The sequence below is a fragment of the Parafrankia elaeagni genome (assembly GCF_000374165.1).
Lineage (GTDB): Bacteria > Actinomycetota > Actinomycetes > Frankiales > Frankiaceae > Parafrankia > Parafrankia elaeagni.
The window spans coordinates 1-114467 of sequence record NZ_KB893720.1 but is presented as its reverse complement, the minus strand read 5'-3'; the positions used below and the strand labels follow the sequence as shown (position 1 = coordinate 114467).

Sequence of the window (114467 nt, the reverse complement as noted above, 5' to 3'; positions counted from 1 at the left end):
GTTCGGCCTGGTGGACTACGACGCCTGGTGCCACGCCGCCGGTCTGGCGCTCCAGCGGCGGCTCGCGACCTGGGACGGCGCCGCCTTCGACGAGGCCGCGGGCCTCGCCGGCACCGCCGGCTACGCCGTCAGCATCCACGCACTCCACTGATCGCGCCCGGCCGGCCGCAGCGGAACACCGCGGACCGCAGCTGGCCGTCGCCGATCTGCCGTGGGCAGACATCCTCTGCTCTCGGCAGGAGAACGGCACGCCGCACGTGATCCGTCCTAGGTTCGCATGCCATGAGCACACCGTTGACCGAGCCCGTCGTCGGCTGGGCGGCCGGCGTCCCCTTCACCGCGCTGCCGCCGTCGGTGAACGGCCAGGACCAGGACCAGGACCCGAACCAGGGCCGCGGGCCGGCGCCGCTGATCGTCGCCTGGCACCTGATGGACGCCCCGCGCTCGGACGCGGCGTTCGCCGCCGCGCTTCCGCTGGCCGGGGTCCACGCCTGGCGGGTCTACCTCGGGATGCCGCTGGTGGGGCGGCGTCCGGTGGAGGGGGCGTACGAGGCCGCGCAGGCGGATCCGATGCTGCGGTACGTCGGCCCCGTGGTCCGGCAGGCGACCGAGGAGTTCCCCGCCGCGCTCGAGGTGCTCCGGGAACGGTTCCCCTGCGGCGACGGGCCGATCGGGATCGTCGGCGGCTCGCTCGGCGGGACCGTCGCGCTGAACGTGCTGGCCCGCGTGCGGGTGAACATCGCGGCCGTCGCGCTGGTGAACCCGGCCATCCGGGCCCGCACGGCGGTCGAGGTCTTCAGTGCGGCGCACGGCACCTCCTACCCGTGGGGCGAGCAGGCGCGGTCGGGCGCCGACGAGCTGGACTTCGTGGCGCACGCCGCCCTGATCCGCGCCCGGGATCCCGCGCCGGCGCTGCTGGTGGTCAGCGGTGAACACGACTATCCGCTCAGCCGGGTCGACGCGACCGAGCTCGTGGCCGCCCTGGGCGGCGCAGGCCCCGCAAGTGGCGGGAACGGCAGGAACGGCGCAGGCTCCGCGAACGGCAGGAACCGCGGGCCGGAGCGGATCCGCCTGGAGACCATCCCCGGCCTGGACCACCCGCTCGCCGAGCAGCCCGGTGTGGAACCAGCGCCGCAGACACCTCTCGCCCGGGTCGTCGACGAGACGGTCACCGCCTGGTTCCGCACCCACCTGCGCTGAGATCGCCGGGCGGCGACGCGCGGACACTCCGGCGGCGAGGGCCCTGGCGAGGCCGGGCCGCGCCATACCCGAACCTGGAGCGACACGGCTGGTCCGGCCGATGACGCGGGGGATGGTGGTGCGGGTGCGGTATCTGCTGCTGATGGTCGCGATCGGGTCGGAGGTGGTGGCGACCAGTCTGCTGAAGAGCACCGCGGGCTTCTCCCGCCTGTGGCCGACCGTCGCCTGCCTCGCCACCTACGGAGTGGCGTTCCTGGCGCTCTCCCTGGCCATCGAACGCGGGCTGCAGGTCGGCATCGGGTACGCGATCTGGTCGGGGCTGGGGACCACGCTGATCGTCCTGATCGGCGCCCTGTTCCTGCACGAGCCGCTCACCGCGGCGAAGCTCCTCGGCGTGGCCCTGATCATCGCAGGGGTCATCCTGGTCAACCTCGCCGGCGCCCACTGAAGATATCCGGGTATCCGGGCACCGGCCCACATCAGTCGCTCCGCCGAGGCACAGCCGTCACAGGAAGCACGATTGTTCCGGTTTCCGGTGCCGCCTTTGTGGCTGAGCAAGGTCGCCGACACCGACGGAACCGGAGTCGGTATCGCCTACGGACGGAACCAGCACCCGCCGCAGGTGTCAGTGGTCTGGCTCTGCCGGGGCGGCACCGCTCCGAAAGGACCGTGTGGATTCGGAAAACCCAGTCGGCGCCTTGTTTTCACCAGGCCTGCGTCAGGAATACCCGGCGGCATCGCGGCGACGGCCCCGCGGGCGAGGGTGCGGGCAGCACCCGCCGGCGGACGGCCGCCCCGCCAGGTCCGGCACCGCCATCCGCCCTCCGTCCACCTGTGGGACTGTGCGCCTCAGCCTGGCCGTGTGTGGGTGGTGGGTGCGGCTGAGACTCACGTTCCCTTCGTGGCTGGCGAGCCCGAAGCCGCGAGCGCCCCAGCTTCGTCGCTGGGCCCCTCGCCTGCGACAGCGGTCTCGCCCGCAACGGCGGTCTCCCGCTGGCGACGTTCCTTGGCCGAAACCGATGGCGCGCGCTTGGCAGCCCGCTTCGGAACCGGCGGAGAAGCCGAGACGGCGTCGTTCCGCTCCACCTCTGTCCAGGCGGTGTCAACCTTCGCCGCCCGGGAGATGGGAGTGGCCTCGCCGTACCCGGCATACTCACCGAGAACGGAGGCCATCTCGTCACAGCACTCGTCACACAGATCCAGCCGCACGAGTCGCCCATCGTAGGCGAGCGCAGCCGTCCTCGTCGCCGCCACCTGATCCTTGTCGTGACGCCCAGCATTGTCGCACCAAACATTAACGAGTGATATAACCTCGCGCACCAAGGCCGCCACCTTCTCCCGCACCATACATTCCCCGTCGTTTCTTGAGATCAAGACTACTGGGATAGTCGGGGCAGCGCAAACGAGGCCTCGACCGTTCGATTGCGCGGTCGCGTCGGTCCGGCCACTCGGAAATGGCGTCGGACGGTACTTCCGGATGGCCGGGCGAGCACCGCGGCCACGCCCACGAATGGTGATGCAGCTTGGCGGAATGGGCGCCCGAGCCACACCCGGCGTCGAGTACCCGCCACCCGGAGATCTCCGGCAGGAGCACGAGGATCGCGGGCCGTTCGGTAGCAGTCGCTCCACACGTTCGACTCGTTTCGAGCCGCGTACTCGGCGGCAGCCTCCTCGTAGGGATTCGGAGGTTGCGAGCCTCGGGGAAGCGGGTGCGGTCGTCGCCGATCCCGGCGAGGACCCGGGCGCCGAGCAGGTCCCCGAGGCCGGTCTGGCCGCCGGACGGTCCCTGTTCGCACCCANCTCGCCAAAGCAGCCGCCGGCAAAGCCGCCCTCGACACCGCCCGCCACTGCCAACAGGTCCTCGCCGGCATCGGCTTCACCGCCGAACACGACTTCCACCACCACCTCCGCCGCGCCCTCACCCTCGACGGACTCCTCGGCAGCACCCGCGACCTCACCCGCCAGGCCGGCACCCACATCCGCACCCACCGCCACGCCCCCCGCCTCATCAACCTCTGAGGTCGCGACGCAGAGCCCACCTCGGCCTCTGCTCGGCGCCAGCCGGCCTGTCTCCAGCGGCACCGCCGGTGCGTCGGTGGCCGGAGAGTTGCCGGTGGCCGGGGGAGTTGCCGGTGGTCTCGACCCGCCGGGCCCGGTAGCGGGACCGGCCCGGTCCCGGGCAGGGACCGGGCCGGTGCGCCGGCGAGCCGTCGGATCAGCTCTTCTGCGCCTTGGCGGTGAGTCGCGCGACAATGGACGCGAAGTCGTCGGTCTGGAACGACTGCTCCTCGGCGTTCGTGGCGTAGTCGAGGGTGGCGAGCACAGCACGTTCCAGATGAATGTTGAGCAGTCGCTTGGTGCTTTCCACGGCCTGCCGCGGAAGTTCGGCGATGCGCTTGGCGCAGGCTATCGCCTCGGAAAGCGGGTCGGCGGCGACATGGTTGGCCAGGCCCATCTCCACGGCGCGCTCCGCGGAGATCCGCGCACTGGTGAGCGCGTACTCCTTGGCCCAGTGCAGGCTGGTGTGCAGCGGCCAGGTGAGCGGGCCGCCGTCCGCCGCCACCAGACCGACCTGGATGTGCGGGTCGGAGAGGAACGCCTTCTCGCCGATGTACACGATGTCGCTGAGGGCGACCAGACTGCACCCGAGCCCGACAGCGGGGCCGTTCACCGCCGCGACCACCGGCACCCGGCAACGCACCATGTTGAGGACGATCTCCCGGCCGTGCGCGATCGACTGCGCCCGCAGCTCCGGGTCGTTGAGCAGCACGTTCAGGTACTCGAAGTCGCCGCCCGCGGAGAACGCCCTGCCGTTGCCGGTCAGCACCACGGCGCGCACCTCGCGGTCGTCGTTGAGCCGCGGCCAGAGCTTCGCCAGCCCGTTGTGCAGATCATGGTTGACGGCGTTCAGGTCGTCGGGTCGGTTCAGCGCGATGATCCGCAGCGGACCTTCGGCGCGGACCTCGATCTCCTCCGGCATGTCGTACACGTCATACGTCCAATCCGATGATCCGGGTAGCGATGTCGTCGGCGGGCCGGCCCCGGTGCATGGCCCCCGGCGATCCGGGACCGCATCTTCTCGTCCTCAACCTCCGTAAACTACATTCTCGCGGATGGTGAATCAAGTTCTGGTGATGGACAATACTTCCGGACAGTCAATTCGATACTTGACCCAGTGGTTCGTGTGTGCATCCGGGTCGTGCCCTCGGTCGATTCCCTGCGTGAACTGTCCGGACGAAAGCTGTGCCCGCACAATGCGTATTCCTGTCACCCCGTGCCAGGCAGGTCGGTTTCGGGTGCCTGTGCGGGGCTGGGGCGGCCCGACGGGATCCGAGAGGCATCTGCGAGGCGGGCGGCCCGTCGCGGTGCGCGACCGGACCGAGCGGCAGGCCCTGGAGCGAGAACGAGAACGCGAGCGGTCGGGCGGGGAGCAAGGGTGGACCGCCGCGGGCCCCGGAGTCGCTCCCGCGCGCCACGGGCCTCGACGGCGGGCCCCGTGGAGAAGCCCGTCCGGGCGTCGGCCAAGCACACCTCGTCGGTGCGTCAACAGAGCGTTACGCCGGGAGAAGCGTCCAGGGCGAGCCTGTAATGCGGTCACGCGGTAGCATGCACGGAGATCCGGTGAGTCAGAATGGGCGCGCGGAGCGAGGTGACGGTGTGGAGTCCGGCGGATCGCCTGGAACTTCTACGGCCTTCCGTCGTTTTTCGTCCAGACTATTGCGTGAGCGGGCCCTGTTTGCGTACAGCACCGTCGCGGGGCTCGCCTCCTTCGGAGTGGGCTCCCTCGTGAACTCACTCTCCGGAGGAATTCTCCCGAGCACTCTCAGCGTTTCGCTCGCGGTGCTGGCCGCGGCGGTGTGCATGATGGTGGCCGCCGCGTTCGCGGAGACGGCCCTGCACCGTCTCGGCTGCCGGCGGGGGCTGTGAGCCGGCGTTCATCGCCGCCGCGGCCCCGTCTTGCCGATCCGCCTCCTGAGGAGGCGGATCGCCTGGGCCAGCACGTAGACGCCGATCATGCAGGCGACCGCCTTCCACCACTGTTGCGGGTCGACGGCGAGCCGGGCGATGCCGTACACGGCGGCGACGACCGAGGCTAACGGGACGCTGAGCAGGAGGACCACCCGCAGCGTGCGACCCCAGTCGGCGATGATGTCACTGATCAGACCGATGATCTGTTCGAAATGTCCGGGCGGGCGTTCCGGTCTGGGCTCCGGGCCGCCGGCTTCGCCCAGCTCATCGGTGGACATGACGCACCCGGCCCGCCAGGATTGACGGGAAGCAAAAAGCGGGCGCTGGGAGGACGGTGAGGGTCTCCGGCGAGCGGACCCGCCTACCGTCCATCAAACCTCTATCCCGTCATGCGGACGATGCGAACGAAGCCGACGAAGCCGGACGGCCCCCGGCGCTCACCGATCCCCCCCTGACATCTCGCCGATCATCTGATCGAGTGCCCCGATGAACTCCGTGCCGCCGACCGCGATGTCCTGCAGTTCGATGAACGTCTCCTTGTAGGGCGCCGTGAACTCCGGGTCATCACGCTGGAAAACATCCCCGCGCGCGTTCTCCAGGTAGAGGACGTCGTCGTCGTCCGCGTCCTGGAACTCGAGAACGGTGAACGGGCCGCGCATGCACTGGTGGGCGCCGATCCGAAACGGCAGGTACCTGATGTCGGCGGCACCGGACTCGGCGAGCGAGCGCAGGTGCGCGAGCTGCCGCCGCATCACGCCCGCGCCGCCGACCCAGCGCCGCAGGGCGGCCTCGTCGAGCACGAACGTCATCTCGGGTCTGGGGTCCCGCTCGAACAGCTCCTGGCGCTCCTCGCGGACCTCCCAGCGCTGGTCCACCCCGGAGGGCTCCGTCTGGTAGGCCTGCAGAAGGATCGCGCGCGCGTACTCCTCGATCTGGAGCAGCCCGGGAACCAGGAGCGGCTCCGCCTGCCGGATCGCCGCGGCCGAGGACTCGTAGTCGAGGTAGAGAAGGAACTCGCGGCTCAGGACCGAGCGGTAGCTGCTCCAGCCCGGCCTGCGGCTGGACCGCGCCATCTCGACCAGTTGCTCGGTCCGCTCCTTGTCGGCGACCCCGTAGAGCGTGAGCAGCGCCCGCAGATCCACCGGGGTGATGCCGACAGCGCCGCTCTCGATACGGATCACCTTCGACGGCGACCAGTCCAGTGACTGGGCCGCGTCGCGCTGGGTGAGACCGGCGGACTGTCGGGCGCGGCGGAGCTCCGTGCGCAGGCGTCTGCGCTGGATCGCTGGTTCCACTGCGCCCGCCATATGACCGCTCCTCCATCCGATCAGTTCCATGGTCGTACGCCACTGTGCCACATGGCAAGATGCGGGGCACCGCAATGCGCGCCACGAGAAGCCTGCCATCGCGATGCGATCGGTCGAAACGGGCCGCTACGGACGGCATCGGGCAGCGCGCGCCTGCCAGGTTGTCGGGCCACGGACAGCGAGCCCGCCGTCTGCCCTTCGCGGTCGGCCCGGTGCGTTGCGGACGATGCGGGATGCTTGTGGCCGTCGGCCCTGAGGCGGGCTCGGCCCTGAGTCGGGCTCACGGTGCCGAATGGCCGGTGGCCTGTATGGACCCGCAGCGGGGCCGTACAGGCGGGCCGCTCGGGAGGTCACTCGAGGTCGAACTCGCCGCCCCGGACTCCCTCCAGGAACGCCACCCACTCCTGGGCGGTAAAGCGCAGGACGGCGCCGTCGCGGTTCTTCGAGTCCCGGACCAGGACGAGGCCCGAGCCGTGTGCCACCTCCACACAACCGTTCTCACCGCTTGCCGAGCTCTTGTACCAGGCCGGCTCCGGCGCGTCGTCCAGTGTCATCTCGACCTCCTGTCGCAGGCATGTCTCGACGTCTCCCAGGCCCGGCGCGCGATAACACGCAGGTACGGGGAACACGGGGAGGAATTCGCCGACGGGCAGGTCAAGAGTACCCATCGCCCCGTTTGCGGGCCACGGAAAGGAAGGAAATTAATCTCCTCGTTGAGTCATTAAATGATGTGTGTCGCCATGTTCTCTGGCTTTCGGGTGTCGCCGGAATGCATTCCAGCGAACGGTTCCCTGGCCGTCTGCGCGGTGCGCCGGGCCATGTCGCAGGTCGTACGGTGCGGTGCGGTGCGGCTGATCGTGGCAGGCGCCCGAACGGCAGGCCGTGCCTGGCCGGCCGGCGTATCGGCAACTGGGAGGGCGGGAAGGCAGGCGGGGCGGCGGACCGGGCGGATGGCGTCGGAACGGCGCAGGCGGCGTCGGAACGGCGCAGGAGGCGCCGAGAGGCCGGTGGGCGGGCCAGGCTTCCGCCCGGACACCGCCGTTGGTCGCGATGCCAGGGTCCGTGCGGTGCCACGATCGGAGCATGACCGGTGCGGACCGGGCGCCCGCCGCGCGTGTGCGCACCGGAGCGGACTTCTTCCTCTCCCATGCCACGAGCGACGGCGCGTGGGCCGAGTGGATCGCCTGGACTCTGGAGACGGACGGATACCGGGTCCTGATCCAGGCGTGGGACAGCGTCGCCGGTACCCATCAACCGCAACTGGTGCAGGAATTCATGCGCCGGGCCGACCGGGTGATCGCGCTGCTTTCGCCGGACTATCTCGCCTCCCCCACGAGCAGCTGGGAATGGTCGGCCGCGGCGTACGAGGATCCAGCGGGCATGGTTCGCCGGCTCGTCCCCGTCCGCATCGCGACCTGTTCCGCGACGGGCCTGCTGAGGACGATCACGGCCGTCGACCTGGTCGGCCTGGGCGAGCAGGAAGCCAGGGATCGCCTGCTGGCGGCGCTGGCCGCCCTGCGCGTGGGGCGCGCCAAACCGGCGGAGGCGCCGAGTTTCCCGTCGGCCGTTCGGTACCCGGCCCCACCCCCGGGAAGTCCGGAGGAGCTCGCGAACCTCGACATCGGCGGACCGGAGCAGCCCGGGACGCGGATGCCGGCAGGCACCGTCGACCGGGCTCGCCGGGAGCACGGTGTCCACGGGAAACACCGGGAGGGCCGGGAGGGTTGGGAGGGTCGGGCGGGCCGGGATGGTCGGGCGGGCCGGGTCCGCCTGGAGGAGGCGGGCGTGCTTGTGCACGGGAACCTGCTCAGCCGGGCCTCCCGCTCGGTCTGGGTGGCTGCGCTGGCCTTCGCGCCGGGCGGCGAGATTCTCGCGACCGGCGCCGACGACGGCTCCACACGCCTGTGGGACGTCGCTGATCTGTCCCGGACCAGGGACATCCTGCGACTGAACGACCATCGGGGATGGGTGCGGGCGGTGGCGTGCGCGCCTCGCGGCAGCCTGCTGATGACGGCGGGCGAGGACGGCGTCGTGGTCGCCCGCGACATCCGACACCCCACGGTCCCAGGCGAGGCCGAGGTGATTGACGAACACGGGGAGCCCGTGTGGGCGATGGCGTTCGATCCCCGCACGGACCTGCTCGCCACGGCTGACGACCGCGGCCGGGTGTGCCTGCGTCCCGTCGCGTGGCACCAGCGGGACGTCCGACCGGCGCCGGGCTCGGCCGCGTCGGCCACGTCGGCCAGGCCTGCCGCGGCTGCCCGGTCCGTTGGCGCCGGTGAGCCCACGCAGCTGCTGATCGGGGACCGGCCGGCAGGCGCACTGGCCTTCTCCCCCCGTCACCCCGTGCTCGCCTGCGGATCAGCGGACGGGACGGTGAGTCTCTGGCCCTCCGAGGGGTCGGCCACCCGCCCGGCGCATCTTCTGACCGACCACGACGACGGTGTGTGGGCTGTGGCCTACTCTCCAGACGGATCGAGGCTGGCCACCGGCAGTGACGACGGGACAGTACGGCTGTGGGATGTGGAGAACCCGGCCGGACCAGTCTGCGTGGCCCGGGCGGACCACGGGGGCCGGCGAGTTCGGACTGTCGCGTTCTCCCCGGACGGGACGCTGCTCGTCGTCGGCGGCGACGGTGACGTGGTGCGGGTCTGGGACCTTCGCCGTGGGGACGTGCCTTCTCTCGCCGTCGCACACCACGGCGTCGGAGGGCGCGTCCTTGCGGCGGCGTTCGCGCCCCGGCCACCGGCTGGCCAGCTGCCGGCCGGCGGAGAGATGAGCCAGCCACACCTGCTCGCCCTCGGCTGTGCCGACGGCCGCGTTCGGCTCTGCCGGATCGCCCTGGAGGACCCCGGCCGGGAGGACGCGGTGAGCCGGTGCGGGTCCCGGTGTTGAGGGTCCCGGTGCGGATCGGTCGAGACCGGTCAGCTGAGACCGGCGAAGCCACGGCCCTGCTGGACGCGGGCCTCGACCTCCACCAGGAACGACGGCAGGTCGTCGGGTGGGTCGCCCATCTTGCCGTCGGCGTAGCGCCGGTACACGCCGGCGAGGATTCCGGCGGCCCGCCAGGCGGTGAACGCGAGCCAGTAGTCGAGCTGCCCGACCGGCTGGCCGGAGCGCTCGGCGTAGCGGGTGGCCAGCTCGTCGGTGGAGGCGAACCCGTCGAGCGCGGAGGGCAGCTGCTCCCCGCCGGTCCGGGCATCCGTCGCCGACCAGGTGCGCAGCAGGTAGGCGACGTCCGCGAGCGGGTCGCCGAGCGTGCACAGCTCCCAGTCCAGGATCGCGTGCAGCTCCCCGTCCGGACCGAGCAGCGCGTTGCCGAGCCGGTAGTCGCCGTGCACGATGCGGGGCGCGGAGTCGGCGGGGCGGTTCGCGACCAGCCAGTCGTGCAGCCTCGTGATGCCGCCGAGGTCACCCAGCCCGCAGGCGTCCCACTGCGCCGACCAGCGGCGGAGCTGGCGGTCGAGGTAGCCCTCGCGGCGGGCCAGGGTGCCCAGGCCGACCGCGTCGATGTCGATCGCGTGCAGGGCGGCGAGCGCGTCGACCAGGGCGTACCCCGCCCGCCGGCGGGCCGCCGGTGACGGGAGGAGCTGGTCGGCGTTGGCCGCGTCGCGCACCACGAGGCCGTCGACATGGCTCATCACGTAGAAGTGGGCGCCGGTCACCTCGGGGTCGTCGCACACTCCGAGCACGCGGGGAAGGGGGACGTCCGTGTCCGCGAGCGCGGCCATGATCCGGGCCTCGCGGGTGACGTCATGGGCGGTGGCCAGCAGTGCGCCGACCGGCGGCCGGCGCAGCACGAACCGGGTGCCGTCGGCGTCGGTCGCGATGTACGTCAGGCAGGAGTGGCCACCGGTGACACGGCCGTAACTCAGCGGTGGGACGGCGCCCGTGACGTGTTCGCCGAACCAGCGGTCCACCTCCTGGACCGCGATGCCGAGCGGAGCCGGTGCCGTTTCGTGGACGTCCATCTGCGACCTGCCTCCCGCGAGCCACCCTGTGCCGGTCACGGCACTGAACCGATGTGGTGCCTGCCACCGGCGGGGCGGCCCCGGGAGACCCGGAACCGCCCCGCCGGTGGCGTGTCGGTGACTCAGGTGTTGCGGCCGCCGTTGACGCCGATCACCTGGCCGGTGATGTACCCGGCCTCCTCGGAGATGAGGAAGGACGCGGCGTTGGCGATGTCCTCGGGCCGGCCGGGGCGCCGCACGGGGGTGAGGTCGGCGTGGTGGTCGACGGTGCCGCCGAGCAGGCCACGCTCCTCGGACGCCCGCAGCATCGGGGTGTCGACGAAGCCCGGCGGGATCGTGTTGACCGTGATCCCCTTGGGCCCGAGCTCCAGTGCGAGCGACTTGGTGAAGCCGACCAGACCCGCCTTGGTCGACACGTAGTGGACCATGTACTGCTGCCCGGACTGGGCGCTGGACGACGAGATGTTGACGATCCGGCCCCAGCCAGCTTCGATCATGTCCGGCACGGCGGCCTGGGTGCAGTAGAACGGCCCGCTGAGGTTCACCGCGACGATCCGGTCCCAGACCGCGTCGGTGATCTTCATGAACTCCTTGAAACCGGTGATCCCGGCGTTGTTCACGAGCACGAGGATGGGGCCGTAGGTGCTCCGCACCTGGTCGAGTCCGGCCTCCACCGCGGCGCGGTCGGACACGTCGACCTTGAACGCGGTGGCCTCGTGCCCCTTCTGCCGGGCCTCCGCGGCGACGCTCTCCGCCGCCTCCTCGTTGAGGTCGAGGACGGCGGTGGCGAACCCGTCCTCGGCGAGACGGAGACTGATCGCGCGCCCGATGCCCGATCCACCTCCGGTGACGACTGCCGTGCGCCGTTCGGTCACTGTCCCGAACCTCCCTGTGGTAGCTGCGTCGCTGGTGATCGGTCGGCGATGTGAGAGCGCGCGAACCGTCAGACGGTTCACACGCTCTCACATCAGGCGAACAGAGTTACGCGACTGCCTCCTCGCCCGCCAGCGATGCGCGGTGCATCAACCTGGTGGACGTCGGGCCGTAGGGGAGAGCCCGGTGCAACATGCCGGTGTTGTCCCAGATCACGAGGTCGCCCTGGTGCCAGCGGTGCCGGAGGACGAACTGCGGCTGGGTCGCCCAGGCCAGGAGCCGGTCGAGCAGCGCCCGGCCCTCGTCGGCGGGCAGGCCGACGACCTCGCCTGCCGTCGACCCCACGAGCAGCGACTTGCGGCCGTTGCCACGGGTCCACACGACCGGCTGCTCGCGGGTCGGGTTGCGATCCCAGGCCGCCCGCTCCTCCGGCGTGGGATCGGGGTTGGCCACCAGCTGGGAGGCGGTGAAGCTGTGCAGGGCACGCACGCCTTCCAGCTGCGCCTTCTCCTCGGCGGGCAGTGCCTCGTAGGCGGCGTAGGTGTTGGCGAACTCGGTGTCGCCCTCGCCGTCGTCCGACACCTGGCGCGCGGTGAGCAGGGTGGCCTTGTCCGGCACCGGGCCGGTGGTCCCGTCGATGTGCCAGTAGAACGTGGCCTCGCGGTACGCCGCCAGCTTGCTCTGCGACGCGTCACGGGTGATCCGCTGGATCTCCTTGTACTTGTGGCTGCCCATCGGGAGCGGCAGGGCGTTGCCGAGCAGCTTGGCGAAGGCCACCAGGCTCTCGTCGTCGATGCCGGCCTCCCGGAAGACGACGACACCGGTCTCCTCCAGCGCCGCGAGGGTGTCGTCAGCGACGCCCTTGTCGACGAGCTGGCTGCCGGTCAGCCCGCTGAACTCCGTGCCGGTGTTCGGAGTGATCTTCTTTGTGGTGGCGCCCATGGCAGTTCGCCTTCTTCAGAGGGCCGGTTCGACGGCGGTGTCGAAGAACGCGGCGCCCGAGTCCGGGATCCGCGGCTGCTTGAAGATGTTCACCGGGTACGACACCATGATCATCGAGTAAAGCAGGTGCAACAGCCGGGTGTCCTGTTCGGACAGGTCGTTCACGTCCTGGGTATCGAGGTAGGCCATCGCGTCCTCGGCGAGCGGCGCGATCGCGTCGTAGAACTCCTGCAGCTCGTCGATGGTCTTCGACAGCCGCTTCTCGTAGCGCTCGACCCGGGTCGCCAGTGCCCAGTCGGCGACCCAGACCTCGAGGGAGCTGAACTGCTCCGGCAGGGATGTCTCCACGGTGGTGGTCATGAACTCGGCTTCCTCTACTTCTCGCTGCCGGACTGGTGCGCCGCGACGGCGTCCTGGACGACCTTGTGGAACTGGCGGATCATCAGTTCCATGTCGGACAGGTGGAAGGTCTGCAGTGCGCGGTTGTTGAGCTGAGACCAGGTGGCCTCCACCGTGTTCGTGTCCTGCATCGCGAACTCGATGGTGCTGTCGACGACAAGCTCCTGCGCGAGACGCTCGGAGGCGGTCTTCGGCTCCGGGAAGTAGATGTCGACCTCGTAGGCGTGGGTGCCCACCGTCTCCGGGATGTACTGGTACGTGATGTAGTACCCGCGGCCCCACAGCTGGATCGACAGATTCGGGAACAGCCAGTACTGGTCGTTGCTCCAGGACTGGACCTGGCCCGGGTTGCGGTCCGGCGTCAGGTGGCCGACGTCCTCACGGATGTCGTCCGGGCCGAACAGGCCGGCGCGGAACAGCCGGTAGACCCAGTTCATGTCCCGCTTCGCGGGGCCGACCGAGCGCGTCTTCTTCTTCAGCAGGGGCGGGCCGGGCACCGAGGTGAGCATGTGCGGGGTGAACAGGTCGTAGTGGTACGAGTCCATCGGCGGGACGAGCTTCTCCGCCTCGGCGACGTTGGTGTTGAGGAACCGGCCGTGGACGTAGGCCGGGTGGTACCACTCCAGCAGCGCGTCGATACCGATCTTCCAGTTGCCCTTGACCTTCGTCCGGAAGGACCAGTGGTTGGTGAACTTCTCGAACGGCCAGCTCTCCAGCTCGGTGGCCAGCTTCTCGCCGAGGAACTGGCGCAGCGGCGGGGCGTCCTGGGAGAAGTTCACGAAGATGAAGCCGGCGAAGACCTCGCAGCGCAGCTGCGGCATGGCGAGCTCGTCGTCGGGGAGCGACTCGAAGAACTCGTCGCGCTTGGTCACGTAGGTGCACTTGCCGTCGAGCCCGTAACGCCAGCCGTGGTACTTGCAGGCGAACTGCCGGGAGGTGCCGGCGGTCTCGTGGGTGGGGTGCTCCTGCCAGACGACCTTGTTGCCGCGGTGCGCGCAGATGTTGTGCAGCGCGTACACCTCGCCGTCGGTGTGCCGGGTGATCACGATGGATCCGAGGCCCACGAACTCGCGGGTGAAGAAGGTGCCGTTGCGGGGCAGCTGCTCCATGCGGCCGACCTTCAGCCAGGTCCGCTTGAAGATTGCCTCCCGCTCAGCCTGGAAGAACTCCTCGGAGATCGAGTCCTCGTAGCTGACCGGACCGGTACCGAGGTTCGGATAGTCCGGCGTGTACTTGCCTCTGCCGGTCGCAAGTCGTTCCTGGATGGCCATCGGCCCCAACCCCTTTCACAGAATGTGGTTCGTTCACACCGCCGGCGGGATCTACCCGGTCCGGGCGGTCCGGACGCCTGTCAGATCACCCCGTCGGCACGCAGCCGCGCGATCTCCTCCGGTGCCCGCCTGAGCAGTTCGCCGAGCACGTCGTCGGTGTGCGCGCCGAGCTCGGGCCCGAGCCAGCGGATCTCTCCCGGGGTGTCGGAGAGCGCGGGGATCACGCCCGGGACGGCCAGCGGACCGATCCGGGAGTCCTCGACGGTGATCGTCTCCCGGTGCCGGTACTGCGGATCGTCGAAGATGTCGGCGATGGAGTAGAGCTGCCCCGCCGGAACCTGGGCTGCCCGGCAGCGGGCGAGCACCTCCTCGCAGGGCAGCGAGCCGACCCACTCGCCGACCAGCGCGTTGACGAGGTCGCGGGCCGCGAGCCGGTTCGCCTTCGGACCGAGCTGGTCGGCGTCCGCCAGCTCCGGGCGCTCCATGGCGCGGGTCAGCCGGGCGAACATGTCGTCGTTGGAGCAGGCGATCGCGACCCAGCGGTCGTCCTTCGCGCGGTAGTGGCTGTGCGGGAGCACGTTGACGGTGTCGGCGCCCATCCGCTCCCGGACGAAGCCGAACTGCTGGTAGGCGGGCGCGATCTCGTCCAGCGCACGGAAGATCGTCTCGTACAGCGCGAGGTCGACCACCTGGCCGCGGCCGGTGCTCTCTCTGGCCCGCAGCGCCATCAGTACACCGATGACCCCGTAGAGGCCGGTCATGTAGTCCGCCAGCGAGGTGGAGCCGGGGGTGACCGGGGTGCCGCCGGGCTCGCCGGCCAGGTAGGCCAGGCCGGAGAAGGCGTGCGCGATCCGCGCGAAGCCGGGAAGGTCGCGGTTCGGGCCCGACTGCCCGTACGCCGAGACCCGCAGCAGGATCGCGCGCGGGTTCAGCTCCTGGATCGCCTCGGGACCCAGCCCCCAGCGCTCCAGGACACCCGGGCGGAAGTTCTCGATGACGACGTCGGCCGTCGTGATGAGCTCGCGCAGGAGCTCCAGGCCGCGTGGATCGGCGAGGTTCAGCGTCACCGACCGCTTGTTACGACTCTCGCTGAGCCAGACCAGGGTGTCCCCACAGTCCGTCTCGGTGCCGAAGCGGCGCAGGTTGTCGCCGGTGTCGGGGCGCTCGACCTTGATGATGTCGGCCCCGAACTCGCCCAGGACCGTGGCGCAGAACGGCCCGGCCAGGTAGGTGCCCAGGTCAAGAACTCTGACGCCCTGGAGTGCGTGCATGCTGTCAGCTCCCGGTTGGTCCGTGGTTCGACAGTGAGCCGATTCTCAGGCCGACCAGGGCGCCGACACCGGGCCCCCGACGCCGCCGCTGGGGCACGGCGCCGGCGGGGTGCCGCCGGCATCTAACTCGAACCGGTGGTCGGCGTGCTGGTCTTGGGGCACGCTGAACCGTGTCTGCTCGATCATGAGCCTGTCCCTTCGGCGGGGCGGATGAGAACCACGATCTTCCTCACCGGAAACGACGCTACCACATATAGCAGGTCGTCCTATAGTCGGACGCGCATGTTATTCTCCGCCGGTGACGATCGAGCGACCCTTCCGCTTCGCTGTCCAGGCGACGAAGGCGAGGTCGGCGGCCGAGTGGCGCGACCTCTCCCGTCGCGTCGAGGACCTGGGGTTCTCCACCCTCTTCCTCGCCGACCACTACCTGGGGCGTGGCCCCGCGCAGCAGGAGGCCCGCTGGCCACCGCAGTACCTGGCGCCCATCGCGGCCATGGCCACCGCGGCTGCTCACACCACGACGCTGCGCGTCGGCTGCCGTGTCTTCTGCGTCGACTACCACGAGCCCGCCGTCCTGGCGAAGGAGGCGGCGACGATCGACCTGCTCTCCGACGGGCGGCTGGAGTTCGGCATCGGCGCCGGCTGGAGCGCCCCCGAGTACCGGGCGATGGGGGTGTCCTTCGAGCCGGCCGGGCTGCGGATCCGCAAGCTCACCGAGGCGATCGCGCTGTTCAAGGCCCACTGGTCGGGGGAGCCCATCGACCAGAAGGGCGAGTTCGTCAACGTCACCGGCTATTCGGGGCTGCCGCTGCCGGTGCAGAAGCCGCATCCGCCGATCATGATCGGCGGGGGCAAGCGGCGGGTGCTGTCCCTCGCCGGGCGCGAGGCCGACATCGCGAGCATCTCGACTCTCCACTTCGCCCCCGTGAACGAGGACGGCCTCACTCCCGTCGAGGAGGCGGAGCGCCGGACCGGGTACGTCCGGGAGGCCGCGGGTGACCGCTTCGCCCACCTCGACATCGAGAGCTCGCCGTTCTTCACCAAGGTCACCAAGGACGCCGAGGAGATCGAAGCGGCGGTCGGCGGCGTCGCGGCCACCATGCAGGTCGAGGCCGCGGGCCTGATGCGGCATCCGAACGTGCTGGTCGGGTCCGTGGAGGAGATCGTCGAGCGGCTCCAGGAACGGCGCGCGCAGTTCGGGGTGAACTACATCAGCCTCCAGCAGTCGGAGATCGACAGTTTCGCCCCCGTCGTCGAACGCCTGGCGGGGCGGTGAGTACCGGCAGGCGGCCCGGCTCCCGGGCCGCCTGCCGGCAACCCGGCCGGCCGGAGCTCAGCGGGCGACGTATCCGCCGTCGACCGGGATGGCCGTCCCCGTGATGAACGAGGCCTCGTCGCTGGCGAGGAACAGCGCCGCCGCCGCCAGCTCCTGCGGCCGGCCCCAGCGGCGCATCGGCTGGGGCAGGTTCTTGCCGGACGGCGGCTCGGAGTCATCATCCGCGTTCGCCAGGCCCGTCCAGGTCATGCCCGGGCAGATCGCATTGATCCGTATACCGCTCTCGGCATAGTCCAGAGCGGCCGACTTGGTGAGCTGAATGACTCCGCCCTTCGCGGCAGAATACCCGGCCTTACCCTTCCAGCCGACCAGCCCCGCGGCCGACGCGGTGTTGATGACCGAACCCCCGCCGTGCCGCAGCATCGCCGCTATACCGTACTTCATACCGAGGAAGACACCCTTGAGGTTGACGGCGACCACCAGGTCGAAGGTCTCTTCCTCGATGTCCGCCAGGGGGTTGGGCGGCCCGCCGAAGCCGGCGTTGTTGAAGAGCACGTCGAGTCGCCCGAACTCGCGCTCGGCGGTTTCGATCATATTCTTCGCGTCCACGGCGAGCGACACGTCGGCATGCACCGCGACCGCGCCGTCACCAATCGCGGCCGCGGTCTCCTTCTCGCGGCCGCTGATGTCGGCGCACACGACCTGGGCGCCCTCCCGACCGAACAGAAGGGCGGTGGCTCGGCCTATGCCGGAGCCGGCGCCGGTGACCACCGCGACCTTCCCGTCCAGGCGTCGCGCGGGAAAAGAATCCGGAATCTGCTCGACCATGCAGGTCATACTACACATCGGCCGTCCGGCGTAAAAGCGTCCGGCGGCAGGGCCGGTTCACGGTCAGCGTAGCCCGGATGATGAAGAACGAGAACCGTGCGAAAAGGCCGCTGGGGCCGCGCACGGATATTCTCCTGCGCTTTTCCGGTGCTGCCGCGGCACAGTCTGTGCGGGTCCGGTCGGTCAACTGACCGGCCGGACCCGACTCGCGGCGTCCGCCGCAGGCTCAGGCGCCGGCCAGCGACGCCTTGTACAGGATGTTCGCGGCCAGCCGCATGTGCGCCGCGTCGACCAGTCGGCCGTCCCGCCCGATCGCCCCCACGCCCTCGGCCTCGGAGGCCCGGTAGATCGCCACCGCCTCGTGAGCCTCGGCGACCTCCTGCTCCGTCGGCGCGAACACCTCGTTGGCGATCGGCACCTGGCCCGGATGGATAGCCCACTTGCCGTCGAACCCGAGCAGGCTCGCGTGGGTGGCCGAGCGGCGGTAGCCGTCGACGTCCTGGTAGGCCGGGTACGGCGCGTCGATCGCGTCGATGCCCGCGCCGCGAGCCGCGGCCAGCACCTGCACGCGTGCGAAGTGCCAGAAGTCGCCCGGGTACTCGCTGACCGGATCGAAGTTGCCGTCCACCCGGGCCTTCAGCGATGCGGAGAGGTCGCCGGCGCCGAAGATGATCGCCTCGAGGCGGTTGCTCGCCCGAGCGATCTCGGCGGCGTTCGACAGGCCCTCCGCCTCCTCGATGAGGACCTCCAGCGCGATCCGCCGGGTCAGCCCGAGCTTGTGCTCCAGCTGCGTGAGCAGCACGTCCACCCACCAGACGTCACGGGCCGACCGTGCCTTGGGCACGATCAGCACGTCGACGGCCTCGCGGGCACCCGTCACGATCTCGATGATGTCGTCGTGGCACCAGGGCGTGTCCAGCCCGTTGACGCGGACGGCGCGGACCGTCCGCCCCCAGTCGTGACCGGTCAGAGCGCGGACGGCGATGCCGCGCGCGGCCTCCTTGGCAGCGGGCGCGCAGGCGTCCTCCAGGTCGAGGAAAACCAGGTCGGCGCCTGACGCGGCGGCTTTCTCGCACATGCGCTCGCTACTGGCCGGAGTTGCCAGCTCGGACCGGCGCGCGCGCGGCCCGGCGGATTTCGTTCCAGCCGCGGAACGAATGGGCGGCGAATTGTCGGGTGCGGCCTCCGTCAGGCCGGGAACGTCCACACTCTGCGCTGACACAACTGCCTCCCTGAGTCCTGCGCCGGCCGGGCAGGTGGCCGGAGCCCGATACTTCCTCGGTCTGGGACCGAGTCTTCCGAGAACGCGCCATGAAGCCGCGTCAATGTCTTTCCCGTCGCCCGCCTGATCTCGCCGGGAACCAGGCCGGCCGATCCCGGGAGAGCGGTTCCCCTGGGTGTGTTCAGCCGTGCGGCGCCGCGCCGCGCCTCGAATGTTGACGAAGGTTCCCGAGGACGACCACAGAAGCGGCGGGCCCGGCGGGCCGAGGAATACGATCCCGCCCCGGCTCTGCCAGGCGCTGGCCTTCCCTCCGGGAGATGACCGAACGGTGCACGCCCGGCGGGAAATCCGCCGCGGGCGCGCCCCGTCCCGGGCGGGATTTGGCCGGGGCGGCCAGCCCTGGGGGCGATTTCTCCGTGCGATCTTGGGTCCGGTGCCGGGCCGGGCGGCCGGCGGAGGTCAGGATGACGACGCCCGCCCACGAGCGCACGGCCGAATATGCTCCCAGTGGATCACTTTCCCTCGGCGCGGTAGTGGGCTGTGGATTCGGTTGTTCGATTTAGAGGCCAACGTTAGTGTTGTCGCATGACAACCGCAACTGTCGGCGACGCCGGGGCACGGGCCGCCGCCGCCGCGACGGCGGTGGTCTGGGGCGGCTCCGGCACGTGAGCCCGCCTGTCGGCGGCGGGGCAGTCCGGCCTGGTCACGAGCGGCGCGAACAGCGCTGGCGGCGCGGCTGGCCCGCCGCCAGCCGGTGGTCGTAGCGGGCCCGGTGGCGGGCGGCAGCCGCGCGCGGGATCGTCTCCCTGTCTGAGTGTGTTGCACATATTTGACTGATCACTACCGCGGGCCGTGTCCGGAGGGACTCATGCAGCAGCAAGAACATCTGTTCATCGGGGGCGAATGGGTCGCGCCGAGCGGCACGGCCACGATCGAGGTCGTCTCTCCGCACAGCGAACAGGTCATCGCCCGCATCGCCGCGGCCGGCAGGGAGGACGTCGACCGGGCCGTGGCGGCGGCGCGCCAGGCCTTCGATGAGGGGCCCTGGCCGCGCCTCGACCCGGCCGAGCGCGCCGAGGTCATCCGTCGCCTGGCCGCGCTGATCAAGCCGCGCCGCAAGGAGCTCGCCGAACTGATCACCGCCGAGATGGGCGCGCCGATCTCGTTCGCGAAGCTGTCGCACGTCACGCTGCCGATGCTGATGATGGGCGCCTTCGCCGACATCGCCGTCAACCTCCCCTGGGAGGAGCCGCGGAAGGGCTTCTACGGTCAGGACATCCTCCTGCGCAAGGAGCCCATCGGGGTCGTCGCCGCCATCGTCCCGTGGAACATGCCGCTGTTCCTGACCGTCGGGAAGCTGGTACCGGCACTGCTCGCCGGCTGTTCGGTGATCCTCAAGCCGTCGCCGGAGACGCCGCTCGACGCCTACGCGCTGGCGGATCTCCTCGGTGAGGCCGGGCTGCCGCCGGGCGTCGTCAGCGTGCTGCCCGGCGATCGGGATCTCGGCGAGTACCTCGTCGCGCACCCGGGCGTCGACAAGGTCTCGTTCACCGGGTCCACCGCGGCCGGGCGGCTGGTCGCGGCCTCCTGCGGATCGAACCTCAAGCGGGTCAGCCTGGAGCTCGGCGGCAAGTCCGCCGCCGTGGTGCTCGACGACGCCGACCCGGCCGCGGTCGCCGCCGGTGTGGAGATCGCCGGTCTGATGAACAGCGGGCAGGCCTGTGTGGCGCAGACCCGCATCCTCGTTCCCCGCTCGCGCTACGACGAGTACCTGGACGCGCTGGTGGCGATGGTCGAGTCGCTTCCGGTCGGCGACCCGACCGACCCGGCGACGAAGGTCGGCCCGCTGGTCGCCCGCCGGCAGCAGGAGCGGGTGCGGAGCTACATCGAGGTGGGCCAGAAGGAGGGTGCGCGGCTGGTCACCGGCGGCAGCGATCTGCCGGCCGGAGTGGACAGCGGCTGGTACGTGCGCCCGACGGTCTTCGCGGACGTCGACAGCGGCATGCGCATCGCCCAGGAGGAGATCTTCGGGCCGGTGCTGACGGTACTGCCGTACAGCGACGACGCCGAGGCCATCCGGGTCGCCGATGACACCGAGTACGGCCTGTCCGGGTCGGTGTGGACGTCGGACGTGGAGCGGGGCCTCGCCGTCGCCCGCCGGGTCCGCAGCGGGACCTTCGGTGTCAACCAGGCGTACAGCATGGACCCGAACGCGCCGTTCGGTGGGGTGAAGGCCAGTGGCATCGGGCGTGAGCTGGGCCGCGAGGGCATCGAGAGCTACCTCGACGTGAAGTCGATCTCGGTGGCGCCGGCGTCCTGACCGGCGGCCGGCGCACGGCTGGGACCCGCCTGCCTCGGGGCTGCTGTAAGGGCCCCCGGGCAGGCGCTGGTCCCAGGGTGGTGACGCGCCGCATGTCGAGGCGCGGGGTGCGGACGTGCCGCGTGACCGGTCGTGACGACGTCACGGCACGGTTCGTCACAGCACGGTTCGTCACAGCACGGTTCGTGGCACGGTTGCCGCGCCAGCCCGGGTGGGCGGCGCTGCCGCACTGCGGACTGCGTACTGCGGGGTACTGCGACTACGGCCACCGCGGATGCGGAGTACCACGACCCACTGATCGTGGGCCCGTCGCCGTCAGGGGGTGGGTGCGGACGAGGTGTCGACGGCAACCCAACGGCGGGCGTGCGAGGAGGCGGCGCCGAGGTCCTGGAGTCGGCGCAGACCGGCGGTGACCTCGGCGGGGGGCAGACCCAGGTCCAGCGCGAGGACTCGTGCGCGCACCGGCCGGTCGGCCCGGGCGAGGGCCTCGCGGACGGCGAGGACGGTGCGGTCGGCGCGGGTCAGCTTGTCCCGGTACCTGCGTTGAGGCTGGCGCGGGACGTCCCCGGTTAACCTGCTCTTCGCCTGGAGGGGGCCCGTGGGAGAGGTCACAGAATGCATTGCATCACCTTTCTCGATTTCGCTTAACTCCAACAATGCCTAGTTTCGCGGCGGTCGTCATGGTGAGGTTCGCCGCGTCACGCTAAGTGTTTGCGACAATACAGCTTGCCCATTGGTGCGTTCGGGTAACGCCACGATCTCTTCGCTGCCACAGAGCCTGTGTGACCGGAGCAACGCCGCCCTGGCCACCCGTAGGTGCTGGGTGGCCCGGGCGCCGCGGGGCCTTCGCCCCGGCCGGCGCCGGCCGGCCGCCGTGATCGGCGGAATGCTCCGGACGGGCCGCATGCCGCTGCCGGTGCCTGTCGAACGGCCTGGGTTTTCCCTGTCTATTGGCTCTCATTCTACGAAGAATTTCCTGAAGGCCGGAACATGTCGCGGGCGTCCTGATAGCGACAGCGGCGTCGGTAAGAGGCGCTCGGGGCGGGGCCCGTCGTGCCCCCTTCGGCATGGGCCCACACCGGCCCGGTGGCCGTGCCGGTGTGGGCCCATGCCGGACCCGGGCCGGCCGCGCGCCGCGGGACGCCGGTGGGCCGGTGGGCCGGTGGCGGCCGGCGTGGACGGCTGGGCATGGACACCTCCTTCCGGCCGGCGATGGTCGATGGTCGTCCTTCTGGAGTTGTTCAGTGGTGGAACGACGCGCGGCTCCCGTCGTCCGGCCACCTCCCGGCCCGCTGATCGGTCAGTCGGCAGACGACCCGTCGCAGATCGTCCAGGAGCAGATGTGCGAGATCGCGGCTGAATTCCGCCCGTACAACGATCCGCAGCACGGCGAGATCCGTCAGAGCGGGCGGGAAGTGATAGGCCGGAACCAGCCAGCCGCGGGTGCGCAGCGCCTCCGAGACGTCGAAGACGCTGAAGTCCGTCCCGTCCCTCATCGTGAACGCGAACGCCGGGATCCCGGAGCCGTCCGAGATCAGTTCGAAGGGTCCGAGTTTCGAGATCTCGTCGGCCAGCCATCGCGCATTGTCACGGCACGTGCGGGCGGCGAGCTGGTAGCCCGCGCGACCGAGCCGCAGCAGCGAGTAGTACTGGGCGACGACCTGTGCTCCGGGCCGGGAGAAGTTGAGGGCGAAGGTCGGCATCGTGCCGCCGAGATAGTCGACGTCGAACACCAGATCGGCCGGGAGGTGCTCGGTGTCCCGCCACACCACCCAGCCGACGCTCGGGTACACCAGCCCGTACTTGTGCCCGGAGGCGTTGATGGAGACCACGCGGTCGAGCCGGAAGTCCCAGCGCAGGGCTGGGTCGCAGAACGGGGCGATGAAGCCTCCGGAAGCGGCGTCGACGTGCACGGGGACGTCGGGCCCGCCCGTCGCGGCCAGCTGGTCGAGCGCGGAGGCGATCTGCTCGACCGGTTCGTAGGTCCCGTCGAAGGTCGATCCCAGAACGGCGACGACGCCGATCGTGTTCTCGTCGCAGTGAGCGACCGCCTCCCCCGGGGTCAGGTGGGTCCGCCCGGGGGCGAGCGGGACCAGCCGCGGCTCGACGTCCCAGTAGCGGGCGAACTTCTCCCAGCAGACCTGGACGTTCGCCCCCATGACGATGTTCGGCGCCGGCTCGGCGCGCGGTGGCCGGGCGGCACGGTCCCGCCACCGGCGCAGGAGGGCGAGACCGGCCAGCATGCAGGCCTCGGACGAGCCGGTCGTGGAGCATCCGATCGTGTTCGCGGCGTCCGGGGCGTTCCACAGGTCCGCGAGCATGTTGACGCACCGGGACTCCAGCTGGGCGGTCTGCGGGTACTCGTCCTTGTCGATCATGTTCTTCGCGGCGCACTCGGCCATCAGCCTGTCCGCGTGCTCGTCCATCCAGGTGGTCACGAATGTCGCCAGGTTCAGCCGGGCGTTCCCGTCCAGCATCAGCTCGTCGTGCACGATCTGGTAGGCGGCCTCCGACGACATCGACGAACGCGGTATCCGGTACCGGGGCACCGAGGTGTCCTCGTCCAGGGCCGACAGGTGTGGGCGCACCGCGACGTTCTGGTCGCCACGTTCGCCGCGAACCCGGCCATGCAGGGCCATGGGTGGTTCCTCCTCCCGGCTGCCTCCGGTGTCGCCCTGAGTCTGCGACTCAGCAAGCGATCACGCCAGGTGACGTACCGGGTGTGGAGGGTGTCGCCGGGTGGCACGCTGCCGCCCGCGGCAGCTCAGCGAGGCCCGTCGGCGGCCTCCGAGCAGGAGGCGGGTCGGGAGCCTCGGTCAGAGAGCGTCGGTCAGCGGCCGTCCCGGCTGCCCGGCCGCGAGTCCCGAGGCGCTGGCGGGCGAAGCCTCGGCGGACGAGCCCGTTGCCAGGCGCTCGACGAGGAGCAGCGCGAGGTCGTCGTGCAGGTTGCCGCCGACGTGCCCGGCAAGGGCGCTGGTCAGTTGGTCGAGCGCGACGTCCGGGGACACCCCTCGCAGCAGGTCCACGTGCCGTTCGAGCTGGAAGAAGGCCCGGTCACCGTCACGGGCCTCGATCAGCCCGTCGGTGAACAGCAGCAGGCGGTCGCCGACGTCCCAGCCCGCGGTGGTCGTGGCGAAGCGGTCGCCGAGGCCCAGCGGTGGAGAGAACGGGCAGGTCAGCGCGGCTGTGTTCGTGGGCCCGACGAGCAGTGGAGGGTGATGGCCGGCGGAGCAGAGGCTGAGCCGGCCGTCCGGGTGGATGTCGAGCAGCAGGGCGGTCACGAAGTCCTCGGGGTCCGCCTCGCGGCTGACCGAACGCGCGCACGCCGCCGCGACCTGCTCCTGGTCGAGCCAGGTGCAGGCTGCCTCACGGAAGGCGCCGAGCACCACGGTCGCCAGCCGCACGGCGGGCAGCCCCTTGCCACGGACGTCACCGATGATGACGCGGATCGAGTGCTGGGTCGCGACGACCTCGTAGAGATCGCCGCCGACCGAGGCCTCCCGGGCGGCGGAGAGGTAGCGCGCGGCGAACCCGGCGCCGTGCAGCCGGCCGGGGATCTCCGGGAGCAGAGCCCGCTGGGCGACCTCGGCGACGGCGCGGACCTGCCGCAGCTCCGAGTTCCGCCTCGTCCGGTGGACCGCGATGTACACCGCCACCGTCGCCTGTGCCGCGACAAGCACGCACGCGGCGATGTGCTGGCCGTTGCCGAACCGGTGGTCCCACAGGCCTGAGGTGACCGCCACGACCTCGCTGAACAGCCCCACAGCCAGGGTCACCCCCACCGGGCAGGCGACTGCCGCCACCAAGGCCCCGAGGCCGAAGTAGCCGGCCGTGGACAGCGTGGTGGACGCACCCACCACGATCGCGGCGGCGAGGACCAGCAGGCCGGCGGCCAGGGGCTCCCAGAAGCCTCGAACCCGGTCAACCACGGTGGTGAGCATGTGCCATTGTCCCGAGAGAAACGCTTTTGTCAGCGGGGGACTGTCACATCGGCCGCACGGCGGACGTCTCCAGACGTCCTGGGTAACGGGTGTACCACTTTTCGACGTCCTCCAGTTCCGCGGCGAGGGAGATCAGTGTCCCTTCGTAGCCGGCCGGGCCCATCAGCTGCGCGCCCACCGGCAGTCCCGCCGGCGTGAGCCCCGCGGGGACGTTCACCGACGGCCAGCCGAGCACGTTCCACGGCCAGGTGTACGGGCAGGCGGCGACGATCGCCTGGTCGGTCTCCCAGTTCGTCGGCCGGTTCAGCTCCCCGACCCGCGGCGGCGGCACGGCCGTCGACGGCGCGAGCAGGACGTCCACCGTCCGGAACAGGCGTCCGATGCCGGCCCGCGCCACCGCCTCCGCCGCCCGGCTCGGGCGGAGCAGCGGCCGCAGCGCCCGGCCGGTACGGGCGTTCGCCAACGTCCGCGCGTCGAGGAGACCGGGATCGGGCACCCGGCGGGACCAGTCCCGGATGCCGTCCATCGACCGGGGGAGGAACAGCAGCCCGAGCAGGCCGTAGAACGGGTCGGCGGGCACCACCTCGTGGCCCAGCCCGGCCAGTACCTCGGCGAGGCGCTCCACCGCGGCGCGGACGGCCGGATCGAGGGCGGCGGGCATCCCGCTGTAGGGGATCCGCAGCGACAGGCCGATCCGCAGCCGTGGCGGTGGCCGCTCCGCCGCCCGGGCGAACGGCTCCACCGGCGGCGACGGGCGGTCCCGGTCCACCGGGAGACTGCCGCTCAGCAGATCCAGCAACAGCGCGCCGTCGGCGACGGTGCGGGTGAGCGGCCCGAACGTCGTGAGCCCGTTGAACTGCTCGGGAACCGGCGCACTCGAGATCCGCCCGCGCTGGGGCTTGATGCCGACAAGATGGGTCCAGGCGGCGGGAATGCGGACCGAGCCGGCGCCGTCAGAGCCGATCGCGGCGGGCACCAGCCCGGCGGCGACCGCCGCCGCCGCGCCGCCGGACGAGCCGCCCGGAGAGTAGTCGAGGTTCCACGGATTGCGGGTGGCGCCGAACGCCGGACCCTCGGTGAAGGGCCACTGCCCGAACTCGGGAGTGTTCGTCTTCCCCACGATGACGGCGCCCGCGGCCCGCAGCCGGCGGACCATCTCGCAGTCCTCGGCGGCGGGCGGGAAGTCGCCGGCGGCACCGAACGCGGTCGGCAGGCCGGCGATGTCCGTGTCATCCTTGATCGCCACCGGGACTCCCAGCAGCGGCAGCCGCTCCCCGGCGGCCAGCCGGCGGTCGGCCTCGTCGGCCTCGGCGAGAGCCTGCTCGGTACGCAGGACCCGGAAGGCGTTGAGCGTCGTGGCGGTCGCCTGCGCGCGGTCGAGGCTGGCCGCGACGAGCTCGCGTGACCCGACCTCCCCCGAGGCCAGCCTGCCGGCGAGCTCCCGCAGGCCGGGCAGGCCGTCGAGCTGGTAGCCGTCCGTCCACACATCCGCGGTACCCGACATCAGCCACCTCCTGGACGCGACACGCGCGGCGGAGCCGTGGACAGCACGCTAGCCGACCCGGTAGGCCCGCTCGCCGGCCCGGCGGGACATGAGACGTACGCGGCAGATGTCGGCCGTCGAGCCGATGCGCGCATCCGTGTGCGCGGCGGCCTATGTGCCAGACCACGCCCCGATACGCGGACAGGTCGGTTATCCCTGGCATAGGCGGGTATTCGGCCAACGGACGCGTGTGAGCAACCCCGGATTCGTCATCGGTTCACCGCACGCGAGACTCGCAGAACCGCCGAGGAGGACAACGAGATGACCGAGGGCATGAGTACCCGCCACACCGAGCCGACCGCATCGCCCCCCGCCTCCGCCCCAGCGCCCGATCTCGGGGGCCCGGCCGCCGCCGGAGCGGCCTCGGGCCCCGCGCACCACGTCCCGCCGGTGGTGGACCCCGCCGCCCGCCCCGTTCCCACCGCGGCCGCGGCGGACGCCGCAGCCGGCGGCTCCGCCGGGGCAGCCGGGGCAGCCGACCGGGTCGCCCCGGTCGCCGGTGCGGCTTCCGGAGGCACCGCTGGCTCGGACGACACCGTTTCCGGCGATGGTGCCTCCGGTGACGGCGCTGCCAACGCCGATCTTCGCGCCCGTTTCAACGAGGTGACCTCCGGACTCGCCCCGCATGTGGCAGCCGCCACGGAGAAGACGCGTGACGCCGCCGGGAAGGCCGCCGAGGTGGTCCGGGACAAGGTGGCCCAGACCCCGGCCCTCGCGTCCGCGGCCGGGCGCACCGTCGAGGCCAGGAACCGTGCCGTCGGCACCGTCCGTGAGCAGCTCGATCAGCACCCACAGGTGGCGGCCGCCGCCGAGCGGACGGCTGCCTCCGGTGGCAAGGCTGCGCGGTCGGCGGGTCAGCAGGCCCGGCGGCATCCGGGTGCGACCGGTGGCGCCGTGTTCGGTGCCGCGGCACTCCTCTTCCTCCGGCGGGTCACCCGGCGGAGGAAGGCCGCGCGCAACGCGCGGTAACGGTAGCGCGCAGTAACGCGGAGCAGCGCGCCGCGCGTCGTCACAAAAGGGCCAACCAGCACCTTGCAGGATGAAGTGTTTACAGGTGGACGACCCGGGGACAAAGCAACCAGTCGCTCGAGGTGAGCGAACATCTCGGTAAGGGAGAGCCACAGATGCTCACGTTCATCGTCGTCATGATCCTGCTCGGTCTGATTGCCGGCGCCGTCGCACGGCTGGTTCTCCCGGGCCCGGACCCGATCGGCATTCTCGGCACGATCGGTGTCGGAATCGTCGGCTCCTTTGTCGGTGGTTTCCTCGGCTATGTTCTCTTCGGCAAGGATCTGGGTGAGGGCGCTCTGCAGCCGTCCGGTGTCATCGGCTCCATCATCGGCGCGATCATCGTGCTCGCCGTGTGGCGCTCGATCAACGGCCGTGGCGTCTCCCGGAACCACCACCGCAGCCGCCGGTACGCCCGCCGGTAGGCGGCAGGCGGTCCCGGTGTCCGGAATTCGCGGCTGACGGCCCAGGCTGACGGGCCCGGCAGGGCCGGAGCAGGACGCAGGCCGCCACCCCAGGTTCCCCTGGGGTGGCGGCCTTCTGCTGTGTGGGGACCCGTGTTCCGCGAGGTGGAACTCCTGCTGCCCGTGACGGGCGGTGGGCGGCGCCAGCTCCGGTGTCGGGGTCCCGACGGGAAGCCTGACACCAGGCGCAGGGGCTCGTGGCTCGCACCTTGCGGCGGCAAAGCCGGATTACTACCTTGTGCGTGGACTGTCGGGTCGGTGCGTCGTCGCGAGGGCGCGCCGACATTTGTCTGGATGTGCGATTTGTTGCTTGTCGACAGATGTTCCATCCAGGTCTTGGGTCAAAATGTGTCGTCCGCGAGTCATCCGTTTTACGGATTATGAGTTTCTGCTGAGGCATCCTGGAGGCATGCCGCTGTACCCGGTTGCTCCCTTGCCAGGCATCCACGTGCCGGCCGAGTCGTGCCCTGGTCCGCGCGGTACTCTTCGAGGCGCGGCCCGGCCCCGCGGTGTGGCGTACCGAATGCCGGAAAGTCGCGGGAGTGCCGGGTGCCCCCGGCGGCGTGCAGGTCGCTCCGGGATGGCGGGATCGCATGTCTGTCTCCCGCGGACCGGTATGTCGACATGCCAGCAGGAAAGGCCGGGAGGGGCGAGCCGTGAACGCGGTCAAGGTGAGGTCGGTAGGAGCGGAGGACCTCCCTGTGCTCAGCGACATCGACAAGAGGATCTTCGGTCCGCTGGCCTACCCCAGGTTCGTCCTTCGCCAGTACTTCGATGTCCATCAGCGGGAGATCCTGGTCGCGGAGGAGTCCGGCGAGCTCGTCGGTTATTCGATTGCGGTTCGCTGTGGCTCGGACGACGAGCGCGAACTAGCCCACTTCCTGGCGCTCGGGGTGGACACGTCGCACCGGCGTCAGGGGGTGGGGCGCCTGCTGGCCGAGGAGACCCTCGACAGCCTGCGCCTCCGCGGAGTGCGCCGGGTGCGCCTGGCGGTCGCGCCGCGCAACACGGTCGCGATTGCTCTGTACGAGTCGTTGGGCTTTACCCGGATCGGTGCCGAGGACGACTACTACGGCCCCGGCGAACCGCGGCTGCTGTTCGACCTGGCCTGGCCCCACACCGAACCCGCCGGCCCGCGCTCGTCAGGAGCTGCCGCCTACTGAGCGGAGCTCGGGCAGTGCGGCCGCCAGGCCGCACGCCAGCTCTTCCGGTCCATCCAGCTCTTCCGGTCCATCCAGCTCTTCCGGTCCATCCAGCTCTTCCAGGCGCTTCCTGCCTCGACCGTCGCCGTGGGACGCGCCCCTTCGTGGCGGTGACGGCCGCGTATCCGGCCTGCGGCCTCGAGCGCCCGCGCCGTGCCCTGGCAGCGCGCCCACGCCCGGCCGCCTGTGTGCGCCCGGGCCCGGTGGCCGCGCGCACGCAGGGATTCTCCGCGCGCGGCCGGCCCCGCGACCCATCGCCCCCAGCCGCCCGGCCCGACCGCGGCCCGGCCCGAGACAGTGACGCGCGCATTCAGTGGGAGCAGATGTGCACGTAAAACCGATGGAACCTGTGGGACCCGGCGAGCCGCGGAGGGCGAACTCCGCGGGTGAATGGGACAGATTCGACCCCGATGTCTATTACGAGCTCAACTATTCCGCGCTGCGTGCGGATGACCGGCAGATTCTCGAGGGTGTCCGGGCCCACTTCGCCACCTTCGCCGCCGCGGCGGCGGCGGAGCGCCCGCTGAGCGGGCTGGATGTGGGGAGCGGCAGCAATCTCTACCCCGCCCTGTCCATGCTGCCGTGGTGTGACCAGATAACGCTGGTCGACTTCGGCGCGTGCAATGTGGCCTGGTTGGAGAAGGAGATCAAGGCCTACGGCGCGACCTGGGACGAGTTCTGGGACGTCCTGTGCCAGGAGCCCGTCTACGGAGCGGTCGAGGACCCGCGGCGCCTGCTGGCGGAGCGGGCTGCCGTCAGCCAGGGCAGCGTCTTCGAGCTGGATCGGGCCCGCTGGGAGATCGGGACCATGTTCTTCGTCGCCTGCTCCATCTCGGAGAAGGAGGACGAGTTCCGCCGGGCGTCGGAGTGCTTCCTGAACGCGCTCGTGCCGGGCGCACCGTTCGCCATGGCGTACATGGAGAAGTCGGAGGGCTACCGCGTCCGTGACGTCGCCTTCCCGGCCGTGTCGCTGGACATGACGCAGATCCAGGACAGCCTGGACGGGCTGGCCACGGATCTGAAGGTCAACCGCATCGTCGTGGCGGAGCTGCTGCGCGAGGGATACGAGGCCATGGTTCTCGTCTGCGGCCGCACCCGGCGTGAGCCGGTGCCGGGCGCACGGATACCGGACTGAGGGGCCCCGCCATGGACATCCGACCGCGGCAGCTCCTGCTGGAGATGTGGAAGGCCGCCGCAGACTACTCGTACGGCGACGGCACGTGGCGTTTCGCCGGTCGCGCCGCACCGAACTCGACCAGCGACGCGGAGCAGATGCTCTGCCTGATGTACCCCGCCTACCAGATGACCGGGATGGGTTTCGTCAGGCCGGACGAGACGGCCAGGGACGTGTGCGCGGCGCTGGAGGGCCTCGGCGACGCCCGGCAGATCCCGCAGGTGCTGAGTCGGGCACTCGTGCAGTACCTGCAGCGGTACACCGACAGCAACGGGGCCCCGGTCTTCGCGGGCGGCTCCTATTTCCAGGCTTTGCACGAGGGCGACACGCTCACCCCCGACCAGGAGGCGCTGGAGGTCGTCGACTCCTTCTCGATGTCCATCACGCTCTCGCTCGCGATTCTCGGCTTCGTCAAGGAGTTCCGGCCGACGGTGCGCCGCAGCGCGCTGCTCGACGAGATGCGGGCGCTGGAGGCGGCTGCGTCGCACCGGCTTACGGCATCGATGGTGGGCATTCTGCGGTGCTTCACCGTGCGGTCGTTCACCCCCGACTCGCCGGACGGGCAGGCGCTGCGTGATCTGGTCAACACGGACGACTCACCGCGTGAGAGAGTGCTCGACTCCTTCCGGGAGGCTCTGGTCCCGGCACGTACCGCGCTGCGCGAACTGAAACTGGGCGTCGACCTCTCCAGCAGCGACGTGGTGGAGGACGACTCCCTGCTGTTCGAGTGCGGCTGGTCCTGGGGCGTCATCCGGGACGCCCCGCCCGTCGATCCGGGCGGGAACTACGAGGTGGCCCAGGCGAAAGGCCTTGCCGAGGCCCGCCCGTCGCTCTACTTCACCCTCTCCGCGCTCGACGGCATCGCCGACCTCTTCTCGGAGCGCACTCGCCGGCTCGGCCTCATCGGCCCGGAGCAGGAGGGCCTCGTCGGCGCGCTGGCGCTGCGGCAGAACCTGGCTCAGCTGTACTGGGCGACCATCGCCCGTTTCGGCCGGGCCCGCTGGGCGGTCGAGGAGATTCCGTGGCGGGGCCGGCTCGCCGCCGACGAGGGGCCCGAAACGGACTACGACACCCTGCTCGCGGCTTCCATCACCATCGAGGCACTGGCCACCGAGCGGGCGAGGGACGTCGACGTCGCGCGCATCGCCTCCGTCCTCGAGGAACTGGCGATCCGGGGGCGGGTGACCCGGCGCGCCCGCCTGCGTGAGCAGGCGACCCAGCTGCACGTGCCCGGCGTCCGCATGGAGCTGCCCGGCGCGGAGGATCTGGGCCCGCCCGCGGTCTGGCCGGTGGCCGACTTCTCGACGGCGCTGCTCAAGCGGGTCGCCCGCACGGCCTCGGTCACCCGCGACAGCGCGCTGCGGGACAGGCTGCTCACCCTGGCCGACCAGATCTGGCTCAGGCACCTCCAGCGCCGACAGATCACGGCCGGGCCGGGGGCGGGGCTGTGGGACGACATCGCTGACATGTTCAAGGTGGAGATGCCGGACAAGGAGCCGTCCTGGTACTTCACCGAGCGGATCATGGAGGCCCTGGTCTCCGTCGCGACCATCGCCAACACCCGCCCGTACAGCAGCCGGCTCGCCGAACTGGCCCTGGACATGATCGCCGAGGCCGACCATCTGCACGCCGGTGAGCTCCTGCGCCAGTCGCCGACCGCCGCGCTGCCCGCCCGCACCCAGCTACACGGAATCGGAGCGAGCCTGAGACGGGCTCGGGAGCTGCGGGAACGGCAGCCGGCGACGGCGGTCGCCATCGTGCAGGAGGCGCTGCGCGATCTCGACAAGCTCGCCCTCGCCCGGCGCGGATGACGGCCGGCGACCGATGATCGTTTTCGCGACCTCCGACAAGGGCGGAACCGGCCGCTCCGTGACGAGCTGCAACGTCGCCTACCGGCGGGCGATGCAGGGCAGCGATGTGTGCTATCTCGACTTCGACTTCGGCTCACCCACGTCGGGCGCGATCTTCGGCGTGGAGGCGGCAGGCCAGGGAACGCCCACCGGGCGCGGGCTGCACACCTATCTCGCCGGGGGGACGGCGGAGGCGGAGCAGTTCGACGTCTGGACCCAGTCGACTCTGGGCGGCGGCTGGGCCAGGCCGCTCGGCGCCGGCCGCCTCACCCTCCTGCCCGGTGATGCGGGGGGCGGTGAGTTCCCGGTGAACAAGCAGATGATCCGCCGGTGCACCGACCTTTTTCTCTCCCTGGACGAGGAGTTCGAACTGACCCTCGTCGACCTGAGCGCGGGCCGCTCGTATGCGACCGAGCTGGTCCTGCGAGCCACCGCCGATCCGGTGCTCGCGGCCAAGACAACGCGCTGGCTCGTGTTTCACCGGTGGACACGCCAGCACATCATGGCCGCCTCGGGTCTGGTGCACGGGACGCAGGGAATTCTCGAGACGGGTGTGGAGTACGGGCACCGGAAGCCGGACCTGGAGGACGGCATCCGGTTCGTGCGTACCGCCGTGCTCGAACCCGAATCGCCGCAACTGGCCAGCCTGCGCCCGGAACAGTCCGTGTGGCTGCAGTCCTATGACATCGATCTGCAGAGGCTGGCCGGGAAGATGCGGCTGGGAAGCAGCCTGATGATCGGGTCGATCCCGCTCGATCCCGTCCTGCAGTGGCGGGAGCAGATCATCGTCGAGGACGACATCTCGACCACCCGTATCGCCAACGCGGAGACCGGGCAGGCGTTCGAGGCTCTCGCCGAACGACTGACGGACAAAAGCCTGTGGGAGGGGCTCTGACACCCGTGGAACCGCCGCCCAGCGAGCCGGAGTTCAGCGAGCCGCAGTTCATGGAGCCGTTACCGGGCCAGCCGTCCCCGGCGGCGTCGGCGGCGCCTTCCCCGCGTGCGGTCTTCCGCGAGACGAGCGCGGCCGGGCGCACCGTGGAGGTGCCGCTCGCCCAGCTGTCGGTGGAGCTCGGCCACTTCTACCCGGAGGACTTCCACGAAGGAGCCGGAGCCCTGGCCGCGCACTTCCGCCGGATCGCGCCGTGGGCGGAGCACTCGTCGCTCGGGGCGCTGGCGGGGGCGGCTGGACGTCTCACCAGGGTCAGCACCTGCCTGCTGGTGGATGACTACTCGGAACCGGACGCGTTGCCGCCGCCGGGTGTGGTGCTGCCGGAACTGATCGCGGCCGCCGGTGCTCACGGCCTGGCCATCGACTACATCGCGCGGGAGTCCGCGTGTGTGGAGAACGGGCGGGTACCGCTCGCCCGCCTGGTCGAGAAGGCGCTCATCCCCGATCCGCCGTACGGGACGAACGGGTCGCGCCCGCCGGTACACGAGACCGGCTGGCTGTGTAACGGATCCCGGTCGGCATCCACCGCCGAGGTCCCGGCCATGGGAGGCCGGACACCCTGGCACCCGCCGGCTGAGAACGCCGCCCGCCGGCATTCGGTGTTCCTCGACGCCGAGCTGTGGACGGAGGAACCGGGCCCGGAGAACCAGCTGTGGTCCTGCTCGTTTCTTGCGGCGGTGTGGCAGCTGCTGCGGCTCGGACTGCTGCGGGCGCGGGGGGAGACGGTGGTCAACCCTGTGCCGGTCGACCTCACCGATCTTCCGGACCGCTGGGCGGACTTCCCGGCGATCGGCCGGATGACCCCGAGGGCTGCGCCGTTCTGCGCCTACCGGACGTTCTCCGCGCTCGGGACCGCGTACCTTCCCGTCGAGCACGCCGTGCGGGTGATCCTCGGGCAGGTCGGCATCGACCCGGCCGCCCTGGCATCCACGGTGCGACGGGCTGCGGAGGAAGGCCTCAGTGTGCCGGCCGAGCCCGCCGACCGGCTCACCTATCTCTTCCTGAGCCGCTGATGCCCGCCTCGACGCGACCGGCCCCCGCGCGGGCGCGTGCCGGGCCGGCTCCAACGGAGAATCTGGACGTCCTCGTCGGCGAGGTCCGGACCACCCTGCTGCAGAACTCGCACCAGGTCGGCGCGGACACCGTTGCCCGGCTCCTTGATCTGGATCCAGGCCGCCGGGTCCTCCGTGCGACCAGACCCTTCACCCACGCGGTGTCACCGGACGAACAGGTGGGCGTGCACTGCCCGCTTCCCACCGGCTCGGGCACCCGGGCGGACGGGGTGGGAACCGTCCTGGCCCGGGCATCCGTCACCGGCGGGATCATCCTGCAGGCATCGGCGTGGGCCCGCCTCGTCCGGGCAGCCGGCGAACGCCGGCTGCCGTGGTCGCACTACCTGACGAACCCGGGGACCATCGAGGTCGGCGCGCGCTGCGGCGCGTCGGACCTGACCACGGGCTTCCTGCGGGACTCCGCGCGGTCGTCCCCGGCCGTCGGCCCTGCCCGCGAGTACCTCGATCTCGGCGCTGTCGTGAACCGACTGCTCAATCAGGTGCAACGCATGCCTTACATCGACCGGGTAACGATGTTGCGGGCACGCCGGACAAGACTGCGGTTCGCCGTAACCTGGCGGTCTCCGGATTCCGGTGAGCTGGCAGAATCACCGGATATTGAACTCGTTGTCCACGACGAGACGTCGCGGACATTACGACTACGGCTGCCGGCATCGATCAGCGATCCGGCCGAGGCGGTGGTTGCCTGCGAGGATCTCGCTCTGCACGACTGGCTGCTGACCACCGTCGCGAATCTGATGGAGAACAGCAGAATCGGTGTCGATCCGGCCGCCGAGGTGGTGGCCCGCATCCGCCCGGCCGTCGACCATCTGCTCCACCTGTGGATGCCGGGAGCCAGAGTCGCCGAGGACCTGGGCTGGATGTGGGCCGCACTCGAGCGCCGTCCCGGCTTCTCCCGCCAGTGGACGAGCCTTCGCGGCCAGATCCAGAACCAGTTGCTCCTGGCTGTGCTCGAAAAGCCGGCCGCGGCGCCGGCCCACGGAAACCTGGTCTTCCAGGACGGTGTCGAGGGGCTTTCCCACCGGGCCTGAACCGGTACTGGCGGCCGACCGAACGGGGTGGACGTGCCTGCTTTGAGAATCGTCAGGGAGATCGCGCTGGCGCTGGCCACCGGTGGCGCCACCTTTCTGATCAGTTACCTGCTCGACGGGGAGATGACCTGGACGACGATGCTCTCGGTCTTCATCGGCGGTGTCGTGCTGGTCGTACATCATCTGGCGTCCCTGGAGGACCGGATGGAGACCGTCGTACTGGGGCAGGAGCAGCGCCTGGGCGTCTTCGCCCAGCTGGTGACCAGCGAGCTCGACACGACACGGCAGACGGTCACGCGGCGGCTGGACCGGGTCGACCGCGGGGCACGCCTGCTGGAGTCACTGGAGAACTCGGCGGTGGAGACGGCGGTGCCCAACTCCCGGCCCATCAGCGGGCTGATCGAGCGGGCGGCACGGTTCGTCCCGCCGGCGCCCGTTCTCGGTCGTCTGGTGACCGAGGAGATCCGGGCGCTGAACGAACTGCTGCGCGGGCTGGAAGGTGATTCGGTGAGCTGCCCGGGTGAGGACCGCGACTGGCTGCTGACCCTCACCCGCACCACCCGGCGCACGATTTCCGCCACCAGCACGACGACCGCCGACGGCGGGCGGCGCAGCTTCAGCGACGGGTTCTGGAAAAGCGAACTCGGCCGCGCCTACCTGATGGCGCAGCGGGAGGCGGTCGCCCGCGGCGTGAACGTCCGCCGGGTCTTCATTCTGAACAACGAGAAAATTCTCCGCAACGCCGACTTCCTGAAGATCTGCGACGAGCAGCGGGCTGCCGGCATCAAGGTCCACAGCGTCGTCGTTCCCGGCGGATCACAACTCGGCCGGGCGGTGACCGGCTGGCGCAACACCTTCCGTGACTTCATTCTCTTCGACGACGAGGTCAGCTACGAGGTGGAGGTCGGGGCACTGCCGGGCTCGAGTATCACCAGCACCAACCTCTGGTTCGACCGGACCCGCATCGGCGAGCGGATCGAGCTTTTCAACGACATCTGGGCGGAGGCCGAGGCCGCCGAGGCCGCGGGAAACGCGGCGGCGAGCGGTGCGGCCGGTTCAGGCGGTTCAGGCGGCGCGGCCGGTTCAGGCGGTGCGGCCGGTTCAGGCGGTGCGGCCGGTTCAGGCGGTGCGGCCGGTTCAGGCGGTGCGGCCGGTTCAGGCGGTGCGGCCGGTTCGGGTGCCGGCGCGGGCACCTGAGCCACGGGGCCGGCTACACCGTGCGGGTGGGCGGGGGGAGGAAGCGGTGCATCACGTAGAGGTCGACATCTCCCTGCCACGGGTGGCGGAACGCCGCGGGCAGCGTGCCGACCACCCGGAACGACAGTGATCGCCAGAGTGCGACCAGTCGGGTGTTGGCGGCCACCACGGCGTTGAGCTGCATCGCGTGGTAGCCGAGGTCCGCGGCGTGATCGATCATGCCCTCGCCAGCGGCCCGGCCGATGCCCTGCGCGCCGGTGGGCCCGTGGTATCCGCCGGGCCCGAAAGCGCCGCCGCCGAGGTTGACCAGGGCGGGGTCGACGAGGAGCTGGGCGAGCGCCACGTGGTTGCCGAGGTCCGGCTGACTCGGGACGAGCAGCGCAGTGGCGACCACCCGCGTCGAGGCAGGCCCGTCGTCGACCTCCATGACCAGCACCTCGGCGGGCGCGGGCAGCATCCACAGCCCTCGGGCGCGGGCCTCCCCGGTGTCGGGATCCCACAGGCACGTCTCACCCTCGGCGACGACTGCGTGCCACACCGGCCAGATGGCCGGCCAGTCGTCCTCCGCTGCCCGACGTGTCCGCACCATCCGATCCTGCCCGGCAATGTCGGTAAGTGTGGGCTCAGCGTTCCTCCATGGGTGCTGCTAAGAGCAGGATCGGTCTCGGCTCAGCTCCACCCGAGCTCATGCAGGCGCGCGTCGTCGATGCCGAAGTGGTGGGCGATCTCGTGAATCACCGTGATCCGCACCTCGCGCACCACGTCCTCCTCTGATGCGCTCATGGCACAGATCGGCATCCGGTAGATGGTGATCCGGTCGGGGAGCACGCCGCTGTACCAGTCGCCCCGCTCGGTGAGCGGCACCCCTTCGTAGAGGCCGAGCACGCCGTCCTCGGAGTCGTCCTCGACGAGGACGGCCACGTTGCGCATCTGCCGTCCCAGCTCGGGCGGCAGGCTGTCGAGCGCGGTGACGACCAGCTCCTCGAACCGCTCCGGGCTGACGGCGTCCACAGATCCATCCTGCCCGTACCGGCGGCTCCGTGCGGTCTCGCCGGGCGTCCGGCGAGGTGTCGCCTGGCGAGGGTGTCGCCCGCGGGACAGCGCCGGGTGCGGTCGAGGGCTTGTCCGCCGGACGCCCACCCGGTTAATCTCACATCTAGAAAATCTCGTAATGAGATGAACTGTCGGATGTCGGTGGGCCGGCGGGGCGCGTCGCGGGGGGCGAGCCTGGCACGGAGGTCCCGCCGGCACCTGCCGGAAGCGAAGGCGGTGAACCATGCCGGAGGTCGAGGCCGGACCGACCCGTCCGCGGGCGGGCGGCGGGTACGACCCGAGCACCTATGACCCGCGGGCTTTCGACCCGGTCGCGGTGACGGTGGATGTCGTGGCGCTGACGATGCGGGAGCGGAGACTGCACGTCCTGCTCGTGCGCCGGGGCGAGGAGCCCTTCGCGGGCCGCTGGGCACTGCCCGGCGGGTTCGTCCGCCCGCGCCCGGGCGGGGCAGGGCATTCCCTCGAGGAGGATCTTCCCGAGGCCGCGGCCCGTGAGCTGGTCGAGGAGACCGGGCTGACAGCGGTGGAGGCCGACGCGCGGCCACCCGACGGACTTCCCGACGGACTTCCCGACGAACCACCCGACGAACCGGGTGCTGTCCGGCCCGCCGGATCGACGCGGGTGCACCTGGAGCAGCTCGGCACCTACGGCACCCCGGGCCGGGACCCGCGGATGCGGGTGATCTCGGTCGCCTATCTCGCCTTCGCGCCGGACCTGCCGGACCCGACCGCGGGCGGCGACGCGGCGGCGGCCGCCTGGCTGCCGCTGGCGACCGGGTCGGGCGGCGTGGCGTTCGACACCTCCGTGGTCGGTGACGTGGCGTTCGACGCCGTGCTGCCGGGTGATCTGGCCTTCGACCACGGTCGGATCCTCGCCGACGGGGTCGAGCGGGCCCGATCGAAGATCGAGTACACGCCGCTGGCGACAGCGTTCGTCGGCGAACAGTTCACCATCACCGAGCTGCGTGAGGTCTACACCACGGTCTGGGGCCGGCCGCCGCACGCCGCGAACTTCCACCGCAAGGTCCTGTCGGTGCCGGGCTTCCTGGAGGACACCGGGACCACCACCGAACGCGGTGGCAGCCGCGGCGGGCGCCGGGCCCGGCTGTACCGGGCGGGGCCCGCGAAGCTGCTGTACCCGGCGCTGCTGCGGCCGTCCGGGCCCGAAGCGGGCGGTGCGGGCGATGCCTGAGCCTGCCGTCCCGGCCAGCCTCGACGACGTGTTGCGCCTGCTGAGGGACGTACCGGCGACGGCCGGGCGGGAGGATCTCGTCGGGTTGTTCGGGCCCACGCCAGGGGTGGGAGGCTACCGGCGGCTGGCCCGGCTGGTGCATCCCGACCGGGCGCCGGCGGGCAGCGCGGGTGCCGCGACCGACGGGTTCGTCCGGCTCGGTGAGCTGTGGACTCGCTACCAGCAGCTCGAGGACGACGGGGACGGGACGGCAGTCCTTCGTACCGGGCGTCACACGTACACGTTGCGGACGTCGCGCCGCCGCGCGGCCCAGGGGCCGGACGGGCCCGTAGGTGGGTCCGCCGGGTCCGCCGGGGCCGCCGGGTCCGTCGTCGAAGGTGACGTAGCCCGCCTGCACCCGGCCGAATGCCGGTCGGTCGTGGGCGGAGCGGCCCACGAGGTGCTGCTCAAGATCCCGCGTTCCGGTGCGGACAACGATCTGATGGAGCGGGAGGCGGCCGCGCTGGGTCGGCTCGCCCGCCAGGGCGACCGGCGTTTCGCCGCCTACGCGCCCCGGCTGGTCGAGTCGTTCCTGCACGCCCCCGGGGATGAGGCCGCGGCGGGCACAGCCGGAGCGCGGCGGGTCAACGCCCTCGGGCGGCTCGACGGTTTCTGCTCGCTCAGCCGGATCCGCGCCGCCTACCCGCAGGGGGTCGACCCGCGGGACGTCGCCTGGATGTGGCGCCGGCTGCTGGTGGCCCTCGGCTACGCCCACCGCGCCGGGGTGCTGCACGGCGCTGTCGTCCCCGACCACATCCTCATCCACCCTGACCTGCACGGACTCGTGCTGGTCGACTGGTGCTACAGCGTTGTCCGGGGTGGCGGCACCGGGGTGAGCGGGGCCCGGGTGCCGGCCGTCGTCCCGGGCTTCGAGCAGATGTACCCGCCGGAGGTGCCGGCGCGGCAGCCGCCCGACGAGGCGACGGACATCTATCTCGCCACCCGCTGCATGACCTTCCTGCTCGGACCGGACGTCCCGGTTCCGCTGCGGCGGTTCGCGCAGGGCTGCACCCGGCAGGCCGCCGCGCGCCGGCCGCATGACGCCTGGCGGCTGCTCGGCGAGCTGGACGAGTTGCTGGAACGACTGTTCGGACCGCGTCGCTTCAGAACGTTCCGCCTCCCACCCCTGCCGGCGGGAAGCCCGGCGTGAGCCGTCGGCCGACGAGGAAGCCGTCGGCCGACGAGGAAGCCGACGGCCACCGAGGAAACCGACGGCCACCGAAGAAACCGACGATCACTGACGAGAACCGGATCCGTTCCGGGAAGGCGGGAGAGACACCATGGGCAGCGGCTACTGGTCGACCGACGTGTACGCGGCGGCCGCGGGCTACCGTGCCCGCAGCGGGGCGAGCGCGTTCGAGTACAGCGACTCGATGCGGGCGAGCAGCCGGCGCAGCTGGAAGGCGCACCCCGACCTGGACCCGTGGCTGGTCACAGCCCGGGAGAGCCGGGACAGCGAGGACCATCCCGACAGCCTGGCCATCGCTGTCCTGTTCGACGTGACGGGGTCGATGGGCCAGGTCCCGCGCACCCTGCAGACCCGGCTGCCGGAGCTGCACGGACTGCTGCTGCGCAAGGGCTATGCGCGGCATCCGCAGATCCTCTTCGGCGGCATCGGGGACGCGACCTGCGACCGGGTTCCCCTGCAGGTCGGCCAGTTCGAGTCGGACAACCGGATGGACGACCAGCTCGGCGCGATGATGCTCGAGGGCGGCGGCGGCGGCCAGAAACACGAGTCCTACGAGCTGGCGATGTACTTCATGGCCCGCCACACCTCGACGGACTGTTTCGAGCGGCGCGGCCAGCGGGGCTACCTGTTCATCGTCGGCGACGAGCTGCCCTACAACCGGGTGATGCCGAGCCAGGTCGCGGCCGTGGTCGGCGACCAGCTGGCGGAGAGCATCCCGGTCGAGCAGATCGTCGCCGAGCTGGAGCGTCGCTACAACGTGTACTTCATTCTGCCGGCCGGGACGTCCTACGCCGGTGACCGGGAGGTGATCGGCACCTGGCGCGGGCTGCTCGGCGAGCGGGTGCTGGAGCTGGACGACCTCGACGCCGTGTGCGAGACGATCGCGCTGACCATCGGGATCAACGAGGGGTCCATCGACCTCGACGCAGGGCTCGACCACCTGCGGGACGTCGGCGCGCAGCGGGCGGCACCCAGCGTCGGGCGGGCACTGGCCCGGTACGCCCGCACCGCCACCTCCCGCAACACCCGTGCCGTGGTCGCCCGCGGCGCCCGCGCGCTGAACACCCGGGTAGCCGAGGCCGACGGCCCCGGCATCGCCCGCCTCTGAGCGGACGAAGGCTGTGGCACCAGGGCGGACATCCGCTGTGACCTGGCCGAACGGGGACGGGGCCGGGCCGGGCGACCACGTCATCGTCGCCGATCTCGGTTTCGGCGACGCGGGCAAGGGCACGGTGGTCGACTGGCTGTGCGCCCGGGCGGCCGCCGCCGGGCGGGTGCCGGCGGTGGTGCGTTTCAACGGCGGCGCCCAGGCGGCGCACAACGTCGTGACCGACGACGGCCGGCATCACACCTTCGCCCAGTTCGGCGCGGGTTCCTTCACCGCCGGCTGCGCGACGCACCTGGCCAGCACCGTGCTCGTCGACCCGTTCGCGCTGGTCGCGGAGGCCGCGCACCTGGAGTCAGTGGGAGTGCCCGACCCGTTCGGGCGGCTGACGGTCGACGGCGACGCCCTGCTCACCACGCCCTACCACGCGGTGGTGAACCAGGCCCGCGAGCTGGCACGCGGAGCGGGGGCGCACGGATCGTGCGGGATGGGGATCGGCGAGACGGTCTCCTACGCGCAGGCCCGGCCCGATGCCGCGCCGCGGGTCGCCGACTGCGCGGCCGTGAATCCGTCCCGGCTGCGCCGCCGGCTGCACGAGCTCCGCGACTGGACGAACGCCGAGCTGACCAGCCTGGGCAGGCTGGCAGGGCCCGGTGCGCTGGACGAGCTGCCGGCGGTACCGGAGGTCGAGGACGTAGTGGCGGTCCTGCGCGCCTTCGGCCAGACCGCGCGGATCGTGGACGGTTCCTGGCTGCGTGTGCTGTGCGCCCGCGGGCCGGTGGTGTTCGAGGGGGCGCAGGGCGTGCTGCTCGACGAGTGGCACGGCTTCCATCCGTACACGACCTGGTCGACGACGACACCGGCCAACGCCGAGGAGCTGCTGGCGGAGGTGGGTCTGCGCGGCGCGGCCCGGCGGCTCGGGGTCGTCCGCTGTTACACGACGCGGCACGGGCCCGGCCCGCTGGTGACCCAGGACGCCGAGCTGGCCGCGGTGCTGCCGGACGCCCACAACGGGACCGGCAGGTGGCAGGGGCGGTTCCGGGTGGGGCACTTCGACGCGGTCGCGCACCGGTACGCGGTCGACGCGGCGGGTGGCGTGGACGCGGTGGCCCTGACCCATCTGGATGTGGCCGCACGGCTGCCGCTGCGGCTGGCGTTCTGCCCCGGCTACCGGATCGACGGGGAATGCGTGCGCCGGCTGGAGCCCGGGCCGCCCGGCGATCTGGAGCGGCAGGCGGCGCTCACGGAGCGGCTGGCCCGGGCCGAGCCGCTGCCCGGCGTGCGGGTCGCGCCCGAGGAGTGGCCCGATCGGGTGGCGGCGGCACTGGGGGCGCCGGTGACCCTGGCCTCGTACGGCCCGCGGGCCGCGGACAAGATGTTCCTCCCGGCCGGGCGGGGTACTGCGGCACCCGCGGCCGGGCCCGGTGGACGCCACGCGCGCCTCGTGACCACCGGGCCCTGACCGTGGGGCCAGGGGATCCCCTGCGGTTGGTCAGTGCAGGGGACCCATGCAGTCCTTGCACCGCTCGCTGAGGATGGACAGGAGCTCGACCGCCTTGATCGAGGCGTCCCGCACCTTGGCAAGATCCTGTGAGGAGTTCAGCCGGAGCAACGCTGACTCCGCGCCGTCGGAGGCACCTTCGCTGAGCGCCTCGACGATCTCCGCTGCCGGGGTGCCGTACTGGTACAACAGGACCTGCTTGTCCTGATACGAGGGCAGCTCGGCGGGGAGGTGGCCGAGGCCGACTCCGGCGAGCTTGCGGCTGAGGATCTGCCGTACATTGTTGCCTAGCCGGCCGTAACCGCCTATCTCCCGCAGGACTGCCATGTCGATGCGATAGACACCGTTGTTGCCGACGACCGCGGTGCGCAGGTCTTCCCATGAGATGGGCGAGCCGGACCAGGCGTCGACGGCCTGAGCTTCCGTCACTTCCTACCGTCCTGGCTTTCGGTACCGCTGCGGATGGGCACGAGCTCTTCTCTGGTGCTGTCTGCCGATGTTGTCGGGCCGGTGTTGCCAGGTGCTTTTATCCCCGTGTGCGCGAGGCAACGCTATCCGACCCACCGGGCCTGGTCCAGAACCGCCGGTCGGGCCTGGTTTCCGAGACGTAAATCCCGTCGTGACCCGCTTCCGGGTATGTCCCGCGGAGGGTGCCGCGACGAGGGCTGTGGCTCCCGGAACCCGTAGTCGGGACAACAATCCACCGTGAACGCGGATCGGTTGGTGATGGCATTCCGCAAATGCGGATGTCGTCGGTTCAGGTCGACGCAGATGCGGCAGTAGGCGGATATCTTCGCTCCGTAGTTCTGTGTTTCACGTCATATCGCGGCCAGGATATCCGAGGCGGTCACCAGCGAGGATACTCCCGGTTAACGGGGCGCTGATCCGGGGGAAACCGGATCCGGCACCGTGCGGGGATCCCCGGCGAGTCCTGTGCCGGCACTTCTGCTAAGGCTCGTGCCGCCGCACGTGCAGGTCGCGGCCTCCTTCGTGGTCGGCCGGAAAAATTTTTCCTCAGAATTTTCCCGTGGATTTTTCTACATTCTTTCCTGGGAGTTCTTCTCGCAGGTCAGAGGCTCGATTTCATGTTAACGGGCCAGTTACCGACGTACATGCTTCCGAAATGAATGCGTCCTACGGTTCCTAGACATCGCGGCAAGCCGGGCGGACGAGCTACCAACGCCCATTCGGTCCGGGGCCACGACCGCGACCGATATCCGGCCCGCGGGACGCAATGTGCGAAACCGCACCTGCGTACCCAGGCTCCAGGAGGAGAAAGCAATGCGCCAGATCGCGTTCTACGGCAAGGGTGGTATTGGCAAGTCCACCACCCAGCAGAACACCATGGCTGCCATGGCCGAGATGGGCCGTCGGGTCATGATCGTCGGCTGCGACCCCAAGGCTGACTCGACCCGCCTCATCCTGCACTCGAAGGCCCAGACCTCGGTCATCCAGCTCGCTGCCGAGAAGGGGTCCGTCGAGGACCTGGAGCTCGACGAGGTCCTGGTCGAGGGCCAGTGGGGCATCAAGTGCGTCGAGTCCGGTGGCCCGGAGCCGGGTGTCGGCTGCGCCGGCCGCGGTGTCATCACCTCCATCACGTACCTGGAGGAGGCCGGCGCCTACGAGAACCTCGACTTCGTCACCTACGACGTCCTCGGTGACGTTGTCTGCGGTGGCTTCGCGATGCCGATCCGCCAGGGCAAGGCCCAGGAGATCTACATCGTGACCTCCGGCGAGATGATGGCGATGTACGCGGCGAACAACATCGCCCGCGGCATCCTCAAGTACGCGCACTCCGGTGGCGTCCGCCTCGGTGGCCTCATCTGCAACAGCCGCAAGACCGACCGCGAGGACGAGCTGATCATGGAGCTCGCCCGCCGTCTCAACACCCAGATGATCCACTTCATCCCGCGTAACAACGTCGTGCAGCACGCCGAGCTCCGCCGGATGACGGTCATCGAGTACGACGAGAAGAACTCGCAGGCCGACGAGTACCGCGCGCTGGCCAAGAAGATCGACGAGAACGAGATGAAGACCATCCCGACTCCGATCACCATGGACGAGCTCGAGGAGCTCCTCATCGAGTTCGGGATCATGGCGCAGGAAGACGAGAGCGTCATCGGCAAGAAGGCCGACGCGACCATCGCCTGACTCCGATCACCGGCTCTGAAACCGTCGAGGATGAGGTCCCGATCATGACGACGACGCCGACCCCGCCGCGGGCCGAGACCGAGGCGATGATCGCCGAAGTCCTGTCGCACTACCCCGCGAAGGCGGCCAAGTTCCGGGCCAAGCACATCAAGGCCAACGACCCCGAGGGGTCGAAGGAGTGCGAGGTCAAGTCCAACATCAAGTCCCGCCCCGGAGTCATGACGATCCGCGGGTGCGCCTACGCCGGCTCCAAGGGCGTGGTGTGGGGTCCGGTGAAGGACCTGGTCACCATCAGCCACGGCCCCGTCGGCTGCGGCCAGTACTCCTGGGCCACCCGGCGTAACTACGCCCGCGGCCCCTGGGGCGTCACCAACTTCGCCGCGATGCAGATCACCACGGACTTCCAGGAGAAGGACATCGTCTTCGGCGGTGACCCCAAGCTGGAGAAGGTCTGCGACGAGATCAACGAGCTGTTCCCGCTGGCCAAGGGCATGTCGATTCAGTCCGAGTGCCCGATCGGTCTGATCGGCGACGACATCGAGGCCGTGGCCCGCACCGCGACGAAGAAGCTCGAGAAGCCGGTCATCCCGGTCCGCTGCGAGGGCTTCCGCGGTGTCTCCCAGTCCCTGGGGCACCACATCGCCAACGACGCCGTCCGTGACCACGTGCTCGGCACCGGTGGCGAGTCGTTCAAGGAGACCCCGTACGACGTCGCGCTCATCGGCGACTACAACATCGGCGGCGACGCCTGGGCCTCGCGGCGGATTCTCGAGGACATGGGCCTGCGGGTCATCGCCCAGTGGTCCGGTGACGGCACGCTGAACGAGATGGCCTCGACGCACCTGTCGAAGCTGAACCTGATCCACTGCTACCGCTCCATGAACTACATCTGCACCACCATGGAGGAGCGTTACGGCACTCCGTGGATCGAGTTCAACTTCTTCGGCCCGACGAAGATCATCACCTCGATGCGGGCCATCGCGGCCAAGTTCGACGAGACGATCCAGGCGAAGACCGAGGCTGCGATCGCGCGTTACCAGAAGCGCTTCGACGAGATCACGGCGGCGTTCAAGCCGCGCCTCGACGGCAAGCGCGTCATGCTCGCCGTCGGCGGCCTGCGCCCCCGCCACACGATCGGCGCCTACGAGGACCTCGGCATGGAGGTCGTCGGCACCGGTTACGAGTTCGCGCACAAGGACGACTACACCCGCACGTACGCCGAGCTCAAGGAAGGCGTCGTTCTCTACGACGACCCGACGGCGTTCGAGCTGGAGGAGTTCGCCAAGCGGATGAAGCCGGACCTCATGGGTGCGGGCGTCAAGGAGAAGTACGTCTTCCACAAGATGGGCATTCCCTTCCGCCAGATGCACTCCTGGGACTACTCCGGGCCGTACCACGGCGTGGACGGCTTCGCGGTCTTCGCCCGCGACATGGACATCGCGATCAACAGCCCGACCTGGGACCTCATGGAGACCCCCTGGTCCAAGGCTGGAGAGGTCTTCTGACCCGAAGATCGGCTCCGCCGGCGACCGCCGGTGGTCATCAGTCACGGTAGAAAGGAGGATGTCCGGTGACGACAACTCCCGAGACAGGTAGTCACATACCGCTGAAGGTCCTCGACCACAGCGAGCTGTTCAAGGACGAGGTCTACCAGAAGCAGTTCGAGGGCAAGGGCGAGTTCGAGAACGGCAGCGACGCCGCCGAGGTCACCCGGGTTCTGGAGTGGACCCGCGGCTGGGAGTACCGGGAGAAGAACTTCGCCCGGGAGGCGCTGACCGTCAACCCGGCCAAGGCCTGCCAGCCGCTCGGCGCGGTGCTCGCGGGCCTCGGGTTCGAGGGCACGCTGCCCATCGTGCACGGGTCGCAGGGCTGCGTTGCTTACTTCCGCAGCCACTTCGCCCGGCACTTCAAGGAGCCCGTCCCGGCGGCCTCCACGTCCATGACCGAGGACGCCGCGGTCTTCGGCGGTCTCAGCAACCTGGTCGAGGCGCTGGGTAACGCCAACGCGCTCTACAAGCCGAAGATGGTCGCGCTCAGCACCACCTGCATGGCCGAGGTCATCGGCGAGGACCTCTTCGCCTACATCGGCGCGGCGAAGGAGCAGGAGGTGATCCCGCAGGACTACCCGGTGCCGTACGCCCACACGCCGAGTTTCGTGGGATCGCACCTGACCGGGTACGACAGCATGCTCAAGGGCATTCTGGAGAACCTGACGAAGACTCCGGACGCCAAGGAGCCGGAGACCGGTGGGAAGCCTCGGCTGAGCATCATCCCCGGTTTCGAGACCTACATCGGCAACCTGCGCGAGTACCGGCGGATCCTCGAGCTGATGGGGGTCGACCCCCTGATCCTCGGCGACCACTCCGCCGCGCTCGACTCGCCGGCCACCGGCGAGTACGACCTCTACCCGGGTGGCACGCGCCTCGCGGACGCCGCCACGGCCAAGTTCAGCCGTGCCACGGTGGCCCTGCAGACGACGACCACCCGCAAGACGGTCGAACTGATCAGGGAAGTGTGGAAGCAGGACACGGTCGTGCTGGAGACCCCGATCGGGGTCCGCGGCACCGACCAGTTCCTGACCGAGATCGCCCGGCTCACCGGCCTGGAGATCCCGGCCGAGCTCACCGTCGAGCGCGGCCGGCTGGTCGACGCCCTGACCGACTCGCACGCCTACCTTCACGGCAAGCGGGTCGCCATCGCGGGCGACCCCGACCTGGTCATCGCCCTGACCCGGTTCGTGCTCGAGCTCGGCATGGTCCCGGTGCACCTGCTCAGCACGAACGCCGACAAGGACTTCAAGCCCCGCATGGAGAAGGTGCTGGCGGCGAGCAAGTTCGGCGACGCGGCCACCGTCTGGCCGGAGAAGGACCTGTGGCACCTGCGGTCGCTGGTCTTCACCGAGCCGGTCGACCTGCTCATCGGCAGCACCTACCTGAAGTACATCTCCAGGGAGGCGAACGTCCCGCTGGTGCGGGTCGGGTTCCCGATCTTCGACCGGCACCACCTGCACCGCTTCCCGATCGTGGGATACGAGGGCGGGCTGCACCTGCTCACCCAGCTGGTCAACACCGTGCTGGACGAGCTGGACCGCACCAGTCCTGACCATAGCTTCGACGCCGTGCGCTGAGTCCCGCCCGGGGGATGCCTCCTGAGCATCCGGCATCCCCCGGACGGAACGCACGGCCTTCCCGGTGGTCGGTCGGCTGTGGCCCCACACCCCCCGCTCGGCCGGGGCCCCGGCCCGCGCGCTGGGACCGCGCCCCCCGCGTCGCATGCGGCCGACGCCCCGCCCGTTGCCGGGCCGGGGCCCCAGCCGGCCGGCCACAACCTCCGGCGAACGGCCACTCACCCAGCTCACCGAGGGAACGCCCCTCCCCAAGCGGAGAGATCGCCATGGCCGCCACTGACCGCGCAACACTTTTCACCGAACCGGCCTGTGACCACAACCGCGACAAGTCCGCCAAGGAGCGCAAGGCAGGCTGCCCCAAGCCGACGCCTGGCGGTACCAGCGGAGGCTGCACCTTCGACGGCGCGCTGATCACCCTGGTTCCGATCGTGGACAGCGCCCACGTCGTGCACGGCCCGATCGCCTGCGCCGGAAACTCCTGGGACGGGCGGGGAAGCCTGTCGTCAGGACCCGACCTCTACCGGCGCGGTTTCACCAGCGACGTCGGCGAGCAGGACGTCATCTTCGGCGGCGAGCAGCGCCTGTTCGACACCATCATCGAGGCCGCCCGCCGGCACCGGCCGCAGGCCGTCTTCGTCTACTCGACCTGCGTCACCGCGATGATCGGCGACGATCTCGACGCGGTGTGCGCCGCGGCCGCCACCCACACCGGCGTGCCGGTCATCCCGGTGCACGCGCCGGGATTCGTCGGCAACAAGAACCTCGGCAACAAGCTCGCCGGGGAGGCCCTGCTCGAGCACGTCATCGGGACGGTCGAACCGCCCGACGTGACCGACCTGGACATCAACCTCGTCGGTGAGTACAACATCGCCGGCGAGCTGTGGGACGTCCTGCCCACGCTGTCGAAGCTGGGCCTGCGGGTCCGGGCCTGCATCAGCGGGGACGCGCGGTACGCCGACGTCGCCGCCGCCCACCGGGCCCGCGCGACGATGGTCGTCTGCTCCCGGGCCCTGCTCGGGCTCGCCCGCGGGCTGGAGGAGCAGTACGGCATCCCCTGGTTCGAGGGGAGCTTCTACGGCGTCCGGGCGATGAACGACACCCTGCGCCAGTTCGCGCAGGCGCTCGGCGGCGGCGAGCTCGCCGAGCGAGCCGAGGAGCTCATCGAGCTGGAGCAGACCGCCGTCGACCTGGCCCTGGAGCCCTACCGGGAGCGGCTCGCCGGCAAGCGCGCCGTCCTCTACACCGGCGGGGTCAAGAGCTGGTCGATCGTCTCCGCGCTGCAGGACCTGGGCGTCGAGGTCGTCGCGAACGGCATCACCAAGAGCTCCGACGGCGACGTCGAGAAGATCCAGGAGCTGCTCGGCCCGGAGGCGAAGATCGTCACCGAGGGCAGCCCGCGCGAGCTGCTGCGCATCGCCGAGGAGACCCGCGCGGACATCCTCGTCGCCGGGGGCCGCAACCAGTACACGGCGCTCAAGGGCCGGCTGCCCTTCCTCGACATCAACCAGGAGCGCCACATCCCCTACGCGGGCTACCGCGGTGCGGTGGAGCTGGCCCGGCGCCTCGACCTGGCCATCACCAACCCGGTGTGGGAGCAGGTCCGCGCGCCCGCGCCCTGGGACCCGGCGGGGGTGGCGTGATGGCCCGGGTCGTCACGACCACCCGGCGGGCCGGCCTGGACCCGCTGAAGTTCAGCCAGCCCCTCGGCGGCGCGCTCGTCTTCCTCGGCCTGGCCGGCGCGATGCCGGTGATGCACGGCTCCAAGGGCTGCGCCTCGTTCGCGAAGGCGTTGCTGACCCGGCACTTCAACGAGCCCATCCCGCTGCAGACCACCGGCATCACCGAGGTCACCGCGGTCCTGGGCAGCGGCGAGGAGCTCGTCGTGCACCTCGACGCGATCCGCGCCAAGCAGCGCCCCGAGATCATCGGGCTGCTGACCACCGGGGTCACCGAGGTCAGCGGCGAGGACGTCGCCGGCCAGATGCGCCAGTACATCGCGATGATGGAGCACACCACCCCCGAGGGCGCGCCGCTGATCGTGCGGGTGTCGACCCCCGACTTCATCGGCGGCCTGTCCGACGGCTGGTCGGCGGCCCTGCGGGCGCTGGTCAGCGCGGTCCCGTTCGACGGGCCCGACGCGGACGACGCCAGGCACGGCAGCGGCAGCGGCCGCGGTAGCGGTAGCGGCCGCGGTGAGGACACGGTCGCGGTGCTCGTCGGCCCGTCGCTGACGGCGGCGGACCTCGACGAGCTCGGCGCCCTGATCCGCGGGTTCGGGCTGGCCCCGGTACTCGTGCCGGATCTGTCCGGCTCGCTCGACGGGCACCTCGCGCCGTCCTGGCAGCCGACGACGACCGGCGGCACGGGCCTGGCAGCGCTGCGCCGCCTCGACCGTGCCGGGCTGGTGATCACCGTCGGGGCCACCGCGGCCGAGGCCGGCGTCGACCTGGCTGCCCGCACCGACGCCGATCTCGTGCACTTCGACCACCTCAGCGGGCTGCGGGCGGTGGACGCCCTCGTCACCGAGCTGATGGCCCGGTCGGGGCGCGGGCCCAGCCACGAGGTGCGCCGGGCCCGCGCCCGGCTCGCCGACGGGCTGCTCGACAGCCACTTCGGCCTCGGCGGGGCCCGGATCGCGCTGGCGATGGAGCCGGAGGCCCTGGTCGCCGTCGGCTCCCTGCTGCACGACGTGGGTGCCGAGATCGTCGCGGCCGTCTCCCCGACGGACGCCCCCGTCCTGGCCACGGCACCCTGGGACGAGATCGTCATCGGCGATCTGACCGACCTCGAGGAACGTGCCGTGGACGGCGGCGCGGAGCTGCTCATCGGGTCCAGCCACGTGCGGGCCGTCGCCGACCGCATCGGCGCCCCGCACCTGCCCGTCGGTTTCCCGATCTACGACCGGCTGGGCGCCACCCTGCGCACGACCGCCGGGTACGCCGGCAGCCTGCGGCTCCTCGTGGACGCCGCGAACCGGCTGCTCGACCACCACCACGACGCGGACCACCGCATGGACCCGCACCGGGACCACCACGCTGGGCGCCGAGACGTCAGCCAGCACCGGATCGACCCGTTCGACGAGCTCGACGTTCTGTGCCAGGAGCCCTCATGTTGAAGATCGCCTTCGCGACCGGTGACGGCAGCGCCGTCGACCAGCACTTCGGCTGGTGCCGCCGGTTCGACGTGTACGAGGTCGGCCCCGAGGGCTACCGCCTGTTCGAGACCAGGGAGCTCGGCCCCGCGGAGGACGACGAGGAGGACAAGATCGCCTCGCGGCTCGCGGCCGTCACCGACTGCGCGATCCTCAACGTCTCCGACATCGGCGGGACCGCGGCGGCGAAGGTCATCAAGGCCCGCATCCACCCGATGAAGGTCCCCAAGGGCACCCCGATCGACGGCCTGCTCACCAAGTTCGTCGACGTGCTCGCCGGCAGCCCGCCACCGTGGCTGCGCAAGATCCTGCGGGCGCACGTCCCGCAGGAAGTTCCCGTCTGGACCCCGGTCTCCTCCGGGCCGTCCCCGTCGGATTCGGCCACGTCGACCTCGACGACCATGGGAGGAACGGCATGACCGCACCGGCAGACGCGGCAGGCGCAAAGGCCGAGGGGTTCCTGCGGGACCTCGTCGACCAGCTCCGCGCCGGCGACACCTACGGCAACCTCGACCGGCTCCCCGACGAGGCCCTGCTCAGCCCGTTCGTCCTGACCAGGGAGCAGCGGCGCCAGATCGCCATCGCCTGCGACATCGACGCGCTGGTCGAGGGGCGGGTGCGGTCCTTCTACCAGGCGGTCGCCGCCTCGATCGAGAAGGCGACCGGCGCCGTCACGACGACCGTTCTCGACCTCAACCACGAGGGCTTCGGGCGGGTGGTCATCTTCGCCGGCCGGCTCGTGGTGCTCTCCGACGTCCTACGGGACGTCCAGCGCTTCGGGTTCAACACCCTGGAGGACCTCGGCGCCCGCGGCGAGGCCTTCGTCACCGCCGCCGTCAAGCACGTCGACCAGTGGAAGGAGGTCGCCCGCGATGACTCCTGAGACGAGCACCGGAACCGACGCGGCCGCCGTGCGGACCCGGCTGCGCAAGCTGAACAGCAAGGCATCCCAGCTCAAGCTCGACCTGCACGACCTTTCCGAGGAACTGCCGCTCGGCTGGGAGAACATCCTCGACCTCGCCCGCCGGACCTACGACGCCTACGCCGAGATCGCGCTGCTGGAAGGCGAACTGCGCGCCAGCACCGGGAACGGGTCGCCGAACGGCGCGACGAAGGGGGCGGGGCAGTGACCACCTCAGCCAGCCAGCTCGCCGAGTTCCGCCGCTGCTCGACCGCCGAGCAGTACTTCGAACTGCTCGACGTCGACTACGACCCGCGGGTGGTGGCCGTGAACCGGCTGCACATCCTGCGCTACTTCGCCGACGAGATCGCCACCCTGCACGGCGATGCGGCCGGGTCGCCGGAGCCGGAGGAGCTGCTGCGCGACTACCGGGCGGCGCTCATCCGCGCCTACGACGCCTTCACGACGGCGACGGCCCTGGACCACCGGCTGTTCAAGGTCCTCAAGGACCGCGCGCCGGAGCCCACCGCCTTCGTCCCGATGTCCGCGATCACGATCGAGCACTCCGCAGCCGCGGGACCAGATGGGAAGGAGCAGAGCTGATGAGGTCCGCCTTCGATGTCGGAGATGTTGTCGCGACCACCAAGGCGCTGCGCCAGGACGGGACCTTCCCGGACCCGGACATCGCCACCGGCCAGATCCTGGTCGAGCCGGGGACCCGCGGCGAGGTCATCAACGTCGGTCTCTACCTGCAGGAGCACGTCGTCTACGCCGTCGCGTTCGAGAACGGGAGGGTCGTCGGCGCCCTCGAGCGCGAGCTCGAGGCCGCGCCCCGGGACCCCCGCGCATCCTCGTCCGGCGGCGCTGACGCCCATGACCGGGACGGTGAGCCCCGCCACGGGGAAGCCGTCCACGCCACGAGTTCCGCGGCTGACAGCAGCGCCGCCGTGACCAGCGGGACCACCGATGAGGAGGAGGGGCTGTCGTGACCAGCGAGCCCGTCGCGCTCCCGGTGCTGTCCACCGCGCCGGCGGCGCCTGTGCCCAGCCAGTCCGCCGCGTCCGCCGCCCCGGCGGCACTGGGAGGCGGCTGCGCGTCGAAGACGAGCTGCGGCAGCAGCGCTCCGGCGACCGACCCGGAGATCGCCGAGAAGATCGCCAACCACCCCTGTTACAGCGCCGAGGCACACCAGTTCTACGCCCGGATGCACGTCGCGGTGGCGCCCGGCTGCAACATCCAGTGCAACTACTGCAACCGCAAGTACGACTGCGCGAACGAGAGCCGGCCCGGCGTCACCAGCGACCTGCTGACCCCCGAGGACGCTCTCGCCAAGGTCAAGCTGGTCGCCAGCGAGATCAAGCAGATGAGCGTGCTCGGCATCGCCGGCCCGGGCGACCCGCTGGCCAACCCGAAGCGCACCTTCCGCACCCTGGAACTGGTCGCGCGGGACTGCCCGGACATCAAGCTGTGCCTGTCGACGAACGGGCTCACCCTGCCTGACCACGTCGACCGCATCGCCGACCTGAACGTCGACCACGTCACGATCACGATCAACATGATCGACCCCGAGGTCGGCGAGCGGATCTACCCCTGGGTCGCCTACAAGGGCAAGAAGTACACCGGGCGGGAGGCGTCGAAGATCCTCTCCGAGCGCCAGCTCGAGGGGCTCGCGATGCTCGCCGAGCGCAAGATCCTCGCCAAGGTCAACTCGGTGCTGATCCCCGGGGTCAACGACGAGCACCTCGTCGAGGTCTCGCAGACCGTCCGCGGGCTCGGCGCCTTCCTGCACAACGTGATGCCGCTGGTCTCGGCGCCGGAGCACGGCACCGTCTTCGGTCTGGCCGGCCAGCGCGGCCCCACCGCCCAGGAGCTCAAGGCCCTGCAGGACAGCTGCGCGGGTGTCGACGGCGCCGACATGAACATGATGCGGCACTGCCGGCAGTGCCGGGCCGACGCGGTCGGCATGCTGGGCGAGGACCGCGGCGACGAGTTCACCCCGGACACCTACCAGGGCCGCGAGATCGCCTACGACCTCGCCGGCCGGCAGGCCGTGCACGCCGAGATCGAGCGGTCGCGCGCGGAGAACCGCACCGAGCGCGAGACGCTGCGCATCACCGACAGCGGCCCGAAGCCGGACGACACCGTCCTGGTCGCCGTCGCCACCAAGGGCAGCGGCGTGGTGAACCAGCACTTCGGGCACGCCAGCGAGTTCTGGATCTACGAGGCCGGGCGCAACTGGGCCAGCCTCGTCCAGACCCGCGACGTCCAGCGCTACTGCGAGGGCCCGTCCGAATGCGGTGACGGCGCCTCGGTGCTCGACAAGACCATCGCGATGCTCTCCGACTGTGCCGCAGTCCTGTGCAGCAAGATCGGCCCGGGTCCGTACGACGCGCTGGCGGACGCCGGCATCGAACCGATCGAGGTCTACGAACTGATCGAGACGGCTGTTGCCGCGGCCGGCGCCCGCATCACGGCGGCGCGTACCGCGGCCGCCCCCACAGACGGCTCCGGCGACGCCGGTACTTCCCCGACCGACGTCGCCGCTGAGCTGGACCTTGAGGTTCGCGGTGGCGAGCTGGTCGACGTCGACCTGCTCGACCCGGACCTGATGGACGAGGACCCGTTCGCGTTCGCGGTCCACGTCCGGCCCGGCGCCGGCTCCTGCTCCGGAGCTGGCGCCGGGAAGGGAGGCCGGGACGGTGGCTGCTCCGGCCATGGTGCCGAGCACGCCAGCGGCTCCCGTACCGACGGCTGCCGCACCGACAGCTCTCGCACCGACAGCGCCCACACCGACGGCGCCGACCTGGAGGTAGCCCGGTCATGACCCTCGCCCCGAGCACCATCGAACTGACCGAGCGGGCCCGCCAGCAGGTGCGCTCCCTGATCGGCGGCAGCTCCGAGACGGCCGGCTTCGGCCTGCGGGTCGGGGTGAACCCGGGCGGGTGCTCCGGCTTCACCTACGCCCTGGCGCTGACGCCGAGCGCGGAGAGCGACGACATCGTCATCAACGAGGACGGCTTCGACGTCTTCATCCACAACTCGATGATCGGTCACCTCCGTGGCCTGCGGATCGACTACGTGGAGTCGCTGACCTCCTCCGGCTTCACCTTCACCAACCCGAACGCCTCCAGCTCCTGTGGCTGCGGCAACAGCTTCGGGACGCCGGACGAGCCCGAGCGGGCCGAGGCCGACGCGCAGCTGCGCGCGCAGGTCGAGGACGTCATCACCGAGATCCGGCCGTTCCTGCAGGGCGACGGCGGCGACGTGCAGGTCGTCACCGTGCTCGCCGGCAACGGGCAGCCCGGCACCGCCGAGGTGCACATCCGCCTCACCGGCGCCTGCAACGGGTGCTCCAGCGCCTCGGCCACCGTCACCGCGGTGATCGAGAAGCGGATCAAGGAGAACCTGCCGGAGATCGGGCGCGTCGCCCTCGTCTCCTGACCTCCCGCGACCAGATCGCCCCGACTGACCGACTGACCGACCACACCACGCCAGCACAGGGAGCCTTCATGGAAAGCGGCATGATCGTCACCCCGTGCGATGTCCGGCCCGCGCCCGCCCCCGCGGCGCGGCTGGGCCGCTACAACCGCCAGCTCGGGATACCGGGCTTCGGCCCGGCCGCCCAGGAGCGGTTGCGCCGCGCGACCGTGCTGGTGGCGGGGATCGGTGGTGTCGGCGGGGCGGCGGCGACCTACCTCGCCGCCGCCGGGGTCGGTCGGCTGGTCCTGGTCCATCCGGGCCCGCTGGAGGAGCCCGACCTCAACCGGCAGACCCTCATGCGGCCCGAGTGGATCGGCGGCTCCCGGGTGGCCTGCGCGGAGCAGACTCTGCGCGCGCACCACCCGGGCGTCGAGATCGTCACCTTCGACCGCGAGCTGGCCGAGCTCCCCGAGCTCGGCCAGCTCGTCGGCGAGGCGGACGTCGTGGTGGACGCCCGCCACAACTTCCCCGACCGCTACCGGCTCAACGACCTCTGCGTGGCGACGCGGACCCCGGCGGTCATCGCCGCGATGAACGCCACCGAGGGCAACCTGCTCGTCGTCGAGCCGGGGACACCCTGCCTGCGCTGTGTGTTCACCGAGGGCGACCCGTCCTGGGAGCCCCTGGGGTTCACGGTTCTCGGAGCCGTCTCCGGCCTGGCGGGCTGCCTCGCCGCGACCGAGGCGATCAAAATCATCGCTCGGTTCGGCGAGCCGGCCAGCGGCCGGCTGCTGCAGTACGACCTCTGGGACATGGACTTCCAGTCGCTGCGGGTGCGGCGCGACCCCGCCTGCCCGACCTGCGCCGAGCACACCGGTGCCGGTGCCGGTGCCGGTGCCGAGGAGTCCACATGATCTACCTCGACCACAACGCGACCACCCCGGTAGACCCGCGCGTGGTCGAGGTCATGCTTCCGCTGTTCACCGACCAGTTCGCCAACCCGGCCAGCAGGCACGGGCCGGGCCAGGAGGTCACCCGGATCGTCGAGCGCGCCCGGCGGGAGGTCGCCACCCTCGCCGGTGCGCGTGCCCGCGACGTCGTGTTCACCTCCGGAGCCACTGAGGCGGCGAACCTGGCGATCGGCGGGGCGCTCGCCGCCGCCGGACCCGACCGGCACCGCGTGCTCGTCGGCGCGACCGAGCACCCCGCGGTGCTCGGCGCCGCCGACGCCGCCGCGGCGGCCGCGGCCGGGCCCGGCACCCGCGCCGAGCGGATCGCCGTCCACTCCGACGGCACCATCGACGTCGACGACCTGCGCCGCCTGCTCGGTCCCGACGTCGCGCTCGTGGCGGTGATGGCGGCCAACAACGAGACCGGGGCCGTGAACGACCTGCGGCCCCTGGTCGAACCCGTGCACTCCGCCGGCGCGCTGCTGTTCAGCGACGTCACCCAGGCCCTGGGGCGGATCCCGGTCAGCCTCGAGCGGACAGGCGTCGATGTGGCCGTCGCGTCCGCCCACAAGCTGTACGGCCCCAAGGGCGTCGGCGCGCTGGTCGCGTCGGGGGACGCCTGGGCGCGCATCGCGCCGCGGGCGCACGGGGGAGGGCAGGAACGCGGCCGACGGGCCGGCACCCTCAACACCGCCGGGATCGCCGGCTTCGGCGCGGCCGCCCGCATCGCGGCCGCATCGATGACGGACGACGGCAGGCGCCAGCGCACGCTGGTGGCGCAGCTGACCGAGCTGCTCGTCGAGCGGCTCGGCCGCGGCGCCGTCGAACTGAACGGCCCGGTGCGGGCCAGGCTGCCGAACACCGTCAACCTCCGCTTCGTCGGCGCGGGTGCCGACGACGTCCAGGCCTGCCTTCCGCAGGTCGCGGTCTCGGCCGGCTCGGCCTGCAGCGGCGGCGGGGATGTTCCGTCCCACGTCCTGCTGGCCATGGGCCGAACCGCGGCCGAGGCCAGGGAGAGCCTGCGCTTCAGCCTGGGCCGCGCCACGACACCCGAGGAGATCCGCACCGCCGCGGACCAGGTGGCCCGCGCTGTCCAGCGCGTCCGCTCCCTTACCCAGAGCACCCCCATCCAAGACGAGGTTCGCGATGACAACCGAGCTCGAACAGCCCGACCCGCGGGTACGCCGGCTTAAGGGAGTCGTCATCCGGTTCGCCGGTGACTCCGGCGACGGCATGCAGCTCACCGGTGACCGTTTCGGTGCGCAGGCCGCCGAGGCCGGCAACGACGTGGCGACCCTGCCCGACTTCCCCGCCGAGATCCGGGCGCCAGCAGGCACCGTCGGCGGTGTGTCCAGCTACCAGCTGCACGTCGCCGACCACGACATCACCACCCCCGGTGACCAGCCCGACGTCCTCGTCGCCATGAACCCGGCGGCGCTGAAGGCGACGCTGAAGGACCTGCGGCCCGGCGGCGTGCTGCTCGTCGACTCCGGCGCGTTCAACGTGCGCTCGCTGGAGAAGGCCGGCTACGACTCCGACCCGCTGACCGACGGCTCGCTGACCAACTACATCGTGCACGCGGTCGACCTCACCGGGCTCGCCGTCGGTGCCACCGACGGTCTGGGCCTGAAGCGCAAGGACGCCGCCCGCACGAAGAACATGTTCGCGCTCGGCCTGGTGTCCTGGATGTTCAACCAGCCGGTCGAGAGCACGATCGCCTACCTGGAGAAGCGTTTCGCGAAGAAGCCGCCGGAGATCCTCGCCGGCAACCTCGCGGCGCTGCGCGCGGGCGTGGACTACGGCGACACCACCGAGGCGTTCGCCGTCTCCTACGAGGTGAAGCCCGCCGCGCTGCCCCCGGGCAACTACCGGCACATGCGTGGCAACCGGGCCATCGCGTTCGGCCTCGTCGCCGCCGCGCACCAGGCCGGGATGCCGCTGTTCCTCGGCGCCTACCCGATCACCCCCGCCACCGACGTCCTGCACGAGCTGAGCAAGCTCATCTCGCACGACGTCCGCTCCTACCAGGCGGAGGACGAGATCGCGGCGATCGGCGCGGCGATCGGCGGCTCGTTCGCCGGCATGCTCGGCGTCACCGTCACCTCCGGCCCGGGCATGGCGCTCAAGGGCGAGGCGATCGGCCTGGCGATCTCGCTGGAGCTGCCGCTGGTCATCGTCAACGTGCAGCGCGGTGGCCCGTCCACCGGTCTGCCGACCAAGACCGAGCAGTCCGACCTGCTGCAGGCCCTCTACGGGCGGCACGGCGAGGCCCCGCTGCCGGTACTCGCCGCGCAGAGCCCGGCGGACTGCTTCAACGCGGCCTTCGAGGCCGCGAAGATCGCGCTGGAGCGGCGGACCCCGGTCGTGCTGCTCTCCGACTCCTACATCGCCAACGGCAGCGAGCCGTGGCAGGTGCCGAACGTCGCCGAGCTGCCCGAGATCGGCATCGAGTTCGCGACCGCGCCGAACGCGGTCGGCAAGGACGGCAAGCCCGCGTTCCACCCGTACAAGCGTGACCCGCGCACCCTCGCTCGTCCGCTGGCCATCCCCGGCACCCCCGGTCTGGAACACCGCATCGGTGGTCTGGAGAAGGCCGACGGCAGCGGCGAGATCTCGCACGACGCCGACAACCACGACCTGATGGTCCGCACCCGCCAGAACAAGGTGGACGGCATCGACGTCCCGCTGCTGGAGGTCGACGACCCGAGCGGGCCGCCCGGATCCGGCGCGAAGCTGCTCGTCATCGGCTGGGGCTCCACCTACGGGCCGATCGGCGCGGCCTGCCGGCTCGTCCGCGACCAGGGGCTGGCCATCGCCCAGGCGCACCTGCGCTACCTCAACCCGCTGCCGGCCAACCTCGCGTCGGTCCTGGCCGCCTACGACACCGTGCTCGTCCCGGAGATGAACCTCGGGCAGCTCGGCGGCCTGCTGCGGATGCACTGCCAGGTCGAGCCGGTCGGCTACACCCAGACCCGCGGCCTGCCCTTCCGGGCGGTCGAGCTGGCGGCGGTGTTCACCCGGCTCGTCGACGGCACCGGCGTCGGCACCGAGCTCACCACGGAAGACATCAAGGCCATCGGCGGCTCCGGCGAAGTCGGCCGCAGCGAGCTCGGATCGGAGGGCGACAAGTGACCAGCCCCGACGCGACAGGAAAGCAGCTCACCGCCAAGGAGTTCTCGGCGGGCGAGGCCCGCTGGTGCCCCGGATGCGGCGACCACGCGATCCTCAACAACATGCGCAACCTGATGCCGACCCTCGGCATCCCGCGCGAGAACTTCGTGGTGATCTCCGGTATCGGCTGCTCCTCCCGGCTGCCGTACTACCTGGACACCTACGGCATGCACTCGATCCACGGCCGGGCGCCGTCCATCGCGACCGGTGTGTCGATCAACCGCCCCGACCTGTCCGTCTGGGTGGTCACCGGTGACGGTGACGCGCTGTCGATCGGTGGAAACCACCTGATCCACGCGCTGCGCCGCAACGTGAACCTCAAGATCCTGCTGTTCAACAACCAGATCTACGGTCTGACCAAGGGCCAGTTCTCGCCGGCGACCAAGCCCGGCACGGTCACCCCGTCCAGCCCGTTCGGCTCGCTCGACCACTCCTTCAACCCGCTCGCGCTGGCCCTCGGCGCCGAGGCGAGCTTCGTCGCCCGCACCGTCGACACCGACCGCAAGCACATGATGGAGATCCTCGCCGCGGCCGCCGCCCACAACGGCTCCGCGCTGGTGGAGATCCGGCAGAACTGCCCGACCTTCAGCCACACGGAGAAGCCCGCGGCGGGCGACACGTCGGTGCCGTCGCCGGCCGACGGCCCGATCCGCCTGGAGGCGGGCGCGCCGATCCTGTTCGGCGCCGACAGCCAGTGGGCGATCCTGCGCGACGCCGAGAGCGGCGACCTGAAGTTCGGCCGCTCGACGGAGAAGGGCATCGTCGTGCACAACCCGCGCTCGACCAGCCCGACCTACGCCTACGCGCTGGCCCGGATCGCCGACACCGACCCGGAGCTCGCGCCGATCGGCGTGTACCGCGCGGTGGAGCGGCCGAGCTTCGACGACCAGTACCAGGACCGGCTCGCCGACGCCCGCGCGGGCGGGCGCGGCGACCTGCAGGAACTGCTCTCCGGCAATGACTCCTGGACGGTGCCGGCCCGGGCCTGACCCGGACCCGCGCAAGGCTGACCAGGCTGACCAGCGCTCCGGCCGGTGCACCGTCGCGCCGGCCGGAGCGGCCAGCGGTCAGGCAGTCAGGCCAGGGCTGTCAACCCGGGCCAGGGCAGTTGCACGAACCGCAGGCAAACGAGATCCTCCCGGGTCCGCAGCGTCGGACCCGGACCTCAGACGGGAAGAAGAACTCCGATGCCCTACGTCGTCACGTCACCCTGCATTGACGTCAAAGACACCGGCTGCCTCGACGAGTGCCCGGTCGACGCCATCTACGAAGGTGGCCGGAAGCTCTACATCAACCCCAACGAGTGCACCGAGTGCGGCGCCTGCGCCTCGGCCTGCCCGATCGGCGCCATCATGCTCGACCTCGAGGTTCCCAAGGCCGAGCGGCCCTTCGTGAAGAGCGAGAAGGAGTTCTTCTCCAAGGTGCTGCCGGGCCGCGACGAGCCGCTCGGCGACCCCGGCGGCGCCAAGACCGTCGGCAAGGTCGGCGTCGACACCCCGTTCGTCGCGGAGTACGAAGCCTCCTGAGCAGCCCCGCCGGCCAGACCTTCTGCAACCGCGCAGGTCCGGATCCGGGGTGGCGTCGCCGCGCCGGCCTGAGCCGCGTGGCACTTTCGAGGCCGCACGGGCCACCGGCTGATGATCGAGAGCCACGCAGACTCCCGGTGATCACCGGTGGCCCGCCCCGTAGGACGTGCCCGGTCACCGACGGTTGCTGATCGTCAGTGGACCACGCGGCCGACATCTGGCCACGCGCCAGACGCGGCTGACCCCGCCTCCAACATGGTGCCCCGCTTCGGGGGAACCTGTGGGACGCCGTCATCCGACGAGCGCACGAGCCCGACCACGAGCACCACGATCGCCACGAGGCACCCGGTGAGAATCCACTTGAGGCGCATGAGGCCCGCGAACATTCTCAGTGGGGCCTGCAGGTCCGACCGAGCCCGCGGGTATGACTGACCCTGCAGCCTCGACAGGGCCCGCCGCACCATCCAGATGACGACGGCGGCCACGACGAGGCCGGCGAGCAGACTGGATCTGGCCGTGTGACCAGTGCCCGCGTTGTTTGCCGCGACGTACGACGCGGTTAGACTTGGCATAGCTGGGGCTTCCTCCTTCATGCACACATGAGGACGGATTCTGGGTTTCCAGCGAGCAGACACTCCCGGATCGCCGCCAAACGATCTCCGGGGGTGTCTGTCTTTGGTCCGGCTCCCGGGGCGGTGGCCGGGCCTCGGCTGCAGCCGGGCTGATGCGGTCACCGCCGAAGCACTCTCGGGTGATCATCCGACCATCTTCGATCCCCTTCGCAAGAGTTCAGTGTAAATTTTAAAGTTTCAATCCCTTCTCTAGGGGAGACCTGACTTCAGTCTAAGACTCTAACGACTGCATACCAACGGTTTCCGTGACTTCAAACCACGCCCACTCGCCGACGCGCCCACCCTCTCCCTCGCTTCTGGTCGCAGCTGCTAGGCTTCTGCTAGCTTCAGGGAAGTCTCGCTATTTCAGTGAAGTTTGCTGAACGCTGGTGAAGAGGGTGGGGTGGGTGGCGGCGCAGCCCAACAGGGCACTGGCTCGGAGACTTCGCCGGTTGCGGCAGGAGACATGGCCCAGGGCGCGCCTCACGCAGGCCGCAGTCGCCCAGGCGCTGGGTGTCTCAACCGCGACGATCTCCTCGGACGAGAACCTGGCCACCTCGGTTCCCCTCGAACGCCTGACGGCATACGCCGCCTTCTACGCAGTCGAGCGATCCATCGCTGGGCCGGTACCGTGCCTGTTCGACGAGAGCGAGCTCCTGCCGGCGGAGCTGGAAGCGCGTGACGCGCTGTTTGGCGAGCTGTCCGAGTTCCGGTCGACCTCCCCGCCGGAGGAGGACCCCGGCGTGCCCGAAATACGGCCAGCAAGGCGAACCTGGCTGTTCGGCCGGAACGAGCCGGTCCGGCTCGTCTGCGGAGAAATTCCGAGAGAGCAGCAGTCAGAGCTCGCCGGGTCTCTTCACCTGAACCACACCGAACTACTTTCCTACGCGGACGTGGACGCGTTGGTCGAGCTGTTCGGTCATATTCGCGCGGAGAACCCGTCCGCGGATGTCCGCTTCCTGAAGTCCGCGAACATCGTGCCGGACGACCTGTCTGCCCATCTTGTGCTGCTCGGCGGTCTTGGCTGGAACCAGGCAACCGACTGGTTCATCCAGGAGGCCGGATTCCCGGTCGAACAGGTCGAGGATCCGGAGTTTCCGGACGGTGAGATATTCCAGACCAAGGAGGGGGAGAACTGCTGCAAGTACTTTCCGCGCTGGTCCGACGACCCGGCCCTGGGCCTGGTCGAGGACGTGGGGCTGCTGATCAGGGCTCGTAATCCCTACAACGGGAACCGAACGCTGACCATTTGTAACGGCGTCTATGCCAAGGGTGTGCTCGGCGCGGTGCGGTGCCTCACTGACTCGGCCCTGCGTGAGCGGAACGAGCAGTACCTTGCCAGGCGTTTCGGTAACGCTCCGGGGTTCGGGCTCCTGTTACGCGTTCCGATCTTCAAGGGTCGGGCGCTCACCCCCGACCTGACCAATGCCAGAACAACCCTTTTTGAATGGTCTTGAGAGGACCTGATCCTGTGTCCGAAGACATCGGCCCCGCGCCAGCGAAGGGCCGGTCCGACAGCAGTTGTCCCGCGATGGTGCACCATTCGTCGCACCGCGGGCTGCTTGCGTGGTGCGGTCCAGGCACGGGCGCCCCGCTGGATGCCATAGTCGTCTCCGCCGCGCGTCCGGCCTACAACCTCATCACTGCGATGGAGCTGGCCGCGTCTGTCGACGCATACCTCGTGCTGCTGTGCAGCGGCCGGGCGCACGCGGACGAGGTCTCCGGGCTTGCCCGCGAGGTGCCTGGGCTACGTGCGTTGGTGGTCGATCTTTCGGACCGCAATGCACGCGAGCCGGGCCTGGCTTCCCTCAGGCTCGGGACCTCGCGGTTCACCGAAGCCCAGACTGGTCACCTCGGAGATCTCAGCCTCAAGCGCAACCTGGGCCTTCTGCTGGGTCGTGGCGCCGGCTGGCATTCGCTGCTGTTCCTCGACGACGACATGCGGGATGTCCGGCCGCGGCTCGCCCTGCGGGCAGCCGCCGGTCTTGATCGGTACGACGCGGTGGGGATGTTCACCCGAGACTTCCCGGACAACTCCGTGGTCTGCCACGCCAATCGCGTGACCGGTGGCCCGCAGGACGTCTTCGTCAGCGGCTCCGCCCTGGTCGTCAACCCACAGCGGGACCTCGGCTTCTTTCCCCAGGTCTACAACGAGGACTGGCTGTTCATGTTCGACGTCTTGGCGCGGGGCCGGCTGGCCGCCACCGGATGCGTCCGACAGTTGCGTTACGATCCGTTCGCCAGGCCGGAGCGCGCGGCCGCGGAGGAGTTCGGTGACCTCCTCGCCGAAGGCCTCATGGCGCTCCTTCAGGCCGGTGAAGGCATCGCCGCCGCCAACGCCAGTTTCTGGGCCGATTTTCTCCTGCTACGCAAGGAGTTCATCGCATCGGCCGCGGAACGCGCTGATTCTTCGTCCCATCCGCAGCGAACCGCTATGCTGCACTCCCTCGGCCGAGCCGAGGAGGCGCGGGCCTGCCTCAGCCCCGTACAGCTGGACCGCTTCATCCGGCTCTGGAGATCGGATCTCGACGCCTGGTCGCAATATCGATCGACGATCGCCGGCGGATCGTTGGAGGACGTCGCTGCCGCACTGGGACTGTTCGCCTTCTCGACCAGCATCGAGCCCGGGTCGGTGAACGAGACCGTGCTGCCTCCCGTCGAACAGGAGCAGGTGGGCATCTGCTGACATGGCCCGCCATACTCCTCACAGCTGAAGGCGCACCGTACACCGCGACGGGGCGAGGCCGGGGCCTCCTACGCGGACGGGACTCTCCTGACCATTCTTTCTTCCTTCCTCTGAGCGTCTCCCGGAAAGGGAGCGACCAGGCCCGTAGGTGTGAAGCCAAGGTGTTGGTAGATGGCGCGAGCCTTGAGGTTGTCAAGAGAAACCCAAAGGGATATCAGGGGGGTTCCCTCCTTGCGTGCCCATGCTTCGACGGCGTCGAACAGCATGCGCGAGATTCCCTTTCCACGCCAGTTCGGTGCGACCCAGAGCCCCGAGAGGTGTCGCTCACGTGGGCCCTGTTCGGTGCCGGCTACAACCCCTACGTCGACGGTTTCCGACCGGGCGAGGAACCATGTGCTCCGCTGTATCTGGTGGCGCCAGTCCGCCTCTGCGAAGGCGGTTTCGAGCTCCAACGACGATGCGAAGGCGTGGGGCGCCTCGCGCAGGGCCTTCAGTCGCACCTCGCGGAGCAGCTTCCAGTCGTCCTGGCTGAGGACAAGGATGGTCGGCTGACTGTTGCTCACCATTCCTACACTCGCAGAAACCCCGTCATCGTTCCTCCGATACGACGTCGGTGGAAGCCAGGGCAAGCTCGCGCAAGGTCCTGCCGTCCGGACATTTGTCGTGGTTGTCGCCCGGCGAGGCCGGGGGTGGGGCTCCTCTGCGGATCAGGCGCCAGCGGCGGTGGTCGTGGCGGTGGCGGTGGCGCCGAACAGTTCGAGGTAGCGCTGAGCGGCGTTGGGGTGCAGGGGCGGGTTGATGAGCGAGGAGCGGACGTTCGTCGCCTCGGCCGCGTTGAAGTAGGCCTCGTAGGCGAGGATGTCGCGGTTGCGCTCGAACAGGTCGTGCATCTTCTCGATGTAGAGCGGGTTGTCGCCGCCGCCGTGCCGGTCCGCCCGGACCAGGCCCCATTCGGGCACGGCGAACTGCTTGCCGTGCGCCCGCGCGAACGCGGCCACCGTGCACGTGCCCGACGGGACGACGCACTGCTGCTCGAAGAGCTCCGGTGTCAGTGAGGGAGGGTACGAGTCGTAGGTGTCGCTGCTCACGATGTCGACGAACTCGTCGCCGGGGTAGGCCGCCCACACGTCGTCGCCGTTGGGCATCCGGTCCCGGTGTGCGCTCACGTTGAACTCGATGCGAACCCCGGGGGCTGTCGAGCGGATCGCGGTCGCCGCGTGCTGGAAGCAGGTCTTCCAGGTGGCGGTGTCGCGGGGGTACCACCAGAACCAGTTGCCGTTGTACTCCCAGCCCAGGCGCACGATCGCGCCGGGCCGCCCGTTGCGGGTCAGGGTCTGTCCGAACGCGGCCCAGTGCTGGTCGTAGTGGCCCCGGGCGCAGGTGCGCTCGTCGCCTGACTTCGGGAACAGCGGCTGGGCGACGGAGAGCTGGCCCGCGTACACCTCCGGCCGGTAGTCCGCGAAGGGCCAGTCGGAGTAGGCGATGTGCTCCCAGCTGTTCCGGACGGTGAAGACCGTCGCGACGTCGGTCGGCCGCCCCGTCCACGCCTCCCACGCCCGGATGTCCAGCGGCGGGTTCGCGTTTGTTCCCGTCGGCCACCGGACGCCCGGTGCCGCCGGGCCCGGTGGGGTCGGCTCGGGCGCGGCGGGCTGCCCGGCCGGGCCCGGCACCGGCCCGGTGTCCGGACGCGGGCCTGCCGTCGACGGCTTCGGCGCCTGCGGCGGGCCGTCGTCGCTGGCCAGGGCGACCAGACCGAGCACCCCGAGGAGGACGACCATCCCGGCGGCCGCCGCGCCGATGATGGACCGGCGGCGGCGCCGGCGCGGACGGGTCGGCCTGGTCGCTCCGCGGTGGGTCCCGCGCCGGCGCCCCTTCCGCCGGCCGCTCCCGGAGCCCTCGCCGGTCTCCGCACCGGGCTTCGCGCCGTCCTGCGGCCCGGTGCCGGGCTCCGGCTCGTCGCCCGTCCCGGTCGCTGCCCCGCCGCCGGTGCTGCCCGCGTCCGCCTCCGGCGGGGCGTCGTCGGACTCCATGGCAGGCATCGGCAGTGGCAACGTCGCCGCCGGTCCCTCCCAGCCCGAGCCCGAGCCCGAGGCCAGGCCGCCGGGAGCCGTGGCATCGGCCGCGCTGTCGTGGGCACGGGGCGCATCCGCCTCGTCCGTGCTGCTTCCTGCCACCGCCGTGCTACCTGCTTCGTGCCGCTGCACGTATGTCCCCCATCGAGCACCCGCCGGTGGTCACCGGCCCATCTTTCCAACCTCCTTACGGGCGTACCCGGGCGGACACCCGGCCTTCCGCCCACTCTTGGGCCTCTGGCCAGGACTCTTACCGGGACCTCAGTCGATCAGTTCGTAGAAGGCCAGTGCCGGTGGCGGGTCGGTCTGGACGGAGTCGCTCTCCCGCACTCTTCCGTCGGCCGACCGGGCGGCCATCTCCGCCAGGGGCACCTCGAGATCGTCGGCCTCGATCTCATAGACGGCCAGGTACTCCCGGGCCGAGGGCCTGGCCGTGATCTGCCCGGCGTCGCGGATCCGGTACCGGCGGGCGGAGACGATCCCTGGAATCGCCCGGATGTCGGGCATGTGCTCCTCGGAGTACCACCGGTTGTACTCGTCCTCCCGCTCGGGCGAGACCGGACGTGTCTGCACGACAAGGATGCCCTTCGGCACGTGGAACCTCCCTGGTGTCGCGGGCCCCCAGCCGCCTGGCGGCGGGCTCAGACCCGCCACAGCGGGTTGGGGATGGCGCCCGTGTGGCCCGTCCGCGCGTGGGTGATGGTGACCACGCTGTCGTCGAACAGGTCCAGGAGATACGCCTGTGAGGCGGCGAGATGGGCGCGGGCGACCCGCTCGGCGGCGGCGGCGCGCCCGGCGGCGATCTCGGTGAGGATGCGGCGGTGGGTCCGCACGACCTGCTCGGCCTCGACCTGGTCGGGGTACTCGCCCCGGCTCGCGGCCGTGTCGGCCCAGGCCCGTTCCTGCGCGGACCACAGCGCGACCAGGCTGCCGACGATGTGGCGGATCGTCGCGTTGGGCGTCAGCGCGACGACGAGCTCGTGGAACTCGCGGGCGGCATGGGTGAAGGGCCCACCGGTGCCGACGAGCCGGGCGGTGGCATCGATGTTCGCCCGCAGCGCCGGGACGATGCGTTCCTGGCGGTCGGGGGCGAGGGCGCACTGGGCGGCGCACTGCGGTTCGAAGGTCTGCAGGCCGACCGCGAGATCGCCGAGGGTGACCCGCCCGGCCTGCAACGCGAGCCCGAGGTGGTACGCGGCGGACGACTCGTCGGGTCGGTGCACCTCGGCGCCGCCGACCTTGCCGCGGCGCACGGTGACGAGGCCTTCGGTCTCGAGGATCCGGATGGCCTCGCGGATGGACGGGTAGCTGACGCCGAACTCCTGGACGAGCTGGTCCTGGGTCGGCAGCTGGTACTCGTCGGAGCCGTCACCGGAGAGGATGCGCCCGCGCAGTGTGGACGCGACGGTCTCGGCGATGCGGACCTGCGAGACTCGTCCCTGGCGGGTCGGCACCTTGGGCACCCTGTGAGCATACCCCTTCTTATCTTTATAAGTATTGAAGGTCGAAGCGTTTCGGACTACTGTCTGCCGTCCATGGAGTACGACATGGGCGAGGGAGTGGAGACACTCCGGCGCGATCTGCGCGAGCTGGTCCACAAGCATGTGCCGCCGGACTTCCTCGGCGCGTTCACCGACGATCCGGCTGACCTCGAGGTCGCCCAGAGCTTCTCCCGGACCCTCGCCGAGCTGGGCCTGCTGTGCATGGCCTGGCCCACCGAGTTCGGCGGCCGCGGTGCGACGCTGTGGGAACAGACGGTCGTCCGCGAGGAGATGTGGGCACACCACGAGCCGCGTGGCGCCCAGTACATGGGCGTCAACTGGGTCGGCCCGGCGATCATGCGGCACGGCACGGCCGAGCAGCAGCAGCGCCACCTGCCGCCGATCGCGCGCGGTGAGGTGATCTGGTGCCAGGGCTTCAGCGAGCCGGAATCCGGCTCCGACCTCGCCTCGCTGCGCACCACCGCCCATCCGGACGAGGAGTCCGGCGGCTGGCGGGTCAGCGGCCAGAAGGTCTGGACGTCCTACGCGACCATGGCGCAGTGGTGCTTCCTGCTGGCCCGCACCTCCCGGGAGAAGCGGCGGCAGCACGGGCTGACGGTGTTCCTGGTGCCGATGTCCGACCCGGCGATCGAGGTCCGCCCGATCCCCAGCATGCTCGGCCCGCACCACCTCAACGAGGTCTTCTTCGACGAGCTGCGGGTGACCGAGGCGGACGTCCTCGGCACCGTCGGCGAGGGCTGGGCGATCGTCCAGGAGGTTCTCGCCTTCGAGCGGGTGGGCATCGCCCGCTACGCCCGGGTCGAGCGCCTGCTCCAGGCCGCGCCGGCCGCGCTGGGCGCCGAGTGGGACGCGCTGCCGGAGGAGCTGCGCAGCCGCTGGGCCCGGATGCTCGTCCACGCCCGGCGGGCCCGCCTGCTCGCCTACCGCGTGGTCTCGCTGCAGGCCGGTGGACGGATCAGACCGGACGACTCCGCGGCCTACCGGATCGCGGTGACCCGACTGGACCAGGAGAGCGCGGAGGTGCTCATGGACATCGTCGCCGGCGCGTCGCTGCCCGGGGAGGAAGGCCGGCGGTTCCGCCGTGCCGTGGAGGACCACCGGCGTTACTCGGTGTCCGCCACCGTGGCCTCGGGCAGCGTCGAGATGCAGCGGATCCTCATGTCGCGCTCGCTGTTGGCGCCGTCTCCTCGGGTGGCGTCGTGAACACCGAGCTGAGCGAGGAGGCCGCCGAGTACGGCCGGACGGCCCTGCGCGCCTTCGAGGCGGCCGGCGGCGACCAGATCGTCCAGGACGCGGAGCGTGAGCCGGCCCGGCGGGCCGACCTCGTGGAGCCGGTCCTGGCCGAGCTCGGTGCCTGGGATCTCGACCCGCGCGGGGGCGCCGACGAACTCGAGGCGGTGGCCGCGCTGTGCCGGGTCGCCGGCTGGTGGGCGCTGCCCTACCCGGTCGCCGAACGGCTCGCCCGCCCCGCCGACGGCTCCACCGACGGCTCCACCGACGGCCTCGTCGTCATCGCGGGCACCGGACAAGGCGGCGCGGGCGGCGTGGGCGGCGCTGCCGGCGCGGGCGACGCCCGCGATGCGGCCGATGCTGGCGATGCGGGCCTCGTCGGGTACGGCCCGGCTGCGCCCGTCGCCGGTCTCGGGCGGCGGTGGTCGACGGTGACCTTCGACGGGGGCCGCGGCGTCGCCACCGCCGCGCCGCCGACGACGACCCCCCGCTACGGCGCCTTCGTCACCGGGCTGGTCGAGGACCCGGCGCTCGTCCCGAACCAGGAGCCCCGGGGCGGCGACGGGCTCGCCGACCTGGCACTCGGCCTGGTGCTGCCGTGCTGGACCCTGCTCGGCATGCTCGACCGGGCGATCGACCTGACCCGCGCCCATGTCCTCGCGCGCGAGCAGTTCGGCCAGCCCCTCGCGCGGTTCCAGGGAGTGCAGTTCCAGCTGACCGACGCCGAGGTGGAACGGCTCGGGGTCGAGGAGTTGGCGAAGTACGCCCTGTGGGCCGTCGCCACCGGGCGCGGCGAGGCCGTCGACGACGCGCTCGCGCTGCGCCTCGCCATCCTCGAAGCCGCTGACCAGGTGTTCCGGGTCGCGCATCAGCTTCACGGCGCGATGGGCTTCTGCGACGAGACCACGCTGTCGTGGATCTCGCGGTACAGCCAGCCGATCCGGCGCCTGCCGCTGGGTCTGTCCGCCACCCGCGACGAGCTCACCCGTCGGATCGGCCGGGCGGGCCTGGCCGGGCCCTTCGCCCCGCGCCGCGAGCCGGACCTGGAGGTGCAGCCGCTGTGACGAGCCCCGTGATCTCCACTGCGGACCTGGCGGAGTTCCGGGCCGAGGTGCGGCGCTGGTGCCGTGCCGAGGTGCCGTCCGACTGGCGGCGCACGCAGGCCGGTGCGTCCGACGACGAGTTCGTCCGCTTCCAGCAGGAGTGGTTCCAGCGTCTGCGCACGGCGGGTTTCGCCGTCCCGCACTGGCCCGCCGAGTGGGGCGGCGGGATGCCGGTCGCCCAGCAGGTGGTGCTGTACCAGGAGCTGGCGGCGCACGACGCACCCCGGCTCGTCCTCGGCTTCGTCTCGATCCACCACGCGGCGTCGACGCTGCTCGCGGCGGGGACGGACGAGCAGCGGCGCCGGCACCTGCCCGCCATCCTCGACGGAGAGATCTGGGTGCAGGGCTTCTCCGAGCCCGAGGCCGGCTCCGACCTGGCCAGCCTGCGCACCACCGCGCGCCGCGAGGGCGACGGGTTCGTCGTCGACGGGCAGAAGCTGTGGGCCAGCGGTGCCGCGCACGCCGACTGGTGCCTGCTGCTCGCCCGGACCGACCCGGCAGCGCCCAAGCGGCGGGGGATCTCCTACTTCCTGATGGACATGCGCACGCCCGGCATCGACGTCCGGCCGGTGCGTAACGCGGCGGGCGAGTCGCACTTCTGCGAGATCTTCCTCAACGGCGTGGTGATCCCGGCCGAGAACCTGGTCGGCCCGGTCGACCAGGGCTGGCAGGTGGCCCAGTCGACGCTGAGCGCCGAACGTGGGATGACCATGCTGGAACTGGCCGAGCGCCTCGGCAACGCCGGCTTCCGGTGGCTGGTGGAGACCTGCCGCACGCCGGGGCCCGGCGGCGGGCGTCCCGTCGACGACCCGCGGGTGCTGGACCGGCTGGCGGAGCTCGACACCGAGATCGCCGGCCTGCGGGCGCTGTGCCGCGGCCTGGTCGAGCGGCACGAGGCGGGCACCGCCGGCCCGGTGGAGGCCTCGGTGGTGAAGCTGTACTACAGCGAACTGCTGCAACGGACGATGGACTTCGCCGTCGAGGTGGCCGGGCTGCCCGCCCACGCCGAGCTGCGCAAGCCCGCGTCCAGCGGCTGGGAGTCGGGAGCGTGGGTGCTGGACTTCATCGGATCGTGGGAGTGGACGATCCCCGGCGGGACGAGCGAGATCCAGCGGACCATCATCGGTGAGCGCGGCCTCGGTCTGCCGCGGGAGCCGGTGGTGTCGTCATGAGCGCCGGACCTGACGAGACGGCCGAGCTGCACCGGGAGCTGCGCGCCGTGGCCCGGGACCTGCTGCGCCGCAACGCCGCCAAGGCCGGCCCCGACCAGACGTACGCCACGGTCGACTGGTCGCTGCTCGCCGACACCGGCTGGCTCGGGCTGGAGGCCCCGGAGGAGCTCGACGGCGCGGGCGTGACCTTCGCCGAGGTCGCGGTCGTCCTGCACGAGCTGGGCCGGGCCGCGGCGAGCACCCCCTACCTGGGCTCGGCTGTGCTCGGTGTCGGCGCACTGCGCCTGCTCGAGGCCGGGCCGGGGCGGGACGAGCTGCTGCGCGCGGCCGCCGTGGGAAGCCAGCGCCTCGCGGTCGCGCTGCCCACGGGCGATGACGACACGGCCGCCTTCCGGCTCGACGCGCACCGGGCGAGCGGCCAGGCCGACTTCGTGCCGGACGCGGCCGGCGCCGACCAGGTCCTGCTGCTCGCCGTCGATCCGGACGGGCTGCCGGTGGTGGTGCGGGTCCGTCCGGGCGACCCGGGTGTCACCGTCACCGACCGGCCCGTCCTGGACGAGACCCGCGGCCTCGGCACCGTGGTCGTCGACGGCGCCCCGGTCGACCCCGCCTCGGTGTGGCGGTTCGGCGGTGACGACCCGGCGGCGGCCGCCCGGCGGCTGCGTGACCGAGCCGCGCTGGCGATGGCCTGCGACGGCCTCGGCCTGGCGGAGGCGATGCTCGAGACCACTGTCGAGTACGCGGGGACCCGTCGGCAGTTCGGACGTCCCATCGGCTCGTTCCAGGCGGTGAAGCACGCCTGCGCCGACATGTTCGTCCAGATAGCGGTCGGTCGGGAGCTGCTCGGCGAGGCGGTGCGGTCGGTGGCGGCCGACGACCCCGACGCCGGTGTCGCCGTGTCGCGGGCGAAGTCGTACGTCTGCGCCGCCGCCGTCGACATCGTGGGCGCGGCGATGCAGCTGCACGGTGGCATCGGCTACACCTGGGAGGGCGGGGTCCACGTCTACCTGAAACGGGCGCTGCTGAACCGGTCGCTGTTCGGCGCGCCGGCGGCGCACCGCGCCCGGCTCGGTGCGAGGTTCTCCGCCCCCTGAGCGCCCTGACCGCCCGCATTACGGCCGGTCAGGGGGACGCCCCCGAGTGACCTGTGGCACAGCCCGAAGCAACACGTCCAGGTCAATAAACGGCCAATATGCGAAATGAACTGACTACGGAAACTAATCGCAGACGGCGGGGCCGGCCCGCGAACCGAATCCCGGTGCAGGGATTCGGTTCGGGACCGGCCCCGAACTGACCGACCTGATTACCGTGGATGTCAGCCGAGCGCGCGCACCTTCGAGACGGCGAAGGAGGCACCGTTGGCCGTGCTGCCGTCGAATCCGTAAGTGAGATGTGCGAAGACGTTGAATCCGCCGGCGCAGACGGGGTCACCCAGGTTGCAGAACTCCTTGGCCTTCGGGCCGTAGAGCGGGCTCGCCGTGGTGATTTTCTGGCCGAACAGCGCGAGCGGGTTACCGAAGACGACGACCGCGGCGACCCGCGGCGCGAGCTCGGTCGGGATGGTCTCGCCCGAACCGAGGAAGGTCCGGATGCCGATCGAGATGTCGGTGACGCTGGCGCCCTGCGAGTAGCCACCCAGCACGAACTTGGTGTTCGGGCAGGAGGCGGCCACCGAGCGGACGTGCCGGGTCATGTCGGTGGCGCCAGCACCGTCGGACGTCTGGGCGATGTCAGCCGCGTAGTTCACCGCGTAGGAGCTGACCGTCTTCCCGGTGAGCCCCTGCTTCACGGAGTTGACGAACGGGGTGCCGGTGATTCCAAGGCCCGGGAGTTCGCCACTGCCGCGGGCAAAAACCACATCGACATCGGAACAGGTCGCCGCGGATACGGGGCTGGCCGTGATTCCGGCACCCAGTGTGCCGGCGACAGCAGTCAGGAAGACCGCCACAGCGCGCTGTTTCCAGGAACGGGCAAGCCTCATGTGCGTGAGTCTCCTTGCGGGGTTGCTCGGCCTTGCACAGCGGCAACCCCAGTCATCCCCCCCATTGGAATGACCTTGCATGGCAAAAAGTATCGTCCGCCCTGTGGGGGTTCAACACCGCCCCCCGGCGGTCCCCCCAAAGGTGCCGGTATTGCTACCGAGAGGTGGTCGCACCCCGGTGCGTGGGGATGGCTTCCCGCCAGTGTTCGCCGCGCACCGGCGTGGGATAACTCCGCGGCGCCACGAGGTAGCAACTGGTGAATGACGTCGACGGAATGTCGACGGGATGAGGACGCCCGGCGCAAAGTGCCTGATCACGTGCCGGCTCGTGCCGGGCGGAACCGGAGGATCAGTGCCTGGCCCGCCCGGCGCGGGGCCGGCCCCGGCGCCTCGGTGACGCTGGCGCCCTGCGGGCCTGCTGTCAGGGCAGGACTGCCACGAACTTCCAGTCGAGCACGTCACGGTCAGGGTCCCCGTCGGCACGCACGCGGGAGCGGAGACTGACAAGCCCGCCGCAGGCGGGGAGGGGGCTCAGCTCCTCGACGGTGATCTCGCTGCGCAGCGTGTCGCCCTCGTACACCGGGCCGACGTGGTCGCACCCGTGCCACCCCGCGACCGTCACCAGCGCCGGCAGCGCCCGTGTGACCTGCGCGAACGCCAGCCCGATCGTGTGACCGCCGTAGACCAGCCGACGTCCGCCGCCGGCGGCGCTGTCGTGGTGGACCTGCGCGATGTTGAGGGTGAGCCTGGCCAGTTCCGGCGCGCTCGACACGACGTCCCCGCCGCCGACGAGCCAGCTCTGCCCGGCCTTCAGGTCGGCGAAGCGGAAGCCCTCGGTGGCGGCGGCGAAGCGGGCGAGGTCCCAGCCGTCGACGACGGCGGCAAGCTCCGCCGGGGCCGGCGGGGCGCCGACGGACTCGACGTCGTCGCGGTGACCGGTCGCACGCTCCGGGTCGCGCAGCGGCAGCATCGCGCAGCGCCAGAAGTCCAGGACCGGACGTCCGTGCTGGTCGACGGTGGTGATCCGGAGCACCGCGAGGCCGGTGGGCCGCCGGCCGGGCCGCACACTGTTCTGCCGCAGTGCGACGACCTCGGTGGACGTCCGCAGTGTGTCGCCCATCGCCGGGGTGCGGCGGAAGACCAGGCCCCGGTAGAAGAGGTTGGCCTTGACGTGGTGGGTGACGACGGTGGACTGGCCGATGGCGACGTCCCAGACGACGTTCGGCGGCGCGAGGGCGGCACCGCCGGTGACCTCGGCGCACAGCGCGGTGTCGAGGGCGAGCGCGAGCCGGCCACCGACGATGGAACGGTGGACGTCGACCAGGCCCGGAGTGAGTGTCACCCCCGGCGCGGAACGGAACGTCTGCCCGACGGCCAGCTCGTCGAAGTAGGGACCCTCGGCGACAGCTCCGATCGTCATCCGCGCGCTCCCGCCGACTCGCCCGACTCGCCCGACCCGTCTGACTCGCCCGACCCGTCTGACCGGCCCGGCTCGCCAGACCCTGTCGTGGGCCGGCTGATCACGCCGCTGTCGACCAGCCGCCCGATCTCGGCGTCGCCGAGCCCGAGGACCTCGGCCAGGACGGGCACGGTGTGCTCGCCGAGGCGAGGAGCGGCACCGGGGGCACCGTACCGGCCGTTCCACCTCATCGGCGAGCGTGCGGTGATCGCCGTGACCGGTCCCGTCGCGTGGTCCCTGGTGGGCAGCTCGACGTCCGCGAGCACGGGGAGGGGGTTCGCGGCGTGCGCGGCGACGACGTCGACCATGCCCCGGTACCGGCCCCACAGCACGCGGGCGGCGTCGAGCTCGCCCGCGACCTGGGCGTAGTCGCGGGCGGCGAACCAGGGGCGCAGCACCGCGGCGATGGTCTCGCGCAGCCGGTACCGGTCGGCCTCCTGGGTGAGGTCGGCGTCCAGGGCGGTCTCCAGCGCCGCGAACACCTCGCCGGTCTTGGTCACCGAGCAGAGCGCCGCCCACTGGCCCTCGGTGAGCGCGACCACCATCACCCGGTTGCCGTCGCTGCAGGTGAAGTCGACGCCGAAGCTGCCGTAGACGTGGTTGCCGTGCCGGGGCCGCTCCACTCCGCGGGCGGCGGCCTCGGACAGCCAGCCCATGTTCGCCACGCCGGCGAGCGCGACGTCGGAGAGGGCCAGCTCGATGAACGCGCCGGCGCCGGTGCGGTCACGGTCGCGCAGCGCGGCCAGGACAGCCGTCGACACGCTCATGCCGGTGATGTAGTCCCAGGCCGGCAGCACGTGGTTGACCGGCGCGCCGCCCTCCTCGCGACCGGTGATGCCGGGCAGGCCGACCTCGGCGTTGACCGTGTAGTCGACGGCCGGCCGGCCGTCCGGATAGCCCTGGACCCGGACGTGGATCAGGTCCGCCCGGCGCTCGGCGAGGGCGTCGTGCGCCATCCAGCGCCGCCCGACGACATTGTCGACGAGCACGCCCTGCTCCGGGCCCGGCGCGGTGATCAGGGCTGCCACCAGCTCCTTGCCCGCGGGGGAGCGCATGTCGATCGCGACGGAGCGTTTCGCCTTGTTGAGGGACGTCCAGTAGTAGCTCTCGCCGGTCGGGGCGACGGGCCAGCGCTGGTGGTCACTGCCGCCGCCGACCGGGTCGATCCTGATCACGTCGGCACCGAGCTGGGCGAGGGTCATCCCGCCGGTGGGCCCGGCGACGAAGCTCGCACACTCGATCACCCGCAGGCCCGCGAGAGGCCGGGCCACCTCGGGTGTCGTCACGACGCCCGCCCGGCGGTCGGGGCGGGCGCGCTGCGCCAGGTCGCTCCCCGGTCGGCCTCGATGTCCATGCGGGCACCGCCATCCTGCTCGAAGGAATCCGCTGCCCCGCATGACTCGACACTGAGCGTTTCTGTTTGCCGACGCAGGGTGATATTTTCGTTTCCCTCTTTGTTCCTATCAGAATTCAGGCGATGGCATAACTATTTTCCCGCTCGTCGAAGGCGTCGAAGGCGTCGAAGGCGTCGGGGGCCTCGAAGGCATCGACGGTCGGCCGCGAGCGCCGGCAGCCCCGCCGCCGGCACCCCGGAACCGAGGTGGTCAGGAGACGCTCGCACCCGCTCCCGAGCGGGCCGTGCTGGTCGACGTCGGACGCTGGTCGGGGACGACGGCGCCGACCGGTCGCGCCGCCCGTCCGGGAATGGCCAGTGCGAGCAGGCAGGCGGCCAGCGCGGCCCCCGCACCGATCAGGAACCCGACCCGCATGCCGGTGAGCGAGGGCACGGTGCTCGCGCCGAAGGAGATCGTCATGTTGGCCAGGACCACACCGATCACCGCACTGGCGGTGGACGTCCCGATCGAGCGCATCAGGGTGTTGAGGCCGTTGGCGGCCGCGCCCTCGGACGCCGGCGCCGACGTCATGATCAGGGTCGGCATCGCCGCGTACGCGAGACCGACGCCGGTGCTGATCACCGCGGTGACGATGAGCAGGCCCCAGGGCGTGCCGAGCAGGCCCTGTGCCAGCAGGTAGCCCGCCGTGATCACCGCGGAGCCGGTGATGAGGGCGGCCTTCGGCCCGCGGGCGGCGATCAGCCGGCCGGCGACCGGTGACATGGCCATCATCACCAGGCCGCCGGGAGCCATCCACAGGCCGGTGGCGACCAGCGACTGGCCGAGGCCGTGCCCGGTCGCCCGGGGCAGCTGCAGCAGCTGCGGACTGATCAGCGACATCGCGTACATCGCGAAGCCCAGCACCGTCGACGCGATGTTGGTCAGGAGCACCGGGCGGCGGCTGGACGTCCGCAGGTCGACCAGGGGGGCTGTGGTGCGGGTCTCCCACCAGCCCCAGGCCAGCAGGACCAGGACGGCGCCCGCGAACAGCCCCAGGGTGGTGGCGCTCGCCCAGCCCCAGGCCGCGCCCTTCGTCACCGCGAGCAGCAGGGCCACCAGGCCGGCGGAGAGCGCCACCGCGCCGGGCAGATCGAAGGTGCCCGTCCCCCGGACGGGGGATTCCGGCACGACCACGGTGATCAGGACGACGAGGGCGCCGGCCGCGACCAGGGACCCCCAGAACAGCACGTGCCAGTCGAAGTTCTGCGCCACGACCGCCGCGATCGGCAGGCCCAGCGCCCCGCCGATGCCCAGCGAGGAGCTCATCAGGGCCATCGCCGGAATGAGCCGCCTGGGGGGCAGGAGGTCCCGCATGATGCTGATGCCCAGCGGGATGATCGGCAGGCCGAGGCCCTGCAGGGCGCGCCCGGCGACGATCGGCACCAGCGAGCTGCTCAGCGCGCAGATCAGCGACCCGGCGGCGAGGCAGTAGGCGGCGACGAGCAGCATCCGCCGCTTGCCGAAGAGATCACCGAGACGCCCGAACACCGGGTTGGCGACGGCGCCGGTCAGCAGGGTCGCGGTGATGGCCCAGGAGGCGTCCGCGGCACTGCTGTCCAGCAGGCGGGGCAGCACCGGGATCAGCGGGACCATCAGGGTCTGCATCAGCGCGACGACGACGCCCGCCGAGGCCAGGACGGCGATGACCACTTCGACGCGCCGTGCTCCGCCCTCTGTCGCCCCGACCGCGGAGCCTGCGTCGGGAACCGGCCGGGAGCTGCCAGGGACTTCGCTGGACACCATGTGCACCCCACAGTTAGCTGTATCGTACAACTATGTGTATCACGCACATCGGGGGACGTCCGTGTACGGCCGGTGGGTCGTTGGTCACACCGGGCCTTTGAGTATCCAGCTGTCGGTCCTGGGTTGTGTCGTGGTCGGCCGGGCGGCGGTTCTGGTCCGGAATGTGGCCTGTTTTCCCAGCTCAGGAGTATTTGTGCGCACTCGGGGCGCGATGGCTACTATCCTGCGGCATCAACTGAATCATCGGAAAGCGTGACCTGTTGTTGGCGATGGGCGTCTCGACGGGCGTGGCTCGCTACGGTCTGCGACGGCATGGATGTCGTTCGCGTCAGCAAAGGGGATTTCATGCGTAAACACGGCCTCGCCGGACCGTTAGGCCTGGCAGTCGCGCTGGCCGTGGCTGCCGTGACAAGCTGCTCCACGCCCGGCGCCGGTGCCGAGGCGAACATCGCCTGCGACACGCCGGGCGTCACCGCCGATCACGTGAACCTGGGATTCGTGTTCTCCAACTCGGGCGTCGGTAGCGCGGCGCTCTCGTCCGCCCGCTCCGGGGTGGACGCGCGGTTGGGTCTGGCCAATGCCAACGGGGGCATCCACGGCCGCACCGTCGTCTACGACTGGCGGGACGACGGCTCCTCGCCCACGGCGAACGAACGCATGACGACCGAGCTCGTCCAGCAGCAGTCGGTCTTCGGGCTGCTCATGGTGTCGTCCACCATCGGCGGTTCGCCGGAGCGGCTGGCGCGGGAGGGCGTACCGGTCGTCGGGCTCCCGCAGACCGACTTCGCGAAGTACCCGAACTGGTTCTCGCACCTCTACGACGTGTCACCCGAGACCATCGGCCGCTACCTGGGTATCCGCGGCGCGTCGAAGGTCGCGGTCGTGACGACCGGTTCGGCGCAGTTCGTCCAGGATCTCGCCCGGCGCTACGCGGCCGCGTTCGGGGAGGTCGGGCTGCCGACGGCCGAGATCATTCCCTTCGCGTCCGGCAGTGACAGCCCGCGCCAGATCGCGCGGCGGATCACCGAGAGCGGCGCGGACTCGCTGGTCGGTTTCACCACTCTGGACGACTTCGCGCAGATCTCGCAGGCCGTTCATGACTCCCAGGTGGAGCTGGCCGCCAGCGTCTCGCTCAGCGGCTACGACCGCAGCACACTGAGCCGCCTCGGGAAGCAGCTCGTCGGCGTGTCCTTCCCTGTGTACTTCCACCCGTTCGAGGGCGGCGGCCCGGCGATCGAGACCTATCGTGAGGCGATGGGCCGGTTCGCGCCGGAGACCGGGCAGCCCGACCAGCAGTTCGCGATGTACGGGTACATCTACGCCGACATGTTCCTGCGCGGTCTCGAGCTTGCCGGCGACTGCCCCACCCGGGAGTCCTTCATCAGCTCCCTGCGCAACGTGCCCGACTTCGACGCGGGCGGCCTGATCGAACCCATCGACCTGCGCACCAACGCCACCACCCCACTCCAGTGCAGCGCGTTCGTCGAGATCGACCCGACCGGCATGGCGTTCGCCGTCACGCGGGAGAAGCTCTGCGCCCACGACGTGGCCTGATCGGCGCACACGTCCCGCTGCGCCAGCCCGGATTCCGACAACGGGCCGGTCAGCGAGGGCTCCTGAGCAGCCGCCGCCCGCCAGCCGTCATCCGCCTGCCCGGGTGCCGGCCGGCTGGCCGTCGCCCACCGCCACCGGGGCGATGGCCACCGGGGTGCCGGCCGTCGGGCTGCCGGGCGCCGGATCACCGGCGATCTCGCGGCTGGCCGGGGTTCCGGGGGAGGCCACGCCGGCCAGCGTGTGCAGGCCGGCGCGGATGCGCCGCAGCGGCATCTCCCGCGCGGTCATGAGGTAGTCGACGACGTCCGCCCGCAGTGCGGTGAACAGAACGTGCGCCAGGTAGTCGGCGTCCTCCTCCGGGCGGGCCACCGTGAGGCGCCGGGTCAGCTCGGCGATCCAGTACCGGCTCGACGCGTTGGCGTAGTAGACGTTCGGCCCGCGGTTCTCCAGCGCCCGGATCAACGTGCGGTTGCCGACCACGAAATCGAGCAGCGCGTCGAGGTAGGCGCGCGTGGCCTCCGCGGGGGAGCCGCCGGGGCCCAGCGGTGGTGCACCGTGCTCGACCTGCTGGCTCAGCGCGTTCACCCGCGGCATCAGAACAGCCTCGATCAGTGCCGTGCGATCACCGAACCGCCGGAAGACGGTGCCCTTCCCGACCCCCGCGGCCTCGGCGATGTCGCTCATCGACACGCTCTCGGCGCCGTCCCGATCGAACAGTGTCGCCGCCGCCGCCAGGATCGCCGCGCGGTTCCGGGCCGCGTCGACGCGCTCCTGCCCATCCATCCGCGGGCCTCCTTCACCTGGTCTGCTGTCTGCGCGACGCCCGCGGGCCTCGCTGTCCGTGCACCTGTGTACCCGTGTGGTAACGAATGCTCCCTGGCTGTGGCCTGCCGCTCGGCGGGGCCTGGCAACGCCGGCACGCCGGTGGTCGGGGCTGCCTCGCCTGGTCCAGGTGCTGACACCGCGGACGGAGATATTTTGCCAGGAGTCCGCCCCGGACACCCGGACATCAGGTGACGAGGTGGTGACCGATGGTGCCGTGGGTGGGTCGCGTCGTGGGAGCTGCTGACGGGCGGTCGCGGTCCACCTGGACCGTGTACCCGAGAGTCGACCGTGGCACGGCCCGGGCAAGCCCCGAACAGTGACGGGTCACACATGGCCATCCGCGGCCGCCAGCCGGTCTGGTCCGGTCGAGCCACCACCCGCCGACTCCACGCGGTCGCGTGCCGTCCGTGCCGTCCGTGTGGTCCCGGAGCTCTTTTTCCTGGCTCGGGCAGAAGAGACAGACGCCCTGGTGAAGCGGGGTGACCCGGCTCCGCTCGGTGTCGGCGACGTCCCCATGAGCGAGCGTGCGCGGGCGTGTACCCGCAATACTGCGTCCGTGACTCGGACGACGCGCGAGCAGACGGACAGCACACCTACCCGCGGACAGGACACCAACCCGGTTGCCACCCCGGCCGCGACGGCGTCGGTGGCCGCGAACGGGGACGCGACCGCCTCGGCGACCGGACCGGCGGCGGCCGCAGCGGCCGCAGCGGCGGCGTCGGCGGCGGCGGCGTCGGCGGCGGCGGCGAAGGCCGTGGCGACGGCGAGCGGCGCGGCGGCAGACGGGAACGGGGAGGTGGCCGCGGGGCGCTGGGGGATGACGATCCCGCTGCCGGGCGTGCCGCTGCCGGAGCTGCCGGCGTGGTGCGGGCGCCTCGCGGACCTCGGGTTCACCGACGTCTGGTCCTCCGAGGCGACCGCGACGGACGGGATCATCCCGCTGGCGCTCGCGGCCGCCGAACCGCGGCTGCGGCTGGGCAGCGCGATCCTCCCGGTGTACACCCGAGGCCCGGCACTGCTCGCCCAGACCGCGGCGACGCTGGCGGCCGCGGCTCCGGGCCGGTTCGTCCTCGGCCTGGGCACCTCGTCGAACGTGATCGTCTCGAACTGGAACTCCGTCCCGTTCACCCGTCCCTACCAGCGGGTGCTGGACACCGTCCGCTTCCTGCGCCGGGCGTTCGCCGGTGAGAAGATCAACGAGGAGTTTCCCTCCTTCACGGTGCGCGGTTTCCGGCTCGGCATCGCTCCGCCGACCCCGCCGAAGATCATGGTGGCGGCGCTGCGGCCACGGATGCTGGAGCTCGCCGGCCGCGAGGCCGACGGCGTCATCCTCAACTGGCTCTCGCCGGACGACTGCGACACCGTCCTCCCGCACGTGCGTGAGCACGGCCCGGACGCCGAGGTGATCGCCCGGATCTTCGTGTACGTCCACGACGGTGACCGGGAGCGGGCCCGCCCGGCGCTGCGGCAGCTGGTCGCCGCCTACCTCACGGTGCCGGTGTACCGGCAGTTCCACGTCTGGCTCGGCCGCGAGGCGGCCCTGGCGGGCATGTGGGCGGCCTGGGAGGCCGGGGACCGCAGGGGCGCGCTGGCCGCCATCCCGGACGAGGTCGTCGACGACCTGATCGTGCACGGGACGGCGGAACAGTGCCGGGCCGGCCTCCAGCGGTACGTCGACCACGGGATCACCACCCCCGTGCTCGCCCTCATGAACAGCGGCCCGGACGTCGCGGACGCGGTGTCGGCCCTCGCCGTTCCCTGAGCTCTGCCCCTGGTCCCGGCGCCGTCGGGCGGAGCCGCCGAGCCGCTGCGCGGTCAGCTCTTCCCGGCGGTCCCGATCGCGGTGACGAGGCGCTGTGCGACATCGACGATCTCGTGGCCCGGGGCTGTCGCGAGGATCTCGGCCGTCAGGGTGACGTCCTTGGCGAGCGTGGGCCCGGCGGGCGTCCCGGCGAGGGCGGCCAGCGAGCCGGCGCGCAGCCGCACCCCGGAGCCGACACAGGACGAGCTGCTCGTCAGCAGGACCGACGCGAGGCCCTCCGGGTCGACACCGAGGGAGCGCCCGGCCGCCATAGCCTGGTCCGCGAGCGCGATCTGGGCGGCGAGCAGCGTGTTGTTGATGAGTTTCGCGGCCGAGGCCGTGCCGACCTCGCCGAGGTGCACCACGTGGTTCGAGAACGCCGCCAGCAGCTCGGTGACGTCGGCGAGGGCACCGGCGTCGCCTCCGATCATGACGGTCAGCTCACCGGCGAGGGCGCGCGGAGCGCCGCCGCTCACCGGGGCGTCGAGAACACGCAGGCCGGCCTCGCCGGCCCGGGCGGCGATGGCGCGGATCTGCAGGGGCGAGACGGTGCTGTGCACGAGCACGACGGTGCCGGGGCGGGCGGTGGTGGCGATGCCGTCGGCGCCGAAGAGGACCTCCTCGACGCCGGCCGCGTCGAACACGCAGACGCCGACCGCGTCGATCTGCGCTCCGAGGGCCGCCGGGGTCGAGGCGACGGTGGCCTCCGTGCCGGCGAACGGCGCCAGTGTGGCTTCCCGGCGGGCGTACAAAGTGAGCTCATGGCCCGCGGACAGGATCCGCTGCGCCATCGGCAGGCCCATACTGCCCAGACCGATGAATCCGACCTTCATCCCGATCTCCCCTGTTGGTCTCGTCCTGGAAGAGGCAGCCTCGACCGATCAGCTTAGGAATCAGCCCAGGTCGAGGGGCGTGGGGACGTACCTCATGGGCGCGCGCCCCGGCGTCAGGACGAGCTCGGTACCCGGCTCGCCGGCGCGCAGCAGCTCGACGATCGCGGCGCCCACGTCGTCCGAGGCCAGCATGGGGATGCCCGCGGCCTGGAACCGCTCGCGCCCCGGAGCGGTCAGCGGGGTGTCGACGAGCCCGGGGCAGACCGCGCAGAGGCTGATCCCCTCCCGCGCGAGCGGCTCGGACAGCGCCCGGACCAGGCCGATGACGGCATGCTTGGTCATCGTGTAGATCGGGTCCTGCTCGACGCCCCGCAGCGCCGCGTGCGAGGCGGTGACCACGATCGAACCGCTGCCGTGTCGGCGCATCACCGGGAGCGCCGCGCGCAGCCCGTACACCACGGAGTGCTGGTTGACCCCGACGACCGCCTGGTAGCGGCCGAGGTCCATGGTCGCCGGATCCTTGTCGACAGAGTTGTGCCCGGCGTTGAGAACGAGCAGGTCCAGCCGGTCACCGGCGGCGGCGACCATCCGCAGCGAGAGATCGGGGTCGGTCAGGTCACCGACGAGCGCCTCGCCGCCGAGGGAGGCGGCGACCTCCGTCACCGCCGGATTGCGGTCGACGAGGAGACAGCGCGTGCCGCCGGCTGCCAGCTGGCGCGCGACCGACTCCCCGATGCCGCCCGCGGCCCCTGTGACGATCGCGACCTCGCTCATCCAGCCGTCTCCCGTTCGCCGATCCGTATTCGTCCCTCAGGGCACGCTAGCGGGACGTCCGGTGACAGGCACGGCCCGAGCCGAGCGGGCCGAACGCCGCGGGGCGGGTGGCTACGGCTTGCGGGCGACGCCGCTGTACATGTAGACCTGCCGATCGCTCAGCGCGGCCGCCTCCTCGTCGGGGTGCCAGCGGTGGGCGAGCACGACACCCGGGTCGAGCAGGTCCAGGCCCTTGAAGAAGCCTTCGACGGTGCCCCGGTCCCGCGCGGTCAGCGGAATGCCGTTGGCCCGGTAGGAGGCCACGCCGGCGTTCACCTCGTCGGGGGTGAAGTCCGCCGTGGTGGTGGTGAGCGCCAGCATGCTGCCCGGTGGGAGCGGAGCCATGAGCTGGTCGATGACGGTCTGCACGACGCCGTCGTCGGGAATGAAGTGCACGATCGCGATCAGGCTGAGTGCGACAGGCCGGCGCAGGTCGAAGGTGTCCCGCAGCTGCTCGGATTCCAGGATGGCGCCCGGGTCGGTGAAGTCGGCGTCCAGATAGGCGGTGCGGCCCTCGGGGGCACTGGTGAGCAGGGCCCGGGCGTGCACCAGCACGATGGGATCGTTGTCGACGTAGACGACCCGCGATTCCGGGGCGACCTGCTGGACGACCTCGTGCAGGTTCGGCCGGTCCGTGCCGCCGGCGTCGCTGCCTGCGGGTGGCCGTCGAGCGGCACGGACCAGGGGTTGTCCGAGGGCTCCGCCAGGGGCCCCCGAGGGCCATTGCCCCCTCGGGGAGCCCTCGGAGCCTGCTCAGGGCGTGGCGACAGGGGCGAGGTCGAACCGGCCGAGGTTCGACACCTTCGCCCAGGCCGCGACGAAGTCACGGACGAACTTCTCCCGGGCGTCGTCGCTCGCGTACACCTCGGCCAGCGCCCGCAGCTCGGAGTTCGACCCGAAGACGAGGTCGACGCGGCTCGCCGTCCAGCGCAGTTCGCCGGTCGCGGCGTCCCGGCCCTCGAAGACGCCCGCGTCGCCCGCCGCGGGCGCCCAGGTGGTGCCCAGGTCGAGGAGGTTGACGAAGAAGTCGTTCGACAGGGTCCCCGGGGCGGCGGTGAGGACACCGAGCGGTGACTGCTGGTAGTTCGCGCCGAGGACGCGCAGGCCACCGACGAGCACCGTCAGCTCCGGCGCACTCAGGGTCAGCAGGTTCGCCCGGTCGACGAGGAGGAACTCGGCCGGCAGCCGGCTGCCCTTGCCGACGTAGTTGCGGAACCCGTCCACGGTCGGCTCCAGCGGGACGAACGACTCGACGTCCGTCTGCTCCTGCGAGGCGTCCGTCCGGCCTGGTGTGAACGGCACCTCGATCTCGACACCGGCGCTGCGGGCGGCCTGCTCGACGGCGGCGGCACCGGCGAGCACGATCAGGTCGGCGAGCGAGATCCGCCGGCCGCCGGTCCGGGCTGCGTTGAAGCCCTCCTGGATGCCCGTCAGCGTGCGCAGGACGGCGGCGAGCTCGTCGGGCTCGTTCACCTCCCACCCGCGCTGCGGCTCCAGCCGGACACGGGCCCCGTTCGCACCGCCGCGCTTGTCTCCGCCGCGGAACGTCGAGGCGGACGCCCACGCCACGCCGACCAGCCGCGACACCGGCAGGCCCGAGGCGAGAACGCGAGCCTTGAGGTCGGCGACGTCCTCGGCGGTGACGAGCTCGTGGTCGACCGCCGGCACCGGGTCCTGCCAGATCAGTGTCTCGGCGGGGACCTCCGGGCCGAGGTAGCGCGCGATCGGGCCCATGTCACGGTGCGTCAGCTTGAACCAGGCGCGGGCGAAAGCGTCGGCGAACTCCTCCGGGTGCTCCAGGAAGCGCCGCGAGATCGGCTCGTATACGGGGTCGGCGCGCAGCGCCAGGTCCGTCGTCAGCATCGTCGGCGCGTGGGTCCGGGACGGGTCGTGCGCGTCCGGGACGGTTCCGGCGCCCGCACCGTCCGCCGGCTTCCACTGGTACGCCCCGGCGGGGCTGCGCGTCAGCTCCCACTCGTAGCCGAAAAGGATCTCGAAGAAACTGTTGTCCCAGGTCACCGGGGTGTTCGTCCAGATGCCCTCAAGACCGCTGGTGATCGTGTCGCCACCCCTGCCGGTGCCGAAGCTGTTCTTCCAGCCGAGGCCCTGCTCCTCCAGCGGGGCGCCCTCGGGCTCGGCGCCGACGTACTCGTCGGGGTTCGCCGCGCCGTGGGTCTTGCCGAAGGTGTGGCCGCCGGCGATCAGCGCGACGGTCTCGGTGTCGTCCATCGCCATCCGGCGGAACGTCTCGCGGATGTCCCGGGCCGCGGCGAGCGGGTCGGGCGTGCCGTTCGGGCCCTCCGGGTTGACGTAGATCAGGCCCATCTGGACCGCGCCGAGCGGCTCCTCGAGCTCCCGGTCACCGGTGTAGCGCTCGTCGCCGAGCCAGGTCTGCTCCGGGCCCCAGTAGACGTCATCGTCGGGCTCCCAGACATCTGGCCGGCCGCCGGCGAAACCGAAGGTGGTGAAGCCCATCGACTCCAGCGCGACATTGCCGGCGAGCACGAGCAGGTCGGCCCAGGAAAGTGCCTGGCCGTACTTCTTCTTGACCGGCCAGAGCAGCCGGCGGGCCTTGTCCAGGTTCGCGTTGTCCGGCCAGCTGTTGAGCGGCGCGAAACGCTGCTGGCCGGCACCGGCGCCACCGCGGCCGTCGCTGATCCGGTAGGTGCCGGCGGCGTGCCACGCCATCCGGATGACGAACGGCCCGTAGTGCCCGAAGTCGGCCGGCCACCAGTCCTGCGAGGTGGTCAGGACCTGGGCGATGTCCTGCTTCACGGCCGGGAGGTCGAGGGTGGTGAACGCCGCCGCGTAGTCGAAGTCCGCGCCGAGGGGGTTCGCCACGGCCGGGTCCTTGGCGAGAATCCTCAGGTTCAGCTGGTTCGGCCACCAGCCGCGGTTACCACCTCCCTGGGTGGGGTGCGGGGCGCGCCCGTGCGCGACCGGGCAGCGCGCCTCGCTCTGGTTGTCCTGACCGGTCTCGTTGCTCGCGGTGTTGGTGGGGAAGACCTCGGCCTTGTCGTGGGCGGTGTTCTCGGACATTGCACCCTCCGGGCACGTTGATCAACAATGATCGTGGCGTTTCAGAGACGTCCGGTGTGTTCGGGGCCTGTCGGCTGGGAGCCTGCGCGGTGCTGGTTCGCTGCTGTTGGTCAGGGGCGGCTGTCTGGTCAGAGACGGCTACCTGGTCAGGGATGGCTGCCGGCGGTGGAACAGGCGGGGCAGAGGCCCCAGTAGACGACCTCGGCCTCGTCGATCGAGAACCCGTGATCGTCGGACGCGGTGAGGCACGGGGCGTCACCGACGGCGCAGTCGACGTCCGAGACGGCGCCGCAGGACCGGCAGACGACGTGGTGGTGGTTGTCGCCGACCCGCGACTCGTAGCGGGCCACCGAGCCGGCCGGCTGGATGCGCCGGACGAGGCCCGCGTTCGTGAGGACCCGCAGCGAGTCGTAGACGGCCTGGTGGGAGGCCTCGGGGAGCTCCTCGCGCACGGCGGAGATGATCGATTCGGTGTCGGCGTGCGGATGCGCGTGCACCGCACCGAGGACCGCGACCCGAGGACGGGTGACGCGCAGCGCGACCCCCCGCAGCAGCTGCTGGAGGTCCGCGGGCGACGTCATGGCTAGTACGGTGCACCCTTTTCCTGAACCAGTCAAGAAAGCGATCGAAGATCTTCGGGGGTGCCGGGAGCGAGCCCTGTCGCCCGCCGTGTCGCCCGCCGGGCTCGGACCCACCGGGCTCGGAGATGTGCTCCGGACGTCGGGCTCACCCGAGCGACGACGTCCGGGGTGCGGGTGGCTACGGCTTGCGGGCGATTCCGCCGTACATGTAGACCTGGCTGTCGGTGTAGGTCGCCGCATCGGCGTCGGGGTGCCAGCGGTGGACGAGCGTGACCCCGGGGTCCAGGAGTTCCAGCCCCGCGAAGAAGGACTCGACACCCTTCCGGTCCCGGGCGGTCAGCGGGATGCCGTTGGCCCGGTAGGCGGCGACGCCCGCGTGCACCTCCTCCGGTGAGTAGTCGGCCGTCGTCGTGGACACGGCGAGAATGCTCCCTGACGGCAGCGGAGCCATGAGCTGGTCGATGACCTTCTGCACGACGCCGTCGTCGGGAATGAAGTGCACGACCGCGAGGAGGCTGACCGCCACCGGCCGGCTCAGGTCGAGCGTCTCCTGCAGCTGGTCGGACCCGAGGATCTCGTCCGGCCTGCTCAGATCGGCGTCCAGATAGGCGGTGCGGCCCTCGGGAGTGCTGGTGAGCAGGGCCCGGGCGTGCACCAGCACGATGGGATCGTTGTCGACGTAGACGACCCGCGATTCCGGGGCGACCTGCTGGACGACCTCGTGCAGGTTCGGCGCGGTCGGCAGCCCGGAGCCGATGTCGAGGAACTGCCGGATGCCGTGCTCGGCGGCCAGGGTGCGGGCCATCCGGGCCATGAAGTTCCGGTTCGCCCGCATGGACGTCGGCAGGTTCGGCAGGCTTCTGCTGAATTCTCCGGCCGCGGCCCGGTCCGCCGGGAAGTTCTCCGTCCCGCCGAGGATGTAGTCGTAGACCCGCGCCGGGTGCGGAATGTCGGTCCGCAGGTCGACGTCCAGCGTCGTTCCGTCTGCCGCGACCAGGCTGTGGCCTCCGACAGGCTCGTTACCCAAGGTCACGAATCCCCCGTTTCAAGGCAACGTCTGTATGCGGAGTGCACCCTATCGCTCGCCCCGAGCGCCTCTGTGCCCTTCGGCCGGATGGAGCGGATCGTCCCGGTGGGCGGCCCGGCGCCCTCAGCGGTGCGGGCGCAGTCCGTCCAGGGCGAGATCGAGCAGGCGTCCGACCTGGGCGCGGTCGCCGCGGTCGGCGGTCGCGAGCGCCACGCCGCTGATGCTCACGAGGAGGTCGTCCGGGGTGACGTCCGCCCGCAGCACGCCGGCCGATGCTCCGGCGGTGAGCAGTGTCGTCACCGCGCCGGTGAGCCGCTGGCGGCTGTTCGCGAACGGGTCGCCGCCGGCCGCGATCAGTGCGCGCAGTGCGTCGCCCATGCCCCGCTTGGTGGCCATGTAGTCGACGAAGCGCGTCATCCACTCGCGAAGGGCCTGGTCGGGCGCCATGGTGCGGACGAGGTCGTCGGCGGAGTCGCACAGCCGGTCCAGCTCGTTGCGGTAGGCGGCGTCGATCAGCGCCTCCCGGGTGGGGAAGTGCCGGTACAGCGTGCCGATGCCGACCCCGGCCTCCTTGGCGATCGCGCCGAGAGTGACCTCCGGGCCCTCCTCGGACAGCATCCGGACGGCCGTCTCGAGCAGTCGCTCCCGGTTGCGGCGGGCGTCTACGCGCAGGGGGCGGGCAGCTGACACCAGGTCTCCCGAGGGTATCGAAGTCCGTGGGTTCGGTCGGGAACTATTCGGAGGCTCCTCCGGTTAGTCTCGAGTGGAACGGAGGATCCTCCGAATAAGCGTACCGAGAGGGCTCAGAAGATGACTGATCGGATCACGACCCCGTTCAACGCCGAGTCGACCGCCGCCGAGGTGATCGCCGGTGCGGACCTCGCCGGGCAGCGCACCATCGTCACCGGCGGTGCCTCCGGCATCGGCATCGAGACGGCGCGGGCGCTGGCCGGCGCCGGAGCGGAGGTGACCCTCGCCGTCCGCGACACTGGCGCGGGCGAGCGCACCGCCGCCGACATCGCCGCCGGCGGGGCGCCCGGCCGGGTCCTGGTCGAGGCGCTCGATCTGGCCGACCAGGCGTCGGTGGCCGCGTTCGTGTCCCGATGGGACGGGCCGCTCGACATCCTGGTCAACAACGCCGGCGTCATGGCCTCGCCGCTCACCCGCACGCCCGAAGGCTGGGAGCTGCAGTTCGCCACGAACCACCTGGGCCACTTCGCTCTCACCACCGGCCTTTACCGGGCGCTGGTCGCCGCCGCGGGCGCACGCGTCGTGTCGGTGAGCTCCAGCGCGCACCACCGCTCGCCGGTGGTCTTCGACGACATCCACTTCGAGCGGCGCCCCTACGACCCGTGGTCGGCCTACGGCCAGTCGAAGACGGCCAACGTGCTGTTCGCCGTCGAGGCCAGCCAGCGGTGGGCCGGCGACGACATCACCGTGAACGCGCTGATGCCCGGCGGCATCCGCACGAACCTGCAGCGCCACATCTCCGAGGAGGAACTCGACCGGCTGCGCGCCGCCGCCGGCGGCAGCGACCTGAAATGGAAGACCTCGGAGCAGGGCGCTGCGACGTCCATCCTGGTCGCGGTGTCGCCGCTGCTCGCCGGGGTCGGCGGGCGGTACTTCGAGGACTGCAACGAGGCGGAGGCCGGCGGCTCCCTCACCGCCCGCAACGGTGTGGCGGCCCACGCCCTCGACCCTCAGGCCGCCACGCAGCTCTGGGACGTCTCCGAGCAGACCCTCCACACCGGCCACGCGGCCACCGTCGCCTGACCCGGTGGCGGATGGACCTGGCCGCCCGCCGGCTGCGCGACACCGACGACACCCTGGAGACCATCGCCCACCCGTGATCGGCTGGCCGCCGGGCAGGCGCTGCCCGGGGCCGGGTGCTGCTGGCGGTCGGATGCCGACCGGCGGTCAGGCGCTGTCGGGGCGGGCGAAGTCGACGCGCAGGCGGGTCAGGGCCAGGGAGCTGATCTGCCAGGTGCCGTCGGTTTTCGCGTAGGTCTCGTGGTAGTGGCCGTAGCCGGTCAGGTCGGTGCCGTCGGGGAAACGGACCCGGTCCTCCATCGCCCAGATCCCGGTCGCCGTGTCCGGTGCGGTGGCGGTGATCTCAGGGGTGTGGCAGTGGTGGACGGTCACCGCCTCCGTGAGGGCCTGGCGTACGAAGTCCACGATCGCGTCACCACCGGTGAGGGCGTTGCCGCCGGAGCTCGTCGTGTCCATCACCGCCTTGTCGGTGAACAGCGCGCGGAAACCGTCCCAGTCCTTCGTGTCGAGCAGCCGGCAGTACCGGGCCTTGAGCTGCCTGATCGCCTCGATGTCGTCCATGGCCGCCTCTCCTGCGCCGACTTCTCCCGCCGGTGAACTCCGCCGCCGGTGACTCCGCCAGCCCGGATCTCGGCTCCGCCGGCCTGGCCTCAGGCGCCATTCTGGCCGCCGGGGGTGCTCCGGCGCGTGCCTTTCCCGACTGGTGATGACCACGGAAGGGCCCGTCTCGGCGGGATGGTGATCCGCGCCGGTGGACGCGACAACGCGGCCGGGTCGATACCGGGCTGGGAGAAGGCCAGTGGTCTGGTCAGCGTGTCGAGCTGCTGGTGAGCGCGTCCGCGACCAGGGCGGCGATGGCGGCCATGCCGGCGGCGTTCGGGTGGTAGCCGATGCCCGTGGCGTCGGAGCCCTCCACCCAGCGGCTGCCCGGCGCGGCGCAGATGTCGTGTCCGGCGCTGGCGGCGTAGACGTCCACGAGCGGTGTGCCGGTGTCGGCGGCGGCGTGCTGGAAGGCGGTGTCGAGGGCGAGCCCGATCGCGGCGATCGTCTCGCTGTCCGGGCCGCTGATGTTGTTCCCCGCGCAGGTGACCGGCGGGTTCGGGAACACCCGCGGGTAGGTGACCAGGTACACCCGTGCGTCCGGGGCGGTGGTGGCGATCGTCGTGATCAGCTGGACGAGGCCCGTGCGCAGCGCCGCTGCCGCGGCGGCGGTCTCGGCCGGGCGGGGGAGGCCCGTCCACGGTCGGCCGGTCGCCGCCGCGTCGGAGCAGAGCAGCGCGGTCGCGGCGTACCCCAGGTCGTTGCCGCCGACCGTGATGGTGACCAGCCCGGTGTCGGCTGTCACCGCCTGGAGCTGCGGCGGGTGCCCGTCCTGCGGGATGGCGAGGAGGTTCGCGATGGTGGCACCGCCGCAGGTGACATCGGTGAGGGCCAGCCCGAGTCGGGCCGCGAGCAGGCGCGGGTAGCTGCGCGCCGAGCGCAGGCAGCCGTCGCTGATGTCGGGGCCGATGCCTGATCCGGCGGCGAAGGAACTGCCCATCGCCACATAACGCCCGCCCGGGACCAGCCCGGGACGTCGGTTCTCGCTCACGACGGGCGGTTGGCCCGGTTCCACTCCTTCATGCGTCGCGGGTAGCCGACCACGGCCGCGTCGTACACCGGGATCCCGAGGTCACGGGCGAGACGGCGGGCCACGGCCGGGCTGCCGACCCGGCGTCTGATCCAGGCGCCGTCACCGTCGACCGCGACCACCGTCGCGTCGGTGGCGGTCGTCTCGGGTTCGGCGAAGAACTCGACGCCCCGGTGCTCGCCGACGAAGCGGCGCAGGTCGCCGAGGTCGTCGGGGGTCGCCTCACGATCCAGCACGGTCCGCCGCTCGGCGTGGCGCCGCAGCAGCCAACGGTCCCTGATGCTCATGGCTGGGCTCCTTCTCCGCGAACAGCTCGGCTTCCGCGAACAGCCTGGCTTCTCCGGAAGCGGCGCGGCGGACGTCGCGGCGTGGCGCCGCCGGCCGCCACCATCACAGAACGCCAGCCCTAACGGATCCTTAGGGCTGCACCAGAAGATCCTTGGGATGTCCGGTGACGGCCGCCTGTGTGTCGCTGATCGGCAGCGTGTGCTGCGGGGCACCGTTGATCAGCGTAGCGACCGCGGGCCCGCGGCTCTCCCGGCACGTCTCGCTGCTCGATCGGTGGCCGGGTGGAGACCGGGCGTCAGCCGGCGGTCGTCTCCGCGTAACGGCGCGCCGCGGCCAGCGCGGTCCGCACGGTGTCGGGGCCGGTCGGGTGAGGTTCGCCGGTGATGCCGTCGCCACCGGCGTAGAGACCCGCATAGGCGGCGGTGTCCCGCTGGTACCGCCATCCCTCGGACAGCGGCCCGGCGTCCACGGCGTCGTAGCCGATGGCATCGAGGAACGCGGTCACCGTTGCCTTCGCGTCCGCGTCGTCGCCCGCGATGGCCAGTGCCGAGCGGTCGGGGGCACCACTCGGCCGGGCGAGGGCCAGCAGGTGCCTGAAATAGATGTTGTTGAACGCCTTGACCACTTTGGAGGTCGGCAGATGTGCCGCGAGCAGCTCACTCGTGGTGGTCGACTCGTTCTCGAGCGCGTCGATGGTGCCGTCGCGCTCCGGATAGTAGTTGTTCGTGTCGATGACCACCTTGCCGGCGAGCGGCTCGACCGGAACGGCACGGTATGCCCGCAACGGTACCGTCACGACCACCAGGTCGCCGGCGGCGGCGGCTTCGGCCGACGTCGCCGCCCGGGCGCGCGGCCCGAGCTCGGACACCAGATCCTGCAGGGTCTCCGGCCCACGCGAGTTGCTCAGCACCACGTCATAACCGGCGTTCACGGCAAGCCTCGCCAGAGTTCCGCCGATGTTTCCACTGCCTATCAGCCCCAGCGTCGTCATGCTCTGTGCAACTTCCCCCCTCGCGCGCGCCATTCCTCTCAGCCCGGGGTGGAGCCCGGAGGCGACGGGGCGGCGAAGACGGTGAGCATCTGTTCCATCGCGAGGTCGACGCCGGCGCGATCGCCGGTGGCCAGCAGGTCCAGCAGTAGTCCCCGGGTGGCAGCCAGGCCGAGCCGGGCCTGCGCACGGGCCTCGGCCGGCTCCCGCCCTTCGCGTATCAGGTATTCGGCCACCGGGCCGAGCCAGTCCTCCACCACCCCGTCGAGCAGCGGCTGGGCGTAGGCGCGGCCCTGCAGTGCCTGACCGTAGATCTCGAAGAAGAGGCGTTCGAACGGGGCCAGCGCCGGGTCGCTGAGCCGGCGCCACATCCGCCGCCCCAGCTCGACCGCGGACGTCGCCGGTTCGCTCTGCATCGCGGCGAACGCGGCGCGTTGCTGCTTCTCCATGGCCCGCACGATCTCGACGAGGAGGCCGTCCCGTGAACCGAAGTGATAAATGATCATGCGATGGCTGGAACCGACTGCGGCGGCCAGCTGCCGGAGGCTCAGATCGCCTATCCCGTGCTCGACCAGGTGGGCGAGGACGTCGCCGAGAAGGCGCTGCCGCCCCGCGCCGTCCTGTGCGCCGTCCTGCCCACTGTCCGACGGCGGACCTTGCCGAGTCATGAACCAGATGGTACATGTACCAATTGGTACACGACGCGGCGGGTTACCGTCGCGGACCGCAGGACGCTGATCGCTACGGGAGGCACCCGATGTATTACGAGACCTCGGTGACCATCGACGCGCCGGCCGACGCCGTCTGGGCCGTGATGCGCGACGTCGAGCGCTGGCCCACCTGGACTCCGACGATGACCACCGTGGAGGCCGGGAACGCGACCGGTGCCCCGGACGGTGAGCTGCGGGAGGGGAGCGTGGTGCGCATCCGGCAGCCCCGGCTCCCGGCAGCCGCCTGGACCGTGACAGATCTGGCCCCGGGCACGGGCTTCTCCTGGACGTCGAAGGCGACCGGCATGACCACGGTCGCCGACCATCGCATCACGCCCGCCCCGGACGGCCGCACCGTGACGGTGCGGCTGAGCCTGCGCCAGTCCGGCCCCCTGGCGCCGGTGGTGGCACTCTTCATGGCCCGGCTGGTCCGTCGGTACGTCGACACCGAGGCCCAGGGTCTGCGGGAGTACTGCGAGCAGCAGTGCCGCTCCAGTCGGCCCCGGGCCTGAAGCGGTCGCGGGGTGACGGTGCCCGCCGAACTCCTTGTGCCCGTCGGGCGGTGCGCCTAGCGTAGTGAGCGCCTACTCATCAGTGGGAGGCGGTCGACTGGTGCCGGGCCCGGATGGCCGGCGCCTCTGCGTTCAGGAGACGATCATGCTTGCGGACGAGGTCGTGACGGATTTATGGCGCCACTGGGAGGACGGTTTCAACCAGTACGACGTCGACCTCGTAATGAGGCCCGTCGACCAGGACGTGGTGTTCAGCTCGCCGTTCGTGCCGAGAATCACCGGTGACCCCGACAAGGTGACCATCGAGGGGTTCGACGCGTTCCGCGACTACATCGACGACTCGATGCGCCGCGTTCCCGGCATCCGTTACTCGATCGACTCGTTCTTCGTGAGCACCCAGACGGTTGTGTTCGTCTACACCTGCAGTTTCTCCGACGGCCGGCCCCCGGCGACCGGCGCGGACTCCATCCGCGTCAACAGGGCCGGCCGAATCGTCGAATGGCGCTGCCACTACTCGCGCGTCTTCGTCGACGATCGTCTGTAGAAGCAGCACGCCGCGGGCGCCCGAGCACCGGGGCAGTCCACCACCAGTCGGACGGGCCGCCGGGCGGGATCAGCCGACGCGCAGATTCTCGCCCGGCAGTGTGACTTCGTCACCCACCCGCAGCTGGCGGCCCCGCCGCGTTTCGACCTCGCCGTTGACGCGGACGCTTCCGCTGGCCAGGACCGCCTTGACCGCCGCGCCCGCCTCCACGACGTCGGCAAGCTTGAGGAACTGGCCGAGTCGGATGACCTCGTCGCCGATGCTCACTTCGCGCATCTCCCCAGCATGCCGGACTGGACGGGCGGTGCCTTCGCCGGTCGGCCAGCCTCACTTCTCCGCGGCGTTTCCGGCCTCGTTCCAGGGAGATGGATCTGTGGAGCTTGTCCCGGCCGCGGTGAGGCCGGGCTCCCGACCCGGAGGTGACAGGTGAGCCACAGCGTCGCGGTGAGCGGCCAGCTCATGGCCCAGACGGGGGGAGGCGGCGACGCGGGCGGGGGCGGCACCCAGGACGTGTCGAACCTCGGTGGCTTCACCGGCTGGGCAGCGGATCTGATGGTCTCGCTGGGTTCCACCGGCGTCGGGCTCATCACCCTGCTCGAGACGGTGTTTCCCCCGGTGCCGAGCGAGGTCGTGCTGCCGCTGGCCGGCTATCTCATCGGCCGGGACCGGCTCCCCCTGCCGGGCGTCGTCATCGCGGCCACCGCCGGTTCCCTGCTCGGCGCGCTCGTCTTCTACGGGCTGGCCGCGAAACTCGGCGCCGACAGGGCACGCCGGGCGGTCGGCCGCATCCCGCTGATGAGGGCGGAGGACGCCGACCGCGCGACGGACTGGTTCCAGCGGCACGGCCGCTTCGCCGTGTTCACCGGCCGGCTCGTCCCGGGGGTGCGCAGCCTGGTGTCGCTGCCGGCCGGCGCCACCCGCATGCCGCTGCTGTCGTTCTGCCTGTTCACCCTGCTCGGCAGCCTGCTGTGGAACAGCCTGCTCATCGGCGCCGGCCTGCTTCTGTCCAGCCGGTGGCGGGAGGTCGAGAAGTACTCGACGGTCCTCGACGTGGTGGTGATCGGCGCCATCGTCCTGATGATCGCCGCGGGTGTCGTCCGCAAGGTGCGGACCGCACACCACTGAAGCCCGGGCCTTACGCCACCGAGCCTCCCGCCTTCGGCCCGGGGAACGTCGGCGGTGTGGCAGCCGTGGCCGGCGCCGCGCCGGGGAAGGTGGCCAGCCGAGGGAGAACCTGGGCGCCGACCGCGTACAGCAGCCGTTCCCGCGCCTGTTCCTCGTCCAGATCGAACAGGTCCACCCAGGTGAGTGTCCCCAGGGCGGCCGGTGGGTCCACCGGCTCGACGCGCACGGGCAACAGGGTCCTGCGGGCCAGCGCCGCCGTCCACTCGGTGGTGCACCAGTAGGAGTCGAAGTAGGCACGGGAGTAGACCGCGACCGTCCACTGGGCGCCGGCGAGCTGGGCAGTCATCCACTCCACGAAGTTCTGGCCCGGCAGGGAATCCCACACCTGCACCCGGGCGGCGAGACCGGCGCCTTCCAGCACCGAGGCGATCCAGGTCGCCCACGCCTCGTCCTGCGCTGTGTAGGACACGAAGACAAACGGCCCGGTCTCTCCCTGCGTCATCCTCCTGTTCTACGCGACGCCCAGCGGCCGGTGATCTTCAGGGCGGTGTCGGGTATCGGCCGACAACGTCATGGTGCGGTCCGTGCGCAGGTTCGAGGTTCGAGGTTCGAGGTGAGACGCCGACACTCATTGCTTTCTCAAGTCGCAAATATATTATCTTGCCGTGTCGGTCGATCGCATCGAGCTGGCTCCCCGGTCGGTGCCGCGGGACATGCGCGCGCTGCTGGCGGCGCGGCAGGCGGCGGCCTCGCGCTGGGCGATGCCTGCCTGGTGGAACCCGGGTCGGTGGCATGGCACGCCGTCCGGCTCGGTGGGGTTGGCCCGGGCAGCCGGGTCGCGGTCGTCGGCGCGGGACGGTGGTCTACGCCGGCATCCTCCAGGGCGTCGCGCTGCCGCACTCCGAACTGGCCCTGAAGGAGGTCGCGCTGCGGCCGTCGCTCGGGTACAGCGCGCACGACGGCCGACGCGAGTTCGCGGAGGTGGCGGACATGCTCGCGGCCCGGCCGGAGATCCCCGACCTGCTGATCTCCCACCGGTTCCCGATCGACGATGCCCTGACCGCGTTCGAGACCGCCCGCGACCGCTCGAAGGGGGTCTTCCGCGTCGTCGTCGAGCCCTGACGCAGGCGCCGGGGCAGGCTCGTTGCTTCCCCGTGATTGCGGGCAGGCTAACGATGTGGACTTTTGGCAGTGCGGCACGAGGGCGCGGGCATGACTGTCGGGCGGATGACCCCGGGCCGCGATCCGCCGGCAGCGACGGAGCCACTGGCAGCGACGGAGCCACCGGTAGTGCTGCATGCGACGGATCAGACCCGGATCAGCCGGCTGACGCTGGGCCGGGCCGGCGGGCGGGGCATCCGGGTGATCCGGAAGGAGCCGCTGGGTCCGGACGCCCAGCGGCGGGTGCGCCACGAGACCGAGATCCTCGAGCGGCTGTCGGGAGTCGAGGGTGTCGTGCACCTCGCCGCCGGACTGGCCGAGGGCGCGGGCCCGGCGGCGGATGGCGTGGGATCAGTCCTGCTGGCCGATGTCGGCGGTGCGGCGCTGTCCCGGCGGGAGACCCCGCTGGAACCCGTCGAGCTGATCGACCTCGCCCTGTCGCTGGCGCACGCGGTGGCGGGGATGCACCGCCGGGGGGTGGTGCACCGGGACCTCTGCCCGGAGAACATCGTCGTGAGCGAGGACAGCGGGGCGCCCTACCTGATCGACTTCGCGCTGGCGACCAGCTTCTCGGTGGTCCGGCCCGAGTTCGCCCCCCACGGAGCGGCAGTCGGGACCGTGCCCTACCTGGCCCCGGAACAGACCGGGCGGACCGGGCGCCCGGTCGACCAGCGGGCCGACCTGTACGCGCTGGGCGCTGTCCTGTACGAGCTGGCCACCGGCGTGCCACCGTTCGGCACGGAGGATCCGATCAGGATCATCCACGACCACCTGACCCGGGTGCCGGACGAGCCGGGGACCGTCAGTCCAGCTGTGCCCGCCGCACTTTCCGCGATCATCATGCGCCTGTTGGAGAAGGAGCCTGACGACCGCTACCAGACTGCCGACGGGCTGGCCTACGACCTCGCGCTCGTACGCCGCGGCGCGCCGTTGGTCCGCCTCGGCGAACATGATCATCCGACCCGGCCGCTGGCTCCCTGCCGGCTCTCCGGGCGGGAGCGGGAGACCGACGAGCTTGGCGCGGCGTTCACCGAGGCCGCCACCGGGAAGTCCCGCGGGATCCTCGTCGCGGGCGCGCCGGGTGTGGGCAAGACATCCCTGGTCAATGTGCTGCGGCCGATCGTGGCCGGCGCCGGCGGCTGGTTCGTGGCGGGCAAGTTCGACCAGTACCGCCGCGACCAGGAGTTCGACGCGGTCCGACAGTGCCTGCGGGCGCTGGGCCGGCTGTTGCTGGCCGAGCCAGAGGAGGGCCTGGCCGAGATGCGGGAGCGGATGCTGCAGGGTCTGGGCTTCAACGCAGGCCTGCTGGCCGCCACCGTGCCGGAGTTCGCCGCGCTGCTGAAGGTGCCGCCGGACCCGGGCGATCCGATGACCGCCCAGGCACGGCTCTGTCGCACACCCGTCGAGGTTCTGCGTGCCGTGGTCTCCCCGATGCGGCCGGTGGTCTTCTTCGTGGACGATCTGCAGTGGGCCGGGCGCACCCCGCTCGGCTTCGTCGATCTGCTCTTCGGTGGCGAGGAGCAGATCGCGGGGCTGCTGCTGGTCGCCGCCTACCGCGAGAGCGACGTCGACGCCGCGCATCCGCTGGCCCCGATGCTCGCCCGCTGGCGTGAGCAGCAGGACGGCCCGCGCCATCTGTGGCTGGGGACCCTGCCGTCGGCGGGCCAGGCGGCCATGGTCGCCGACATGCTGCACCTGGCGCCGGAACCCGCCGCCCAGCTGGCCCGGGCGATCATGCCGTCCACCGGCGGCAATCCGTACGACGTCGTGGAGCTGCTCAACTCGCTGCGGCGGGAGGGCATCCTGACCGCGGGCACGGACGGCTGGGGATGGGACCGGGCGGTACTGCGCCGCCGGCTCGACCGGCTCGACCGGGGGGAGGTCACCGCGCTGCTGACAGCCAGGGTGGACGCGCTGCCGCCGGAGAGCGCGGAGCTGCTGGCGGTGATGGCCAGCCTGGCGGGCCAGGTGGATCTGGATCTTCTGGCGGCCGCGACGGGCCTGGAGCCGGACGAGGCCGAGCGGCGGCTCGCCCCCGCGTTCGGCGAGGGCCTGCTGGTGCTGCAGTGCGACGGGCGGCCCGGCGTGCGGTTCAACCACGACCGGACGCGTGAGACGGTGCTGGGTGGCCGGCCGGTGCAGGAGCAGCGCGCACGGTACCTGCGGCTGGCGCGGCGGCTGGCCGGCCGGCCGGAGTTCCTCGCGGTCGCCGCCGAGCAGTACCTGCACGTGGTGGACCTCGTGCGCAGCACCGGCGAGCGGCGGACGGCGGTCGCGCTCTTCCGCCGGGCGGCCGAGGAGGCGAGGGTGCTGAGCAACCATTCGCTGATGGAGAGGTTACTGAGCGCGGCGCTTCGGCTCGTCGACCCGACCGACACCGACCTGCTGATCGCCGTCCACACCGACCGGCACGCCGCTCTGTACTGCCTCGGCCGGCTGAGCGACGCGGACGACACCTACCGGACCATCTGCCGGCTGTGCACCGTGGCGGCCCAGTGCACCTCTGCCACGACGGTGCAGGTCATCAGTCTCACCAACCGGGGGCGTGCCGACGAGGCGATGCGGCTCGGCCTCGGCCAGCTGCGGCGCCTCGGCATCTCCGTTCCGGCCGGGCACGCGCTGGACGCGGCGATCGACCACGGCCTCGACGGCGTCCGTCGGTGGATCGACACCACCAGCGAGGCGGATGATCTGCGCAAGCCCGAGATCACCGACCAGTCCCGCCTGCGCACCCTCCGGCTCGTCAACCGGGTCATGGTCGCGGCGTTCTTCTGCGACCACACGATGATGGCCTGGCTGGCCATCAGGGCTCTGCAGATGTGGGAACACTACGGCCCGGATCGCACGCTGGTCGGCCCGGCAAGCCACATCCCGATCGTCACCATCGTCCGCAGAGGGGACTACCACACTGGGCCGAGCATCCTGCGGCGCATTCTCGCGGTTGCCCGGGCTCGCGGCTATGAACCCGACGTCTGGCAGGCCCTCTTCATCTACGTGATCACCTGCGGCCACTGGTTCAGCTCGCTGGAGGACAACCTCCCCGAGTGCCGGCGCGCTCTGGAGGGTCTCCTACTGGGCGGTGACCTGCAGAACGCGTGCTGGGCCCACTACGCACTGGTTTGCGACCTGCTGGACTGCGCGCCGACGCTCGACGTCTTCGCCACGGCGGTCGACGAGGCGCTCGCGTTCGCCGCGCGCACCGGCAACGGGCACGCGGAGGCGACGTTCCGGTCCTTCCGCCGGATGGTGCTGGTGCTGCGGGGAGAGCCCGTCGAGCCGGCCGGCGACGAGGCGGCCGAGCTGAACGTGCTGGCTGCCGACCCGTTCTCCCTCGCCAACCTGCGTGTCGCCCGGGCGCTCACGGCCGCGGTCCTCGACCATCCGGCCGACGCCGCGCGGCACGCCGCGGCCGTGATGCCCTGCGTGGCCGCGATCGGGTCGAACTACTCTTTGGCGGTGGCGCGGGTGCTGCTCGCGCTGACGCTGGCGGCGCGGGCGCGCACCGCGGGGCCGGGCCAGCGCGACGCCCTGCTGGCCGAGCTGGACGAGCTGATCGAGTGGCTGGCCTCGCGCGCCGCCGACGCACCGGACAACTTCCTGCATCTGCTGCGCATGGTGGAGGCGGAGCGGGCGTGGGCCGTCGGCGACTTCCACGAGGCGGCCTACACGTTCGACGTGGCGCTGCGTGAGACGCCCGCCCGGACCCGCCCGTGGCACCGGGCACTCGCCCTGGAACGGGCCGCCCGCTTCTACCTGGCACACGCCATGGAGGAGGCCGGCCACACCCTGCTGCGCGCCGCCCGCGACCAGTACCTGGCCTGGGGTGCGACGGCGAAGGTCAGCCAGCTCGACTGGGCCTACCCGGCGCTGCGGACAGCCGCCGCCGCGCCGCCACTGACCATCCACCCGCGGACGGAGCGGTCCGGGCACCGCTCGACCGTGGCGGCCGGCACCGTCGACCTGCTCGCCGTCGTCGCGGCGGCCCAGGCACTCAGCTCGGAGACCAGCGTGGAAGGCCTGCAGGCGAAGGTCGCCGGAATCCTCTCCGAGATGACCGGCGCCACCAGCGTCCACCTCCTGCTCCGGGAACGGGAGCGGGACGGATGGCTGGTGCCGACCGGCGCCGGCGGCACCCGCACGCTCCGTGCGGCCGGCCAGCAGGGCCTGCTGCCGCTGTCGGTCATCCGCTACGCCACCCGCACCCGCGAACCCGTCGTCGCCGCCAACGCCACCCGGGACGACCGCTTCCAGCGCGACCCCTACTTCGCCGGGCTCGACCGCTGCTCGGTGCTCGCCGTCCCCGTCATGATCCGGGGCAGCCTGCGGGCGATGCTCCTGCTGGAGAACCGGATGATCCGCGGCGCGTTCTCCACCGAACGCCTCGAAGGCGTCCTGATCATCGCGGGGCAGCTCGCGGTCTCGCTCGACAACGCCCTGATCTACGTGTCGCTGGAACGGCAGGTCGCCGAGCGCACCAGGCAGCTGGCCGCCTCGAACAGGCAGCTCGCCGCGGCGAACCAGCAGCTCGAACAGCTCTCGATCACCGACCCGCTCACCCGGCTGGCCAACCGGCGGCGCCTCGAGGAGGTACTGGCCGTCGAGTGGGAGCGGGCCCGGCAGCATGCCGCACCGATCGCCCTGGCGATGATCGACATCGACCATTTCAAGCGCTACAACGACCACTTCGGGCACGCCGCCGGTGACCGTTGCCTGCAACGGGTCGCCACCTGCCTCGCCGGGAACGTCGGCGACACCCTGCTCGCCGCGCGCTACGGGGGCGAGGAGTTCACCGTCGTGATGCCCGACACCGACCTGGCCGCCGGTGCCCGGATCTCCCGGCGGCTCTGCCGTGCCGTCGAGGACCTGGCCGAACCCCACCCGCTGACAGCCGAGCGCATCATCACCGTCAGCATCGGCGTCACCGCGGCGACCCCCACCGCCAGCGAGGGCGCGGTGACGGGCGACGGCCTGGCGGCCTTCGTCCGGAACGCGGACATCGCGTTGTACCGGGCGAAGAACGGCGGACGTAACCAGGTGGAGACGATGGAGACGGCGAGCTCTCTCTGAGAACATGATTCTCGTACGGTCACGCGCTTGGGAAATGCTCTGCTCGGTCTCAGGGAGGCAGCCGTGCGCATCGGTCTGACCGGCGGCGCCCCGACGCCCGACAAGATCGTCAAACAGGCCAGGCAGGCCGAGGAGGACGGCTTCCACGCACTCTGGTACGCCAGCCTCGTCACCGGGGACCCGCTGGTCGCGATGGCGCTCGCCGGGCGGGAGACCACCGGCATCGAGCTCGGGACGGCCGTCCTGCAGACCTACCCCTGCCACCCGCTGCTGCAGGCGAACCGGGTCTCCTCGGTCACGGCGGCCATGGGCCGGCCCGGCTTCACGCTGGGCATCGGGCCGTCCCACGAGTCGCTGGTACGTGACGCGTACGGGATGTCCTACGACCACCCCGGGCGCAGTACCGAGGAGTACCTGACGATCCTCGGGCCGCTCCTGCGCGGCGAGGACGTCGACTTCCAGGGGCAGGACTGGTCGGCCCGCAGCGCCGGCAGGGTGACGCCGCCCGCCCACCCGGTGCCGGTCCTGCTCGCCGCGCTGTCACCGCGCCTGCTGCGCATCGCCGGCCAGCTCGCCGACGGCGTCGTCCTGTGGATGGCCCCGCCCCGGGCGATCGAGACCCACGTGGCACCGCGGCTGCACGCCGCCGCCTCGGCCGCGGGGCGGCCGGCACCGCGGATCGTCGCCGGGCTGCCGGTCGCCGTCCACGACGACGAGGCCGAGGCCCGGGCGGCCACGGCGGCGACCGCCACCGGGTACGCGGGGATGGCGAACTACCAGCGCATCCTCGCCCTCGGCGGTGCCGACACCCCCGGCGAAGCGGCGATCGTCGGAGCCGAGGGATCCGTCCGCGCGCAGCTGCAGGGCCTGCTCGACGCGGGTGCCACCGACATCTGGGCGAACATCGTGCCGGTCGGCGGCACCCGCGAGGCCCGCCTCGACTCGGTGCGCCGTACCACCAGCCTGCTGCAGGAGCTGCTCGACTGACGCCGGCACCCGCTTCAGATCATGACCTGGCTGCCGGCCCGCAGCGCCACGACAGCGCCGACGAGCACGACCAGGGCAGCCGTCGCCACCGGCGTCCAGCGCAGGCCCGCGGAGAACCCCGGCACGAGCGTCGAGGCGCGCCGGAGCAGCGGAAGGAGCGTGCGGTCGAGCAGGAACCCGACGCCGACGAGCGTCGCCGCCATTCCCACGCCGTAGGCGAGAACGAGCAGGACTCCGAACCACGCCCGTCCCAGCGCGGCCGCTCCCAGCAGCACGACGACGGCCGACGGCGTCGGCACCATTCCGCCGACGAGTCCCGTGGCGAGCAGGCTGCGCAGTCCCGGCTGGTCCCCGGCAGACGGATGCACGTGCCAGCGCCCGCCGTGCGTGTGACCGTGCTCGCGCAGATGGCCGTGCTCGTGCGTGCGACTGTGCTGGTGCGCATGGCCTTTCTGGTGAGCATGGTCGTGCTGGTGAGCATGGTCGTGCTGGTGCGCGTGCGCGTGGTCATGGTCGTGCGAAGGGCCGTGGCTGTGCTCTTCAGGGACGTGGCCCACGGTCAGCAGGTGGCGATACGGCGACACGGTCAATCTCGCCCGGAGCAGGCTGGCCCCGAGGCCGATCATCAGCAGTCCGCTTGCGACACCCAGCCACGGATAGATCTTCTCCGGGGCGAAGCCGCTCGACGCCGACAGCACGACCGCGAGGACCAGAACGCCGAGGGTGTGGGTGAGCGTGACCGCTCCGGCGGTGGCGGCGAGCTGCCGCCCCGTCGCCGAGCCGCCGACGATCCGGGCCGCCATCACCGTCTTGCCATGCCCGGGGGCGAAGGCGTGCGCCGTCCCCAGCACGACCGCGGCGAGCAGGGCGAGCACCCCCAGACCGAGCGAGTCCCGTCCGGCCAGTCCGCCCACCCAACCGGCGAGGCCGCCAGCCTCCTGCCGGGTGCCGTCTGATCCACCGTCACCAGGTGTTCCGCTGCCGACAGCGCCCGCCGGTGGCAGGGGGTCGGCCGCGGCGGGACCGCCCGGGCGCACGGTCAGCGTCGCCCGGGTGACATCGGAACCGCTGCCCAGGGGATCCTCGGGGTACCGGGTCAGCAGGCCCGTCGACGAGCTGGACGGGACGTCCGAGGAGACCACCGTCGTGCCGTTCCCGACCGCGACCGTCTCGCGCCAGCCGAGCCGGTCGGCGTACGCGGCCAGTGAGTACCGGATCGTCGTCGTGCCCGCCGTGGCGGTCCCAGCGGTCGCGGCCGAGTAACGGCAGACCAGCCGCATCGTCGGCAGCCCATCGTCGCCCGGTGGGAGCGACAGCGAGCTGCCGGTCAGGACGAGCGGGTGGATCCGGCCGTCGACCGCCAGCGTCGCCTGGCCGGACGTGCGGGCACACTCCGCCTCCCGCCAGCGGGCGGCTCCCTGTGCCTCGACGTCCGGCCGGACCTGCGCGGCCGGTATCTCGGCGAAGTCGGCGACCACATCGACGAGCACCTCCTCGACGCCCACCCGCAGCACGCTGGCGCTGTTGACGGTGAAACTCCCGAGGGGATGCGCCGACGCCGACCCGCCCGCCGTCAGGACGAACAGGGCCACCGTCACGGCCAGGACGGCCGCCCGGCGCGGCGTGGTCAACGCGCACCCGCCTCAGGGGACGTGAGGGACTCGAGAAGGGCCTGGGCCCGGGGCGCGTGCAATGGCGAGAAGTGCGGGTCGGTGCCCAGCGCCGCCCGCAGGTCCGCGACCGCCGCCTCGGTCTGGCCGAGCGCGGCGTGCACGACGCCCCGGTGGTAGGAGAACAGCGCCCGGCGGGTGCCGAGACCGAGCGCCGACCGGGCCGACGCCAGCGCCTCGTCATCCCGGCCGAGCTGGTGCAGCACCCAGCCGCGGGCGTCGTCCACGAAGACCCCGGCCCGGTACGGTTCGCCGCCCGGCGCCGGGGACAGCGCTGCCAGCGCTGCCAGCGCGGCGGCGGGGTCGCCGTGGTCGGCCTCGAACAGCGCCAGCTCGACGTCGACCTCGACACCCTGCGCGCGCATCAGCGCCGCGGTGGAGCGCACCAGGGAGTACTGCCGCGCCGCCTCTCCGGGCCGGCCCAGGGCCTCGAGCAGCTCTCCGTACTCGGCGACGATCCACGGCTGTGGGCTCCGTGTGGCCGCGACGGCGTAGTCCGCCAGAGCGGCCTCGCTCTCGCCCCGGGCGGCGGCGACGCGGGCGCGACCGACAAGCAGCGACACCGAGGCCGGGTCGCGTGCCTGCCCGCGCCGGTAGGCCTCGTCCGCCCCGGCGAGGTCGCCCGAGTGCCGTGCCAGTTCACCGAGATGGAAGTAGGCGAACGCGGCGTCGGCCGCCGACGTCGCGTCGTCGGCCACCCGTCGCAGCATCGTGGCGGCCTGGTCGCTCTCACCGCGCAGTTCGAACGCGTAGGCGATCCTGGCCAGGGACGCGACATCGGGACGCAGGTCGACCCCGGTCTGCGCCGCCTGCCACGCTTCGGGATAGCGCCCGAGTTCGACGAGCGCGTCGAAGCGCACCCCGTGTGCGGTCGCGTTGAACGGGTTGACGGCGATCGCGGTGTCCGCGGCGCGCAGCGCACCGGGAAAGTCGTGACGTGCGGCGGCCAGAGCCGCCTGCCCGGCGAGAGCGGGGTCGTTCTCCGCGGGGCGCAGTTCCAGCGAGCGGGCGAACGCCCCGTCCGCGCGCGGGTAGGACGTCGGATCACCGGTCACTCTGGCCTGCTCCACGTAGGCGAGGCCGAGCTCGGCCCAGGCCGACCAGTCGCCCGGCACCCGGTCAAGCCGGTCCCGCAGACCCGCGGCGGGCGCGGCCGCCGCCCGGCCCGCCGAGGACCACGCCTCGTCCACGGCGGCCGTACCCCCGGCGCCCGCCGCACCCGGCGGTGCCTGCGCCGATGCGGTGCCGCGGCCGGAGCCCGCCGTGCCCACCAGACCGGCAGCGCCGACCAGACCGGCAGCGCCGACCAGACTGGCCACGCCCACCAGGCCTGCCACGCAGACCAGGCCGACGAGCACCCGCCCCCGGCTCACCGGGCTGCCCTGTCGCCGCTTCATGCGTGCCCTCCCCGCATCCGTTCCGCTGGTCGTTCGCCAGCGATTCGGATCCGTGGCGGTCACGGACCGCACCTGAGGCTCACCAGTCGTGTCCGGCAGCCGACACGATCCGTGCACCATCTGGCGCCGAACCAGGGGCGTTCACCGGACGGGCGCATCGGTCCGGTCCGTCGATCCCTGAGGGAGAACCATGAGTCGACTGACATCTGCCCGCGGCGGGCTGCCCGGCCGCCGACGGCGGGGGCGGCCGCCCCGGCGGCGTGCCCTGGCGGGCGCGACCGCCCTGCTCGTCGGCGTGACGGGTGCCGCACTGACCCTGGCACCGACGGCCGCCAACGCGTCGAGCCACCGGGAGGCTCCGTTGATCAGCAGCGACCCGACGGTCGACAACACCGACACCTACGCCTTTGTCAGCCCGGACGACCCGGACTCGGTGACGCTCGTCGCCAACTGGCTGCCCTTCCAGGAACCTGCCGGCGGACCGAACTTCTACCCGTTCGCGAACGACGCCCAGTACGACATCAACGTCGACAGCAACGGCGACGCGAAGCCCGACGTCACCTACCGCTGGACGTTCGCCAGCAGTTACCAGAACCCGAACACGTTCCTGTACAACACCGGGCCGGTCACTTCGCTCGACGACCCGGACCTGAACTTCCGCCAGACCTACCGGCTGGAACGGATAGCCGGTGGCCGGACCACCATGCTGGCCGACAAGGTGCCGGTCGCGCCCTCGTTCGTGGGCGACGCGTCCATGCCGGACTATCTGGCGCTGCGCACCGCGGCCCTGAAGGAGCTGCCCGGCGGCAGCAAGACGTTCGCCGGCCAGGCCGACGACCCGTTCTTCCTCGACCTGCGGGTGTTCGACCTGCTCTACGGTGGTGACCTCTCGGAGGTCGGCCAGGACAGCCTCGCCGGGTTCAACGTCAACTCGATCGTGCTGCAGGTCCCGAAGACCGAGCTGGCGCTGCGGGGCGACCCGGCACGCAACCCGGTGATCGGGGTGTGGAGCAGCACCCAGCGGCGCAGCGCCTCGATCTACGGGCCGACCGACGGCTCCGGCCTGCGGATGTCCTTCGGTAACTGGTCGCAGGTCTCGCGCCTCGGCTCGCCGCTCGTCAACGAGGTGGTCGTGCCGGTCGGCCAGAAGGACCGGTTCAACGCCTCCACCCCCGCCCGGGACGCCCAGTTCCTGGACTTCGTCACCGACCCCGAGCTACCGAAGCTGATCGAGACGATCTACAAGATCCCCGCGCCGGCGACACCGCGCAAGGACCTGGTCGCGGTGTACCTGACCGGTGCGAGCAAGAACAACCTCGGTGTCGACCTGAACGCCCACGCGCTCAACGCCGACGTCGACGCCACGAAGATCACGCCTTCCGAGCAGCTGCGGCTGAACCTGTCGATCCCGCCGACCGCGGAACCGCACCGGCTCGGCGTCCTCGGGGGCGACACCGGCGGGTTCCCGAACGGGCGGCGACTCGGCGACGATGTCGTCGACATCTCGTTGCAGGCTGTCGAAGGCGCCCTGCTACCCAACCCGCCCGCGGCCGTGACCGGCCTCGGTGACGGTGTGGACGGGCCCGACGTGCGGTTCCGCGGCTGGTTCCCGTATGTCGGCCTGCCCACCTCGGGCTCGAGCTGACAGGCGGGGTCGCCATGACCAGACTCCTGCGTGCCGCCTCGACCACCCTGGCCGCCGCCGTCATCGTCAGTGTGGCGGCGGCCTGCGGCGGGGACGGCCCGCCGTCACTGCCCGAGGCCGGCTCGTTCGCTCCCGGCGTGTGCGAGACGCTGGCCCCGGACCTGATCGAGACCCTGCGGCTGGCCGAAGCTGACGCCGATGCACCGGCCGAGATCAAGGCACTCGCCCGTGACCTCACCCCGCCCCAGGAGAAGCTCTACGGCCGGATCGGTGCCGCCGGGGAGTACACCGATGACCTCGAACGGGTCACCACGGCGGTCGGCTTCCTCCGCCTGCGCATCGATGCCGGGACCTACGACCCCGCTCTCCGGACGGAGGTGACAACCACCGCCCGGGCGCTGGTGGACCGCTGCACCTGACCGTATGGACCTCGGTACGAGAACGGACTCCCGGAGTGCCGTCGCGGTAACGGTTACCGCGACGGCACCTCGGCCCCGGGACGGACCACTCCCCGTTCGCATCACTTTAAGTATTCATATGACTTTAAATAGTCATGTCGCGGTGGGTGATGGCAGCGATAACTGTCATTTCCGCGTCGTCATGGGCCGCCTACCTGGCGGGTGCGCTGGTCCGGTCCGCCGCCTGGGCGGCGCCGTGTCCACGGTGAACGATGGGAATCCGCTCGCGGACACTCAGGACGCCGTCGGCGGCTGGCAGTACCCGGTCGCCGTCTCCCGTCACGGTGTCCAGCCCGGGTGGCACTCCGCCATGGCGCAGGGCCTGGCGCTGTCGTCGACCGCCTATGACGGTGTGACGCTGGAGGACTGGGTCTTCTGTGGGCCTTCGGCGGTCTTCGCGAACGTCCTGACACCGCGCGCCACGATCGACCGCAGCGGCGCGTTCAGCCCGACCCTGATCAGGGAGAACACCGCGCTTGGCGTCAACAGCACGATCGTCTGCGGGACCACCGTCGGCCGCTCGGCCTTCGTCGGTGCCGGTGCCGGTGTCACCCGGGACGTGTCTGACCACGCCCTCGCCCTCGGTGGGCCGGCGAGGGTGGTCGGATGGGTATGCGACTGCGGAACCCGGCTGGATCTTCCGGCAGAGGAGCCCTCCGCCGTCGGGTGCCGTGCCTGCGCATCATGGTTCGTGCCACTGGGGGAGGCCTCACCCACGCACTGCCCGGCCAGCGGACGGGAGCGGACACCGGCGCGCTTCCGCTCCAGGGGGAGCGGCCGGGCTGAGCCGGTTAGGGCTGCCGGGGGTGGCGCTGGGGCGGCCGGCGGCGAGTAGCCGCGGGGGCGGGCCGGGTGGTGCGGCGGTATGGGCGGTGTTCCGCGGGTTCGGGGCTCGTCACGTCGAATGCGTCAGGCGTGTCGGGCGCGTCGGGCTGGGACGGGCCGAAGTCCGGTGCCTGGAAGAGCGCGTTCGTGAGGGGCGGCGCTGTCCGGTGCGGCAGCGGCTGCGCTGCTTCCGGTTCGGAGAAGGGGGTCGTAGTGGGAATAGCGATGAGATTTCTCCTGTCGGTGCGGATCGCTGTCAGGCAATCCCTTGTTTGTGCAGTCATGGCTGGAGGTCGTTTCCTGCAGAAAAATCCGACCTGCTGACCAATGCGCGATGGAAATCGATGGTAGCCGCCAGGGACGGGGGCGGGGTGTTGCGGAGATGTTGGCAACGATCTCCGAGGCCTACAGAGAAGACCACTGAAAGCCGCCGCGAATATGCAGAAACTGCCTCTCGCCGTGGGCCGTCGGGGACTCGAACCCTGAACTCACCGGTTAAAAGCCCGTAGGTCAGCCTGTCGGCTAGTGTCGCATGGTGCCGCCAGGTGTGTGTCTGTGCAGGTCACGGGCACTCTGTGTGTCGCGGGGTGCCGGCGGCTGCCGGGTGGTGGTTCGCCGTCCGGGTTCACGATGTGCACACCGGGCCGATGCTTGGGCCGGCCGATGACTGGGACGGCTGGTGACTGGGCCGGCTGATGACTGGGACGGCTGTGGATCTCCGGCAGCCATCGAGCGCCTTCAAGCCTACTACCGCGCCCCTGATGCCGGCCAGGTATAGATAGGTCCACCGGTCGGCGATCTTCACCACGTCTGATCGACGGACCGCCTGTCGCAGGGGCGGTGCCGGCATGGCCGCGCTGCCTCGACCATCAGGGGCGTGAAGCCTGGACCCACCGTAAGTGGAGTCCAGGGATGTGGTGTACGGATTGCGATTGTCTAGTGACTTGCCGGAGTGGTGGTCCGTTGACACGCAGAGCGACCACCGCGTGATCCTCACGAGAAACCTGCGAAAGCGACTCGATGAGGAGATGCGCGATGGCCGTGCGTCCGACTGTGACCGATGCCGAGGGGTTCGGCCTGGCAGCCCGCACCCTCGACGAGGTCCACCAGACGGTCAAGCACGGACTGAAACGGCTGCAGTACCGACCCGCGCCGCTGTTGGGATTCCTCGCCGAAACCGGCCTGGCCTGGGAGGAGCTGTGGTCAACATGACTCCACGCATTAAAGTTCAGTACCCGGAGTGCTCGGCTGGTCTCGGGCTGCGGTCGAGCACGAGGGAGGACAGCGGGCTGGTCGGCAGGGCTATCCACCCTTCCCGTTCCGCGGCGCTGGTGTCGTCCGGTCCGGGGAGGGCGGTGTGGCCCAGGGCTGCGGCACGGGCGGTCAGTGCGGCGATCGTGGCGTCGAACGCGTCGTCGGATCGGCGGCAGAGATCCGCGTGGGCGCCGAGGTCAAGCCACGGCGCCGCGTCGAGGAGAGCGTCGACCAGCGTTGCGAGGGTGGCGGTGTTGTCCCTGGTCTTGTAGCCGAGGCGCGGCAGCCCCCATCCGGCGAGGGAGGCGGCCGGGTACACCTCGACGACCACGCCGGCACCGGCGCGGTCCACGGGTAGGCCCTGGCCTGCGAGTGCTGCCAGGAGTCCCGCGCAGCGCATGGCCGTGTGCGCGATCCGGTCTGCTGCGACGCTGAGGGGCCGTAGCCCTGTTTCTGCCCGCACCCGCTGGTCGGTGACCCGGTACGCCAGGGCGCGCCGCCACTGCAGACCCGTGAGCCCCTGGGGGACGTCCACGTTCCCGCGCTGGTGGGCGGTGATGAAGGCGACGAAGGCTTCGGGCCAGCCGAACGGGCAGTCGATACCGACCTTGTCCGCTTTCGTGACCGCCTCGACGATCGTGCTGTCGGTGGTGTCGAGGTGGACATCGCGCACCGTTGCTGAGCCTGACGACCAGTCGATCCGGGCGAGGGCCGTCTTCTTCGGCTCCGCCGCCAGGTCCACGCCGATCGTCATCATCCGATCGGGGTACGCAGTGGGGCGCCCAGGTCTGTCCGAGGAGTGCTGGTAGGCCGCCCGGTTTTCGGGCTGGACGATGCACGCTCAGGATGCGAGAGCTGTGTCGGGTCGGATGCGGCGGATGCCCGCGCGGACGTTCGGCGTTCCGTGGCGGGGTCTATCGGTTGTAGGCCCGGCGGTTGTAGGTCTGCGGCCGCGGCGACGAACCACGCCCACCGGGGTGGGGTGGACGGCGGGATGCCTGCGAGGTCGACCGCTGCGGGGCGGGTGCCTCGTGGGTCGGGGGTTCGAGGTCTGTGGCGTCGAGGACGTCGGGGTCGAAGTCCCCGAAGTCGGGTGCACGGAAGAGGTCGCACGTCAGCGGGGGCGGGGCCTGGCCCGGCCGGGTCTGTGCCGCCTCCGGTGCGGAGAACAGGGATGTCGGGGATGTACCGATGGGGATCTCACCTTCGGAGTGGGGCCGCGGTCGGGTCGGCCGTGGCAGTGCAGAGTGTACGGCCGGAGGCAGAGCCTCCGGAGGTGACTTATAACAATGTTTAGGACCCGGGCCAGCCTGTGGACGGCTGGCCGGGACCTCGTGCAGGAACCTCGCGGAGATTCACAGCGTCGTGCGCGTCCGCGAGCTGTCAAGAGCCCAGAAAACGTCAGGAAAAGAATCCCGGAAAATCATGAAAATAGGTGCAGGTACTGCCTCTTGACGTGGGCCGTCAGGGACTCGAACCCTGAACTCACCGGTTAAAAGCCGGTTGCTCTGCCAATTGAGCTAACGGCCCTGCTGGGAGTCATCGTACCGAACCCCCCGTTGAGAGGGAGGTCTGGGCGCGGGGGAGGTTGGCGCAGGAGGTGGGGTGGGGGGCATCGACCACGCGGTTGCGACCCGAGTTCTTGGCTGCGTAGAGAGCGCCGTCGGCGCGGTCGAGGACGTCCGCGAGGGTGGTGTCGACGGGGGCGAGCTGAGCGGTGCCGACGCTGACGGTCACCTCCAGCGTACCGCGTGCGGTGCGGAACGCGAGTGCGGCGATGGTCTGGCGGAGGCGCTCGGCCAGATCGGGGGGGTCGTAGTCGGTGATCACGGCGATCTCCTCGCCGCCGATCCGGCCGACGATGTCGCCGGCCCGCAGGGTGGCGCGGATGCCACCGGCGACGGCGGCGAGCACCTCGTCGCCGGTGGCATGGCCAAAGGTGTCGTTGACCTGCTTGAAGCGGTCGATGTCGATCATGAGTACGGCGAAGGGCCGGCCGTTCCACCGGCACTGCCGGAGCCTGGCCTGCGCCAGTTCGAGGAAGCGGCGCCGGTTCGGCAGGCCGGTGAGGCAGTCGCTGGTCGCCTGGCGCCTGATCTCCTCGAAACTGGCAGCGGTGTCACACGCAGTGGCGATCTCGGCGAGCAGGTCGTAGGTGGCCTCGTCGGGTCTGGTGGCCAGGGCGGCGACGATCAGGCAGCTGCCTGTTGCCGCGGAGGGCGCCGGCCCGCCGGGAGGTGGAACCGCACCGGGAGAGCCGGGTGTGGCGGTGCGCACCGGTGCGGGGGGGAGCGCGGAGGTGGAGGTCGGCTGGATGGGTGGTCCGGGCCCGAAGACGGCGTCGGGCTGCGGCGTCGGGCCGGCGGCCGGTGCGGCGGCGAGCCAGGATCCGGAGGGGTGCCGGTGTCCGGGGAGTGGCCATGACCGCCCGGCGTGCGCGGAGGTGCCGCAGCCGTGGGCGGAGCTCAGGACGGAGTCGGCGATGTCGGCCGGTAACGGCTCACCGAGGGCGCCGGCGGCGACGTCGCCCCAGGTGGCCACGACCCGCAGTGTTCCCGACTCCTGGCGGCGCAGCACCCACACCGCCTCTACCGGCAGCAGCTGGGTGACCGCGCCCATCACCTGGCTCAGCAGGCAGCGGACGTCGGTGGTCGCCGCGCGGATCGCGGCCTGGCTGAGGCGTCCCCGCAGTACGTGCCGGCGTCGCTCGGCGACCACCAGCGCCCGCAGCGCTGTCGGGTCGCTGGATCGGCAGGTGTTCGCCAGGTCGGCGAGGTCCGTGACCATCAGCTCACGTTCGATCTGTGCGGCGACGGTGGACGCCATGGCCAGCAGGAGCGGGCTCGTGTCCTGCGCGGCACAGGTGAAGTTGACCAGGCCGACGATGGAGCCGAAACCAGGGCCGTGGACGGGAGCGGCACCGCACGAATATGACTTGCCACCCACCGCGAAGTGCTCCCAGGAATCGATCAGAACCGGGTGGCCGAGGGTCAGCGCGGTGCCAATCCCGTTCGTGCCGATGATCGCTTCCGAGAAATCGAATCCGGGGACGATCGGCCCGCTTTCCATCGCGCTGCGCTCGAAGGTGCGATCGCCGCCGGCATGGAAGAGCAGGAGGCCGTCCGCGTCGGCGAGCATCCCGATGACCGCGACCCCGGTCAGCCGTTCGACGGCCGCGCTCAGCACCGGCCGGGCGACCCGGACGAACGGGGAGTCCGTCTCGACCTCGACATACCGGGCATCTGCGAGCACGGGAGGTACCGCGTAGTCGCGGGCGCGTGCCCAGGACTGCCGAACGATGTCGCGCGGTGCGCAGTCGTGCCCGGGACCGTGCTCCGGCAGGACCGGCAGCAGACCGCGGAGCCGGATGCCCTCCGGCTCCCGACCTGGCTGCTCGAATAACTGCCGATACGCCATCGCGCCGCGCGCCCGCCGTCCTGTCGGACCGATCACTTGTTTGCTGCCGTCAAAACGACGGTAACACGAAGGTCGGTGTCGGGCATTCGTGGCGAATGTGTTTACTTTCCGCGCGGGTCAGGGCCGGTCATAGGACGTTTTTCGCCGGATAAGCGGCTGGTGTTGTCACCCAACGGCGCCGGTACACTGTTCGCCGCTCCGCCGTCTCTGCTGTCCGCCACGGTCAGCACAGCCCGGAACGGATGAAGGCGTCGACGACCTGTCGCTGCATGACCAGACAGATCGCGAAGACGGGCAGGCAGGCGAGCCCGGAGGCCGCATGATCGCGCCCCAGGCAGCACCCTCCGCGCGGAGGAACCCCCGGATGCCCAGCTGCACCACCGAGTTCGCCCGCGGCAGCACCAGTGCCGGCCACAGGTAGTCGTTCCAGGCGGTGATGAACAGCAGGATCGACAGCCCTGCTCCTGCTGCACGCGCTGCAGCTTGTGGTGATGCTGCGCATGTCCGCCGGCAAGCCGGCGCGGGAGACCTCGGCGGCGCTGAGCGAGGTCCTCGGTCGCGCGTTGGGCAGTGCGGCTTCCCCGCCGACCTGCCGGCGCCGTCGTCGAGCCACCAGCTGACCCTGGACGCCGGGCCGCGGCCGGTGACCCTTCCGCCGAGCAGGACGGAGGGCCACCGGCCGGACACCTGTGATCATCCGGTGTAGTAAGGCGTTCCCGGGACGGCCGAGAGCACTGCCGGCGCCGCGGCTGGCAGCCCGCCACCGCCACCGCCGCCACCGCCGCCACCGCCACCGCCGCCACCGCCACCGCCACCGCCGCCACCGCCACCAC

At 71.2% G+C, this 114467-nt stretch carries 103 protein-coding genes, 1 tRNA gene and 4 pseudogenes (1 of these 108 running past the window's edge); 57 read left to right on the top strand and 51 right to left on the bottom strand.

Annotated features, from left to right (window positions below):
- The 3 genes from B207_RS0113760 to B207_RS0113750 form a co-directional block, all read left to right on the top strand.
- Positions 1 to 151, top strand: partial view of a class I SAM-dependent DNA methyltransferase gene (locus B207_RS0113760; protein WP_018637130.1) — the end only. 497 nt of this gene lie to the left of the window's left edge; the window shows 151 of its 648 coding nt (coding positions 498-648); its start codon lies off the left edge, out of view; its stop codon occupies positions 149 to 151.
- A 131-nt stretch (positions 152 to 282) separates the two neighbouring features.
- Entirely contained in the window at positions 283 to 1200 is a 918-nt protein-coding gene (locus B207_RS0113755) for an alpha/beta hydrolase family protein (protein WP_018637129.1), read from the top strand.
- Between the two features lie 124 nt (positions 1201 to 1324).
- Positions 1325 to 1648, top strand: a complete 324-nt coding sequence (locus tag B207_RS0113750) for a QacE family quaternary ammonium compound efflux SMR transporter (RefSeq protein ID WP_026311034.1) — start codon at positions 1325 to 1327, stop codon at positions 1646 to 1648.
- 440 nt (positions 1649 to 2088) lie between these two features.
- Here B207_RS0113750 and B207_RS40640 read toward each other — a convergent pair whose 3' ends face one another.
- Positions 2089 to 2547, bottom strand: coding sequence for a hypothetical protein (locus B207_RS40640; protein ID WP_018637127.1), 459 nt, complete (start codon positions 2545 to 2547; stop codon positions 2089 to 2091).
- A 453-nt stretch (positions 2548 to 3000) separates the two neighbouring features.
- Here B207_RS40640 and B207_RS38290 point away from each other — a divergent pair.
- A pseudogene (locus B207_RS38290) lies at positions 3001 to 3219 on the top strand (acyl-CoA dehydrogenase family protein); the annotation flags it as partial.
- Positions 3220 to 3415: 196 nt separating this feature from the next.
- Here B207_RS38290 and B207_RS0113740 read toward each other — a convergent pair.
- On the bottom strand, positions 3416 to 4189 hold the full coding sequence (locus B207_RS0113740; RefSeq protein ID WP_018637126.1) for an enoyl-CoA hydratase/isomerase family protein: 774 nt from the start codon (positions 4187 to 4189) through the stop codon (positions 3416 to 3418).
- Positions 4190 to 4986: 797 nt separating this feature from the next.
- On the opposite strand from B207_RS0113740, the gene B207_RS0113735 reads away from it, so the two are divergent.
- Positions 4987 to 5127, top strand: coding sequence for a hypothetical protein (locus tag B207_RS0113735; RefSeq protein WP_154675332.1), 141 nt, complete (start codon positions 4987 to 4989; stop codon positions 5125 to 5127).
- A gap of 8 nt (positions 5128 to 5135) precedes the next feature.
- Here the strand turns inward: B207_RS0113735 and B207_RS0113730 are convergent, their stop codons facing one another.
- The 3 genes from B207_RS0113730 to B207_RS0113720 form a co-directional block, all read right to left on the bottom strand.
- On the bottom strand, positions 5136 to 5447 hold the full coding sequence (locus B207_RS0113730) for a hypothetical protein (protein ID WP_018637124.1): 312 nt from the start codon (positions 5445 to 5447) through the stop codon (positions 5136 to 5138).
- A gap of 159 nt (positions 5448 to 5606) precedes the next feature.
- Positions 5607 to 6476, bottom strand: a complete 870-nt coding sequence (locus B207_RS0113725) for a helix-turn-helix domain-containing protein (protein WP_018637123.1) — start codon at positions 6474 to 6476, stop codon at positions 5607 to 5609.
- Between the two features lie 350 nt (positions 6477 to 6826).
- Positions 6827 to 7030 (bottom strand): DUF397 domain-containing protein, encoded by a 204-nt coding sequence (locus B207_RS0113720; RefSeq protein WP_018637122.1) that lies wholly within the window; start codon positions 7028 to 7030, stop codon positions 6827 to 6829.
- A gap of 529 nt (positions 7031 to 7559) precedes the next feature.
- On the opposite strand from B207_RS0113720, the gene B207_RS42310 reads away from it, so the two are divergent.
- A complete protein-coding gene (locus tag B207_RS42310; protein ID WP_018637121.1) occupies positions 7560 to 9371 on the top strand; it encodes a toll/interleukin-1 receptor domain-containing protein in 1812 nt (603 codons plus the stop codon).
- Positions 9372 to 9400: 29 nt separating this feature from the next.
- Here the strand turns inward: B207_RS42310 and B207_RS0113710 are convergent, their stop codons facing one another.
- The 6 genes from B207_RS0113710 to B207_RS0113685 all read right to left on the bottom strand — a co-directional run bounded on the left by B207_RS0113710 (position 9401) and on the right by B207_RS0113685 (position 15203).
- Positions 9401 to 10447, bottom strand: coding sequence for a phosphotransferase family protein (locus tag B207_RS0113710; RefSeq protein WP_018637120.1), 1047 nt, complete (start codon positions 10445 to 10447; stop codon positions 9401 to 9403).
- Positions 10448 to 10569: 122 nt separating this feature from the next.
- Positions 10570 to 11322 (bottom strand): SDR family NAD(P)-dependent oxidoreductase, encoded by a 753-nt coding sequence (locus tag B207_RS0113705; RefSeq protein WP_018637119.1) that lies wholly within the window; start codon positions 11320 to 11322, stop codon positions 10570 to 10572.
- A gap of 106 nt (positions 11323 to 11428) precedes the next feature.
- Positions 11429 to 12262, bottom strand: a complete 834-nt coding sequence (locus B207_RS0113700; protein WP_018637118.1) for a TauD/TfdA dioxygenase family protein — start codon at positions 12260 to 12262, stop codon at positions 11429 to 11431.
- Between the two features lie 15 nt (positions 12263 to 12277).
- On the bottom strand, positions 12278 to 12622 hold the full coding sequence (locus B207_RS0113695) for a hypothetical protein (protein ID WP_018637117.1): 345 nt from the start codon (positions 12620 to 12622) through the stop codon (positions 12278 to 12280).
- 14 nt (positions 12623 to 12636) lie between these two features.
- Positions 12637 to 13932, bottom strand: coding sequence for an aromatic ring-hydroxylating oxygenase subunit alpha (locus B207_RS0113690; RefSeq protein ID WP_018637116.1), 1296 nt, complete (start codon positions 13930 to 13932; stop codon positions 12637 to 12639).
- Between the two features lie 80 nt (positions 13933 to 14012).
- Complete coding sequence (locus B207_RS0113685) at positions 14013 to 15203, bottom strand: CaiB/BaiF CoA transferase family protein (protein ID WP_018637115.1); 1191 nt, start codon at positions 15201 to 15203, stop codon at positions 14013 to 14015.
- A gap of 298 nt (positions 15204 to 15501) precedes the next feature.
- Between B207_RS0113685 and B207_RS0113675 the strand changes: the two genes are divergently transcribed.
- The gene (locus tag B207_RS0113675) at positions 15502 to 16479 is read left to right on the top strand and encodes a TIGR03621 family F420-dependent LLM class oxidoreductase (protein ID WP_018637113.1); all 978 of its coding nucleotides are present in this window, start codon (positions 15502 to 15504) and stop codon (positions 16477 to 16479) included.
- A gap of 57 nt (positions 16480 to 16536) precedes the next feature.
- Here the strand turns inward: B207_RS0113675 and B207_RS0113670 are convergent, their stop codons facing one another.
- Both B207_RS0113670 and B207_RS0113665 read right to left on the bottom strand, forming a co-directional pair.
- A complete protein-coding gene (locus B207_RS0113670; protein ID WP_051102521.1) occupies positions 16537 to 17307 on the bottom strand; it encodes an SDR family NAD(P)-dependent oxidoreductase in 771 nt (256 codons plus the stop codon).
- Between the two features lie 226 nt (positions 17308 to 17533).
- Entirely contained in the window at positions 17534 to 18412 is an 879-nt protein-coding gene (locus B207_RS0113665; RefSeq protein WP_026311031.1) for an HpcH/HpaI aldolase/citrate lyase family protein, read from the bottom strand.
- 985 nt (positions 18413 to 19397) lie between these two features.
- Between B207_RS0113665 and B207_RS0113660 the strand changes: the two genes are divergently transcribed.
- Positions 19398 to 20849 (top strand): aldehyde dehydrogenase, encoded by a 1452-nt coding sequence (locus B207_RS0113660; RefSeq protein WP_018637110.1) that lies wholly within the window; start codon positions 19398 to 19400, stop codon positions 20847 to 20849.
- A gap of 315 nt (positions 20850 to 21164) precedes the next feature.
- Here B207_RS0113660 and B207_RS38285 read toward each other — a convergent pair whose 3' ends face one another.
- The 4 genes from B207_RS38285 to B207_RS0113640 all read right to left on the bottom strand — a co-directional run bounded on the left by B207_RS38285 (position 21165) and on the right by B207_RS0113640 (position 26294).
- On the bottom strand, positions 21165 to 21470 hold the full coding sequence (locus B207_RS38285) for a hypothetical protein (RefSeq protein WP_084692131.1): 306 nt from the start codon (positions 21468 to 21470) through the stop codon (positions 21165 to 21167).
- A gap of 620 nt (positions 21471 to 22090) precedes the next feature.
- Complete coding sequence (locus tag B207_RS0113650) at positions 22091 to 23488, bottom strand: glutamate decarboxylase (RefSeq protein ID WP_018637108.1); 1398 nt, start codon at positions 23486 to 23488, stop codon at positions 22091 to 22093.
- Between the two features lie 177 nt (positions 23489 to 23665).
- Entirely contained in the window at positions 23666 to 24790 is a 1125-nt protein-coding gene (locus B207_RS33790) for a PP2C family protein-serine/threonine phosphatase (RefSeq protein WP_018637107.1), read from the bottom strand.
- Between the two features lie 43 nt (positions 24791 to 24833).
- Positions 24834 to 26294, bottom strand: coding sequence for an amidase (locus B207_RS0113640; protein WP_018637106.1), 1461 nt, complete (start codon positions 26292 to 26294; stop codon positions 24834 to 24836).
- 300 nt (positions 26295 to 26594) lie between these two features.
- On the opposite strand from B207_RS0113640, the gene B207_RS40635 reads away from it, so the two are divergent.
- The 9 genes from B207_RS40635 to B207_RS0113595 all read left to right on the top strand — a co-directional run bounded on the left by B207_RS40635 (position 26595) and on the right by B207_RS0113595 (position 36284).
- Positions 26595 to 27302 (top strand): hypothetical protein, encoded by a 708-nt coding sequence (locus tag B207_RS40635; protein ID WP_051102517.1) that lies wholly within the window; start codon positions 26595 to 26597, stop codon positions 27300 to 27302.
- A 155-nt stretch (positions 27303 to 27457) separates the two neighbouring features.
- On the top strand, positions 27458 to 27766 hold the full coding sequence (locus B207_RS0113630) for a GlsB/YeaQ/YmgE family stress response membrane protein (protein WP_018637105.1): 309 nt from the start codon (positions 27458 to 27460) through the stop codon (positions 27764 to 27766).
- Between the two features lie 740 nt (positions 27767 to 28506).
- Positions 28507 to 28968, top strand: a complete 462-nt coding sequence (locus B207_RS0113625; RefSeq protein WP_018637104.1) for a GNAT family N-acetyltransferase — start codon at positions 28507 to 28509, stop codon at positions 28966 to 28968.
- Positions 28969 to 29347: 379 nt separating this feature from the next.
- Positions 29348 to 30142, top strand: coding sequence for an SCO2525 family SAM-dependent methyltransferase (locus tag B207_RS0113620; RefSeq protein WP_051102516.1), 795 nt, complete (start codon positions 29348 to 29350; stop codon positions 30140 to 30142).
- An 11-nt stretch (positions 30143 to 30153) separates the two neighbouring features.
- Entirely contained in the window at positions 30154 to 31992 is a 1839-nt protein-coding gene (locus B207_RS0113615; RefSeq protein WP_018637102.1) for an SCO2524 family protein, read from the top strand.
- 13 nt (positions 31993 to 32005) lie between these two features.
- The gene (locus tag B207_RS0113610; RefSeq protein WP_018637101.1) at positions 32006 to 32926 is read left to right on the top strand and encodes an SCO2523 family variant P-loop protein; all 921 of its coding nucleotides are present in this window, start codon (positions 32006 to 32008) and stop codon (positions 32924 to 32926) included.
- On the top strand, positions 32911 to 33996 hold the full coding sequence (locus B207_RS0113605; protein WP_018637100.1) for an SCO2522 family protein: 1086 nt from the start codon (positions 32911 to 32913) through the stop codon (positions 33994 to 33996). Before B207_RS0113610 ends, B207_RS0113605 begins: the two co-directional genes overlap by 16 nt.
- Positions 33996 to 35087 carry an SCO2521 family protein gene (locus tag B207_RS0113600; protein ID WP_018637099.1) on the top strand — a complete coding sequence of 364 codons (1092 nt, stop codon included), beginning with the start codon at positions 33996 to 33998 and terminating at the stop codon, positions 35085 to 35087. Before B207_RS0113605 ends, B207_RS0113600 begins: the two co-directional genes overlap by 1 nt.
- Positions 35088 to 35129: 42 nt before the next feature.
- Positions 35130 to 36284: a hypothetical protein gene (locus tag B207_RS0113595; RefSeq protein WP_018637098.1), complete on the top strand. Its 1155-nt coding sequence runs from the start codon at positions 35130 to 35132 to the stop codon at positions 36282 to 36284.
- Between the two features lie 13 nt (positions 36285 to 36297).
- Here B207_RS0113595 and B207_RS0113590 read toward each other — a convergent pair whose 3' ends face one another.
- Together B207_RS0113590 and B207_RS0113585 are read right to left on the bottom strand one after the other, a co-directional pair.
- Positions 36298 to 36870 carry a GNAT family N-acetyltransferase gene (locus tag B207_RS0113590; RefSeq protein ID WP_035740614.1) on the bottom strand — a complete coding sequence of 191 codons (573 nt, stop codon included), beginning with the start codon at positions 36868 to 36870 and terminating at the stop codon, positions 36298 to 36300.
- 83 nt (positions 36871 to 36953) lie between these two features.
- Positions 36954 to 37295 (bottom strand): metallopeptidase family protein, encoded by a 342-nt coding sequence (locus B207_RS0113585; RefSeq protein ID WP_018637096.1) that lies wholly within the window; start codon positions 37293 to 37295, stop codon positions 36954 to 36956.
- Between the two features lie 265 nt (positions 37296 to 37560).
- On the opposite strand from B207_RS0113585, the gene B207_RS0113580 reads away from it, so the two are divergent.
- The 4 genes from B207_RS0113580 (at position 37561) to B207_RS0113565 (ending at position 42324) form a co-directional block, all read left to right on the top strand.
- On the top strand, positions 37561 to 38529 hold the full coding sequence (locus B207_RS0113580) for an NUDIX hydrolase (RefSeq protein WP_018637095.1): 969 nt from the start codon (positions 37561 to 37563) through the stop codon (positions 38527 to 38529).
- Entirely contained in the window at positions 38522 to 39718 is a 1197-nt protein-coding gene (locus B207_RS0113575) for a hypothetical protein (protein ID WP_154675330.1), read from the top strand. The genes B207_RS0113580 and B207_RS0113575 overlap by 8 nt, the downstream gene beginning before the upstream one ends.
- A gap of 130 nt (positions 39719 to 39848) precedes the next feature.
- On the top strand, positions 39849 to 40865 hold the full coding sequence (locus B207_RS0113570; RefSeq protein ID WP_018637093.1) for a FecR family protein: 1017 nt from the start codon (positions 39849 to 39851) through the stop codon (positions 40863 to 40865).
- A 37-nt stretch (positions 40866 to 40902) separates the two neighbouring features.
- Entirely contained in the window at positions 40903 to 42324 is a 1422-nt protein-coding gene (locus B207_RS0113565) for an adenylosuccinate synthetase (RefSeq protein WP_018637092.1), read from the top strand.
- Positions 42325 to 42354: 30 nt separating this feature from the next.
- Here the strand turns inward: B207_RS0113565 and B207_RS0113560 are convergent, their stop codons facing one another.
- Positions 42355 to 42792 (bottom strand): hypothetical protein, encoded by a 438-nt coding sequence (locus tag B207_RS0113560; protein ID WP_018637091.1) that lies wholly within the window; start codon positions 42790 to 42792, stop codon positions 42355 to 42357.
- An 852-nt stretch (positions 42793 to 43644) separates the two neighbouring features.
- On the opposite strand from B207_RS0113560, the gene nifH reads away from it, so the two are divergent.
- The 17 genes from nifH to fdxA all read left to right on the top strand — a co-directional run bounded on the left by nifH (position 43645) and on the right by fdxA (position 60760).
- Entirely contained in the window at positions 43645 to 44514 is an 870-nt protein-coding gene (gene nifH / locus B207_RS0113555; RefSeq protein ID WP_018637090.1) for a nitrogenase iron protein, read from the top strand.
- 44 nt (positions 44515 to 44558) lie between these two features.
- Positions 44559 to 46019, top strand: coding sequence for a nitrogenase molybdenum-iron protein alpha chain (nifD, locus tag B207_RS0113550; RefSeq protein ID WP_018637089.1), 1461 nt, complete (start codon positions 44559 to 44561; stop codon positions 46017 to 46019).
- A 65-nt stretch (positions 46020 to 46084) separates the two neighbouring features.
- Positions 46085 to 47641 carry a nitrogenase molybdenum-iron protein subunit beta gene (nifK, locus tag B207_RS0113545; protein WP_018637088.1) on the top strand — a complete coding sequence of 519 codons (1557 nt, stop codon included), beginning with the start codon at positions 46085 to 46087 and terminating at the stop codon, positions 47639 to 47641.
- A gap of 266 nt (positions 47642 to 47907) precedes the next feature.
- Positions 47908 to 49281: a nitrogenase iron-molybdenum cofactor biosynthesis protein NifE gene (nifE, locus tag B207_RS0113540; protein ID WP_018637087.1), complete on the top strand. Its 1374-nt coding sequence runs from the start codon at positions 47908 to 47910 to the stop codon at positions 49279 to 49281.
- Entirely contained in the window at positions 49281 to 50756 is a 1476-nt protein-coding gene (nifN, locus tag B207_RS0113535; protein ID WP_035740611.1) for a nitrogenase iron-molybdenum cofactor biosynthesis protein NifN, read from the top strand. Before nifE ends, nifN begins: the two co-directional genes overlap by 1 nt.
- Positions 50750 to 51211, top strand: a complete 462-nt coding sequence (gene nifX, locus B207_RS0113530) for a nitrogen fixation protein NifX (protein ID WP_018637085.1) — start codon at positions 50750 to 50752, stop codon at positions 51209 to 51211. Before nifN ends, nifX begins: the two co-directional genes overlap by 7 nt.
- Positions 51208 to 51675: a NifX-associated nitrogen fixation protein gene (locus B207_RS0113525; RefSeq protein WP_018637084.1), complete on the top strand. Its 468-nt coding sequence runs from the start codon at positions 51208 to 51210 to the stop codon at positions 51673 to 51675. The genes nifX and B207_RS0113525 overlap by 4 nt, the downstream gene beginning before the upstream one ends.
- The gene (locus tag B207_RS0113520) at positions 51665 to 51922 is read left to right on the top strand and encodes a CCE_0567 family metalloprotein (protein WP_018637083.1); all 258 of its coding nucleotides are present in this window, start codon (positions 51665 to 51667) and stop codon (positions 51920 to 51922) included. Before B207_RS0113525 ends, B207_RS0113520 begins: the two co-directional genes overlap by 11 nt.
- Positions 51919 to 52296: a nitrogenase-stabilizing/protective protein NifW gene (nifW, locus tag B207_RS0113515; RefSeq protein WP_018637082.1), complete on the top strand. Its 378-nt coding sequence runs from the start codon at positions 51919 to 51921 to the stop codon at positions 52294 to 52296. Before B207_RS0113520 ends, nifW begins: the two co-directional genes overlap by 4 nt.
- Complete coding sequence (locus B207_RS0113510) at positions 52296 to 52682, top strand: nitrogen fixation protein NifZ (RefSeq protein WP_018637081.1); 387 nt, start codon at positions 52296 to 52298, stop codon at positions 52680 to 52682. The genes nifW and B207_RS0113510 overlap by 1 nt, the downstream gene beginning before the upstream one ends.
- Positions 52679 to 54517 carry a nitrogenase cofactor biosynthesis protein NifB gene (gene nifB, locus B207_RS0113505; protein WP_018637080.1) on the top strand — a complete coding sequence of 613 codons (1839 nt, stop codon included), beginning with the start codon at positions 52679 to 52681 and terminating at the stop codon, positions 54515 to 54517. The genes B207_RS0113510 and nifB overlap by 4 nt, the downstream gene beginning before the upstream one ends.
- Positions 54514 to 55134 (top strand): iron-sulfur cluster assembly accessory protein, encoded by a 621-nt coding sequence (locus B207_RS0113500; protein WP_018637079.1) that lies wholly within the window; start codon positions 54514 to 54516, stop codon positions 55132 to 55134. Before nifB ends, B207_RS0113500 begins: the two co-directional genes overlap by 4 nt.
- Before the next feature lie 80 nt (positions 55135 to 55214).
- The gene (locus B207_RS0113495) at positions 55215 to 56027 is read left to right on the top strand and encodes a HesA/MoeB/ThiF family protein (RefSeq protein ID WP_018637078.1); all 813 of its coding nucleotides are present in this window, start codon (positions 55215 to 55217) and stop codon (positions 56025 to 56027) included.
- Positions 56024 to 57256, top strand: a complete 1233-nt coding sequence (locus B207_RS0113490) for a cysteine desulfurase family protein (RefSeq protein WP_018637077.1) — start codon at positions 56024 to 56026, stop codon at positions 57254 to 57256. Before B207_RS0113495 ends, B207_RS0113490 begins: the two co-directional genes overlap by 4 nt.
- Positions 57210 to 59195 carry a 2-oxoacid:acceptor oxidoreductase subunit alpha gene (locus B207_RS0113485; RefSeq protein WP_018637076.1) on the top strand — a complete coding sequence of 662 codons (1986 nt, stop codon included), beginning with the start codon at positions 57210 to 57212 and terminating at the stop codon, positions 59193 to 59195. Before B207_RS0113490 ends, B207_RS0113485 begins: the two co-directional genes overlap by 47 nt.
- Positions 59192 to 60223, top strand: coding sequence for a 2-oxoacid:ferredoxin oxidoreductase subunit beta (locus B207_RS0113480; RefSeq protein WP_018637075.1), 1032 nt, complete (start codon positions 59192 to 59194; stop codon positions 60221 to 60223). Before B207_RS0113485 ends, B207_RS0113480 begins: the two co-directional genes overlap by 4 nt.
- A 198-nt stretch (positions 60224 to 60421) precedes the next feature.
- Positions 60422 to 60760, top strand: a complete 339-nt coding sequence (gene fdxA / locus B207_RS0113475; protein ID WP_018637074.1) for a ferredoxin — start codon at positions 60422 to 60424, stop codon at positions 60758 to 60760.
- Positions 60761 to 60954: 194 nt separating this feature from the next.
- On the opposite strand, the gene B207_RS0113470 is transcribed toward fdxA, so the two are convergent.
- Positions 60955 to 61332 carry a hypothetical protein gene (locus B207_RS0113470; RefSeq protein WP_018637073.1) on the bottom strand — a complete coding sequence of 126 codons (378 nt, stop codon included), beginning with the start codon at positions 61330 to 61332 and terminating at the stop codon, positions 60955 to 60957.
- Positions 61333 to 61778: 446 nt separating this feature from the next.
- Between B207_RS0113470 and B207_RS0113465 the strand changes: the two genes are divergently transcribed.
- Together B207_RS0113465 and B207_RS0113460 are read left to right on the top strand one after the other, a co-directional pair.
- Entirely contained in the window at positions 61779 to 62828 is a 1050-nt protein-coding gene (locus B207_RS0113465; protein ID WP_084692135.1) for a helix-turn-helix domain-containing protein, read from the top strand.
- A gap of 74 nt (positions 62829 to 62902) precedes the next feature.
- Entirely contained in the window at positions 62903 to 64057 is a 1155-nt protein-coding gene (locus B207_RS0113460) for a hypothetical protein (RefSeq protein ID WP_154675328.1), read from the top strand.
- A 68-nt stretch (positions 64058 to 64125) separates the two neighbouring features.
- Here B207_RS0113460 and B207_RS0113455 read toward each other — a convergent pair whose 3' ends face one another.
- From B207_RS0113455 to B207_RS0113440, 4 genes are all read right to left on the bottom strand, one after another.
- Positions 64126 to 64623, bottom strand: coding sequence for a GNAT family N-acetyltransferase (locus tag B207_RS0113455; RefSeq protein ID WP_018637070.1), 498 nt, complete (start codon positions 64621 to 64623; stop codon positions 64126 to 64128).
- Between the two features lie 141 nt (positions 64624 to 64764).
- The gene (locus tag B207_RS0113450; RefSeq protein WP_018637069.1) at positions 64765 to 66231 is read right to left on the bottom strand and encodes a glycoside hydrolase family 26 protein; all 1467 of its coding nucleotides are present in this window, start codon (positions 66229 to 66231) and stop codon (positions 64765 to 64767) included.
- A 159-nt stretch (positions 66232 to 66390) separates the two neighbouring features.
- The gene (locus B207_RS0113445; protein ID WP_018637068.1) at positions 66391 to 66723 is read right to left on the bottom strand and encodes a DUF4286 family protein; all 333 of its coding nucleotides are present in this window, start codon (positions 66721 to 66723) and stop codon (positions 66391 to 66393) included.
- Between the two features lie 47 nt (positions 66724 to 66770).
- Entirely contained in the window at positions 66771 to 67583 is an 813-nt protein-coding gene (locus B207_RS0113440; protein WP_026311025.1) for a FadR/GntR family transcriptional regulator, read from the bottom strand.
- A gap of 93 nt (positions 67584 to 67676) precedes the next feature.
- Here B207_RS0113440 and B207_RS0113435 point away from each other — a divergent pair, with 93 nt between their 5' ends.
- From B207_RS0113435 to B207_RS0113420, 4 genes are read left to right on the top strand one after another with little or no spacing between them, the layout of a single operon-like run.
- Entirely contained in the window at positions 67677 to 68834 is a 1158-nt protein-coding gene (locus tag B207_RS0113435; protein ID WP_195905287.1) for an acyl-CoA dehydrogenase family protein, read from the top strand.
- Positions 68831 to 69925 (top strand): acyl-CoA dehydrogenase family protein, encoded by a 1095-nt coding sequence (locus B207_RS0113430; protein WP_018637065.1) that lies wholly within the window; start codon positions 68831 to 68833, stop codon positions 69923 to 69925. Before B207_RS0113435 ends, B207_RS0113430 begins: the two co-directional genes overlap by 4 nt.
- Positions 69922 to 71136 (top strand): acyl-CoA dehydrogenase family protein, encoded by a 1215-nt coding sequence (locus tag B207_RS0113425; RefSeq protein ID WP_018637064.1) that lies wholly within the window; start codon positions 69922 to 69924, stop codon positions 71134 to 71136. The genes B207_RS0113430 and B207_RS0113425 overlap by 4 nt, the downstream gene beginning before the upstream one ends.
- Positions 71133 to 72230, top strand: a complete 1098-nt coding sequence (locus tag B207_RS0113420) for an acyl-CoA dehydrogenase family protein (RefSeq protein ID WP_018637063.1) — start codon at positions 71133 to 71135, stop codon at positions 72228 to 72230. The genes B207_RS0113425 and B207_RS0113420 overlap by 4 nt, the downstream gene beginning before the upstream one ends.
- Positions 72231 to 72451: 221 nt before the next feature.
- Here the strand turns inward: B207_RS0113420 and B207_RS0113415 are convergent, their stop codons facing one another.
- From B207_RS0113415 to B207_RS0113400, 4 genes are all read right to left on the bottom strand, one after another.
- Entirely contained in the window at positions 72452 to 73117 is a 666-nt protein-coding gene (locus tag B207_RS0113415; protein WP_026311024.1) for a cutinase family protein, read from the bottom strand.
- A gap of 421 nt (positions 73118 to 73538) precedes the next feature.
- A complete protein-coding gene (locus tag B207_RS0113410) occupies positions 73539 to 74537 on the bottom strand; it encodes a MaoC family dehydratase (protein WP_018637061.1) in 999 nt (332 codons plus the stop codon).
- Entirely contained in the window at positions 74534 to 75862 is a 1329-nt protein-coding gene (locus tag B207_RS33780; RefSeq protein ID WP_230205010.1) for a CoA transferase, read from the bottom strand. The genes B207_RS0113410 and B207_RS33780 overlap by 4 nt, the downstream gene beginning before the upstream one ends.
- Before the next feature lie 318 nt (positions 75863 to 76180).
- On the bottom strand, positions 76181 to 77713 hold the full coding sequence (locus tag B207_RS0113400; RefSeq protein WP_051102515.1) for an MFS transporter: 1533 nt from the start codon (positions 77711 to 77713) through the stop codon (positions 76181 to 76183).
- A 345-nt stretch (positions 77714 to 78058) separates the two neighbouring features.
- Here B207_RS0113400 and B207_RS0113395 point away from each other — a divergent pair, with 345 nt between their 5' ends.
- Entirely contained in the window at positions 78059 to 79267 is a 1209-nt protein-coding gene (locus B207_RS0113395; protein WP_018637058.1) for an ABC transporter substrate-binding protein, read from the top strand.
- A 225-nt stretch (positions 79268 to 79492) separates the two neighbouring features.
- On the opposite strand, the pseudogene B207_RS33775 reads toward B207_RS0113395, so the two are convergent.
- A pseudogene (locus B207_RS33775) lies at positions 79493 to 80050 on the bottom strand (TetR/AcrR family transcriptional regulator); the annotation flags it as partial.
- Between the two features lie 859 nt (positions 80051 to 80909).
- Here B207_RS33775 and B207_RS0113385 point away from each other — a divergent pair.
- Entirely contained in the window at positions 80910 to 81854 is a 945-nt protein-coding gene (locus B207_RS0113385; protein ID WP_035740607.1) for an LLM class F420-dependent oxidoreductase, read from the top strand.
- A gap of 53 nt (positions 81855 to 81907) precedes the next feature.
- Here the strand turns inward: B207_RS0113385 and B207_RS0113380 are convergent, their stop codons facing one another.
- The 7 genes from B207_RS0113380 to B207_RS0113350 form a co-directional block, all read right to left on the bottom strand.
- Positions 81908 to 82726, bottom strand: a complete 819-nt coding sequence (locus B207_RS0113380) for an NAD(P)-dependent oxidoreductase (protein ID WP_018637055.1) — start codon at positions 82724 to 82726, stop codon at positions 81908 to 81910.
- A 60-nt stretch (positions 82727 to 82786) separates the two neighbouring features.
- Positions 82787 to 83500 (bottom strand): SDR family oxidoreductase, encoded by a 714-nt coding sequence (locus B207_RS0113375; protein ID WP_018637054.1) that lies wholly within the window; start codon positions 83498 to 83500, stop codon positions 82787 to 82789.
- A gap of 111 nt (positions 83501 to 83611) precedes the next feature.
- Positions 83612 to 84160, bottom strand: a complete 549-nt coding sequence (locus tag B207_RS33770; RefSeq protein ID WP_230205012.1) for an SAM-dependent methyltransferase — start codon at positions 84158 to 84160, stop codon at positions 83612 to 83614.
- Positions 84161 to 84292: 132 nt separating this feature from the next.
- Positions 84293 to 86578 carry a catalase/peroxidase HPI gene (gene katG / locus B207_RS0113365; protein WP_018637052.1) on the bottom strand — a complete coding sequence of 762 codons (2286 nt, stop codon included), beginning with the start codon at positions 86576 to 86578 and terminating at the stop codon, positions 84293 to 84295.
- 146 nt (positions 86579 to 86724) lie between these two features.
- The gene (locus tag B207_RS0113360; RefSeq protein WP_018637051.1) at positions 86725 to 87159 is read right to left on the bottom strand and encodes a Fur family transcriptional regulator; all 435 of its coding nucleotides are present in this window, start codon (positions 87157 to 87159) and stop codon (positions 86725 to 86727) included.
- Between the two features lie 178 nt (positions 87160 to 87337).
- Complete coding sequence (locus tag B207_RS0113355) at positions 87338 to 88192, bottom strand: SAM-dependent methyltransferase (RefSeq protein WP_018637050.1); 855 nt, start codon at positions 88190 to 88192, stop codon at positions 87338 to 87340.
- Between the two features lie 117 nt (positions 88193 to 88309).
- The gene (locus B207_RS0113350; RefSeq protein ID WP_018637049.1) at positions 88310 to 88876 is read right to left on the bottom strand and encodes a TetR/AcrR family transcriptional regulator; all 567 of its coding nucleotides are present in this window, start codon (positions 88874 to 88876) and stop codon (positions 88310 to 88312) included.
- A 120-nt stretch (positions 88877 to 88996) separates the two neighbouring features.
- Here B207_RS0113350 and B207_RS0113345 point away from each other — a divergent pair, with 120 nt between their 5' ends.
- Positions 88997 to 89959, top strand: a complete 963-nt coding sequence (locus B207_RS0113345) for an SDR family NAD(P)-dependent oxidoreductase (protein ID WP_018637048.1) — start codon at positions 88997 to 88999, stop codon at positions 89957 to 89959.
- A 144-nt stretch (positions 89960 to 90103) separates the two neighbouring features.
- Here B207_RS0113345 and B207_RS0113340 read toward each other — a convergent pair whose 3' ends face one another.
- The 5 genes from B207_RS0113340 to B207_RS0113320 all read right to left on the bottom strand — a co-directional run bounded on the left by B207_RS0113340 (position 90104) and on the right by B207_RS0113320 (position 93530).
- Positions 90104 to 90517, bottom strand: a complete 414-nt coding sequence (locus B207_RS0113340; RefSeq protein ID WP_018637047.1) for a nuclear transport factor 2 family protein — start codon at positions 90515 to 90517, stop codon at positions 90104 to 90106.
- 247 nt (positions 90518 to 90764) lie between these two features.
- Positions 90765 to 91547, bottom strand: coding sequence for an SGNH/GDSL hydrolase family protein (locus B207_RS0113335; protein ID WP_018637045.1), 783 nt, complete (start codon positions 91545 to 91547; stop codon positions 90765 to 90767).
- Complete coding sequence (locus B207_RS0113330) at positions 91544 to 91873, bottom strand: hypothetical protein (protein ID WP_018637044.1); 330 nt, start codon at positions 91871 to 91873, stop codon at positions 91544 to 91546. Before B207_RS0113330 ends, B207_RS0113335 begins: the two co-directional genes overlap by 4 nt.
- Before the next feature lie 296 nt (positions 91874 to 92169).
- Entirely contained in the window at positions 92170 to 92865 is a 696-nt protein-coding gene (locus tag B207_RS0113325) for an NADPH-dependent F420 reductase (protein ID WP_035740598.1), read from the bottom strand.
- A 38-nt stretch (positions 92866 to 92903) separates the two neighbouring features.
- Complete coding sequence (locus B207_RS0113320) at positions 92904 to 93530, bottom strand: TetR/AcrR family transcriptional regulator (protein WP_018637042.1); 627 nt, start codon at positions 93528 to 93530, stop codon at positions 92904 to 92906.
- Positions 93531 to 93619: 89 nt separating this feature from the next.
- Here B207_RS0113320 and B207_RS0113315 point away from each other — a divergent pair, with 89 nt between their 5' ends.
- Complete coding sequence (locus tag B207_RS0113315) at positions 93620 to 94084, top strand: SRPBCC family protein (protein ID WP_018637041.1); 465 nt, start codon at positions 93620 to 93622, stop codon at positions 94082 to 94084.
- 145 nt (positions 94085 to 94229) lie between these two features.
- On the top strand, positions 94230 to 94628 hold the full coding sequence (locus B207_RS0113310) for a nuclear transport factor 2 family protein (RefSeq protein WP_018637040.1): 399 nt from the start codon (positions 94230 to 94232) through the stop codon (positions 94626 to 94628).
- Positions 94629 to 94697: 69 nt separating this feature from the next.
- On the opposite strand, the gene B207_RS0113305 is transcribed toward B207_RS0113310, so the two are convergent.
- Positions 94698 to 94904, bottom strand: coding sequence for an RNA-binding S4 domain-containing protein (locus tag B207_RS0113305; protein ID WP_026311020.1), 207 nt, complete (start codon positions 94902 to 94904; stop codon positions 94698 to 94700).
- A 150-nt stretch (positions 94905 to 95054) separates the two neighbouring features.
- Here B207_RS0113305 and B207_RS0113300 point away from each other — a divergent pair, with 150 nt between their 5' ends.
- Positions 95055 to 95753 (top strand): DedA family protein, encoded by a 699-nt coding sequence (locus tag B207_RS0113300; RefSeq protein ID WP_018637038.1) that lies wholly within the window; start codon positions 95055 to 95057, stop codon positions 95751 to 95753.
- 10 nt (positions 95754 to 95763) lie between these two features.
- Here the strand turns inward: B207_RS0113300 and B207_RS33765 are convergent, their stop codons facing one another.
- On the bottom strand, positions 95764 to 96255 hold the full coding sequence (locus tag B207_RS33765; protein ID WP_018637037.1) for a toll/interleukin-1 receptor domain-containing protein: 492 nt from the start codon (positions 96253 to 96255) through the stop codon (positions 95764 to 95766).
- 290 nt (positions 96256 to 96545) lie between these two features.
- Here B207_RS33765 and B207_RS33760 point away from each other — a divergent pair, with 290 nt between their 5' ends.
- The 3 genes from B207_RS33760 to B207_RS0113280 all read left to right on the top strand — a co-directional run bounded on the left by B207_RS33760 (position 96546) and on the right by B207_RS0113280 (position 102968).
- Positions 96546 to 96875, top strand: a complete 330-nt coding sequence (locus B207_RS33760) for an MDR/zinc-dependent alcohol dehydrogenase-like family protein (protein WP_230205007.1) — start codon at positions 96546 to 96548, stop codon at positions 96873 to 96875.
- A 90-nt stretch (positions 96876 to 96965) separates the two neighbouring features.
- Positions 96966 to 101981, top strand: a complete 5016-nt coding sequence (locus B207_RS0113285; protein WP_035740602.1) for a diguanylate cyclase — start codon at positions 96966 to 96968, stop codon at positions 101979 to 101981.
- A gap of 63 nt (positions 101982 to 102044) precedes the next feature.
- Entirely contained in the window at positions 102045 to 102968 is a 924-nt protein-coding gene (locus B207_RS0113280; protein WP_018637034.1) for a TIGR03564 family F420-dependent LLM class oxidoreductase, read from the top strand.
- A 14-nt stretch (positions 102969 to 102982) separates the two neighbouring features.
- Here B207_RS0113280 and B207_RS0113275 read toward each other — a convergent pair whose 3' ends face one another.
- Together B207_RS0113275 and B207_RS0113270 are read right to left on the bottom strand one after the other, a co-directional pair.
- Positions 102983 to 104599 (bottom strand): HoxN/HupN/NixA family nickel/cobalt transporter, encoded by a 1617-nt coding sequence (locus tag B207_RS0113275; RefSeq protein WP_018637033.1) that lies wholly within the window; start codon positions 104597 to 104599, stop codon positions 102983 to 102985.
- Positions 104596 to 106035, bottom strand: a complete 1440-nt coding sequence (locus B207_RS0113270) for a tetratricopeptide repeat protein (RefSeq protein ID WP_018637032.1) — start codon at positions 106033 to 106035, stop codon at positions 104596 to 104598. The genes B207_RS0113275 and B207_RS0113270 overlap by 4 nt, the downstream gene beginning before the upstream one ends.
- Positions 106036 to 106225: 190 nt before the next feature.
- On the opposite strand from B207_RS0113270, the gene B207_RS0113265 reads away from it, so the two are divergent.
- From B207_RS0113265 to B207_RS36885, 3 genes are all read left to right on the top strand, one after another.
- Positions 106226 to 107680 carry a DUF4331 domain-containing protein gene (locus tag B207_RS0113265; protein WP_018637031.1) on the top strand — a complete coding sequence of 485 codons (1455 nt, stop codon included), beginning with the start codon at positions 106226 to 106228 and terminating at the stop codon, positions 107678 to 107680.
- 14 nt (positions 107681 to 107694) lie between these two features.
- Positions 107695 to 108099 (top strand): hypothetical protein, encoded by a 405-nt coding sequence (locus B207_RS0113260; RefSeq protein ID WP_018637030.1) that lies wholly within the window; start codon positions 107695 to 107697, stop codon positions 108097 to 108099.
- A gap of 244 nt (positions 108100 to 108343) precedes the next feature.
- Entirely contained in the window at positions 108344 to 108973 is a 630-nt protein-coding gene (locus B207_RS36885; RefSeq protein WP_154675326.1) for an acyltransferase, read from the top strand.
- Positions 108974 to 109729: 756 nt separating this feature from the next.
- Here B207_RS36885 and B207_RS40630 read toward each other — a convergent pair.
- Positions 109730 to 109859: pseudogene (locus tag B207_RS40630) on the bottom strand (IS6 family transposase); the annotation flags it as partial.
- A gap of 139 nt (positions 109860 to 109998) precedes the next feature.
- Between B207_RS40630 and B207_RS40625 the strand changes: the two are divergent.
- Entirely contained in the window at positions 109999 to 110175 is a 177-nt protein-coding gene (locus B207_RS40625) for a hypothetical protein (protein WP_018637028.1), read from the top strand.
- Positions 110176 to 110191: 16 nt separating this feature from the next.
- Here the strand turns inward: B207_RS40625 and B207_RS0113245 are convergent, their stop codons facing one another.
- The 4 genes and pseudogenes from B207_RS0113245 to B207_RS41375 all read right to left on the bottom strand — a co-directional run.
- Positions 110192 to 110974: a DUF429 domain-containing protein gene (locus B207_RS0113245; RefSeq protein ID WP_018637027.1), complete on the bottom strand. Its 783-nt coding sequence runs from the start codon at positions 110972 to 110974 to the stop codon at positions 110192 to 110194.
- A gap of 700 nt (positions 110975 to 111674) precedes the next feature.
- Positions 111675 to 111747 (bottom strand) — tRNA-Lys (locus B207_RS0113240).
- A gap of 9 nt (positions 111748 to 111756) precedes the next feature.
- Positions 111757 to 113670 carry a diguanylate cyclase gene (locus B207_RS36880; protein ID WP_154675325.1) on the bottom strand — a complete coding sequence of 638 codons (1914 nt, stop codon included), beginning with the start codon at positions 113668 to 113670 and terminating at the stop codon, positions 111757 to 111759.
- Between the two features lie 187 nt (positions 113671 to 113857).
- Positions 113858 to 114108: pseudogene (locus B207_RS41375) on the bottom strand (carbohydrate ABC transporter permease); the annotation flags it as partial.
- Between the last annotated feature and the right edge of the window lie 359 nt (positions 114109 to 114467).

Bases quoted from the DNA above. Each gene is read 5' to 3' on its own strand.
- B207_RS0113755 (WP_018637129.1), top strand. From the start codon at position 283: ATGAGCACACCGTTGACCGAGCCCGTCGTCGGCTGGGCGGCCGGCGTC.
- B207_RS40640 (WP_018637127.1), bottom strand. From the start codon at position 2,547: ATGGTGCGGGAGAAGGTGGCGGCCTTGGTGCGCGAGGTTATATCACTC.
- B207_RS0113730 (WP_018637124.1), bottom strand. From the start codon at position 5,447: ATGTCCACCGATGAGCTGGGCGAAGCCGGCGGCCCGGAGCCCAGACCG.
- B207_RS0113725 (WP_018637123.1), bottom strand. From the start codon at position 6,476: ATGGCGGGCGCAGTGGAACCAGCGATCCAGCGCAGACGCCTGCGCACG.
- B207_RS0113720 (WP_018637122.1), bottom strand. From the start codon at position 7,030: ATGACACTGGACGACGCGCCGGAGCCGGCCTGGTACAAGAGCTCGGCA.
- B207_RS42310 (WP_018637121.1), top strand. From the start codon at position 7,560: ATGACCGGTGCGGACCGGGCGCCCGCCGCGCGTGTGCGCACCGGAGCG.
- B207_RS0113710 (WP_018637120.1), bottom strand. From the start codon at position 10,447: ATGGACGTCCACGAAACGGCACCGGCTCCGCTCGGCATCGCGGTCCAG.
- B207_RS0113700 (WP_018637118.1), bottom strand. From the start codon at position 12,262: ATGGGCGCCACCACAAAGAAGATCACTCCGAACACCGGCACGGAGTTC.
- B207_RS0113695 (WP_018637117.1), bottom strand. From the start codon at position 12,622: ATGACCACCACCGTGGAGACATCCCTGCCGGAGCAGTTCAGCTCCCTC.
- B207_RS0113690 (WP_018637116.1), bottom strand. From the start codon at position 13,932: ATGGCCATCCAGGAACGACTTGCGACCGGCAGAGGCAAGTACACGCCG.
- B207_RS0113685 (WP_018637115.1), bottom strand. From the start codon at position 15,203: ATGCACGCACTCCAGGGCGTCAGAGTTCTTGACCTGGGCACCTACCTG.
- B207_RS0113670 (WP_051102521.1), bottom strand. From the start codon at position 17,307: ATGGTCGAGCAGATTCCGGATTCTTTTCCCGCGCGACGCCTGGACGGG.
- B207_RS0113660 (WP_018637110.1), top strand. From the start codon at position 19,398: ATGCAGCAGCAAGAACATCTGTTCATCGGGGGCGAATGGGTCGCGCCG.
- B207_RS38285 (WP_084692131.1), bottom strand. From the start codon at position 21,470: ATGCATTCTGTGACCTCTCCCACGGGCCCCCTCCAGGCGAAGAGCAGG.
- B207_RS0113650 (WP_018637108.1), bottom strand. From the start codon at position 23,488: ATGGCCCTGCATGGCCGGGTTCGCGGCGAACGTGGCGACCAGAACGTC.
- B207_RS33790 (WP_018637107.1), bottom strand. From the start codon at position 24,790: ATGCTCACCACCGTGGTTGACCGGGTTCGAGGCTTCTGGGAGCCCCTG.
- B207_RS0113640 (WP_018637106.1), bottom strand. From the start codon at position 26,294: ATGTCGGGTACCGCGGATGTGTGGACGGACGGCTACCAGCTCGACGGC.
- B207_RS40635 (WP_051102517.1), top strand. From the start codon at position 26,595: ATGACCGAGGGCATGAGTACCCGCCACACCGAGCCGACCGCATCGCCC.
- B207_RS0113630 (WP_018637105.1), top strand. From the start codon at position 27,458: ATGCTCACGTTCATCGTCGTCATGATCCTGCTCGGTCTGATTGCCGGC.
- B207_RS0113620 (WP_051102516.1), top strand. From the start codon at position 29,348: ATGGAACCTGTGGGACCCGGCGAGCCGCGGAGGGCGAACTCCGCGGGT.
- B207_RS0113615 (WP_018637102.1), top strand. From the start codon at position 30,154: ATGGACATCCGACCGCGGCAGCTCCTGCTGGAGATGTGGAAGGCCGCC.
- B207_RS0113610 (WP_018637101.1), top strand. From the start codon at position 32,006: ATGATCGTTTTCGCGACCTCCGACAAGGGCGGAACCGGCCGCTCCGTG.
- B207_RS0113600 (WP_018637099.1), top strand. From the start codon at position 33,996: ATGCCCGCCTCGACGCGACCGGCCCCCGCGCGGGCGCGTGCCGGGCCG.
- B207_RS0113580 (WP_018637095.1), top strand. From the start codon at position 37,561: ATGCCGGAGGTCGAGGCCGGACCGACCCGTCCGCGGGCGGGCGGCGGG.
- B207_RS0113575 (WP_154675330.1), top strand. From the start codon at position 38,522: ATGCCTGAGCCTGCCGTCCCGGCCAGCCTCGACGACGTGTTGCGCCTG.
- B207_RS0113570 (WP_018637093.1), top strand. From the start codon at position 39,849: ATGGGCAGCGGCTACTGGTCGACCGACGTGTACGCGGCGGCCGCGGGC.
- nifH (WP_018637090.1), top strand. From the start codon at position 43,645: ATGCGCCAGATCGCGTTCTACGGCAAGGGTGGTATTGGCAAGTCCACC.
- nifD (WP_018637089.1), top strand. From the start codon at position 44,559: ATGACGACGACGCCGACCCCGCCGCGGGCCGAGACCGAGGCGATGATC.
- nifE (WP_018637087.1), top strand. From the start codon at position 47,908: ATGGCCGCCACTGACCGCGCAACACTTTTCACCGAACCGGCCTGTGAC.
- nifN (WP_035740611.1), top strand. From the start codon at position 49,281: ATGGCCCGGGTCGTCACGACCACCCGGCGGGCCGGCCTGGACCCGCTG.
- nifX (WP_018637085.1), top strand. From the start codon at position 50,750: ATGTTGAAGATCGCCTTCGCGACCGGTGACGGCAGCGCCGTCGACCAG.
- B207_RS0113525 (WP_018637084.1), top strand. From the start codon at position 51,208: ATGACCGCACCGGCAGACGCGGCAGGCGCAAAGGCCGAGGGGTTCCTG.
- B207_RS0113520 (WP_018637083.1), top strand. From the start codon at position 51,665: ATGACTCCTGAGACGAGCACCGGAACCGACGCGGCCGCCGTGCGGACC.
- B207_RS0113510 (WP_018637081.1), top strand. From the start codon at position 52,296: ATGAGGTCCGCCTTCGATGTCGGAGATGTTGTCGCGACCACCAAGGCG.
- B207_RS0113500 (WP_018637079.1), top strand. From the start codon at position 54,514: ATGACCCTCGCCCCGAGCACCATCGAACTGACCGAGCGGGCCCGCCAG.
- B207_RS0113495 (WP_018637078.1), top strand. From the start codon at position 55,215: ATGATCGTCACCCCGTGCGATGTCCGGCCCGCGCCCGCCCCCGCGGCG.
- B207_RS0113490 (WP_018637077.1), top strand. From the start codon at position 56,024: ATGATCTACCTCGACCACAACGCGACCACCCCGGTAGACCCGCGCGTG.
- B207_RS0113485 (WP_018637076.1), top strand. From the start codon at position 57,210: ATGACAACCGAGCTCGAACAGCCCGACCCGCGGGTACGCCGGCTTAAG.
- fdxA (WP_018637074.1), top strand. From the start codon at position 60,422: ATGCCCTACGTCGTCACGTCACCCTGCATTGACGTCAAAGACACCGGC.
- B207_RS0113470 (WP_018637073.1), bottom strand. From the start codon at position 61,332: ATGCCAAGTCTAACCGCGTCGTACGTCGCGGCAAACAACGCGGGCACT.
- B207_RS0113460 (WP_154675328.1), top strand. From the start codon at position 62,903: ATGGTGCACCATTCGTCGCACCGCGGGCTGCTTGCGTGGTGCGGTCCA.
- B207_RS0113455 (WP_018637070.1), bottom strand. From the start codon at position 64,623: ATGGTGAGCAACAGTCAGCCGACCATCCTTGTCCTCAGCCAGGACGAC.
- B207_RS0113435 (WP_195905287.1), top strand. From the start codon at position 67,677: ATGGGCGAGGGAGTGGAGACACTCCGGCGCGATCTGCGCGAGCTGGTC.
- B207_RS0113420 (WP_018637063.1), top strand. From the start codon at position 71,133: ATGAGCGCCGGACCTGACGAGACGGCCGAGCTGCACCGGGAGCTGCGC.
- B207_RS0113415 (WP_026311024.1), bottom strand. From the start codon at position 73,117: ATGAGGCTTGCCCGTTCCTGGAAACAGCGCGCTGTGGCGGTCTTCCTG.
- B207_RS0113410 (WP_018637061.1), bottom strand. From the start codon at position 74,537: ATGACGATCGGAGCTGTCGCCGAGGGTCCCTACTTCGACGAGCTGGCC.
- B207_RS0113400 (WP_051102515.1), bottom strand. From the start codon at position 77,713: ATGGTGTCCAGCGAAGTCCCTGGCAGCTCCCGGCCGGTTCCCGACGCA.
- B207_RS0113395 (WP_018637058.1), top strand. From the start codon at position 78,059: ATGCGTAAACACGGCCTCGCCGGACCGTTAGGCCTGGCAGTCGCGCTG.
- B207_RS0113385 (WP_035740607.1), top strand. From the start codon at position 80,910: ATGACGATCCCGCTGCCGGGCGTGCCGCTGCCGGAGCTGCCGGCGTGG.
- B207_RS0113380 (WP_018637055.1), bottom strand. From the start codon at position 82,726: ATGAAGGTCGGATTCATCGGTCTGGGCAGTATGGGCCTGCCGATGGCG.
- B207_RS0113375 (WP_018637054.1), bottom strand. From the start codon at position 83,500: ATGAGCGAGGTCGCGATCGTCACAGGGGCCGCGGGCGGCATCGGGGAG.
- katG (WP_018637052.1), bottom strand. From the start codon at position 86,578: ATGTCCGAGAACACCGCCCACGACAAGGCCGAGGTCTTCCCCACCAAC.
- B207_RS0113360 (WP_018637051.1), bottom strand. From the start codon at position 87,159: ATGACGTCGCCCGCGGACCTCCAGCAGCTGCTGCGGGGGGTCGCGCTG.
- B207_RS0113345 (WP_018637048.1), top strand. From the start codon at position 88,997: ATGACTGATCGGATCACGACCCCGTTCAACGCCGAGTCGACCGCCGCC.
- B207_RS0113340 (WP_018637047.1), bottom strand. From the start codon at position 90,517: ATGGACGACATCGAGGCGATCAGGCAGCTCAAGGCCCGGTACTGCCGG.
- B207_RS0113330 (WP_018637044.1), bottom strand. From the start codon at position 91,873: ATGAGCATCAGGGACCGTTGGCTGCTGCGGCGCCACGCCGAGCGGCGG.
- B207_RS0113325 (WP_035740598.1), bottom strand. From the start codon at position 92,865: ATGACGACGCTGGGGCTGATAGGCAGTGGAAACATCGGCGGAACTCTG.
- B207_RS0113320 (WP_018637042.1), bottom strand. From the start codon at position 93,530: ATGACTCGGCAAGGTCCGCCGTCGGACAGTGGGCAGGACGGCGCACAG.
- B207_RS0113315 (WP_018637041.1), top strand. From the start codon at position 93,620: ATGTATTACGAGACCTCGGTGACCATCGACGCGCCGGCCGACGCCGTC.
- B207_RS0113310 (WP_018637040.1), top strand. From the start codon at position 94,230: ATGCTTGCGGACGAGGTCGTGACGGATTTATGGCGCCACTGGGAGGAC.
- B207_RS0113305 (WP_026311020.1), bottom strand. From the start codon at position 94,904: ATGCGCGAAGTGAGCATCGGCGACGAGGTCATCCGACTCGGCCAGTTC.
- B207_RS33765 (WP_018637037.1), bottom strand. From the start codon at position 96,255: ATGACGCAGGGAGAGACCGGGCCGTTTGTCTTCGTGTCCTACACAGCG.
- B207_RS33760 (WP_230205007.1), top strand. From the start codon at position 96,546: ATGGCACGCCGTCCGGCTCGGTGGGGTTGGCCCGGGCAGCCGGGTCGC.
- B207_RS0113285 (WP_035740602.1), top strand. From the start codon at position 96,966: ATGACTGTCGGGCGGATGACCCCGGGCCGCGATCCGCCGGCAGCGACG.
- B207_RS0113270 (WP_018637032.1), bottom strand. From the start codon at position 106,035: ATGAAGCGGCGACAGGGCAGCCCGGTGAGCCGGGGGCGGGTGCTCGTC.
- B207_RS0113265 (WP_018637031.1), top strand. From the start codon at position 106,226: ATGAGTCGACTGACATCTGCCCGCGGCGGGCTGCCCGGCCGCCGACGG.
- B207_RS0113260 (WP_018637030.1), top strand. From the start codon at position 107,695: ATGACCAGACTCCTGCGTGCCGCCTCGACCACCCTGGCCGCCGCCGTC.
- B207_RS40625 (WP_018637028.1), top strand. From the start codon at position 109,999: ATGGCCGTGCGTCCGACTGTGACCGATGCCGAGGGGTTCGGCCTGGCA.
- B207_RS0113245 (WP_018637027.1), bottom strand. From the start codon at position 110,974: ATGATGACGATCGGCGTGGACCTGGCGGCGGAGCCGAAGAAGACGGCC.